Raw genomic sequence first — 115,343 nt, forward strand, 5'->3', positions numbered from 1 at the left:
TGTCAGCTTTTAGAACAGCTATATCCTATCGGTTTGTCCGTTGGCTTCAGGAGAATACTGACGTATTTGCCTTACACCTAGCCCATTTAGGGCTTGTTTGGGCTTGAACAAAGTTCAAGTCCCGTTACCACCTGCATATCCGGGTTGTCGCGACAATTCATTTCGCAGTTTTGAAAGCAGTTGAGTCAGCTGCCGCTCAACGTTGTACTGCCCATACAGTCGGGTGATTAAAGTGTTTAAAACGGGTTTAACAATTTGTTGAATCTGGATTTCTCTGATGTAATCTTTGCCCTGAGGCTTGAGCAATGCGTGGCTGTGCAGGATGGAAATAATGGGTGTCCGGTTTTCTGCTAACAATTCCCCATTTCCGACTTCCAACTGTTGAATTTCTTCACAGACTTGTGCAATCAATCGCTCAGTGATGTACTCCATCACCACAGGTTGCTGAGTATAACTGCCCGACTGCTTTTCGATCAGCGATCGCCAACTCAGCGACCCCAACGCTTCCAGTAGGTCTGCACGAGCAACGGTGGGAACGATATCATCTGCCAATTCCGAGAAGGTTGTCCATTCCCGATTAATGGCAAGCCAAAACAAGATTGTTTTTTCTAGGGGAGAGCAACGCTGACACTGCTGATCTAGCAGTCTGTGAATCCCATTAAAAATCGTGGTATTTTGAGCGAGAAAATCTTGAATCTTGCCATCAAAAACATCTTGAATTGAAGTGGCAACAATCTTCAATGCCAAAGGATTACAGCCGTAGAACTGACACAAATGCTGTTGCTGTGCCTCAGAACCAATCAATCCTTTTGCTTGAATTAATGCTTGAGCTGCCTCTGGTGAGCCGCTCAGTTGCAAGGTTCGCACAGGTAGTGAATTACCATCAACTACGCCTTCTAATATGCCCACCTCAGCAGGTTTCTCCCGACTGGTCAGCACCAGGCAGCTTTGATGGGCTGTTTCTGCGATCGCACGCAGCAGTTCCCCGTAGCCTTCATAGCCAGCACAATACTGCCCCGGACAATTCACCTGAAAAAGGGTTTCTGCATTGTCTAGAATTATCAGGCAACGAGAATTCCGCAGCCAATATATCAGTCGTTCAATTCCACCTTCCGTCTCCTGCCGATCCGATAGAAAAGAGATCGAATCGTGCAAAAGAGTTTCTAGCGTAGGAGCATTCCGTAGCGATCGCCAAATTACAAAGTCAAACTCTCCCTGGATTTCCGGCGCTAGTTTGGCGGACAAGGCAGTTTTCCCAATTCCCCCCATGCCTAATAAGACAACTAGCCGACAGCGATACTGTAAAATCCACTGCTTGAGCGTGTTTAGCTCTTCTGTCCGTCCGTAAAACAAGCTAACATCGATGATTTCACCCCAGTCGCAACGAGGTGCGGGGGAGTTTTGAGTGGGTGTATTTAATTCAGAATTTACATCCAGTAACTTAGAATTATTTTGCCGACTTCTTATCCCTTCAGAATCTTCATTGAGCAGGCGATCGTAGAGGTCGCGGGTAATCGAGCTGGGATCGATTCCTAACTCTTCCCGTAAAAGAGTCATGCAGCGGTGGTAGATTCGCAAAGCACTAGCGCGATCGCCATTGAGCGCGTGCAGCTGCATCAAGTCACCATAGGTTGCTTCGTTGAGCGAGTCAACTTCTAACAACTGCTGGGCATAGCGCATCGCCGCACGGATATCTCGCTGCTCCTTTAACAGGCGAACCAACCATTTCAAGACCTGGATAAAAATTTGTCGCAGTCGTTCCTGTTCCGGAAAAATCCATTCGTCGTAACAGTTGGGCAGCAAATCCCCCTGATAGAGGGCTACCGCCTGCTCTAACAAGGTTCGGACGGTTTTCCGGTCAGCCGCTCGTTCTGCCTCCTCCGAAGCGTGCAACCACCCGCTCAAACTGTGCAACATCCAACGTAAAAGGTGCATCTGAGCGCCACTGTAGCGTTTTTGGATCAACTTCAATGAATCGATCCGCGTCAGGCAAAACCCGCCGTAAGTGGTGCAGTTCCCTTCTCAGGTTCGTTCGAGCTTGCTCGTCTGTTGAGTCAGCCCAAAAGAGGGAAGCCAGCCGCTGACGAGGCTGAGGCGTGCCGCTGTGCAGCACCAGATATGCCAGCAACGATTGCGATCGCTCCGCGCTCACGTCTGTCAGCGGCTTTTCGCCATAAGTCAGGCGAAAGCCACCCAGCAATATGACCTGTAAAGTAGACAGCATCATATTTTTACTCTGCCCGTACATGGTAGCCAGTCTATAACTTTTAGCCGTTTACCGATAGCCGCTGGCGAACCGACAGGTCGGCGCAACGCGCGATCGCGGTTAATACTTATCAACTTATAACTGCTATTCGTAAGTATTATAAGAAATAAATTATTAAATTCTAATAACAAGCCGTTTGGCTCAGTGTGGTGTTAGACTCCAACTTTTCTGGAACGGAAGTCGGATCGTGGATTTATTAACCTCCGATTTCTTGCGTAGGGGCATCGCACAGAAAAAGCCCCTACAGAACGTGAATGAGTGTAAGTTGTTTAATCCATGTTCCTATAGCAATCCTATTGGGAGCATCTTGTTTTTGCAAATATACACCCACAGGCTAGAAGCCTGGGGCTAGAAGAACGAAGCCTGCCTTCACCGGCTAATATAAAGCCTGCTCTCGTCAGGCTTTGTTTGTTTAGCCGCGAATGCGAGTCGTCGGACATTTTTACTTTATTTCATTTATTTATTACCAATTCCAGTAATTTCAGTAACTAACTCTGAGGCTCTATATAATAAAGATTTTTCAACATCAACGCTATAGTTTGGATGATTGATAATTGCATTCACGACTTCTCCCAAATCAGCATTACCTTTCCTCGCTCCCAGTCCATTAATCGAGCATTCAATTTGCCTGACACCCCAACTGAGAGCTGCGATTGAATTCTCCACCGCTAATCCCAAATCATCATGACAGTGGACAGAAATCGTAGCGCGATCGATATTCGACACCCGATTAAAGAGCATATTAAGCAACCCTGAAAATTCTATTGGCGACGATAAACCAAGACTGTCAGGGATACTGATTGTTCTTGCACCGCTTTTGATGGCTGTTTCAATTGCTTTGCAAAGAAAATCTGGCTGGCTTCGAGGAGCATCAAAGGCACTCCACTCCACATCTGCACAGTAGTTTCTAGCAAGTCCAATACAATCGTGTATCGTTTCTAGGATTTGTTCTTCAGCCCACTTTGATTGATGCTTCAAATTAACCAACGTGTAGATGTGAATTCTGCCTCGTACCGCTGGTTTAATTGCTAAAGCAACGTCCATCACTTCATCCGGTTTAGAATTTGCCAATCCGCAAATAGTTAACTGTTTGATTTGCTTGGAGATCGTGAAAATTTCATCAAAATCTTTCTTAATAGCCCCTGGATATCCCACTTCAATTACATCAACCCGCATCTCCTCTAGAAGCTTTGCAAGACGGACTTTTTGATGAATATCCATTTTGACACCGGGCGCAAGTTCTCCATCTCGCATTGTGGTGTCGAAGATGACGATTTTTGGTAAAGATGGTTGTGCCATAGCAGGTTTCTTCTATACATTTTTAGGTAAGCAGTTAGTAATTTTGAACAATCATTTGCTGCCAATCACTTTTCAAGATGCCGTATTGTTCGATGTCTTCAAATGTTTCCCACTTCCGTAAATGTTGACGGCGATATCCCTCATGCAGCATCCCAATTTTTTGCATGACTCGTCCCGAACCTGGATTGTAAAGTCCCGTACCTGCACCTAAATCGAGAACGTTCAGGGATGCTGTGCGGTCGAATGGGATCGCCTGAATGGCTGTTTGGTAAAAGTCATCAAAACATGGAATCAGGGTACCCCGGAGCTTGTCGTACTCAGTTGCTGCTGTGTTAAATGCCTGTTGAAGACTCATATCCTTGACGTTTACTTGATTGTTCCTGATACCATTTCACTTGATGTCTGCAACGGATTCGTCTGTTGCGCCCCTCAAAAGCCAGTCATCGATCGGGATACAAGCCAATGAGCAGGCGCAAAATGGTAGCCAGCCGATTAAGCTAATTTTATGGGTGTTAAAACATTTGCAATTTTGATTGTGGCAACGCTGGGAATCTGGGAAACAAGAGGAGCGATCGCATCCTCCCAACCCCCTGCCCAGACGATTTCGGGCGATATGGCGGCATCGGCACCCATTGATGCCGCGACTCTACCCGTAACGCAGGTGACGCCAGGATTGGCTCAGAGAGCCTATCCAATTCCTGTTGTTGAATATGATGCCAAATACGGTGATTATCTGCCACCGACGATACCGCCAGCGTCCAGTCCGGAGGGCGTCCAGACTGCTGAGGTTGCCTCCAAAATTGTCAAAGATGTGCAGATCCGCTTTGTCAATCGCAAAGGTGAGTCAGTCGATGACCAAAATCGACCGATACCCAGTCGCACCCAAAGAGATTTTATTATTGGTGAACTGAAACTCAAGCCTGGTGAGGTATTTCGTGAGGATTTGCTTCAGGAAGACTTGCAGCGATTGCGGCGATTAGAGTCTTTTGATGATGTCAATGTTTCTGTGCAGGAAGCCACCGACGGGGTTAACATCATCTACGACATCAAGGAGAGTCGCTTCCCTTCTATTACATTAGGGGGTGGCAATAGCGGCGATATCGGGCTTTACGGTTCGGTAAGCTATCGAGACGCCAATATCAATGGTGTCAACGATCGCTTAGCTGCCAAACTTCAAGTGAGCGGCAAGGATGTCCAATTTAATACCCAGTTTACCAGCCCTTATCGTGCTGGCGAACCAGACCGCTTGGGGTATAGCGTTAGAGCGTTTCGCAGTCGGGATTATTCCCGCACCTTCACCGACGAAGTCGAGTTGCCCAACGGGGACAGTACGCGGGAGGGACGATTTGGCGGTGGTGTGGCGGTGTTGCGGTCTTTTAATGATTGGGATGGATCGTTGGGTTTGAACTACACCCGAATTAGTACCCGCGATGCTGATTTCAATATTGCACGGGTGGATGAATTGGGGAATCCGCTATCTGTCAGCAAAACTGGCATTGATGATTTGGTGACGGTGTCGTTAGGCGTGGCGAGAGATCGGCGCGATCGCCGTTCCAATCCGACTCAGGGTTCGCTGCTAACCCTGACCACGGAACAGTCGATTCCGATTGGATTGGGCAGTATTTTGAGTAACCGAGTGCGAGCAAATTACATCCAATATGTCCCAGTCGGCTGGATAGGCAAGGGTAGGGACACCAAAAATCCAGAAATGTTGGCAATAAATTTGCAAGCTGGTACGATACTTGGCGAATTTCCTCCGACTGAGGCGTTTAATCTTGGCGGATTCAATTCTGTGCGCGGCTATGGATCTGGTAAAGTCGCTAGCGGTCGCAGTTATGCTTTGGCTTCCATAGAATATCGCTTCCCGATTTTGCAGTGGCTGGGAGGGGTTGTCTTTGCTGACTACGGCTCAGATTTGGGGTCTGGTAATACGGTGCTTGGACAACCGGGTTTGCTGCGCGGTAAACCGGGGACTGGTTTTGGTTACGGGTTAGGATTGCGGGTCAAGTCCCCGTTTGGTTTAATTCGCGGCGATTTAGGCATTAGCGACCAGGGAGAAGTCCGATTTGAACTAACCACGGGTCAGCGCTTTTGATGGAAAGGGGATGTTTGGGCGATAGCGAAGCGCTTCAAAAAGTCAGTTCGCTCTGGGTTGGTTATAGCACCGTCAGAAACTATGCTCTCTCTTCAGGAATGGCAATGGTTGACTTCACTGCGATTCACAAGCTAGTTCGCACGTTCGATATTTTGATTGAGGACTTGGTTGAGATTTTGGAGGAGTAAGCGATCGCTTTTTTAGATGAAAAGACGAAGAGGCGATCGCTTTGTACACTTCTACCAAACGCTATTATCATAATTTAGATTATTTTGCAAAGGGTTTCCTAGCTACAAACAAGTAGTTTTGACAGATCAGAGAGAAGGGATATGCCAAAATGTCATCTAGGAAATCCCAAATCCATGCCAGCAGTTGAGAATTCCTGACTGCTTTTGGAAATATGCCCCACATATTTCTGGGTAGAAAACCATAACGCTGGACTTCTAGAACCTCAAATCCACTTTCTTGGCAAAGAGTTTTGATTGACTGGCGAGTATAACGATATTGATGATGGTATTTGTTAGGCAAGCGGGAAGCGATCGCTTCAATCAAACTAAACTTATTGGGAAAATGGTAACAAATAAAAAAGCCACCAGGTTGGAGCAAGCGGAATATTTCCCTTAAGCTGGTAATTTCATTTCCTCCAGTCTCTCTGACATGTTCTAAAACCCCTACAGAGACGATTGCATTGAATTTATTATCTGAATAGGAAATGACTGTTGGCTCTTCAGCACTCCCTTTCCTAAATTCATAAGTTGAGCTGTTTAGAGTTTTACGAAGGCAAAAGTCCTCAAAGGCAAATCCAGAGGTTTTATAGCCAGCCTTTACCAGGAAATAAGAAAAATGACCGTTTCCGCACCCCCAATCTAATACTTCACTTCCTTTGATAACATATTTTAAAAAAATTTTATATAGCTGAAGATATTGATTAGCGCTGATTAAGCTTCTAAATTGCCATAAACTGCAATTCCTATTTTGCTCTTGAATTTTTATTAATTGATGGGTGATACTATTGATGTTTAAATTACTCACACTTGCTACAGTTTTATTAAAAATTTTAGATAAAATATTTTACGATTTCCAAGAAAACTAAGCGTTAAACCAACGCCAGCTCATAAGCTACATTTAACAGCAGTATTTCATTTAGAATTTTAGATAGTTTTCTAAAAAAATCCCCTACCCGAAGGCAGGGGATTTTCTTTTAATTACCTACAATGCTAGTTTCAGCCAGATTAACCGAATTTACCAGCAGTGGAAGCAATCAGGAAGGCGGCGTAGGTCAAGACATAGCCAACTGTGAAGTGAGCTAGACCAACCAAGCGACCTTGGACGATGGACATAGCAACCGGCTTGTCCTTCCAGCGAACTAAGTTCGCCAGCGGAGTGCGCTCGTGTGCCCAGACAAGGGTTTCGATCAACTCTTGCCAGTAACCACGCCAGCTGATGAGGAACATGAAGCCAGTGGCCCAAACTAGGTGTCCGAACAGGAACATCCAGTCCCAAACCGCCAGGTTATTCATGCCGTAGGGGTTATACCCGTTGATCAACTGAGCGGAGTACAGCCAGAGGTAGTCGCGCAGCCAGCCCATGAGGTAAGTAGAAGACTCATTGAACTGTGCCACGTTGCCTTGCCAAATCCCCAGATGCTTCCAGTGCCAGTAGAAGGTTACCCAACCAATGGTGTTCAGCATCCAGAACGCGGCGAGGTAGAAGGAATCCCACGCGGAGATGTCGCAGGTACCGCCACGACCGGGACCGTCGCAAGGGAAGGCGTAGCCGAAGTCCTTTTTATCGGGCATCAGCTTGGAGCCACGAGCATCCAACGCACCCTTGACCAAAACCAGGGTGGTGGTGTGGATGGCGAGGGCGAATGCGTGGTGAACCAAGAAATCGCCAGGGCCAATTGTCAAAAACAGAGAGTTGGTGCCGTTGTTGATGGCATCGAGCCAGCCAGGTAGCCAAGCAGCACCAGCGGTGGAAGCCACACTGTCAGGGTTAGACAGTAGAGTGTCCAAGCCGTACAGCACCTTACCGTGAGAAGCCTGAATGAACTGGGCAAATACCGGCTCAATCAGAATTTGCTTTTCGGGAGTCCCGAAGGCAACCACAACATCATTGTGGACGTACAGACCCAGGGTGTGGAAGCCCAGGAATAGGGAGACCCAGCTCAGGTGCGAGATGATCGCTTCTTTGTGCTGGAGTACCCGATCGAGGACGTTACCTCTGTTCTGTTCTGGGTCGTAGTCCCGCACCCAGAAGATTCCTGCGTGGGCGAACGCTCCCAGCATCAGGAAACCAGCAATGTACTGGTGGTGTGTGTAGAGCGATGCTTGAGTTGTGAAGTCCTTCCCGATGAAAGCATAGGGAGGCATCGCATACATATGCTGCGCTACCAGGGAAGTAGCAGTTCCCAGAGCTGCCAGGTGTATAGACAACTGGAAGTGCAGAGAGTTGTTATAGGTGTCGTACAACCCTTGGTGAGGCAGGTTGAATTGACCTTCAGTCTTGGTGCCAAAGAAGTTTTTGGCGTTCAGCATATCTCTGATGCTGTGACCAATGCCGAAGTTAGTCCGGTACATGTGACCGGCGATGATGAAGATGACTGCGATCGCCAAGTGGTGATGAGCCATATCCGTCAGCCACAGCGATTGTGTCTGGGGATGGAAGCCACCCAAGAACGTTAGAATCGCTGTTCCGGCACCTTGAGCGGTACCGAACACATGACCAGGAGCCTCTGGGTTCTCAGCGTAGACACCCCAGTTGCCGGTGAAGAACGGCCCCAAGCCTGCTGGGTGAGGCAGCGTTGTCAGGAAGTTATCCCAACCTACGTGCTGACCGCGAGATTCGGGGATAGCAACGTGAATCAGGTGACCTGTCCAAGCCAAAGAGCTAACGCCAAACAGACCTGCCAGATGGTGGTTCAGCCGAGGCTCGGCACTCTTGAACCAAGACAGGCTGGGACTGAACTTGGGCTGTAGGTGCAGCCAGCCTGCAAACAAGAAGATTGCAGACAGCACGATCAGGAACACTGCACCTTGGTACAGGTCATTATTCGACCGCATACCGATGGTGTACCACCAGTGGTAGACACCTGAGTAGGCAATATTCACTGGAAAGGTCGCACCACCTTGGGTAAAGGCATCTACTGCCGGTTGACCAAAGTGGGGGTCCCAAATCGCGTGAGCGATGGGACGCACATTCAACGGATCTTTAATCCACTGTTCAAAATTACCTTGCCAGGCGACGTGGAACAGGAGGCTAGAGGCCCACAGGAAGATAATTGCCACATGACCGAAGTGAGTAGCGAAAATCTTTTGATAAAGATTTTCTTCCGTCATGCCATCATGGCTTTCAAAGTCGTGAGCCGTTGCAATCCCGTACCAGATCCGACGTGTAGTCGGGTCCTGAGCGAGGTCTTGGCTAAATTTGGGAAATTTTGTCGCCATAGTCTCCTCAATTATCAGTGCTGAGTGCTGAGGACCCAGAGCATCTTACTCCTTACTCAGCACTCGTTACTCAGGCTTAAATCATCCTATTGAAAGGATTCGCGCCTCGAAGAACGCCCAGATCGTGACGATCGCTCCCAGGAGGAAGTGAGCCACCCCAACGGCCCGACCCTGAATGATGCTCAGAGCGCGAGGCTGAATAGAAGGGGCAACCTTCAACTTATTGTGAGCCCAAACAATCGACTCAATCAACTCCTGCCAGTAGCCACGACCGCTGAATAGGAACATCAGGCTGAAGGCCCACACAAAGTGAGCGCCCAGGAACAGCAGACCGTAGGCTGAGAGGGCTGTACCGTAAGACTGAATCACTTGAGCAGCTTGTGCCCATTGAAAATCACGCAACCAGCCATTGATGGTGATGGCACTCATCGCAAAGTTGCCTGCGGTGATATGGTCCACCGTGCCATCAGTATTGACTGTGCCCCACACATCGGATTGCATTTTCCAGCTGAAGTGGTAAACCGCGATCGCAATAGTGTTGAACATCCAGAACAGACCCAAGAACACATGGTCCCAACCAGAAACTTGGCAGGTACCGCCACGACCGGGGCCGTCACAAGGGAAGCGGAAGCCCAGATTCATCTTGTCTGGAATCAGACGAGAGCTACGGGCAAACAAGAAGCCTTTCAGCAGAATCAGAACGGTGACGTGAATTTGGAAAGCGTGAATATGGTGGATCATGAAGTCCGCCGTACCCAGCGCGATTGGCATCATCGCCACTTTGCCGCCTACAGCAACGATACCGCCACCGAAGGCATAGCTTACTGGTTCTAGCGCGTTAGGTGCTGTGCCACCAGGAGCCAGAGTGTGCAGGTTTTGCACCCACTGAGCAAACACCGGCTGCAACTGAATCGCCGTATCCGAGAACATATCTTGGGGGCGACCCAAAGCACTCATCGTGTCGTTGTGGATGTACAAGCCAAAGCTGTGGAAGCCCAGGAAGATACAAACCCAGTTGAGGTGGGAAATAATTGCATCCCGGTGACGAATCACCCGATCCAGCACGTTGTTCTGGTTCACCACCGGATCGTAATCCCGCACCATGAAGATGGTAGCGTGAGCCGCTCCGCCAACGATACAGAATGCCCCAATCCACATGTGGTGGGTGAATATGGACAACTGAGTCGCGTAGTCAGTGGCAAGGTACGGATACGGAGGCATCGCGTACATATGGTGAGCCACGATGATGGTCACAGAACCCAGCATGGCAAGGTTGGTTCCCAACTGCGCGTGCCAGGATGTGGTCATGTTTTCATAGAGACCCTTATGACCGTCACCCGTGAAGGGACCTTTGTGGTTCTCTAGAATTTCCTTAATGCTGTGACCAATCCCCCAGTTCGTCCGATACATATGACCGGCGATCAGGAAGAGTACTGCCAAGGCTAGGTGATGGTGTGCCGTATCTGACAGCCACAATCCGCCCGTCTGGGGATTTAAACCGCCTTTGAACGTCAGGAAGTCAGCATACTGGCCCCAATTCAAAGTCCAGAATGGCGTCAACCCTTGGTTAAAGCTGGGATACAGTTGGGCCATCAAGTCACGGTTCAAGATGAACTCGTGAGGCAGCGGAATATCTTTGATGGCGACTCCCGCATCCAGCAGCTTGTTGGTGGGCAGTGCCACATGAATTTGGTGAGCGGCCCAAGACAAGCACCCCAGACCCAGCAACCCAGCTAGGTGGTGGTTTAGCATCGACTCCACATTCTGGAACCATTCCAGTTTGGGAGCCCGCTTGTGATAGTGGAACCAGCCAGCAAACAGCATCAGAGCTGCTGCTACCAAGCCACCGATGGCAGTGCAGTACAGCTGGAATGTGTTTGTGAAGCCAGCTGCCCGCCAAACCTGGAACAAGCCGGAGGTGATTTGAATCCCGTGGAAGCCACCGCCCACATCGGCATTCAAAATATCTTGACCGACGATAGGCCAAACGACTTGAGCGCTAGGCTTGACGCCTAAAGGATTAGCTAGCCAAGCTTCGTAGTTTGAAAACTTAGCGCCATGAAAATACATACCGCTTAGCCAGATGAAGACCACGGCTAAGTGACCAAAGTGCGCGGCAAAAATTTTCCGAGATACGTCTTCTAAGTCACTGGTATGACTATCGAAATCATGCGAGAGGGCGTGAAGGTTCCAAATCCACGAGGTGGTTTTTGGACCTCTAGCAAGGGTGCGGTCAAAATGACCCGGCTGCGACCACTTCTCAAATGAAGTGGGCACTGGATCGTTATCGACGACAACCCTTACTTTTTTCTCCTCTCGCTCCGGAGGACTGATTGTCATGAGGACTCTCCTCTCTCTAGACAAGGAACGAGTTCTGTCCCATTGAAAATTGATTTTAATGGGTAGGAAAGCTGGCTCTTGAAGAACTACTTTCCCCAATTTATGGAATACCCGTTTTAAAGGGTTCGCTGAGAGGGAAGGGTTGCAAAACCACACCCTCTATCTTTGTAGATAATAGGACTAGGTTTACTGGGTATTTCGAGCCACTTAACAATAATTCAAATTTGGTCAAGTATTGATGCAACTTAGCTTGCACCCCCATATTTGGTGTTAAAAAGTCAAGAGGGATTAAATTTAGTTAATAAAACGCAACTATTAGCTCATTTAAAACCCGTGTCTTCTGGGTTGTCAGAGCCTGAAATTCATGGCATTTCGAGCGGGGTAGTTGATGCTTTTGGGCTATAGTTCCCTATGGACAGGTCTTGATCTTTAATGTTGGTCGCGGAAGGAGTAGGAGTGCGTGTTGGGCATGAATCGCCGGTGGAACCCTGTGAGAACGCTAGTTTCGTTGCTGATGGCAACTGTTTTGGTGGGGAGTTTAGTCGGTTGTGGCGATCGCGCCCTGACGACGCCATCAGGTACCTCCAAACCCTCATCTTCCCTAGGTGGGCAAATCTCAGAGGTATCTCCCCCTGAGGTCATTCAACAGCTGCGCCCAGCTTTGGAGAGTTATCAGCCTCAAGTCGCCATCCTCAGTCCCCAAACTGATGAAGTTCTTCAAGCCACAACAGTGGCAGTGCGACTCCAAGTTCGGGATCTGCCAATCTTCAAAGACCCCCAACTCGGTCTTGGTCCGCATTTACACGTCATCCTCGACAACCAGCCTTACAAAGCCATTTATGACTTAGAACAGCCCCTAGTCTTTGAAGATTTAGCTCCCGGAACTCATACCCTGCGAGTCTTTGCCTCCCGTCCCTGGCATGAGAGCTTCAAAAACGAAGGCGCTTACGCCCAAACAACCTTTCACCTTTTCACCAAAACAACGGACAACAACCCCGATCCAGGGCAGCCCCTGTTGACCTATAGCCGCCCCACGGGCAGCTATGGAGCCGAGCCAATCATGCTTGACTTCTACCTGACTAACGCCCCCCTGCACTTGGTCGCCCAGTCCAATCCCGACGACGAAATTGCCGATTGGCGAGTTCGCGTCACCGTAAACGGTCAAAGCTTTGTCATGGACAGGTGGCAACCCCTTTATCTCAAAGGCTTTAACTCAGGGAAGAACTGGGTACAACTGGAATTTCTAGATGAACAGGGAAATCCAGTCACAAACGTCTTCAACAACACTGTGCGGCTGATTACCTACGAACCGAAAGGCAAAGATACCCTTGCCAAACTGGTACGAGGGGAACTCTCAGCGATCGCTGCTGGCCCGATTGTAAACCCCAACTACAGTGGGAAGACGCCAGTGCCGACTGCAACCCCTGAGCCATCTGTCACGCCGACACCCGAACCGTTAGAGCCTCCTGTCGTTGAAGAAACACCAGCACCGCAGCTGGGTAAAGAAGAACCGACGCCCTCTGAAGTTGAGCCAGCAAAGCCATCTGAGGCACCCCCAGCGGCAAAGCAGTTAGAAAAACCCCAAGGCGGATTCTTCAATCGTTTCCGGCGTCCAGAGACTCCTGTTAGCCCACCGCCTGCACTGCCAGTGCCTGAGGCAGTTGAGGAGCCTTCTCCCTTACCCACACCCCCAGAAAACATTCCTAAACCAGGGACTTTACCAGAGATAACACCAAGTCCAGAAGCAAGTCCAGAAGTAGAAACGGCTCCATCTACACCCCCAGCGCCTCCAGCGGCAAAACAGTTAGAAAAACCCAAAGGCGGATTCTTCAATCGCTTCCGGCGTCCAGATGCAGGTGTTGCTACTCCTACGCCCAATTTACCGCCCACCTTACCGGAGATAGTCCCATCTCCAACGCCAGAAGAGCCGCAGTCAGCACCTTCTCAACCAGAGAGTTCACTACAACCACTGCCTTCGCCTCAGCCGACAGCTTCTGTAAAGCAGAAGACTGAACAGACAACCCAATCGGCTCAATCATCCCCAACCTCCGCTCAAGCAAAACCAAAAGTCGATTTCAATGACCTATTGATTCCTAAACCTGCTGCGGCTCCACCGCTGCGGATTATCCAAGCTCCATCTGAGCCAGATATCCCTAGCAGTTTCTTCCAAAAATCAAAACCAGCAGCACCCGAGCCAGAAGCTCCAGCCGAGGAAAATACAGAGGATGAGCTAGGGGAAGCCGCTACGCCTTAACGCTCTCAGGACTTACGCAACATCACTACATCTGAGGGCAACCACAGGGGGATTGAACCCGAAAAAACGCTATATGTATAAGCTTTGCGTAAGTCCTGGCTCTGTTCCCATCGTGGTCAGTGAAAAAGGAGACATCATGACGCCCCGTGTTAGAGCGCCAGAATTTCCTCAGAACCAAACCTGGTTGAATACAGATCGTCCCCTTTCCCTAAGGGAATTAAAAGGGCGAGTGGTAATTCTTGACTTTTGGACGTATTGCTGTATCAACTGCCTGCACGTCTTGCCAAAGTTGAAGTACCTGGAGCAGAAATACAAAAACAGCCTCACCGTGATTGGCGTCCACTCCGCCAAATTTGACAACGAAAAAGACGTGGAAAACATCCGTCAGGCAGTTTTGCGCTACGACATTGAGCATCCAGTCGTCGTTGATAGCAATTTTGCGATTTGGAGCCAGTATGCCGTCCGTGCATGGCCCACCTTGATGATGATTGACCCAGAAGGTTACGTCATCGGCTATGTATCTGGCGAAGGAAATCGGGATGTCGTAGACGAGCTGATTTTGCAGCTGATTCAACAACACAAAGAGCGAGGAACGATTAATTTTCAAGAACTCAGCCTTACTTTAGAAAAACAGCGGCAACCACTGGCAACGCCGCTGGCTTTTCCCGGTAAAGTGTTAGCGGATGCAACAAGCGATCGCCTCTTCATCGCCGACTCCGGACATCACCGGATTATTGTCACTACCCTTGCCGGTAAAGTGCTACAGATCATTGGTACTGGCAAACAAGGCTTAACCGATGGTTTCTTCACAAACGCTCAGTTTTTTGCACCCCAAGGCATGACACTCGACGCAGAAAATGAAATTCTTTACGTTGCCGATACCGAAAATCATGCCCTGCGACAGATTGACCTAAAGAGTCAAAAGGTAGAAACAATTGCCGGTACTGGCGAACAAAGCGATCGCATTCGTCCCTACAGAGGTACAGCACGAGAAACTCCGCTCAATTCCCCTTGGGATTTAGAAAAAGTAGGAAATCGCCTGTTTATCGCGATGGCGGGACCCCACCAAATCTGGGAAATGCAGATGGAAACTGGCATCGTTGGCACCTACGCAGGGATTGGTGCAGAATCATGCGTCGATGGAAATCTTGACGAATCTGCTTTTTCCCAACCCAGCGGCATTACCACCGACGGACAAGAGTTATACGTTGCTGACAGCGAAATTAGCTCAATTCGTGGCGTCGGACTGGGTGAAAAGGCTCAGGTGCGGACGGTATGCGGCAGTGGTGAGCTATTTGGGTTTGGAGATATTGATGGTGAAGGCTTTGAGGTGCGACTCCAGCATTGTTTAGGCGTTGAATACGCCCAAAATTACCTCTGGGTTGCTGATAGCTACAACCACAAAATTAAGCGAGTTGACCCTAAGACTGGCATTTGTCAGACGGTTTTGGGGGATGGGACAGCAGGAAACCAAGATGGTCAAGGCACCAGCACCCGATTTTTTGAGCCATCAGGACTGAGTGCGATTGGTTCTCATTTGTACATTGCCGATACCAATAACCACGCTATCCGTCGTGTCGATGTCGCCACGCTGGAAGTAACAACCTTGAAGTTTGCGGGGTTGTGTGCGCCAGACGTATGTATTCCTACCGCTGATTAAAATAAGCGGCAAGAAACTGGGTGCATCTTATTTAGATTTTGGATTTCTGATTTTGGATTGTAGAAGACTTGCGGCTCGCGCGTCTTGTCAGTAGCCACTTCCAGCAATTTATTTATGGCGACCTTACAGGTGAAATAGTATTACACGACACTAGCGTGCCTCTACTCAGTAATCTACAGCCCCAAGTACCTGTAAGACTCTCTCAATATTATCCAAATCCCCCACAATTCGTCGGACAGGTTCGGGCCAAACTCTAACAAGGGTGGGTGTAGCAGAGATATGATTTGACTCCGCCTGCTCTGGATGTTTGAAGATGTCAATCACTTTCAAAGTGTAAGGATGACCGAGAGACTGCTCTAACAACTGATGCAAGCTTTGGAGAGTGTGTTCCGTGGCTCTATTATGACCGGAAACGAACAGGCGTAGGACGTACCCAGGAGTTGCAACTGGGCGGAATGAAGGCTGGAAACCCGTGCGTTCCAAGCGCACAATTAAATCGTGATTTTCCCAAAGTTGGGAAAATTGGTGACGATAAGTTTCTAATACAATGGGATCGCCTAATTCTGGGGGCCAAGGAGCAACTTGCCAGTTTTGCAAGTTGGGATTCTGGAAAATCCTATTCAGCAATGCCTGATGCCGTCGCACCGGCAGATAAACCTCAGCCGCAATCCGTAACTGCTGGGTGTAAGGATCGAGCCACCGATCGATCGTAGCGGTATACGCTGGCACTAAAAAATGGGGAGGTTCTGGTAATCCCAGCATTTCTTGAAGTCCAGCACACAGATGTAGGTGCCAGTGGCTCTGCTTATTGGGGTCAATGCAATAAATTAAGTCTCCCCCTGGCGTAAACAGGGCAATACCTTTAAAGAGCTGGGGGATGGAGAGAGGATCTTGAGTCAAGAAAAAGCGCCAAAATAATAAAAATGAAAGAAGAAACCCTTCTTCCATTTTTAATTTTTAATTTTACATTTTTAATTGTTACACCCGACCTCGGAGAAACTGAGCCATCTCGTTCGGAGTGGGTGACATTTCCAGAGCAGTCTCTTCGGTGATTCGACCCTCATGGTAGAGTTCGAGGAGGGCTTTGTTCATCGTCATCATGCCGTCAAAACTGGAGCCTAGCATGATTCCCGTAATGTCTTCGTACTTACCCTCCTTGATGTAGTCCTTGATTGCTTCCGTATTGATCAGGATGTCGTGGAAAGCCGCACGCTTGCCATCGGTAGTTTTGCACAATCCTTGGGAAATGATTGCGACCAGAGATTCAGCGATCGCTATTTTCATCGAATGCTGCTCCTCTGCTGAGTAGAGGTTGAGAATCCGCTCAATCGTTTTCACAGCGCTATTGGTGTGCAGCGTCCCCATCACCAAGTGACCCGTTTGAGCCGCTTTGAGCGCAGTGTTGACAGTTTCTTTATCCCGCATTTCCCCGACCAGAATCAAATCGGGATCTTCCCGCAACGCGGCTTTTAGGGCGTTGTCAAACTTCAAAGTGTTCAACCCCACTTCTCGGTGCTTAATCAGCGACTTGCGACTGGTATGAACAAACTCAATCGGGTCTTCAATCGTGATGATGTGCTTCGCCATCTCCTTATTGATGTAGTCAATCATGGCAGCCATCGTGGTAGATTTACCCGACCCCGTGGGACCTGTGACCAAAACTAATCCCTTATGGTAATGGGAAATATCCTTGAACACCTCTGGCAACCGCAGCTGCTCCAAAGTCAGGATATTGTTCGGGATCAATCGCATCACCATTGATGGGCCGCGCATCGAACCAAACACATTGATCCGGGCGCGGGAGAATTCATACTGCGTAACGCCGTCAAAGTCTAAGCGCTCTTCAAATTCCCGAATCTGGGCGTCAGTCATCACCTCTCGCAACCAGCTCATGAATGTCGCTTCATCCGTCTGCGGATAATCGGTCATCTCCATGTCGCCCCGTTTGCGGTAGCGCGGAATTTCACCGACACCCGCATGAATGTCGGAAATTCCGTTTTCATGGGCTTTTACGACGATTTCCTTTAACGTGGGCTGTCCGGGACTAGGGCCTGCTCCCCTTGCAGGCGTCCGAGCCACCACAGTTGTTGCCGTTGCTGAGGTTGCCGAGGCAGCTGCGGCAGGGGATCGAACTCCTGTCCCAGCTGCTGGGGGAGCCGCTTTCGGTGGAGGAGGCAAAGCTGCCCCTGCATGGGGGGGAGGTGGCGCAGTCATCTGCATCGTTTGCATGGGCTGCTGCTGAGTAGAAAAGGTGGCAGCATCCCTACCAGGAGGTCGCATTCCTGGCGGGGGTGGGGGGGGAACGCGGGGTGGAGGCGGTGGTGACATGGGCGGACGCTGCGGTTCTGTCATCTTTCAACTACCACTGATGGGAAATTTGTAGGAATCGTTACCAAAAAAGCTAAGGATAGCTCGCGAATACGTTCTTCTAAGGCACGAAGCGATTCGGTGGAACACTCCACAGCTTTTTTTTGGGGAGCGTTAAAAACTCCTATTGCTAGTTTTCCCAAAACTTTTGGTTCGCTAACATTCAGCGCCAAAAATTCTCTGACCGGCTCAAAACAGCAGCATCGGCAACTCAGCAGTCTGTTCGCGGTTTACCTGTTAAAGCTAGATGAGCTGAATTATGAGAACACCTGTTAAAAGTTATAAGATATGTTAAGCATACTGAGATCGACTTTGGTTGTTTCCCTCTGCCACTGGTTGGGCGGCAAAATTGCTCTATCGGTGGAAAAGACTGAAACCCAAAACCTCTTCAAATTTCTATCTTTTGGATGATGGTCGTTTTCTAGGGCAGTCTACTATAGAACATCAGGAAAAATTTCGCATCCATAAATGTTCGGGATTGACTGTAAATTTTGATTAAGAACGGCTCATCTAAAGAAAAGGATTAACTATACTGATTTTCACTTAGTCGATGCCTAGGGATCGATTAAAAGTCATTTTCTGCATATAAATTTGTTGTTTGACTATCTGGAGAAAGGATCGTGCAATTAAGTCAAAATCAAGGTTTGGCAAAGGTTTATTCATTGTCTATGGTCAAGAGCTTTTTGATCTGGACTTTTACTCTAGGGGTTTGCTTGCTGGTGGTGGGTTTCCCCTTAGTTGTTTTGATGGTTACGGTAGGAGCTTTGTTAGCGATCGCTTTACAATCTGTGCTGCCAGTTAGCGCAGTTTTGTTGGTCGCCGGAGCCTTAATTGGCGGGAATATTTTGGCAGTTGTCGCCGGTGCGGCATTGCTAACCCTGAAGGGTGTTAATCCCCAAGAAGTCCGTTGGTTGCACTGGCTGCATGGTGAAGCCAATCCTTTACATACCTCTGTCTATGCAGCTTGCCCATTAACCTGCGATCTAGATTCTTGAATAACCTGTGAACGCTTTTATTAAGTTAGTTTCTTGTCTGCAAGAGTTCTGCGACCCGGCACCTGCCGGGTCTTTTCGTAGGAAAATGGCAAGCGTAGGATGGGAATGGAAGCGCTTGCCCGACAGGTCGGCGCAACGCGCGATCGCGCCGTGCCTCTAGCATGGCGATCGCCAGCCACCCGATTATTCCCAATTAAGCTAAATTTCCATGCCGCCATCTCCTATCAAAGTTTGCATCACACTGGGAACCCGTCCGGAAGCCATTAAGTTAGCACCCGTTATCCAAGAGTTTCAGCGATCGCTGACTTTTCAAACTCACGTAATTTTGACGGGTCAGCATCGAGAGATGGTCGAGCAAGTCATGCAGCTATTTGGGCTGAATGCCGACCAAGATTTAGAAATTATGCAACATCAACAAACTCTGACAGATATTACTTGTCGGAGTTTGCGAGGACTGGAAACTGTATTTGAGCAGTTACAGCCTCATTTGGTGTTAGTTCAAGGAGATACAACCACAGCCTTTGCAGCAGCTTTGGCAGCGTTTTATCAAAAAATTCCTGTCGGTCATGTGGAAGCGGGATTACGCACCGACGAGCTTTTTAATCCTTACCCGGAAGAAGCCAATCGGCGATTAATTTCTCAGCTGACTCAGCTGCATTTTGCCCCCACAACCCTAGCGGTAGAAAATCTGCAACGTTCTGGAGTCACTGGCGAAGTTCACCACACTGGCAATACAGTCATTGATGCTTTACTAACCGTGGCGAAAAGTCAGCCGGATTGTCCGATTCCCGGTTTGGACTGGAGTGGATATCGCACGCTGCTGGCAACAGTCCACCGACGCGAGAACTGGGGAGAACCCCTGCGGGGAATTGCTGAGGGATTTCTGCAAATATTAGATAAATTTCCGGATACAGCCTTACTGTTGCCGCTACATCGCAATCCCACCGTGCGAGAACCGCTACAAGAACTTCTCGGTAATCATCCCAGAATTTTCTTAACAGAACCTTTAGATTATGCCGAACTGGTGGGGGCGATTCAACGCTGTTATTTGCTGTTGACCGATTCCGGAGGATTGCAGGAGGAAGCACCGAGTTTGGGGAAGCCGGTACTGGTGTTGCGCGAAACCACCGAACGACCAGAGGCGGTAGCAGCGGGAACTGCAAAATTGGTGGGAACTGACCCCAATCAAATTGTTGCCGCCGCAACAGAACTGCTAAGCGATCGCAGTGCTTATCAAGCGATGGCAACGGCAATTAATCCATTTGGCGATGGTCGCTCCGCCCAACGAATATTGCAAGTTGTTGAGAAATATTTCCAAAGCTGTTAACAATTCCCTAATTCTTAAGGAAACAGAGCATCGCCCGTGGTGGGATCAAAGACAAATAACTGGTTGAGGTCGAGTTGTACAGAGATGCGATCGCCCGAATGACCCCGCCAATCTGAAGCTGCCTGGATATTTAGCGGTACCTCAGATGCCGGTAAATTAGCCCGAATCAGCGTCTCCCGTCCCAGCGGTTCTACAACCTTCACCTCAACCATCAGAAGTGAGTGCTGTAGGGGCGGGGTTTCCCCATTCATGCTCAGTGCTTCTTTTTCCTCTTGATTCTTAATTTTTAATTTTTCATTTTTAATTGTTATATGTTCTGGGCGAATCCCTAACTCCACGCCTTGCCCCTGGCTAAGTTGCAACTTGTCCTGAAGCGCTGGGGGACAAGATAAAGACTGACCCGCCACCTGAAAAACTTCACCCGTATAAGTCGCGTGCAGAATATTCATCGGTGGATTGCCTAAGAATGTAGCAACCATCAAATTTGCTGGTCGCGCATAAATTGTTTGCGGGTCGCCAATTTGTTGAATCTGACCGCGATTTAGTACCACAATTCGATCCGCTAGCGTCATCGCCTCTACTTGATCGTGGGTGACGTAGATGGTGGTAATTCCCACTTGTTGGTGCAATTGCTTGAGTTCTGCCCTGGTATCGTCTCGTAGCTGGGCATCCAGGTTAGAGAGGGGTTCATCTAATAAGAATACTTGGGGTTGACGAGCGATCGCTCTCCCCAATGCCACCCGTTGCTGCTGTCCCCCCGATAGTTGCCTGGGTTTGCGGTCGAGGAGATGGGCGATATTGAGCGATCGCGCCACCGTCTCCACTCGTTCCTGCATCGTTTTCGCGTCAACCCCGCGCATCCGCAGACCAAAAGCCAAATTTTTAGCAACCGTCATGTGCGGGTAGAGGGCATAGTTTTGGAACACCATCGCCACATCTCTTGCCCTAGCGGGAATCCCATTCATCAGGGCATCCCCAATGTAAAGATTGCCGCTACTTTGCGTGTCCAAACCTGCAATTGTCCGCAAAATCGTGGATTTGCCACAACCGGAAGGTCCCACCATCACCCAGAACTGCCCATCAGGCACCTCAAAGGAAATATCCTCAATAGCAGTGGCACTATTAAATTTTCGGGTAATTCCTTCTAAGCGAACATTTGCCATTGTTGTTAGAGATGAGTCGATTAGTCATTAGTTTATAGTTCAAAGTCCTTAGTTACTACTGCCCACGTCCTATAGCAATCCTGATTAATTTATAAACTTCTCTCTTTTTTCTTCCTTTGCGTCTTCGCGGTTCATCTAAAATCACCAAAGACTAATAATTATCACAAAGTTGGCGATCGCTTTCTCGGACTTTGGGATTATTTTCTAGATAGTCCTGCACCCAACTACAACTGCGTGCCAGGAGATTATCTAGATCCAGATTCCACAACATCACGGTTTTGTCCTTACTGGCAGAAGCAAGAATCTTCCCGTCCGGACTAAAACTGACACTGGTAACGCGATCGCTATGACCTTGGAGCGTTTTAATTAACGTGTCATCCAGTCGCCACAATTGCACCGTGTTTTCCCAGGTCGTCGTCGCTAGAATTTGACCATCTGGGCTAAAACTAACGTGAGCAACGCTATCCGTATGCCCTTTCAAAGTTCGATATAAAGAACCATCGCGCCGCCAAAGTTTTACCGTGTTATCATAACTCGCTGATGCAATTAGCTGACTATCCGGGCTAAAGGCAACATCCAGAACCCAACTACTATGTCCCGGTAGAGTTTGCAGGTATTTTCCCTGACTCGTCCAGAGTTTGACCGTATGATCGTCGCTGGCAGTCGCTAGTAATTTGCCATCGGGACTAAAAGCCACTGCATTGACGCGATCGCGGTGCCCGGTTAAAGTTTTAATCAAATTGCCCGAAGTATCCCAGAGTTTCACCGTCTTATCGCGAGAAGCAGAAGCAATCATCTTGGCATCGGGACTAAACGCCACATCCAAAACCCAATCGCTATGCTTATTCGCCTCATTCAGAGGGTTGAGAAGCGTACCCGATCGATTCCAAAGTTTCAGCCTCTTGTCACGAGAAGCAGAAGCAATCAACTGAGAATTTGGGCTAAAACTCACACTATTTACCCGATCTTTATGCCCATTCAACGTAGCGATCAAAGAACCGCTTGTGTCCCACAGCTTCACTGTCTTATCCTGACTGGCAGAGACAATCATCTGACCATCGGGGCTGAAACTCACATCATAGATATCATCCGTATGTCCCTTTAAAACAGTGCGCGACATATCATTAAGTCGCCATAATTTGACGGTTTTATCGTAACTGCTAGAAGCAATCGTCTGACCATCGGGGCTAAAACTGACACTTGTCACCCCATCGCTATGTCCCCGAAAGATTTTCAGCAGCTTCCCGTTACGCTGCCAGAGTCTCACTGTATTGTCATTACTGGCAGAGGCAATCATCTGGCTATTGGGACTAAAACTGACTCCAAACACCCAGTCACTGTGTCCCTGAAGAACCCGGATCGTTTGCCCAGTGCGGTAGTTCCAAAGCCTCACTGTTTTGTCATCGCTTGCCGACGCTAACAACTGCCCATCTGGACTGAAATCGAGGTTGGTTACTTTGCCAGTGTGTCCCTTGAGAATTTTTAAGGGTTGCTTAAGCGTCATGGAAGCCATGTCCCAGATTGTCACTGTTTTGTCGTCACTCGCCAATGCCAAAAATCGACCATCCAGGCTAAAGTTGGCGCTGGTGACTTTCCCGTTGTGTTTCAACGTTTTCAGCAACTTGCCGGTGCGATAGTTCCAAAGCTTTACTGTTTTGTCATCGCTTGCCGAAGCTAATATTTGACCGTCTGGACTAAAGCTGACCTGATTAACCAAACTACTGTGTGCTTTGTCAAAGGTTCTCAGTAAAGTACCGTCTGTTTGCCAAAGTTTTATTGTCTTGTCAGAACCAGTCGAAGCTAAGAGGCGACCGTTGGGGCTAAAACTGACACTGGTGACGCTGTCACGATGACCCAGAGAACCTGACAGGGTTTTCAGGATCTTGCCGTCGCGCCGCCAAAGTTTTACCGTCTTATCGACGCTTGCAGAGGCAATTGTCTGACCGTCGGGGCTAAAACTCACGCTCCAAACGACATCACGATGTCCTTCCAGGCGATTGCGCTCTTGTACCCCGTAGATTGCCTGCTGCATCGCCGTGACGACGCGCATTTGGGTATCAGGTTCTACCCCAACTGAACTTTTGAGGCTTTTACCTGCCCTCAAGGCTTCGATTAAGGCATCAAATTCTTTGTAGGAGACAAAGAGAGTTTCGGAAGAAGCGCTCAGGGCGGTGAGTTGAGCATTTGTTTGCGCGATCGCTGCTAGTTTTCTTTGAGCTTCGGCTCGCAGCGCAAATCCCCCGGCAGAAACTGCCAGGATCGTCATCATAATGCCGACGCCAATCGTTTGCAATTGTTGTTTCCGAGCCTGATGCAGCTTTTGCTCACTTTGTGCTAGTTGGGCTTTCAAGTTCAGATCGGATTTTTGACGAATCCGCTCGACCAGATAATCATGAACCAATTGGTAACGGGCTTCTGAGCCTTCCCAAATCACAAAAACTAAACCAGATCCTACAAGAATTTCTAAAATTAAGTCTAGTAGGGGCAATTCCTCTCCCACTAATCTTTCCGCCTCAAGCTGCAATACGGTTGCCAACTCTTGCTTCGTCTTCAGGGGTCGCGTCCCTTTCTCGTTAGTCAATAAGAATAAAACATTCCAAGCCACAGCTTCGTTTTGGGTACCACAATCAGCAATGACTTTTTTCAGAAATCGCTCAACCAGTTCGGCTTTTGGATTAGAACCCAGTTGCTGATACTGTTGCATCGTGGTGATTTTGTCTTCTTCTTCCTGCAATTGGGCACCCACTAATTGCAGCTCAATGGGGCGCACCTCTCCCAGTTCTTCAGCCAAATCTTCCACCAACCGATTAATTAGCTGCGGCTCTAAATAAAAAAATGGAGAGCGTTCGGTTAAGCTTTTGACAATCTGCCGCGCATCTGACTTAGAAAAATTCCCCAAGTAGTAGCGAATCTCTTGGTTTAAAATGTCGTTGTTGATGACATCTAAATACTGGAGTCGTTCGCACTCTAGTAAATAATGCAGATAGTCTTCTCGCAGAGACAAAATAACTTTTACAAAAGGAATGTTGAGGCAGTCGCGCAAAAATTCATAAAACTGCCGCCGCATCGCTGGGTGAGTACAGACGAAAAAAAACTCTTCAAACTGGTCAAAAATGAGAACAGTTAACAGATTGCGATCGCTATTGTGTCGCAACTGTTCCAAAAGGTTGGCGGTGAGTAATGTCGGCGCTACCTCCGGCTCATGCGTTTCCTCGGCGCGATCGCTTTCTTCTAAGATTTCCTGTAAAGATAACGTTTCCCCACCCGTTCTTACTTCACTGCTATCTTCTGACTCCTGTACAGACCCGATGGTGGCGGGAAGATGTTGGGCGTCTCCCTCCTCCCCTAAAGTAACTTCCGACTCCTGGTTTCTGACTCGGAGTGCCTTCGCCAATTGTCTCGCCAGCGTCCCCATCCAATCTTTATAAACCTCTACCACGACGGGCAAAACATCGCGTGCGCCGATGCTCTTGAGCTGTAATGCCGGAACTAAGCCAGCGGTGATAATTGAGCTTTTACCAACCCCTGAAGGGCCGTGAATCACAATTAATTTGTAGTCATTGCGACCGATCCGTTCAATTAGGCGCGTGACATCCTGCTGCCGACCAGAAGCGGCAATTTCCTGGGGAATCGACCCTCCCAGCCGCGTGTCGCCTCCAGATGCGGCACCTGGGTTCAGAGCCTGCCGGTAAGGCTGTAGGCGTCCGGCACCCGTAAAAGAACGGAACCCGTATTGATGCTCTAGGGAACGCTGCTCTTGCTTCAGTTGAAAGGCTTGTAGATACTCACCCTGCTGAAAGTAGAGCGATCGCAGTGCCTTGAGAATCCGAAGACATAAATGTGGATCGTACTGATGGTTACACTTGTCGAGCGCCTGTTCCAAGTTGTGAATCGCGGCGGCAGCTTGCCGCTGTCCCAAATGTTGCTGAGACTGTGCCAGCAGCAACAAATATAAGCTTTCATACTGAGATTGAGGGATTGAGACAGAAGTTGTCTGGAACGTTTCTTGCGCCAGCGTAGAAAGTGCCAGATTCGCTTGCTGATACGCTTCTATCCAGTCCAACTGGATAAGCGCCACTTCCGCCAAAAAGCCAAAATCTTGGGCCTGCTGGAGGGTTGCATCATAAGTTTGATGCAGTATCAAAGCTTTTTCTGCCAACTCCTGCAAATCTGCCCACGCTTCTAAACGCCGCAGCACTTCACAAAGGAATGAAATAAACTTAGCAACCAGTTCTGGACGTTGAGCTTCCTCAAAAACCTCAATGCAGTGCTGAAAATAGCTTCTCGCTTGCTTCCAGTGCTGGCGGCTCATTTCTGGTCGCAAGTTAGCCAAACGGGTATAGCATTGCCCCAAGTGAAACAGCAGCAAACCCACTTTCAGGACTGAGTGCTGAGGACTGACGACACAGAGGGAAAAATCAGAAACCCTGACTCTTGCCTCTTGGCTCTCCTTTGTGATGTTTTCCTCAGTCCTTACTTCCTGCCGTGCTAACAGTTCTGAGTCTTCAGTCCTGAAATAAGCCAGACTTCGTTGATAATGGGCGATGCTTGACTGGATTTGATCGGTGGCGTAGTCATTACGTCCCCGCACAAATTCCAGACTTGCCTGTAGTTGAGGCTCCAATTGTTGCCCGCGACGGCGCAAATCTGTTAAAGCCGACTCTAGTTCCAAGCGATGCTGGGAACCAACAGCCAAATCGAGGCTGGAATGATGCCACAACTCAAAATTGCTAGAATCTAGCTCTTTGGCAAACAGGGAGTCCGCCTTCTGCCGCAATAATTCGATTAACTCCTCCCCTGACATCACAAACCGGATTGAAGAAGCTGCCCAGCTTTTGAAATCTGGCGCAAACCGGATCAGCTTTTGCAGCACCGCATCGGAGATCCACAAGACGAGGGGGAAAGGAAACTGAGCGCGAAACTCATCGCGCACTTGGTTGGTCGAGGTCAGCAGCTGATCTAGAGCGACCACTGACTCCAGCCCTAAGATCATCGCGGCGGATAATATTTCTGTTTGTCGGGACGAATTCCCTTGTTCTAGCGCTTCTAAAATGGGGTTGTAAAGCGTCTTGACCGAATCTGCTAATACCACCTCGCGCAGCGAAAATGGATTTTTTTTTCGTACCTGCTGCACCATCCGCTGTTGCAACAAGGCATAGTTGCAGCGCACCAGAATTAGCGAGAATTGCCCCTGAGAAAGGGCGATCGCTCTCAAGAGAGTCTTTAATGAGCGTTGATTGTATGCAGCTGCCTCTTCTGGTCGGCTCAGATCGGTCATTGCTTTTACGTTTGTGCGCGTTCGATGGAGATTATTCCTCTGCCAATGCGTTAGCAGTAGCGGTATTTTAAAAACGAATAGGCACAAATACTACTTTTAATCGGCTGAACCGGCTTTGGAGCTGCTTAGGTTTTGCAATTAACTAATAATCCGCCAGCATTATCGTCGTTATATGTGAGTTTTGTAATTACCAGAAATCGTTGATTAAAAGGAGTCTCTCCATTTATTCCTGCCAAAATGTCCCTTCTACAGGCGACTTAAGTCAAGAGTCTGGCAAATAATCCAGATTGGGGAACCATCTAGAACTGCATACCCAGCAGGAATTTTCGGCATTGCTCCCAGTATTGGCGTCAAAGCATGGTTTGCGCCGGTTGGTTCGCAAGTTTCCCCTCTAGGAGAGGTTCTTGACGTGATTCGGCAGCGCACCTCTTATTATGTCTTTACCAGAGAATAAACGATTTTTCTGATAAAGAAAATAGTATCTGTACTTAGTGAGGACTAGACTCTAACCGCTCCCGATCCAATCCAGTTTCTCTAATCCGGGGTAGGCATCCGCTCATCCGGAAACTTTAGCTGATGTTTAGGGCAAAGTTGCACTCATTGGGATTCCTTGCCCAAAAAATCTCCGAGACTGACGAGAGCAGACTGGAGACTTGGAGAAAATAAGAGCGAATAACAGATGCGAGAAAGCGCGATCGCCTATACACAAAAATTGATGCTTCACCCCACTTCCCGCACCAACAAACTGAAAAACTCCCTTGGCTCGATTAAAGTTTAGCTTCCAGAGACTTGAGAAACTCTGTATTAACACCCGACTCGCGGGTAAGGGCGATTTTGCCGGTGCGAGCAATTTCACGCAAACCAAATTTATTCAGCACTTGGACAATCGCCACCAATTTGCCTGGATCTCCCACCACTTCTAAAGTAAGCGCATCCTCAGCGATGTCTACTACCCTAGCGCGGAAAACCTGAGCCAGTTCAATCACTTCTGAGCGATTGGAACTGGTAGCATTCACCTTCAGCAGCATCAGCTCTCGTTCTACACACGGAGTATCCGTTATATCCTGAACTTTTAGTACATTCACCAGCTTGTAGAGCTGCTTGGTGAGTTGCTCGATCACCCGGTCATCTCCCGGCACGACCATCGTAATCCGGGAGATTCCGAACTGCTCAGCTGGGCCAACAGCAAGGCTTTCAATATTAAATCCCCGACGGGCAAACAAACCGGCAATCCGGGTCAGGACTCCAGCTTCATCTTCAACCAAAACTGAAAGGGTGTGTTTCATTTTATACAAAGCAAGCAGAGGCGCGATGTTGCGAATGCAACACGCTCGATATTTTGCTTCCCTACGAGAAGCGGCGTTGGGTTGTAAACAGTACGTTAGCAAAGACATACTGCCTACACGCTATGCGAAGGCAATGCTGACAGAAATTACGTCAACATAACTCTATCTTAATGTTACTGTATAGCACCCCCTGACTACAAAAAACGGCTATCTCTGTAGAAGCGAGATTTAGCGCCCGGAGAACCTTAAATCTTTTCCTTGATAGATGTCTTGATTTGGCAATTTCATAATAATGGTATAGTTCAGCTTAATTGGAGCAAAAATACCTATGGGTTGGTTAAAAAGACTTTTTGGCATGGAAAAGCCGCAAAATGCCCAAACAAATGCGGTACCAGCACCGACAGCTCAAGCTCCTGCCTCAACCGGCACCGAAAGTAGCAGCGAGACGATTCCCCCAGAGCGAGTGGGATTAACTGGGGAATATGACCAAAGCGGACTTGCCAAGCGGGTGGCTCTAGCTTTCGATGAAGATCCGAATTTGGATGATATTAATACGCTCTATGTCGCCCAAACCAGCGGCACAGTTGTGCTAAAAGGACAAGTTCCCAGTCAGGAAATTCTCAATCAAATGGTCTCGGTGGCTCGGAGTGTGGAGGGTGCCACGGGTGTCGAAAGCGATCAAGTCACCATTGGCTAGAAGCTAGACGCAAGCAGAGAAAATCGATAGGGTGGGCAGTACCCACCCTACTTGACTAAAAGCTAATCACTCACTGCTAACTGTTTTTGGGGTGTAGCAGAGCTATCTGCCTTGTCTTGAGGCATCGTGTCGAGCCAGTTGAGGATAATCTGGTTGACTTGATCGGGACATTCGTCATGGGGACAGTGACCGGCATCCAGCTCTACTAACTGAAGCTTAGGGTTGAGATCGCTGAACCGAGCCAGTATGCTCAAAGGAATCATTTTATCTTGCCGCCCCCAAATCAGCAGCATGGGGGTGTTCAAGGTTGGCAGTAAGGTTTTGACACTGGGGCTAAAGTTAGCACTGGTCATGGCTTTGAGGATGGCACAGAATGCTGCTGCCGAACCGCGATCTTGAGCAGGACCTACCAGAATATCTACCAGTTCGTCGGTGACAGCATTTGGGTTAGCGTAAGCGATCGCTGCCCACTTGCGGACGAAGGACGGACGCCTGACTAGATAAAAAACGTTCTGGAGAATCACGGGGGAAGCCACAACACCTTTAACCGCTGTCACAACGGGTTGCAGCCATGTAGGAATCGCCTCCTGCTCCACGGATGGATCGGGTAAACTCATCATCACAAAGCCCTTCACCATCTCTGGATGCGCTGCCGCCACCGCCAGACACACCAGCGATCCAATCGAATTTCCGACTAACACCACTGGCTGCTGAATGAAAGTGCGCCAAAAATCGTAAACTTGCTCTACCCAAAGATCGATTTTGTACTCTACCTGCGCCTTCCGGGATGCCCCAAATCCCAGCATATCCAGCGCATAAACCGTGTGAAACTGACCGAATACGGCTAGATTGTGTCGCCAGTGTCCAATGGAAGTTCCAAATCCATGCAGCAGCATCAAGGGAGTCGTCATTTGTGTCGGTTGAGACGCCCGGATGTATGTATAGCGAGTCTGCCAACCCCGCCAAACCCAGTCTCGTTGACTGCCAATTCGATGCTGCCAATGCTGGGTCACGATCGCTTTTGCCTCAAATTTAATAAGTTTTACAAACTTTGTCTTTGTCTGTTAACTTCCATTTTAGTGGTTTGCCGCTAGAGATTGTCTCATCGGTTTTTCTGGGAAGTTAAGTTAATAAACCTAGACAAAACCCGTACTGTATGGCTATAGCACAGAAAAAGTCTTTACCTACTGACACCAGACTGGCACTGCCTGAGTGAATTGCCAATACGCAGTCGGTTGAGGGAGAGATGCCAGCGATCACTTTTTGGAAGTTACATGAACAACTATAGACAGAAACTCTCCCATACTCAGTAGAATGGCAAGTACAAGTTTGAAAAACTTGGTTTCGTTGGGAGTGAAATTGAGAACGCCAGGGAGCAGCCTGTAGTCCTAGTGCGATCGCTCAACCATTCAGTAACCCACTGCTATCAAATTAACCTTATCAACTAACCGAGCAAACATAACCCTAATGCCTGTGATTGAGAAAAGACGCACTCGCGATCTACCCCAAATCAACGAACGTATTCGCTTTCCCCAAATTCGCGTCATCGACACCGATGGCACGCAGCTGGGAATTATGACGCCAAGCGAGGCTATCCGTATCGCCGAAGAAAAAGAGCTGGATCTTGTCCTGCTCAGCGATAAAGCAGAACCGCCCGTTTGCCGGATTATGAACTACGGCAAGTATAAATTTGAACAGGAGAAAAAAGCGCGGGAAGCCCGGAAAAATCAGCATACCGCTGATGTCAAGGAAGTGAAGATGCGCTACAAGATTGAAGAGCATGACTATCAAGTGCGTGTCAATCAAGCCGAGCGCTTTCTGAAGTCGGGAGATAAGGTCAAAGCCACAATTACGTTCCGAGGCCGAGAAATTCAACACAGCGATTTAGCCGAGGAATTACTCAAGCGGATGGCGACGGATTTACAGGAAGTGGCGGAAGTGCAGCAAGCTCCCAAAAAAGAAGGTCGCAACATGATGATGCTGCTGTCTCCGAAAAAATAGCTCAGTCGTCGGCGGTCAGTAGTCAGGTAGTCAGTGGTCAGTGGTGTGGGGAGGACCAGGCGTCGCCCGAACAGTGGTCAGTGGCAAAAAAGAAACAACTGACCACTGACTACTGACAACGGACAAAATACCAATGAAACTGAACAATCGCGCTTGGTCTTGGTCCGATTGGGGACGGGCATTACTCCAGTGGGTCAATCTTCGTCCAGAAGAAGGAGAGCGAACACTATTCATGTTCGCTTTCTACACCACAACTTCCATAGGCATCATCTGGGCAGAAGCCAGCACTGTCGCCCTCTTCCTGAAAGAGTATGGCGCAGAGCAATTGCCCCTGTTCTATATCCTCTCTGCGGGTATTGGTTCGAGTCTGGGCTTTGTCTACTCTTGGATGCAAAAGATTTTGCCTTTGCGCTGGGTAGTTGTCCTAGTTGCCTGCCTTGCAGTCGTGCCCCTCGTACTATTTCGCCTGGGATTAAACATTGTCTATCTAGCTGGCGTCACGGTCTTTCTGATGAGGCTGTGGGTGGAAGCGATTAACGTCCTCAATGACCTCAACACTTCCATCACTGCCAATCAACTGTTCAATATCCGGGAAATTAAACGCACCTACCCCCTCATTAGTAGTGGCATCCTCGTCGCAGATGTGATCAGCGGCTTTTCCCTCCCTCTGATCCTCGCCACCGTCGGACTTTATAACGTTTCCCTAGTTGCTGTCGTGATGATGGGGCTGGGAGCTTGTAGCCTTTTTTATCTCACCCAACAGTATAAGCAAGCCTTCCCGGATTCTCCCCTCAGAGCCAGCTTGAATCAAGAAACCGACTTCACATCCAGGCGTCTGAGAGGCCCCTTACAGCGCTACGTCATCCCCTTATTTGGCTTCTTCATCGTCGGGCAGATTCTGTTCTTGTTAATCGATTTTCAGTATCTCAGTCAATTAGAACTGAACTTTGATAGCAAGGAAATTGCCAGCTTCCTCGGTTTGTTTAGCGGCATTGTGGGTTTATGCGAACTGGCAACCCAGTGGTTTATCTCCAGTCGAGCCATCGAAAGGCTGGGGGTATTTGTTGCCGCTATGTTGTTGCCTGCGGCAATTATTATCCTTAGCTTGGTCTCTCTCACCGGGATTACAGGCTTTTTTCTGGGTCTGATCTTCCTCAAATTTATCGACGAACTGCTGCGCTATACCCTCATGGCTGCCCTTGGGCCGGTTCTATTCCAACCGCTCCCTGATAATATTCGCAGCTCAATCCTGGCTCAGGTGCGAGGCATTGCCGAATCCCTCTCTACAGGATTTACTGGAGCGGGGATTTTAGGCATCATCAGCCTGTTAGCCTTTGCCTTTAACACCCTGTCGGAGAACTCGCTGCGATATCTCCAGAGTTGGGTGTTTGTCGCCGTTATTATTATTTTTGCCCTCCTCTGGCTGTTAATCGTTTTCCAGCTCCGGTCAAGCTATGTCGGCTTACTGGTTCAGAGCGCCCAAGGAGAACGGCTAAGCGTCTCTGATGTCGATCTGCGAGTCCTCAAGCGTGCTGTCGTCGAAACCTTAGAAAAACCAGGTACCGAAGCAGATAAACGCTCTTGCATCGAACTCCTGTGCCAAATCGACCTGGAGGATGTGGGCGAAATCCTCGCGCCGCTGCTGACTCACCTCGCTCCAGCCTTGCAGCGCCAGAGCCTAGAAGCAATGCTGCTGACGCCGAATCCCACTTATTTAGACCAAGTTCAGGCGCTGATTGCCCAAAAACCCAACCCAGAAGTTCTTGCCGTCGCTCTGCGCTATGTCTGGCTAACTCAGGAAACCCCCGATATTAGCCAGTTACAGCCCTACCTCCGCCCCAACGTAGACCCGGTGGTGCGCGGAACCGCCGCCGCCCTAATCTTGCGCCGGGGCACCCCGACGGAGAAAGCCGAAGCCACCAATACCTTGCGCCGGATGCTGACTCATCAACGGGAACGGGAACGAGTCATGGGTTGTCGAGCGCTGGGAGAGGCAGATTATTTGCAGGCACTGCGACTTTATATTCCTACTTTGTTGCAAGATGAGTCTTTGCGCGTGCGCTGCGCCTTGCTGGAGGTGATTTCCTCAACCCGCTTACACGAATACTATCCGGCTCTGGTGCGAGGGCTTTACTATAAGTCCACCCGCGAAGCCGCCCTAGGTGCGATTGTGCGTTTAGGAGATGAAGCGATTCCGATGCTGGTCGAGTTGGCACAAGATATCCACAAGCCAGACTTGGTAAGGCTACAGGCTTGGAGCGCTATGGGTCAAATTGGCACGTCCGAAACCCTCAATCAGTTGGTGGCTCATCTAAAAACCGGCTGGGGGACTACGCGACGCAACATCCTGCGGATTCTGCTCAAAATGCCCCACGAAACCGGAATTGACGGGGTTCTCGACCGATTAGGTCGCAGTGGCGTTGAAATGTTAATCGAGCAGGAAATGCTGTTTGTCGGACAGTTGTATGCTGCCTTAGTAGATTTGTCAGCGGATGAGCCAATTGAGTCCTCGTTTGCCTCAACACTAGAGGCGAAGCAATCAGCACTCTCATTGCTACGACGGGCACTTCTGGAAGAGCAGTCGGATGTGATCGAGCGGTGTTTTTTGCTGATGAAGTTTCTTTATCCGGCTAGCTCGATTCAAGCGGCAGCGTTTAATTTGCAATCTGATTCGCCGTCGAATATCGCGCTGGGTTTGGAAATTTTGGATAATACTCTGGATATTGCCAAGAAGCGATCGCTAGTGGGAATTCTCGACCGGCGATCGGAGGAAGAAAAACTGCAAAACTTGGCGGAGATGTTTCCCTATAAACCGATGATTCAGAGCGATCGCCTGCGTCGGTTGCTTGATTTACGTCATTTCCTGTCAGACTGGCCTTTAGCTTGTTGTTTTCATGCAGCACGTCAGGCGAAATGGAGTCTGACACCGGAACAGACGCTGGTGTGTCTGCGCCATCCCACTGGCTTTGTGCGGGAAGCGGTTCTGGCTTATTTGAGAGCCGCTGCACCTCGCGCTTTGCAGGAAATGTTGCCCGTCCTGAAAAATGACCGCGATCGCCTTGTAGCCGCCCAAGTTCAGCAGATGATGGCAGAACTGGGACAATAGAAGGGCTACGGACTCTGGACTCTGGACGATTACCGTATGGACGATGGGCTGCTCTAAAGTCTAAAGTCTAAAGTCTAAGGTCTAAAGTCTAAAGTCTAAAAGTCTAAAGTCCAAAGTCTAGAGTCTAGATTCCGATGTTAACCAGTGTTGAGCGCCTATTATTTGTCAGGGGCGTCCCGATTTTTCAGGAACTGCGGGATGATTTTCTGGTGCGGCTGGCTTCTGTGATGGATGAGTTATCCTTTCCAGCGCATCATACGATTTTTACCGAAGGACAAGAGGGGCGATCGCTCTACATTGTCGTTTCCGGCAGGGTACGGGTTCATTTTGGCGGTCGGGATTTGGCGCACCTGGAACAGGGAGCCACTTTTGGAGAAATGTCGTTGTTTGATGCTGAGCCGCGTTCGGCTTCGATTACGACTTTGGAACCCTGCGAGTGTCTGATGCTGACGCAGTTGCAACTGTATGATGCGATTGATGAGACGCCAGGAATTGCGGTGAACATCATTCGTCTGCTGTCCCGTCGTATCCGCGAACTGAACAACAAGATCAACGTTTATAAGGTGGAAAATCAGGAAGCAGATTTAAGCAAGGCGGGGAATTTGGGGGGATAAACCGCGAAGAAAGAAGAACAACGAAGCAAGAGAGAAAAGCGATGCGATCGCGTTGCGCTGACTTGTCAGTTCGCACATTTACCAAGCGTCTCTAATCAACAGCGATCGCCTTTCTACCGCCCTATAGGTAGCATGGAAGCCAGAAATATTAGTATTGATACGTATGTCTGCTAAAGATGTCTTTCATGAAGTTGTCAAGAGAGCTTTACCAAGAAACTGGGTTTAAAGCCCCGCCCTTATAGGTGTTCCCTGAGCCTGCCGAAGGGCGGCTTTTCTTTGACCGAGATTAGTGGAAATAGAATTTTTCTTGATTTTATAGCTATCTAAAGCTATAAACATGATACAATTCCTCCATGATTGTACTTGAGTTCAAGTTGAAAGGAAAGCCACAGCAGTATCGGATCGTCGATGAAATGATCCGGACCGCGCAGTTTGTCCGCAATAAAGCACTCAGGTACTGGATGGATAATCGTAGCGTTCAACTACCCGATCTCTACAAACAATGCGCTGTAATGGCTAAAGAGTTTAAGTGGGCGGGTAAGCTTAACTCAATGGCGCGTCAAGCTTCGGCTGAACGCGCCCTAATGGCGATCCAGCGTTTCTTAATTGCAAGGCTAAAAAGCCGGGAAAGAAAGGGTATCCACAGTTCAAGAAATTCACTCGTTCTGTGGAGTACAAAACTTCAGGATGGAAACTTTCTCCTGATAAGAAATGTCTCGCTTTCACTGACGGTTTTGCGGCTGGCACATTCAAGTTAATCGGCTCTCGTGACTTGCACTTTTACGCGCCGGAAGAAATCAAACGGGTGCGGGTCATCGCCAGAGCCGATGGTTACTACGCCCAGTTCTGCATCAATGTAGAACGAGTAGAGGAAGTAATTCCTACGGGTAAGGCGATTGGTTTAGATGTAGGACTAAACCATTTCTACACCGACAGCACTGGAGCAACTGTACCCAATCCTCGCCATCTCCGCAAAAGTGAGAAAGCGCTGAAACGGGCACAGCGGCGAGTCTCTAAGAAGAAAAAAGGTTCATCTAATCGCTTCGTAGCGATTAATCGGTTAGGGAGAAAACACCTCAAGGTCAGTAGGCAGCGTAAAGACTTCGCCATTAAGACGGCGTTGTGCGTAGTGAAATCTAACGATTTTGTAGCCTACGAGAATCTTCAGGTGAAGAACATGGTTAAGAATCATAAGCTCGGTCTATCAATTAGTGACGCAGCTTGGTCGCAGTTTGCCGGGTGGTTGCAGTATCTAGGGAAGGTGTATGGAAAGACAGTAGTCGCTGTTGCCCCTCACTACACTTCTCAGGATTGTTCTACTTGTGGTGCTACGGTCAAAAAATCACTCTCAACTAGGACACATATTTGTAGTTGTGGAACTGTTCTAGACCGCGACCATAATGCAGCGCTGAACATTTTAGCGAAAGGCTTGAGGCAAGCTGGGATTGAGATAAATACGGCGGGGCACGCCGGAATTAACGCTTGGGGACAGACCGACCTCTACTCCTTGGTGGTGACATTAAAGAGCAAGCCGACTGGTTGAGCCAAGAATCCCCGTCGATTTATCGCGGGGAGTGTCAAAGAAGGACGGTTGGCAGATTATTCACGATCCGCTCTCGATTGGTGTGGGTGGTGTAAATATGTCTATTGATTTGGCAGCAGAAAAGCTGATTGCGGCAGAACGGGAAGGTGAGAAAATTGCAGTTGAGGTTAAAAGCTTTCTGGAGAGGTCATCTGCAGTCTCAGAATTCCATACTGCATTAGGGCAATTCATCAATTACAGAGGCGCACTGAGGCGGCGAGAGCCAGAACGTGCTTTATATTTAGCAGTGCCTCTGACGACTGACAAAACATTTTTTCAACTTGATTTTCCGAAAGCGATGGTGGAGGAAAATCAGGTCAAAATGATTATTTACGATGCAGAGCGTGAGGTGATTGTTGAATGGAGAAACTAGCACGGTATCGGTAGCTTGTGCAACAAATGCTTTTGGCGTTTGGCAAGCGGAAGCCAGCTTACGGGGATATTGAAGTTGAGACGATTTTTGATATCGAGCGCGATCATTACCAAATTGTATATGTGGGGTGGGATCGGCAGGATTGGGTGCATAGTTGTGTCATCCACATTGACATCAAAGGTGGAAAGATTTGGCTTCAGTGGAATGGTACAGAGGATGATATTGCGGCGGATTTAGTTGCAGCGGGGGTTTCAAAGGAGGATATTGTGCTGGGATTTCAATCGCCGTTTATGCGACAGTTTACAGAATATGCAGCGGGTTAGGGTATTTTCGGAAGCGATCGCTATTACTGTCTCTAAATAGTAGCGATCGCGTTTTAGGTTGGTGGTTGTGGTAGAGGCGATAGCGAAGCGCAGAAAAAGTCAGTTCGCTCATTATCCAAGCGTCTCTGATGAGCCATTTTGTGGAGCATCAGGCTCCAAATCCAAAGCGAAAAGAATAGCTTGTTTGATTTGAAGCATTACTTCATCTGGCAGTTTACCCAGTTTTCGCTCAAGTCTCAGTCTTGGGATAGAAGCCAAACCTTGCACATTTGCTATGGATTCCCGCTCAAGGAAGTGGAGCTTGGGCAGTACAACTTCGTATAAACTTTCCCTATTCTGAGTTGTCAGTGGCACATAAATCACCAAAGCCCGTGGCGGATTCGGATCGTAGCGAGATAAAATCACAACGGGTCGCGTCTTCGCCGCCAATCCCAGATCGGCAAGCCAAACTTCACCGGGTTTCCGGTTCATCTAGTAAATCCAATACCTCTTGCTCAACAGCTCGCGATCGCAGAATATCCAGAACATCCCGATCTGCCATTTCAATGATTTCTGCTACACATTGCCGTACTTGTTCAGCAACATCAGGTTTCCACTGGCGCAATTTTGCGTCTAGTTCCTCTATCAGGGCATCCATAGATACCTCCATTGTCGGTTGTGGAGTGTCTCAAATTCAATACTAGAATATCTTTCCAAGAGCGATCGCGCGTTGCGCCGACCTGTCGGTTCGCGTTTTGGTGGTTGTAGTAGATGCGATCGCGCGTTGCGCCGACCTGTCGGTTCGCGCAGTAAAAGAGGGAATAACGCGATCGCATCCATTAGTCAAATTCTCTGGCAGCCTACCTAATTGTCTGTACTGGCTTCCAACTATCCAACGATTTCCGAATTGAGGTCAATTCATTCATATATTCATTCAGTTGGGCTTTCCGTTCCTTCAAAATTGCCACAATTCGATCGGGATCTGCTTCCTGCTTCTGGGGTTCGTTTGCCAAATGGTCAAGCTGATTCTCTAATGTTACAATTGCCTCATTAATTGGCGGTTCTAAACTTTGGGAATCTCCCTTTTTTTGAATACTTTCAGTTTTTATTTCCCAGTTCATGAGGCTGGTATTCAGAGAATCTTCAATTACTTTAGCAGCTTTATTGAGTTCTGCCAAAACTCCATTCAGAAGGTTCCAACCTGAATTTTGAATAATTCTTTGAAGCACTATTTCTTGAATAACCGGAATTCCGCTATCTTTTAGAACTTTAGGCGCAATTTCTATAGGTTGGGGAACTCTAAATTCACCTTCCTCGGTTTCTTCAATATAGTTCCCTAAAAATACTTGTACAAACTCTTTTGTATGACTGCTAGTTGCTGTGCTGCTTTGAATCAGTTTTGCTAAAAGTCCTTTTTTAGAACTTGCCGAATAGATAATTGGATTGGAAAAACCTAAGCCAAATAACTTTTGTTTCCAAATTTCTATGACCTCAGGAACGTCTGCATCTGTGTCCGGTTTCGGCTCAATTTCATTAATAACAAAGAAAACTTTACTTTGATTTACTGCTAAAATTTTGCGGTAATTGTCTATTATTTTCTTTAAAAAACCGGAGATAGACTCATTTTGAAAATCGCTATCGTTTAAAATAAACAAAATCACATCACTAATTTTTAAAGCTTCCAAAATAATCTGTTTCTGGTCTGTTGTCGGGGTAGATTCCCGCTCATTTTGAACAGGCAGATCGGTCAGGGTGAAGCCAGCTAGAGATGAAAGCGTGCTAATTGCTTCAATCGGATGTTCTATTTTAAAGCGGATAGTATTGTCAGGATTATGATGATTCCGAATATAGTGGGTACGCTCTTGGAATTTTTGTTGAATTTCGACCGCATCACCAGAGGCGATCGCAACAGGTTGCCGATTTCCTTCTCGATACTCCAGAAATCTAGGCACTTGTCCAGAGTCAATATGTCGAATATCTGTACGGCAGACAGTACTCGCTTCGGCTTCACTTGGTAAAATATCTGCCCCCATTAAGGCATTGAGAAAGGTGTTTTTGTCTGCATTCTGGGGAGCAATAACCGCCACTTGATACTTCTGCTCTTTTAAGGCGTATAGCGCTTTAGTAATGTCATTTTCAATGCGTTGTAACGCCTTGGTATCGTCTCCCTCGCCTTCGCGTGTCGCTCGAATCTCTTGAAGGGACTGTAAGAGTAGCCTGCCTGTGATATAGATGCTGTCGTGTGCTGCTTGGAACTGTTCAGAAGACATAGCGATCGTCCGCCGAAAGGGGCTAGCGTAAGTTAGCTAAAGCTTACATCAGCTGAACGCAGAAGAAGCAAGCAAAAGTGACAGTTGCGATCGCAGGCTACTACACGCTCAAGCATTGCAGACAAAAGTAGCGAGCATCCGCCCACCAATCGGTTTTACATCGTGCTTGACTCCTTACCAGCTTGGGCAAAATGAAGACAATGCTTTAAGAATCGAGCGGGAATCTCCGGACATCCGCCAAAATGAAGATGGACGTAGGAAGCATGAACGTGATGCACCGCCCATCCCTCGCTAGTAATCGGGCTGTGGGGATCGTACCCCCGAATTTGAAATAGAGGCGCTTCCGGTTCCTCAGTTAAGTGGGAACGGTGAAACTCATGCCCCCAAACGGTTGCCCCAGTAGGCAGGAGGGGACTTTCTTGCAGCGCGATCGCTTGCCGATACCCCAAACTCAGGCGCGAATTCATCGCGGCTGTGGTGGGCAAAACTCCTACCATTGGGTAAGAATTTCCCTCAAAATCTACAATCTGTTCCGACAAATACATTAAACCGCCACACTCGGCATAAGTGGGCATTCCCGCCAGGATTGCCTTCCGCACTGCATCACGAGTCGCGGTATTTTCAGCCAAGTTTTGGGCAAAAACTTCAGGGAAACCACCCCCAAAATACAATCCTTGGATGTCTTCTGGTAAGCTTTTGTCCGTCAGCGGACTCCAAAACACCAATTCTGCTCCCAAAAATGCGAGTACATCTAGATTGTCCTGGTAATAGAAGCTGAAACCGCGATCGCGTGCAACAGCAATTCTTAAAGGATCGAGGATGTACCCCGACGGTTGGGATGAAGTATCAATCAATTCTACCTGTTGCCTTTGTTCTACCTTGAGAAGCGGCAAGAGGTGTTCCCACTCAAAGCAACTGTCTCCCAAATCGGCAAGCCGATCGATTAAAGCGTCCATCTGAGAAAGCTCTGCGGTGGGCACCAAGCCCAGATGTCGGTCGGGAATGCTGATATTATCCTGTCGCCGCAGAATACCTAGAACGGGCAACTGCAAGGGTTCCAGAGCGTCTTTGAGAAGTTGCAGGTGGCGATCGCTTCCCACCCGATTTAGCACCACTCCAGCCATCTTGATTCTAGAGTCAAAGGAACGATAGCCATGAGCGATCGCTGCCACCGAACCAGATAACCGGCTGCAATCTAACACCAACAGCACGGGTAAATCCAAAAGTCGCGCAATATGAGCCGTACTCCCAAAATCAGTGCTGAGTGCAGAATCTTCCGCTTCTTGGTTAATGTTTAATTTTTCATTTTTAATTCTCTTGACTCCATCAAATAGCCCCATTACCCCTTCCACTACGGCATAGTCGCTCCCGCAACGATGACGTAAAAAACACTGCTGCACGTAAGTTTCAGAGGTCAGCACCGGGTCTAAATTTCGACAGGCACGACCAGTCACGTACCTGTGAAACATGGGATCGATATAATCTGGGCCAACTTTAAAAGATTGAACCTTGTAACCCTGACGACATAAAGACGACAGCAGGGCGAGCGTAACTGTTGTCTTGCCCACCCCGCTGCGTTCTCCTGCGATCGCTAAAGCCATATTTGGTAATTGCTTGTTGTTCATTGTTCATTTATGTTGCTATGAACGATGAACAATTAGCGATTAGCCATTAGCGATCGCTAATTTCAGAATTGCCGTGGTGATCGCCATACTTTCTACGTAAAGCATATCCCGACTCCAGCGCCGCAACTGCTGACTTAACAAGAACTCAGCCTTTTGGTCAGACATCGGCGCTACCTGCTGAATCCGGCAAGCTTGGGCACCACCACCTGCCTCCATCCGCATACAACCCGTGGTTTCGGAACACAAAACCGTACAACAGTCTGCATCCAGGTTCGTCGAACTCAGACGCAGCGCAATCAAGTCACCCGGTATATCGCCCCAGTCAGCAGTGGGAATCCCCGCCAACTCCGCTTCTATCGTCCGCTGATCGGGAGCAACAAATTGAATACGCTTGATATCATAATCACCGCCTTCTTGTGTATAAGAAACGGGGTGCCACTGCAACCGACTTCCCAGCCAACCGATAAACATCAGTGCTTGGTCGGGATTGCCCTTTTCATAATTAATCGTCACCTTATCCACTTCCTTGAGAGCCTCGCGGCGCTCTGGTGGATCGAAAGCCTCGGCGGTTAACTCTTGCCACGGAGCCAGCCGACGCCAATTCAGGTCAGCAACCGGAACGCCTTGTTCCAGAACGGTTTGTACCCGCAGTAAATCGTCCTCTGGTTCGTTGAAAACACAGGAATCAACGATGACAGAATTGCAGACTGCTGCCAGCCGCTTAAACAGACCATCATTGGGATCGGGCGTTCCCTTCCACCAGAGGAACTTAGGCAGACCGCCGATTAGCAGCCCAGTCACAATCCCACCGATGCGTTCCAGCGCTTCCGCAGTGCCTTGCAGAGTAATGTATTCGCAGCAGATGAGCGTATTTTGACTTTGCTTTTGGATGGGGCAATAGGCTGAGACTTGGGCAGTCACGCCTTCATCTTGCCCGGAGACGGGACACAAGGCAATGATGCGGCAGGGATTAGCGGCAGCGATCGCATCCGCAATTCTAAAGCTATCTGAGGAAGACTGCTGACCGTTACTGGCATCTGCCTCGGTTGTATTCCCAGCGGAGCGTTTCTTAGCTTGCTCTACTCGCAGTCGGTCGAGGATTCCGGCATCCGTCTTGCCCGTTACCGGCAGTCCATAAGCTTTCTGAGCCGCCTTGAGAGCCGCCACCGTCAACGGTCCATCAATTCCATCGATCGGGCCTTTGTAAAATTTTAAGGCTGCCAACAGCTGCTGAGTTTCCTCCGGTTCGTAAACCACAAAAGTAAACGTGGTTGCCCGTGTAGCCAAAGGAGACTCGCCATTGCCATTGTCGCTATTGTAGCTTTGCCAAATTTGATGCAGTTCCGCCTCAATTTCTGTCATTGAAACATCTTTGGGCGGCTGTATTGAAACAATCGGAAGAGATTGTGTGGTCATATTCGTTGCTAATTGCTAATTGTTCATTGTTCATTGTTCATTGTTCATTGTTCATTGCTATTAACCATGAACGATGAACCATGAACTATTAGAGCCTGCGCCAGCGGCGTCCATCTTGATTAATCAGCAGTTCTGCCTCCTCTGGCTCCCAAGTTCCCGCTTCATACTGGGGAATTGAGGTCGGGTCAGTCATCGCTTCCCAAGCGTTTAATGCCGGTGTCACAACACGCCACGCTTCTTCCACTTCATCAGCTCTGGTGAACAAAGTTTGGTCGCCTAGCATACAGTCGATTAACAGCCGGTCATAAGCATCGGACGTTGCCATCCCAAACGAGGAACCATAGCTAAAGTCCATATCTACCGACCGCGTCCGCAGTTCTGTTCCCGGCATTTTGGCTTCAAACCGTAGAGAAATCCCTTCATTCGGCTGAATCCGCATCGTCAGCACATTCGGGCTAGCTTGTTGGGCGGCAGATTGAAAGATTAAGAAAGGAACTTCGCGGAAGTGGATGGAAATCTCACTGACCTTTTTGGGTAGCCGCTTGCCAGTTCGCATATAGAAAGGAACTCCTTGCCAGCGCCAGTTATCAATTAGCAGCTTCATGGCGACATAAGTTGGCGTCGTGGAGTTGGGATCGACCCCCGGTTCTTCTCGATACCCAGGCACCGGCTTACCCTTCATCCACCCAGCAGAGTATTGACCCCTGACCGCTGATAACTCCAGGTTATGCACGTCTGCCAAGTGAGTTGCTTGCAGAACCTTCATTTTTTCTGTGCGGATACTATCGGCATCCAGGGAATTGGGCGGTTCCATTGCTGTGAGGCAGAAAGTCTGCATCAGGTGGTTCTGCATCATATCCCGCAAGGCTCCGGAGCTTTCGTAGTATCCGGCACGGTCTTCGACGCCTACGGTTTCTGCCACCATAATTTGAACGTGATCGACAAACTGCCGGTTCCAAATCGGCTCAAAAATTGCGTTAGCGAAACGAAAAACTAGGAGATTCTGAACCGTTTCTTTACCCAGATAGTGGTCGATGCGGTAAACCTGTTTTTCTTGGCAAACCTGCTGCACTACGCGGTTCAGAGCTTGGGCGGAGTTGAGATCCCGTCCAAAGGGTTTTTCAATCACCAAACGGGTTTTAAGTGCGTCATCAAGCATTCCCGCCGTACCCAGTTGGCGAAGGGCTTCTGTGAAGAATTTGGGAGAAACGGAGAGGTAAAATACGCGGTTTCCTCGCGTTCCGCGCTGACCATCCAATTCTGCTAAGAAGGCTTTCAGTTTCTGATAGCTTTCTGGCTTGTCAATATCACCAGGGCAGTAATACAGACCTTGGGCGAAGTCTTGCCAGAGTTCTTCTGAGCCAATACCATCGCTAAATTCTTCGATCCCCTGGCGCATCTGCTCCCGGAAGTAGTCGTGGCTCCAGTCCCGACGCGCCACGCCGACAATGGTCATTTCTGCTGGCAGGCGTCGTTGCAGCTTCATCTGATAGAGAGCTGGCACGAGCTTCCGTTGCGTCAAGTCTCCGGATGCCCCGAAGATTACCAAAATCTGCGGCTCTGGTATCCGTTCCTGCCGCAACCCAACACGTAAAGGATTTTCTAGCAGTGTGACCATAGAAGGATAGTTTTGAATTTTGAATTTTGAGTTTTGAATTTTGAGTTTTGAGTTTTAAATTCATAGATGAATTGATAGTTTTGAATTATCAGGCTATTTTCTTAACTCAAAACTCAGCACTCAAAACTCAAAACTTGCTTACACAGGTTGCAGATGTTTGATTTTCTCTTCCAAGGATGCTGTTAGAGATTCAAAGGGCTTCACAAATTTCTCAATTCCTTCGACTAGCAATTCGTCCATCACTTCGTCTAGATTGATGTCGATGTCGGGGTCTTTGAGACTTTCGATCAGATGATAAGCTTCTTCCACCCCAGTTTCAATGCGAGAGGCAACGTCGCAGTGGTCGGCGCAGGCTTCAATGGTATTTGGTGGCAAGGTGTTTACTGTTTCTGGGCCAACCAGCTCATCAACATACATTACATCGCTGTAGCTGGGGTCTTTGGTGCTGGTGCTTGCCCACAACAACCGCTGGACATTCGCACCTTTTTGTGCTAGAGCTTTCCAGCGATCGCTCCCAACGATCTCTTTGTACTTCTGGTAGGCAATTTTGGCGTTAGCGATCGCTATTTTGCCCTTAATTGCTAAAAGTTCTGCCTTTTTCTCGATTCGATCGACGCCTGCTTTCAGCTTGGCATCAATGCGACCATCAATATTAATATCGATGCGGCTGAGGAAGAAACTCGCCACCGAGGAGATTTTGCTGATGTCTTTGCCTGCCGCTGCCCGCTTTTCTAAGCCGCGAATGTAAGCCCAAGCAGTCTCAATATAGCTCTCCACAGAGAATAGCAGCGTCACGTTGACGTTGATCCCGTCTGAGATGACTTGCTCGACGGCTGGCAAGCCTGCTGAGGTGCCGGGAATCTTGATCATGACGTTATCTTTACCGATTTCTTGGTAATAACGTCGGGCTTCCTCAATTGTGGCTTGGGTGTCGTGGGCGATGGTTGGCGGTACTTCAATGCTGACGTACCCATCCAGACCTTCAGAAGAGTCATAGACAGGGCGGAGGATATCGCAGGCATTGCGGATATCCTCAAACACCAGCGATTCGTAAATTTTGTAAACTGGCAATCCAGCTTTGATCCCGGCTTCAATATCGGCGTCGTAGATGGCATTTCCGGCGATCGCTTTTTCAAAGATAGCTGGATTAGAGGTGATCCCGCAGATCCCCTGATTCTCAACCATATCTTTGAGTTCGCCGCTTTGAATCAAATCGCGGGTCAAGTTATCCATCCAGATACTCTGACCGTATTCTTTGATCTCTAATAGATGATTGTTTGGCATATCTGTCATTTTTTGGCTCCTAACAATTGTCTTTGTAACGCCAGATCGATAATGTTCCCGTTGAGCAGCTGGGAAAGCCAATTCGGGAATTTTTTCGAGACCGCAAAACCTTATTGAGGCACGCGCGAACGAGCGATCGCGTTTTTATCCTCATCCCATGCCCGTTTCTGAATGAAAGATTCTACCAAGGTGACATCTTCTTTGCTACCGATAAGCAACGGCGATCGCGCATGAATGGCATTTGGCACTACGTCCAAAATATCCTCAGTGCCCGTACTAGCTCGACCCCCGGCTTGCTCTATTAAAAAGGCTAAGGGAGCCGATTCATACAGCAACCGCAATTTTCCTTCGGGTTTTTTCACAGTACCGGGGTAAAGAAAAACACCTCCTTGGAAGAGAATCCGGTGAATATCTCCCACCAATGCCCCGCCGTATCGAGCCGTATAGCCTTCCTGACGATGAACATAGCGGATATAGTCTCGCAAGGGTTCTTCCCACTGCCAGAAATTGCCCTCATTGACGCTGTAAATAGGGCCGTGGTTGGGAATTTGAATGTTTTCACTCGAAAGGATAAACTCACCTAAGCTGGGATCGAGGGTGAAAGCGTGAACCCCAGTGCCAATCGAATAAACCAGCATCGTGCTAGGGCCGTATAGCACATAACCTGCCGCGATTTGTTTGCGCCCATTTTGCAATAAATCGCCGCCTGTTTGATTTTCATCCGTTCCTTCTTGTTGGCGAATTGCGAAGATGGAACCCACGTTGATATTGATATCTACATTCGAGGAGCCATCAATCGGGTCATAAAGCAGGGTATAGCGCCCGATGGGGCAATTTTCGGGAATATAGTAAGGCTTCTCCATTTCCTCGGATGCCAAACGGCAGACTAAACCGCTTTGCTTAAACACCGAGATAAATACGTCATTAGCATAGACATCCATCTTTTTGACGGATTCTCCCTGCACGTTCACATCACCCGTAAATCCTAGGACGCCTTCGAGTAATCCCGCCCTGCTAAGTCGTCGCGCAATCAACTTTGCCGCCAGGGCAATGCGATTCATAATCGCGCTCAAATCCTGTGCGTCTGCCGAAAAGCTGTGGAGTTGCTGCAAGACGTGACGAGATAGCGTCGTGCAGTCACGATCCAGGGCTTGTTCCTGAACGACGAAAGGCTGTTCCACGTTGGACATAGTTTTCGTCCTCCTTTCAATAAATGCTTTGTTAACAGGGCAGCTCTGATTGAGACTACTGCCCCAACATATCAAGACCCGGTCGCCCTACCTTCTATCTTAGGGAGCCATTTCTCAGGATGGTGTTTAACTTTATATCAACTAAAGAAATAAAATCTTGCTTACCCGCTTTATTGTCTAAAAGACAACGCTTAAAGTGAGATCGGATAATTATCGGTCGCAATACAAAAAAACAAGATGGGAGAATACAAACGGATTGGAATCCTGACCAGTGGGGGTGACTGTGCTGGGCTAAATGCCGTGATTCGGGCAGTTGTCCGCTGTGCAACTGGTAGCTATGGCTGGGAAGTGCTGGGGATTTGCCGCTCTACTCTGGGCTTAATGAGCAGTCCGCCAGAAGCAATCAAGCTGGAGTTTGATAAGGTTGACCACTTGCTGACGATGGGCGGTACAGTGCTGGGGACGACGAATAAAGGAAATCCCTTTGCGTTTCCAATGCCGGATGGAAGTTTGCGCGATCGCTCAGAAGACATTATTGCGGGCTACCATCAACTAGGCTTGTCAGCCTTAATTGGGGTTGGCGGGGACGGCAGTTTAGCGATTCTCCGAAAACTAGCTCAACAAGGCGGGATCAACTTAGTCGGAATTCCCAAAACAATTGATAACGATGTCGGTAGCACTGAGCGTTCTATCGGATTTGATACCGCTGTCAATATTGCCACCGAAGCTCTCGACCGATTACACTTTACTGCGGCTAGCCACAATCGAGTCATGATCCTGGAAGTCATGGGGCGCGACGCCGGTCATATTGCCCTGAATGCGGGAATTGCCGGTGGAGCCAATGTCATCTTGATCCCGGAAATTCCTTACAAAATTGAGAATGTCTGTCGCCAAATTCGAGATCGTCAGGCGATGGGAAAGAATTTCTCGCTCGTGATTGTCTCAGAAGCAGTTTGCACGGCTGAAGGCAATCCGGTTAAGAGTGTAGATCGATTCGGGGAATGTCGATTAGGAGGAATCGGGCAGTACCTGGCGGAGGAAATTTCGATGGCGAGTGGTGCAGAAACCCGTGTGACTGTTTTAGGTCACGTTCAGCGAGGAGGACTGCCTTCGCCCTTGGATCGGTTACTGGCAACTGCCTTTGGGGTGGCGGCAGTCGATCTGATCGCTGAGGGAAAGTACGACCACGTTGTCACCTGGCAAAACCGCGAAATTGTCAGCGTGCCGATTGCTGAAGCGATTGGACAATACAGAGCCGTCGATACCGAGGATACTCTGGTCAAAACTGCCAGAGGTTTGGGGATTTGCCTGGGAGACTAAAAGACTAAAGTGCTGCAAGCTGGTGTAGAAACATCTAACAGAGGAGTTTGCGATCGCTTGCTTCGTATGCTTCGCTCTGACAGCGAAGATTGACTGTGACGATGCGTAGTGAAAGCTAGCACGGTTGTCCTTTTTTATGCGTGTTTTTCACGCCAACCGTGCTGATTTCGCCCTATCTCTCCTTAAAATCGGCTTCGCCTCGCGCCGCCGCGATCGTCCTCCTTGGGTCGTGCTTTATTAACTCTAAGCTGACGGCCCATCCATTCAGCCCCATCTAATTGTGTGATGGCTGCGTCTTCTTGGGCATCATCTGTCATTTCAACAAAGGCAAATCCGCGCATACGTCCCGTTTCGCGGTCTGTCGGCAAGACAACTCGCTTCACCGCGCCGTACTCTGCAAAGACTGCTGTCAAATCTTCTTCGGTCGCTTGGTAAGACAGGTTTCCAACGTAAATGGTCATGTGGATCGCTAAAGCTGAACGAGGAACTAAAGTTCAGAACCCTTAGATGGCTAGATGTGACCCATGATGCCAGGTCAAGACTTATTTACCAATGGTGAATTTTCACTCTTCCCCGCCCACAAATGTGGCTGCACGAGTCCCAAATCCGACCATTAATAGGACTGAACTTTGAGGTTTCGTCCTATCATAGCCTACTAATTTCATTGTGGGAGGTCATCTAGCGTACACACTGATGGGTTTTCTAATTATTAAAATTCCTTGACTTTTAACTGTGGCTCGGATGGCATTGCCCAAGAGGGAATTTTAAAGATTAAAGAGGCTAAATTTCACCGGAAAATGGCTTGCCTGCTGCCAGCTTTCCAGCCGTCTTTATCTTTAGCCTCATTCAGCTTTCGGTGCCAAGTTAGTCAATAGAAATTGACTGGGGGCCATTGCGTCTGCCGTTTCCACTGCTGTTGGAAGAAGCCGTAGGGGAGGGAGGAACACCTGCCTCCCCGTCGAGCCAGCTTTTCACGGGATCATCATTAAGGTTGATGCGGAGTAAGCCAGAAACCAATCCACCTAAGAAAGCGCCTGGGTGCTGGGTGAATTCTTTAAAGAGCGGTGTTAGTTCATCGAGAAACATGGAAAGTCTCCTGCTGAGGCGATAGTAACTGATGTCTATGCGTTGATCGTAGCGCGTCTGATTGCGGATATTGGCATGGGAAGAAGCGATCGCTTCTTCCCAAATACAACGGTTATGCCTCTATCCAGACTTTTGCTCGGAGAATAAGCACTTATCCGAGTCGCACCCAGCGGGACCTGCTTCCATTAAATCGCCTGAATCGTAGCGACTTAAAGCAGCATGAAAATTTTCTGTCTGGCGTCGCCTTTCGACTGCCTGTACTATCTGCTCATACTGCTCTTTGGTGATTGGCTCAAACGGCAAGCGCGGGAATGTCTGATGATCGTCGAAGCGAGCCAGAAGTGCGGCTGAGATGTAACCTTGATCGTCTCTAATCGCTTCGTAAATCCGAGTACCTAAAGCTTCGATCTCGTTCTCGCGCAACTCGATGGTAGCTGAGGTATTGTGACGCACAAAGAATTTTTGGACTTGCATATAAAAATCCATTTGCGCGATCGCGTTAAACTTGCCGATATCGATTTGATCGGCTCCAGGCAAATCAGCCCAAGCTACGGCGACGGGGATTTCTACCAGCCATTCCGAGCATCTGGGATCGAAGGGATCGTTCAAAAGATTGCCGTTTTCATCTTTATCAGACTGAGACGGAATCACGTTGTACCCGTAGTCAATACAGGCGAGGGCTACGGGGTCATTCTTTCTGAAAGTGATTCGACGCAGAAAACGTTGAGCTTTTGGGGGATGCCAGCCCGGTGAAGCACCAGTGAGCAAGGATTTTGTACCGGAAGGCTGAACGGTGGTGCAGCGATTGGGGCGTTTGATGCCGTGGCGATCGCAATATTCCCACACCACCCGATGCACAGTTTCTCTCCAGCGAGTCAGATATTCCTGCTCTTGCTTCTTATAGTTTAGTCCTGCCTCTGTTTCAGGTCGTCCTTCCGTCCACCACTTAAGCCAATCCACACCAAAGGCATTCACAAAGAAATCAAATAATCCCGTGAAAGAGACTCCCACAATCGGATCGAGTTCGCGTGACTTCCGATAGCGTTCTTCGACAAATTGGTGATTTAGCAGTGAGGCTACTGATAATGCTCCCGCCGTGAAAGCTTCCTCTTGTTCTTTGTAGTTGTATGGGTCAATTTGATTGAGATGAACCTCCGAAAGGTTGCAGTGGAAGTTAGAGCCGATGATTTCCTGCGCTTGTTATCCACTATTTCTAGTGGTCTCGGACTATATCTTCACCTGGTCTAGGTGGAGGGCGCTATCTGACCATTATTGGTTTCCCGCAGGTCTAGTCTCTGAACCTTCTCCAGCTCTGGGGCTTGGCTGCCTTACATCTGGAGCTTGGCTGCTGATTACCCTGTACATTTTTTGTGTTTAGGCTTCCAGCAATTCACCCTCTGACTATCTAACCTGTCCCCAGGTTAGGCGGCAAAATCTAGGCTACCGCAAGGATTCAAACCAACACGAGCTAATCGATGCTCTACCTCATTAGGAGGTAGGTCGGGGTAGTGTTCTCGCAACCATTGTTCAGCCTTCCCTTGACTATAAGCTTGCAGAAAATCATCTTTTAGCTCAGGGGTTTCCAATAAATCGCAGTTGGCTCTCGCTAATGCTTCTCCTGCCCATTGAATTGCGCCTTCACCGGAATAATGCTGTTGACGAACTGCTGCAAGGCATTCTTCTAGAGTTGGTTTGTGGTGAAAAACTCTAGTGTGATTTGCCATACGAAGCGCATCCCGTTCTGGATCGATGCGCCAGTTGCCGTTTTCATCCTGCTGCCAAAGATTACCTTTGGCGTTGGCAAATTTTTCATCATCGCTAGAACCTTGCCTCATTCCAGCTGAACGCCTGACGTTTCCAGCAACCACTACAACGGCGGCTTCATCTATTAATAAACAGCACTCAACCGAATTCAGTTGCCTTCCTAGAGCTTTATTTAAAATTGACGCGCAACGTTCATAAAGACCTGACAACTTCACAGGATTGGCGACGCCGCCAAAGCCTTTGAGGGGTTCTCCCGCTGCTCGGACATCGCACAGATCGAGAGATACCTGTACTTCTGTTGTGAAGCGCTGATCGCTGGATAATTCCAGCAAGGTTTGATAAGACTTAACCCAGCCTTGGCGACTGTCTCCCACGTAAATTGTGACTTTTTCGCCCTCTACTTTAACTTCTGTCAGTTCGCGGCGCTGCAAGGCAGGAGTAGAGCCAATCTCACCTTGTACTGTCACAACAAGGCGATTGCGAATTCGCGGCAGTTGATTAATGTATTTTGGTTCGAGAACGGCTCCAGTGCCACACCCCATCATTGCCAGATCCATCATCAGACCAAAAGCACGCCAGTCTACTACATTGGTACTGGTGCAGTTGTAAGCTCCTGAAAAGTTTTCTGGTCTTTCAATCCACTCGCTGCCACCCACCCACAGCCAACGTCCAGAGGCAAGAGCTTTCATCTGGCGCTGCATACGATCGATCGTGTCCGCTTCTTCAGGGGTGAGCTTGCCAAGCTTCGTCAACGCTCTAATCGTGCGATCGCACACTTCATCCCAAGTCTCGCGCCCGGACTGGGTGCGACGGCTGTACGTCCTAAAGAATACAGGATTTGCAGCCGGTGCCGTCTCAGGAAACCGGCTCGTCTGGATTACTCGCTCAAGCTCTCGAACCATAGGTCAAGTCTGATTGGTTTTGGGAAAAATTCACAGATCACTTACTATACGCGATCGCAGATATGGGGTCAAAGCTTGAAAAATATAGGTAATTGCGCTATCTGTATGGCTTTCTAGATTAAATTAGCAAAGTAAAACATCCCATTAAGCTGCTCAATTAGTCAAAGTTGTAACAGTTAAAAGATCGTCGGAAAGCAAAAATTAAGGGCGATTGTCAGCCGCCCTTTCCCGTCGTTTGAGATTACTATCTCGGTTCCAATTACCTTTTTGAGAGGCGGTGCAAAAGTCCAACAGCAAACTTATTTCAAGATCGCAGCAGGCAAAATATTCCCAGTGGCAAACACGCCCTCTTCCAGCCATTTCGCCGATCAATTTTACAAACTTGAGGCTGAAACTTGCTTAGGCCGATCATCAGATCCCAGATGATTGGCACAAAAACCTAAATCAATCGTTCGATTTGGCTAAATCGTTCATCCCCAGTCTGGCGGAGTCACGACATACTGCGACCCTTGAGGGACAAAAGTGCCATTCCAAGTATTATTAATGGCAGCTTGATTCATCTGAAACCTTAGCCGCCAGTTTTTAATACTTGTATTGCCTTGGTTAGTCACCCACCTATTGATACAGAAGCCAGTTTTGTTACCCAATCCGGGCAGCGAGTCGTAAAACTACCAGATGGCGAGCGAGTTAAGTTTTCCAGAGCCGTTAAAGGAGCGCCAGGACACAATTAAACAACTGAAGACACTAGACTAATATTTTGGGGAATGGGGAAAAAGGTAATGGGGATAAATTCTTGACGATGATGCTTGCTCCCTGGCGATCGCTTCTTGCCCGTGCCCTACATCGTAACCGTAGCGAACCCCATTCTCGCTACTTACAGCTAGCCACCGTCCAGGCTGACGGGCGTCCTGCTAACCGCACGGTCGTATTTCGGGGATTTTTAGACGATACCAACCAGTTAAAATTTGTCACCGATTCTCGCAGCCAGAAAGCTGACCAAATCGAGCATCAGCCTTGGGCAGAAGCTTGCTGGTACTTTACCACCACCCGCGAACAATTTCGCCTCGCTGGGACGCTGACTCTGGTAGGAGCCAATCATCCCGACTCAGCACTCCAGCAAGCGCGTCAGGCGTCGTGGCAAGACCTTTCTGACGCCGCTCGCCTGCAATTTACTTGGCCCCATCCAGGAGAAAGTAGAGCCGATGTCAGCACTTTTTCTTTGCCGTCACCCGATCCAGAAAAGCCGCTAGAGAGTTTTTGTCTCCTACTGCTAGAACCCGTACAGGTCGATCATTTGGAGTTGCGAGGCGATCCCCAAAACCGATGGCTCTACCGCCTCGACAGTTCTCAAGCTTGGTCTACTCAAGCCGTAAATCCCTAACAATTAAAAATGCAAAATTAAAAATTGAGAAATTTAATTTTTAATTTTTAATTTTTAATTGTTTAAATCCCAGAACCATCTAAGAATTGCCGGATTAATCCATCTTGGACGCGACAGCTGGGAGCAGCGGCGACTGGGATATCCGATACATGATAGTTTGCTGCTACTAAAGGAACAGGCATTGAGACATGAGCCGGTTGTTGTAACTCTTGTACCTGTTGTTCCAGTGCTTCCAGACGGTCAACCAAAGCCCGAATTACCGCAGCTTCAGAATCAGGAAGGCTTCCATGTTCCAGCGGATTCACTCGGACGCCGGAACGATAGATAATCCGACCAGGGACGCCTACTACCGTACAATCCGAAGGAACATCGCGCAACACGACAGAGCCAGCACCGATGCGGACGTTATTGCCGATTTGAATATTGCCGAGAACTTTGGCACCGGCACCCACCACGACATTTTCCCCCAAGGTAGGGTGACGCTTGCCGCTTTCCTTGCCAGTACCGCCGAGAGTAACGCCCTGGTAGATCAGAGCATAATCTCCCACAATTGCGGTTTCGCCAATCACTACACCCATGCCGTGGTCAATAAAAACACCCCGTCCAATTACGGCACCAGGGTGGATTTCGATGCCGGTAAAAAAGCGAGCCAAGTGGGAAATCAACCGGGGGATGAAGGGGATTCCCAGTAGTTGTAGCCAGTGTGCAAGGCGATGGAATAGCAGCGCTTGCAAACCGGGGTAGCAAAATAAAACCTCCAGCCAGTTACGGGCTGCTGGATCGCGCTCGAAGATGATGCGAAAGTCAGCTAGAAGCGTAGATAGCACGAGTGGGTACCCATTTTGGCACTACAGACCATTCATATCATATCGTTCCTAGTGTGTTTCTAAGGTGGGGGAACCGAACCTGAGTTTTGAATTTTGGATGGCGGTGCGAGAACGATTGGAGATCGCAAGGCATCTAATTATCTAAAAAATCGGCTCTTCCGTAGTTGGTATGCTAAATTTATAGTCAAGAAGCGCCACAAGCTATACTAGCCATGAATTTAAGCCAATTTAGCGTTTATTAAATAGAAAATACAGTCCAAAATCGTTATACCTTGCTAGGTAAGCCTTTCAAGTTTTGGAATCAACTTTTTAGCATACCAAGTAATGAAGAGCCAAAAAATCTAGGGTTCTAGTCTTGTTGTACTGAAAGAGTATAATCCCATCTTTGTCGCTCTTTAATGGAACCGACCCAGACACTATAGTTGCCTGATTTCCAGTTTGAGTCTGTGATACTCGCATCTTTGTTGGAACCCGTGTCATCGCCACAGCGAATTTTACCATCAGGTCCCTTGATGACTAGAGTGCTGTCCTTGCCTCCAGTATCTACTTTTACCGTTAGCTTGGGGAAGCCTTTCTTCAATACCATAATATGGTCGGGAGTTTCGTCACCCCCATAACCAATACAGGGGTTGTTTTGGCGATCGCGATTAGCGATCGCTGACAAGGAAAAGGCTCCGCTAGTATAACCAGTCACAACCGCCTTGCCACTTCCATCAACAATCAAACGGTCAAAATTTGCTTCTTTTGCTAAAACGGTTGTAGTGCTGAAGGTGGTAAGTAAAGCTAGAATTCCAAAACGCCTGAATTGCATGGCAAGTACCTCTTCTCAACTACGGTATTTATTTTCTCTCCGTAGATGAGTACGGAATATAGATAAGCCTACTTATAGTTTTAATCAAGACTCTTCTCTCTGATGGCAGTATAGGTGACAGCTGTGTGTCTGCCACATTCATAACCAAATTTTTTTGTCGCGCTAGTTTGTAGGAGGTTGTGTGCCCCTCGTTATCTTGATGATGCTGCTGTTTATCACCAGCTGGTTCTTTTCAGAGGTTTTGGTTTTATTTCCTTTGAGCATTTTGAATTTAGTATCAATACCCCACTGGTTGGTGATGGCAGGTATCTTGATCTTTTTTGTCTGGTGTTTTGGGGAATAATGCTCAATTGTGTGAGTGTCGGCTCAAAAAATAGGGAGCATCTTCAGACTTTTAAACAAACTAATCGGCTCGGATGCCTACCCCAGCCCTATCTGTTCGCAAGGAGAAATTTTATACCATTTCACTTTTGAGAGATTACACATCAAATCCCCCTAGCGCGACGATCAATTGAGGGCAATAGACAGCTAAAATGTGGCGATAAAAAAGTTAATTTGTATTATGTCAGGACTTACGCAACTTGCGCGACATAGTAAGGGCAACCACAGGGGGATTGCCCCTACAAAGCAACTTGCGCGACATAGTAAGGGCAACCACAGGGGGATTGCCCCTACAAAGCAACATCACTACAGCTGAGGGCAACCACAGGGGGATTGCCCCTACAAAGCAACTTGCGCGACATAGTAAGGGCAACCACAGGGAGATTGAACCCGAAAAAACGCTATATGTATAAGCTTTGCGTAAGTCCTGCATTACTTAAACATGGGATCGGCTAACTCGCGCTCAACCTCAGCTTCTGTCACCAGGGGCAGTATAACCTTCTGTTCCGAATAAGGTAGAGAGTGGGGACTCTTAAAGGTTTTCTGAGCATCGGGTTTTTGACACGCCATCATGGTTTTGACGTGTTCGCCTTCGTCATCCCGGATGTTGACGAAAACGTCATAGAGGTTGTCAACCGCAGGGCGGCGAGATTCTGGGACTACGCCGGTTTGAAATTCATCAAATAGGTAGAGATCGCCGTCTCGGTAGTAGTTGATCGCGACTTGGGGTGCTGGTTTAGCTTTCAGTTCGGCTTCATGTTCGCGCAAGAAGGTGTCGTAGGTATGATGGGCGTGTTCTTCCACCATTTCCATGAAGTTGTAGGCGGTGCGGGGCGAAACGATGTAAAGTGCTACAACTACCCAGTAGTAGAAGAGGGCTGTGGTTTGGGCAAGGAAGCGATCGCTCCAATGTTTGTTTCCCCCCAACGATTCCATAATCAGCAGGTGGTGCATTTCATTCCAAGATTCGGCGAAGTGAACCTTGAGCCAGTCAGCTTTTCGCCACCAACCGAGGGTTTCGTAAAGGTGTAAAACTGATAGGAAGGAAAAGTAGGGGACGCGAGCCACTGTTTCTAGCACGTAGAAGCGCTGATAAGGGCGATCGCGATAAAGCGTGTCGATAACGAACACAAGCACGCCAACGAGAAATCGAATCATTCAAACCTCCCTTAGGAGTGAGAAAAGTGGCTAGGAAATCAGCCTGGAGGAAGATGCTGTTGGGTTTTTCTGTCCTCCTACTTCGATCGTAGCGATCCCCGTAGCGATGGGTATCGCCTGAGTGGGTGAACTAGGGTGAGAAGTCCGAACATTAAGGTTCGGGTTGCCTTGACCTAACAAGAACAGCCGCTTCCCTACGTAGCTTCCCACCGCTCCCTTGGAAGCAAGCTACGTAGGGAAGGGGGTGAGGTTCCTACAGCACCAAGCTCAACTGAGAACCGTTGGGGGTTTTATACACTTCAATTCGAGTTTGGAAGGCTTCTTTGAATTGCGGCATATGAGTGACGGTGAGGATGCAGGCGAAGTCAGCAGAGATCGCATTAATCGCAGCAATCAAGCGATCGCATCCTTCCGCATCTTGGGTGCCAAATCCCTCATCGATAATCAGCATTTGCAATGCCGTTCCCGCACGCTGCGCCAACAATTTCGCTAAAGCTAGACGAATTGCAAAGTTAATCCGAAACGCTTCCCCTCCAGAATAGGTTTCATAAGGACGGGTGCCGCGAGCATCGGCAATTAAAATATCTAAAGTGTCAATCATTTTGCTGGCTTTTTTTGAGGAACGTCCACTCCGTCCTGCTTTCTGGGTAACAAACTGTACGTGCAACTGGTTTCCACTGAGCCGAGACAGGAGAGTATTCGTTTCTGCTTCCAATTGAGGCAGAATATTCTCAATCATCAGCGTCTGGATGCCATTTTTACCAAAAGCTTGCCCTAATTCCTGGTAGACGCGATATTGCTGTCGTACCTTTGAGTGCTGAATGGTGAGTGCGTCATGCTGAGTTTGGAGAGTTTCTAGATAATGTTGTTGTTGTTGCAAGCTTCCTAACTGGCGTTGCTTCTCGTCGAGTTGCAGACGCCGCTGCTGTATCTGCTGCTCAAGGGTTGTAATTTCGGCTTTTGTATCGGGTGTTTGTTGCAACTGTTGAAGGATGGTGTCTACCTGAGTCGCCATCTGTTGCAAATCTTGCGATCGCATTTGCAACGCCTGAGCCAAATCTTGCGATCGCTTTAATAAGGAAGGATATTGCTGCTGCGCTGAAGCGAGTTCCTGATAACGGACTTGCCACGACTGAGACTTGCGTAAAGCGTTTCTGAGGGCATCGTGCTGCGATCGCTCGTAACCAATTTCCGCCATTTCTCGATCGAGTGCTTCAATCTGCCGCGATAATTCGGAATTTACTTGCAGTTGCTGCATTTGCGATTGCAGATTCGCAATTTTCGCCACCAATTCTGGCATCTGAGCGTCTATTTGAGCTTGACGCCGTTGCGCTTGTTTAACTTCTGCTTGCTTAATTTCTGCCCAGCGCCAGCGCTCTACGTCGCCTCTGGCTAGGGCATGGTTTTGCTCATTGTAGTTGAGTTGTTGCAACTGTTGCTCAAGGTGGCGCAGTTCTTCTTGTCGATCGGGTGCGTAGTTGCCAGAGGAAAGCGATCGCTCAATTTGTTGCTTTTCCACCTCAATTTGTTGCAGGCGCGTCTGGATTTCAGCCATAGCAGAACTTTCCGCTGCCAACTGTCCCCGTTGTTCGCGCAAGGAATCGTAGTTTGCCAATGCTTGGGCAATTTCGGCAATTTCCTTGTGCAACCCCTGTAGCTGGTACTCACAAACCGCGAGTAGCCCCTCTACATCCCAGAATTGATCTTGAATTCCCTGTTGCTGGTTGTGAGTTTTTTGCACCACTAGCTGCCAGTGGTGTTCATCGAGAGGGCGATCGCATAAAGGACAACTGGCATTTGGCGTCTGGATCAGTTGCAGCTTTTGGTCTATTTCTGCCAGTTTAGTTTCGCATTCTTTTTGAGCCGCCTGGAGGCGATCGCGCGAACTTCGCTGTTGCAGTTCTTTCTCCTGCACCCGTTCCTGATAGACGCGCTTTTTGTCAAGTTGCTGAATTTGAGTTTGAACTTGTTGTAATTGCTGTTGCAATTGAGGTAAGCGTTTTTGCCTGTCTTGCAACTGGGCGGCGGATTTGCGAAGTTCTTCTAATCTGGCAGATAATCGTGCTTGAGAGCGATCGAGTTCCATCTGCACCTGTCCGCGACGTTGCACCAGGGGCGCGACTTGTAACTGCAACCGATCGAGATAACTGACATAACCCCGCGCCTCTTGGAGTTGTTTTAATCCTGCTTCTACTTCTTCGGTGCGGCTGAGGATTTGCTGAATATCTGCCCTAGATTGCCGCACCACTTCTAGTTGTCCTTGAGCTTGTCGGAGTTGCCCTTTAAGTTCGTTAATTTGCTGCTCAAGTTGTCGTTGGAGTTGTTGCCGTTGCTGTTGGGCATCTTGGTAAGCTTGTGACTTAGCGGTGAGCGTTTCTTCCTGGGCTTGCAAATTTTGGTAGTGAGCATATCCAGCCGTAATTTGTTCTTTTTGATTCAGTAAAGCTTCTAATTGTTGCTGTTGCAGCTGAGTTGTGGCAATTTCTTGCCGATAGCGATCGCAATCTTGTGTGAGATTTTGATATTGCTGCCGAACAAAGCTCAGTTGTTGTTCCCAAGTTTGCCGCTGATGCCGGATTGTTAGCAAATTTTGGACTTTTTCATTGTCAACAGCTTGGGCTTGCTGTAATTCTGTCAGTTGAGTTTCCAGAATTGCTTGTTGTTGAGCGATCGCATCTTTTTGTTGCAGTTGTTGCTTTATCGACTGCAAATTCTGCTCCAATTGCTCCGCTTGTCCTTTTAATTGGCGGGATAAATCCTTCGCCTGTTCTGCCAATTCTTCATATTGAGACAGTTTCAGCAAATCGGCGAGAATTTCTTTTCGTTCGCTGGGGCGCTTGAGCATAAACTCATCCGCCCGTCCTTGACGCAGATAAGCCGAATTCACGAAAGTATCGTAATCCAGCTTCAGGTGATGAACGATCGCCTCTTGCGTCGCCCGGATTCCGCGCCCGGTTAAAGAGCGAAAATCGCCGGATGATTGGACTTGAAATTCCAGCGATCCACCTTGTCCCCGGATGCGAGTGCGAATAATGCGATAGGTTTGGCGATCGCATTGGAAGGTGAAATCAACCCGAACTTCTTTAGCACCGGCGTGGATGACATCATCTTCTGTTGCAGCGCGGCTTTCACCCCAAATCGTCCAGGTGATCGCTTCCAACAGAGAAGATTTACCCGCACCATTAGAACCGCAAATACACGCAGTATGTAGACCGCTAAACTCTAAGGTAGCCTCGCGGTAGCTGAGGAAATTTTTGAGAACCAGTTGCAGTGGGATCATTCAGGCTATAGCGCCATACCTTTTATCAGAAGTAGCAGTACATCTGCACTATTGTTTAGTTTAGCGGTTGAAAAATCAGGTTTCTGGCGATTAAGACCTAATTTGATGTAAAAATTTCTGCTGAATGGGGATGCGGCTATAAAATGAAACCCATCTGGTTGATGCGAACATCCTTGGCGAATGGAATTCGCGGCTATACAAACGAAACCAGCGCAGGCGGGTTTTAGAAATACTGCTAACCACTGCTTTATCTCGGCTTTGCGCCTAGCCTTCTCTTCTCGTTCTTCTCGTATCATCCGCGAAGCAGCTTCGATGATTTCTAAGCGTTCTTCGGTTGTCATTTGCTTGAGTGCTGCCAAGATTTCTGCTTTTGTCATCAGTTTCCTTGGTATGTAGGGAATGCGATCGCATTTCCCTTAGTAATCTTGCCAACTGAAATCTGGTATTAAACCGATCAACCGCCAGCCAGGGGTTTAAACCCCTGGCTAATAGCTGAAGTCCTCTTCTAGAGGACTATTTAAAAGTTTTAGTCCATTTTAATGGAATGCAACTTGTTAGCCCGGAACTTGAGTTCCGGGCGGTTTGGCGGTTTTCTTCTATTCGCCCTCCCCATCAGGTGGCTCCTGAAATGAGGTTTTTTGCAGTAGCCAATCCAGATACAACACCAAAATCTGGAGTTTAAAAGCAGTGGTGAGATGCTTGAAGTTGCGATCGCTTAATATCTTCTCTAATAACTTATCCAGGGCTTTTTCCACGAATTTTTCGGCTACCCACAGTAGAAGCATCAGAACGATGTTCATAAAAGAACCTTGAATCACTACTCTTCCAAGATGGCTGTAATCCTGTCTAGGCAAGGAACGCCCTATGTCTGACTTCGCGTACAAGTTGTATGAGTTGGAAGACAGACACGCAATCGAGGCGAGTAAAATAGGCAAAAGTTTGTATTTTACTTATGACAGCGCGATCGCTCCAGGCGTCTCCAAAAGGTATCCAGTTGGCAAAACAAGCTCTAATCGCCAACAGATGGAAACAGACTGATTTAATCGGTGTCGTTTGTATCAGTCGTCAACCGATCTCAAAATTCTTTACAGGTAAAGCAGTTAAAAGCGAGATATTTGTTGGTCTTTGTGAAAAGTTACGTTTGGATTGGCAGGAGATTGCGGATTTACCTAAAGACGCTGTACCTGTTCCATCTGACCAGAATCAGAAAAACAGCATTGATATTGATGCCCTAGTGCAAGAGGTACGCGAAAAGATAAAACCCATCATTCAAGAACGCTGCGGGACAATGCGCGTACTGGATATGACTCAGCCGATTGGGTTGAATGATATTTACACCAACGTCAACATTCTGGAGAAAATCACTGGACGGCGGCGTAAAGATATCCCTGAATTACTGCAAGAGTGCAACTCTGAGAATATTGAGCGCTTCGGACTCAGCAAAATCACTGAAGAACGAGTGCCCGGACTGGAGGCAGTCGAGAAATATACCAAGCTGATGATCTTGGGGAAGCCTGGGGCTGGCAAAACCACGTTTTTGAAGTATTTAGCGATTCAGTGCAATCAGCGTGAGTTTCAGGCTGATCGCGTGCCGATTTTTGTCACCCTCAAAGAGTTTGCTGAAGCCACTAATAAACCAGGCTTATTAGAATACATCACTCAGCAATTCGCGGGTTGCGGGGTTGTAGAGACAAGGGTTATCGCGTCTCTACAAAATGTAATTAAACACAGCAGGACATTGATATTACTCGATGGGCTGGATGAAGTTAGAGAGGAAGACAATAAGCGCGTCTTAAGGGAGATTCGTGATTTCTCTGACCAATATCGTGACAATCACTTTGTCATGACCTGTCGAATTGCAGCGCGGGAATATACCTTTGAGAAATTTACAGAGGTAGAAGTTGCTGATTTTGATGCTGAACAAATTACTACCTTTGCAAACAACTGGTTTAAGAATAAAGCTGTAAAACCAGAAACTTTTATTAAACGCCTCGAAGACAATAACCGAATCAAACAACTAGCCGCCAGTCCGCTACTGCTGACGCTGCTATGTTTGGCATTTGAAGAGTCAGGAGATTTTCCGGCGAATCGTTCCGAACTATACAAAGAAGGGCTGGATGCGCTGTTGAAAAAATGGGATGCCAAGCGCGGGATTCAGCGCGACCAAGTTTACAAAAAGCTATCAATCCAGCGTAAGGAAGATTTACTCAGTAAAATCGCCCTGACTACGTTTAAACAGGGGGACTATTTCTTCAAGCAAAAAACAGCCGAGCAATACATCACAGATTACATCCGTAATTTACCTGATGCCAATGCTGACCCGGAAGCATTGCAACTAGACAGTGAGGTAGTTTTGCTGTCAATTGAATATCAACACGGGCTATTAGTCGAACGGGCGAAAGCAATTTACTCTTTTTCCCATCTAACATTTCACGAGTATTTCACTGCTAGAGAAGTTGTTTTTGGAATCCAGCCATTAGAGGAGAGGTTGCAAAATTTAGTCAGCCACATCACCGAAAAACGCTGGCGAGAAGTTTTCTTTCTAGGGGTTGGGATGTCGCCAAATGCAGATCGTTTACTACAGTTAATGAAACATCAAGTTGATGAAATTTTAGCTGCTGACGAGAAGTTACAGCAGTTCCTAATGTGGGTAAACGAGAAATCTTTTTCCGTCGAGGTTCCCTACAAGCTAAGTGGTGTTCGAGCTTTTTATTTTGCTTTTGCTCTTGACCGTAAGATTTACGAAATGCTCCTCGATACTAGGCTTTCTCATTGCTTAAGCCGCGACTTAACTAACGACTTTGGAGATGTTCTTAACAGTAATAGTGATCGCGATCGTGCCAGTGTCCTTGCCCTCGACCAATCCCTTCTCTTTGAGCTTAGATTGGCTCGTAACCACGCTCTCGGTGGTAGTGGTGCCAGCAAATATGCTCTTGAGCCTGAACTCAAGCGTGCCCTCAAACAACTTCAAGAAACCTTAAAAGACCAACAACCTAACTTGATTAAAGATACAAAAGGATATAAAAGTTGGTGGAAAAATGAAGGTCAGGCTTGGACAGAGCAATTAAAAGACTTAATGATTAAGTATCGCAATATTGGTCATGATTGGCAGTTTAATGAACAGCGGAAGGAAATCCTAGATCAGTATTACGATGCTAATTTGTTGCTAGTGGAGTGTTTGAATAGCGATTGTTATATCAGCCGTGAGGTACGGCAGGAAATAAAAGATACTTTATTGTTACCTATAACAGAAATTGAGAAACGAAAGGTATAATTATTCTATGGTCAATCAAATATTTAATTATGTTAAGTAAGGAGAAATTATAATGACATACAAAGTTAACATTTTCATAGAAAAGAATGAATCAGGATATTCTGCATCTTCTCCTGAAATAGCTGGATATCAAGTTCAGGGTGATTCTCTTGACATGGTGTTTGATAATCTTAAAGAGGCTGTCAAGCAAGACTTAGAAAAAATAACTGTCAAAACAAACGATAAGGTTGATCAACCAATCTGGGAAGTGGCTGAAGATATTATTCAAGATATGACAGAAGAGGAAATTAACCAACTGCCCATAAATGGTGCTGAACAGCATGACCATTACATCTACAGAACGCCCAAAATAGAAAGATGAAAATGGTCTTTGCTGACACTTTCTACTGGATATCCTTAATTAATCCTAGAGATGGGTGGCATAAGCAAGTTCTAGAAGTTACTAAATCGCTCACTCGGACTCCTATAGTTACTACAGATCAAGTGCTAGTCGAGGTTCTAGCTTTCTACTCAAAATCCGGTACTCGAATGCGTCAGCGGATAGTTCAGCTAGTTAGAAACATTATGAATAATTCAAATGTTCAGATAGTTGAACAGACCCATGAATCTTTTCTATCTGGTTTAGATTTATATGAAAGTCGCATCGATAAGGGATACAGCCTGACTGATGGCATTTCTATGATTACTATGCGGGAATTAGGAATCGCTGAAGTGCTGACGCATGATAAACACTTCACTCAAGAAGGCTTTACGATATTGTTTAGAAACCTGGACGATTGAATCGGGTTTAGCGCGATCGCATTCTTTCTCCACTTCACTCCAAAGCGCGATCGCATTTTTGGCAATTCTTCCCGAACAGCGCGATCGCACGTTGAAGATAGATTGTTTTACCTGTTGCAGAAATTGATACGGCTAATTAAGGTTTAGTATTTCGCAAAAAAAAGTTCTAGTTTGCAGAAACTTTTTAAGCCCACGAACTTCTAAGAAGGTATCAGTGAAAATACACAGAGTTCGTGGGTTCCCTATTTATGACTTCCTTAAACAACTTAAAGTCTGGCGTTTTGGTATTGATGGCTCTGGGCACATTTGCCGGTTCTGCTGTCGCTGTACCCATCAATGTTCCCGTCCCTACAACCACTCGTGCTAGCAACCCATCTCAGACCAGAACTGTAATAGCTTCTGGAGCTTCCATTCCCGTTAGATATGACGGAACGGCTGAAAAAATCCTGCTATCTCGAACCGAAAAAGTGCCTTTAATTTTAACAGTTTCATCAACTGTTAAAAGCAGTTATGGTACAACTTTGATTCCGGCGGGGACAAAGATTATGGGTCAATTGCAACCCGCTGGTCAAGGCTCTCAATTTGTGGCGACACAAATTGTTCTCCCCTTTGATGGTACTAGGACAATCAATGCTAGTTCTGCAATTGTGACGAGAACTGAACAAATCAAAAAAGGTTCTAGAACCAACACAATCTTGAAAGGTGCCGCCTTGGGTGGAGCCGCTGCATCCGCGATCGCCGCACTGACTGGCGACAAAGCGATCGCTACTGAAGAAGTCTTGGGTGGCTCAGGCTTGGGCGCTTTAGCTGGGCTATTTTGGGGACGCAAATCTGTTGATGTCATCTCCGTTAATCCCAGCCTTGATTTGAGGACTGTCACCCTGCGTTCTGAGCTGCCAGTCACAGTCGCCCTACGCTAAACAACGAACAGGTAATACCAATTTCCTTTGGTGATGCTACACGAGCCGTCTGTTACAGACATACTGTGAAATGGTATAAGAACGATCCGGCTCCCTCCCCGAATCGGGGAGGGTTGGGGAGAGGTTCTTTCCGCAGCGCTCTCCATTTTTCCTTTGCCATGCACTAAATCAGTTCAATTGTCAAGAAACAAATTCAGCAGCGAAGCGTCTTGACCCTTATCCGTATAATTGCTGAGAGTGTTCCCTATGTCTCGCTTCAATCGCTGGAAATCAGGAACCGCTGCACTCATGGCATTGACAATTACCGCCGGTGCAGCTGCTCCCTTCGTCGCGTCTGCGCCTGCTGCTGCCCAATATTACGAATTTCCGCCTCCACCCGTTTCCCAAGTCAGCATTCCCTCAGGCACAACCCTCCCCTTGCGCTATAACAAGGCGAATAAAATCATTGTGTCTCCCAAGGAAACGATGCCCTTAACGCTGACGGTGGCAACAAACGTCAGAAATACTCGCGGAACTATCTTAATTCCGGCAGGAACTCAGGTGATTGGTCAACTGCAACCCGCGACTAGAGGCGGTTCCCAGTTTGTTGCCAGAGAATTAGTTTTCAACAACGGGAAACGGCAGTATATCAATGCCTCTTCCAGAGTGATTACTCGCACCGAACAAGTTAGTCGCGGAACTAATACCAGTTCTATTTTGAAGGGTGCAGCCGTTGGTGGAGCCGCCGCAGCTGCAATTGGCGCTTTGACTGGAGACAGAGCGATCGCGACTGAAGAAATTTTGGGGGGTGCTGGTTTGGGTGCCTTAGGCGGACTGCTGTTGGGCAAAAAAAGAGTTGATGTTGTCGTCGTTAACCCCAACACCGATTTAAATGTCACACTGCGCTCGGCTCTGGCGCTGCGCTAGCCTTTATTCGAGCCAATGCGGTTTTTAGCTCGTTGTCTCAAAGAAGATGCTGTAGGGCGGGGTATACCCCTGCCCTACGGTAAAGACGTTGCACGCAATGTCTCTACAATCTTTATGGGTTTTCTAAAAATTTTCCAAAATAGACTTAGGAACTAGGCTTGCCTACACCGGGGTTTGCCTCTTTCTTGACTTCAGGCACAACATCCGGGCGCTCCTTATCTTCCCAACCCACAGGGCGTTTAGAGTTGTACCACGCAACGGAACCGATGGTTACAGCGGCAACAAAACCTACCACGTACACAGCAGCCGCAGAGACTGGAAAATGAGGCGTATTAGTAGCAACTTCCATCAATAAATGCATTCTTTGGAAACTCCTTATCGATTTTTGGTTATCCTACCAAAACTCAGGGGATCGTCTATCACCCCTGAGTTTGATCCCCATTGTTTTAGCGATCGCGCCTGAGAGTTAGAAAGTTGATTCTGACCGTGCCTAATTTTCCTTCCGCGCGGCTGGGGGAGCAGGAGGCGGGGCGGCACTTTCCGTTGTTCTCCTAGGTGCCCGTGGAGCGGGTGGCGCAGGAGTGTAGGTTCGTCTTCTCCTTGGCTGTGCACTGCTAGAAGTAGAATCTGATGATGCCCTTCTGCGAGAACGACGCCGAACGGGTGCCGACTCCTGAGAGCTTGTGCTTGCTTGGCGACGAGAACGGCGGTAGCTACGGCTGCTGTTGCTCGGAGTCTCTTGGCTTTGAGAATTTGTATTTGCTTGGCGACGAGAACGACGGTAGCGAGGTCTAGATTCTTCTTGAGACTGGACTTCTTGGCGGCGACGGCGTCTGCGAGTAGGTTCGCCCTGACTGGAGCTTTGGACGCTGCTAGTACGGTAGCGTCTACGCCGGGGAGTTTCTTCACTGGAGCTGCCATCGCTATCTCTAGTCCGACGAGACCTGCTACGCCGGGGGGTGTCATCGTCGTCGCTGTTTTTGGAGATGATGCTTCCAGAGAAGATGCTTTTAGGCTTGATGGGCTTGATCGTGAGCTGGGGTTTACGTCCTTCTAGATCGGTGGGTCGCTCTGGGAACTTCTCGACCGGGATATCTTTTACCACTTTCACCATGAATTTATTCCAGGTGTAGGCGGCTGTACTACTAGCGCCCCAAGTCGGTTTGTTGTCATCGTTGCCCAGCCAGACACCCGCAACCATTTGGGGGATGTAGCCAATAAACCACAGGTCGCGTGCCTCGTCCGAGGTGCCCGTCTTCCCAGCAACGGGTCGATCGTCTAGCGCGGCGGCGCGACCCGTCCCCTCATTGACGACGCCCCGCAGCAACCAGGTCATAATTGCAGAGGTATCTTCTTGTAGGACACGGTCGGGCTTAAACTTCGCTTCGTAGATAACGTTCCCACGCCGGTCGAGAACGCGACGAATGCCGTAAGTTTTTGTATGCATCCCTTGGGTCGCAAAGGTACCATAAGCACTGGTGAGTTCCAGCAGGTTAACTTCAGAGGCACCTAAGGCAGTGGAATAGGTCGGCTTCAGTTCTGATTCGATGCCCATTTTGTGGGCAACATCGATCACCGTATCCCATCCCACATCGACCAACACTTTGACAGCAACGACATTGATTGAGCTAATCAGAGCATCTCGCATGGAGATCCAGCCCAGGTGGTCTTCGCTGTAGTTTTTGGGGGTATAGCCGTCTACTTTGTACGGAGCGTCCAGGTAGCCGCGATAGGGAGTGAAACCGGCAGCCATTGCCGTAGTGTATACAAACGCTTTAAATGTCGAACCGGGCTGGCGCTGTGCCTGAGTAACGCGATTAAACTGTTGCTTGTAAAAATCTTTTCCCCCGACCATTGCCCGGATCTCGCCGGTACGCGGATCGATTGCTACGAGGGCGGCTTGCTCGAAGTTTTGACCCCGACCGCTCTCTTCAACGGTTTCGATGACGGCTTTTTGGGCAGCTTCCTGCCACTCTGGCTTCAGGGTAGTTTCCACCGTCAATCCCCCAGCCTTAATCGCTTCTGGCGAGACGTGCTTGGGCAGTTCTTGTTGGATGTATTCGGTGAAGTAGGGGGCGAATCTTTCGAGTCGCTTAGGAAGACTGGGTTTTGTCACCAGGGAGGCAGCGATCGCTTTCTCGGCTTCGGTTGCGGTAATGAACCCCGCCTCCTGCATCTGTTGTAATACCAGATTGCGGCGCTCTTTAATCGCTTGTGGATTCTTAATTGGCGAGTATTGATTGGGTGCTGGTGGGATGGCGGCAAGTGTCGCCATTTCCGACAGGGTTAGTTCATACACTGGCTTAGAAAAGTAAACCCAAGCTGCATCTGCCACTCCATAAGCACCTTCTCCCAAATAAACCAAATTTAAGTAGCGTTCTAAAATTTGATCTTTGGTGTTTTCCTGCTCGATTTTTTGAGCTGTCCGAACTTCCTTAAGTTTGCGCCAAACGCTACGTTCCTGATCGAGAAAGACCATCCTCGCCAGCTGTTGGGTGATGGTGCTACCGCCTTCTACGACATCTCTTGCCACCAGGTTAGAAAAGGCTGCCCTTAAAACGCCCTGGTAATCGACTCCCTGGTGTTTGTAAAAGCGTCTGTCTTCTATCGCTATGAAGGCTTGAATCAGCTGCTGGGGAATTTTGTCAATTTTTAGGGTTTCGCGAGTAGCGGGGCCGATTTGTTGAAGTATCTTGTTGTTTGAAGCTTTGATCGTCAAAGTCTCTGGTCGCATCAAGGTTAAGGCATCGCTGGTATCGGGTAAGCTACTCTCCAGCGACCACCCAGCGAACGAAAGCGCGATCGCTCCTCCTCCTACACCCAAGGCAAGCCAAAATCGACGCTGATGATAAAGCGGGTTCTCGCCGGTGAATGGCTTCTTAACAATTTCAGGAAGCTCCTGAGTGGAGAAGCGCTTCAGCCGCAAGAGATTTCGCTTCAATTGCCGACGATGTCTTGATGCGTCTCTCTCTCCTTTGTCTTGTTCCTTGTCATCAATCGGAGTATCGACTGGTTCTTCTTTGTTACCTACAGGAGTATCGACTGGTTCATTTGACACCCCCGCATTGAACTTGCCTGATAAATCCTTCAGTCTTGAGATGAACTTGGTCACGTCAACTCCTCAATCACCAAAAACTTCTGGCGCAAAATTCCCTGCTTATTGTTGCCTATTTTATGGCTTGAATCCGGGATCTGTGCCTAGACAATTGTGAACTTATTCGCTTTTTGTCAAGTTATTGTTTTTTATTCCATCAGAAAATACAGCTCAAGTCACCCAGCACCAAGCTTTGCTATAGACATTGTTTGTTTATAGCTGGAGCAACCTCAAACAATGGGGCAAATCTCTGGGCATTTTCTAGCAAACTCCTGATTATCACCTTCTTTCTTCCTGGCTGAGCCTATTTGAGCAGCAGACGTGGTATTTGAGAAAATCTAGCTTTCTGGGAACTCATCTGGAAAATGGCAACTCCGGTTTGTAAATAAAAATACCTTCCCTAAGACAGATGTACTCGCTGGGGTTAGTATAAGCGATCGCTATTTCCGCTCAAAGCGCGATCGCACTTATTTTTAGAGAAGATATGTTTTGAACGAACCGCCAAGGACGCGAAGGGCGCGAAGAAAGAGAAAGAAGAGGAAGAAGAGAAGCTTACGAATTACTTAGGATTGTTATAATTTCATTTGCTATAGTTTAATCTTATCTCTAAATATTTTTGCAAATAAATTGACAGCAGCATGGATTTTGTGACAATTTTGGGATTTTTGGCGGCAACGTTGACCACTGTTGCCTTTTTGCCTCAACTCTTTAAAGTATGGCAATCAAAATCAGCTAAAGATGTTTCTCTGGAAATGCTAATTATTTTCTGTACGGGTGTCTTCTTGTGGTTGGTGTACGGCTTTTACATTCAATCTTTTCCGGTTATTGCTGCCAACTTGTTGACCTTGATTTTTAATCTGATAATTTTATCGCTTAAAATTAAATATGAATAAGATAATCTTTTAAGGTTTTACTTGCCTGTGATGTCTGGAGTTTTTGCCGCAGAACGTCTTTTATTTACACCCGCGATGCCCGACACCGACGCCATCCGGACTATATTTGCCTTCCCGAATGAGTATAGCGTTGGCATCACTAGCCTGGGCTATCAGGTGGTGTGGGCGTCTTTGGCAATGCGCTCCGATCTTGAAGTCAGCCGCCTATTTACAGATACTCACGAGCCGCTGCTGCGATCGCCTGAATTAGTCGGATTTTCCCTTTCTTGGGAATTGGATTATGTCAATATCCTCAATTTGTTGGAATTGCTGGAGATTCCTAATCGAGCATCTGCGCGTGATGACAATCATCCCCTCGTATTTGGGGGAGGACCAGTATTAACCGCCAATCCAGAACCTTTTGCTGCCTTTTTTGATGTCATTTTGCTGGGAGATGGCGAAAATCTGCTCAGCAATTTTATTGATGCGTATAAAGAAGTTAGAACCGCTACACGACAAACTCAACTGAGGCGTTTGGCGCAAGTGCCTGGAATTTATATTCCTAGTTTGTATCAAGTTGAATATCACGCGCCCGATGGCTTGATCCAGTCAATTTTGCCCGTAGATGCGGAGATTCCCGCCGTAATTGAAAAGCAGACATATCGGGGAAATACGCTTTCCGCTTCAACTGTGGTGACACAGAAGGCGGCGTGGGAAAATATTTATATGGTGGAAGTGGTACGCAGTTGCCCGGAAATGTGCCGCTTCTGTTTGGCGAGTTATCTAACGTTGCCGTTTCGGACAGCGAGTTTGGAAAGTTCGCTAATTCCAGCCATCGATCGGGGATTGACGGTGACGAATCGACTGGGATTATTGGGGGCGTCTGTTACGCAACACCCAGAATTTGAAACCCTGCTAAATTATTTGAGTCAGCCAAAGTACGACGATGTACGCCTAAGTATTGCTTCGGTGCGGACGAATACGGTGACGGTACAGCTAGCTGAGACTTTAGCAAAACGAGACACGCGATCGCTCACTATTGCCGTAGAAAGTGGTTCGGAACGGTTGCGGCAAATTATCAATAAAAAGCTGACTAATGAGGAAATCATCCAAGCTGCAATCAATGCCAAAGTGGGTGGATTAAGCAACCTCAAACTCTATGGAATGGTGGGAGTTCCGGGGGAGGAACCAGAAGATTTAGAAGAAACTGTGGCGATGATGCGATCGCTAAAAAAAGCCGCGCCTGGGTTACGCTTGACATTCGGATGCAGCACTTTTGTCCCCAAGGCTCATACGCCGTTTCAGTGGTTTGGAGTCAATCGGGACGCTGAAAAGCGGCTGAAAAGCTTAGAGAAGCAATTGCGACGCGAAGGCATTGATTTTCGACCGGAAAGCTATAACTGGTCAGCGATCCAAGCTTTAATATCAAGAGGCGATCGCCGACTTTCCCATCTTTTAGAACTGACGCGACACTACGGCGACTCTCTAGGCAGCTACCGCCGTGCCTTTAAAGAACTGCGAGGACAACTGCCGGATCTAGATTACTATATCCACGCCAGTTGGTCGTTAGAGCAAGTTTTGCCTTGGAGCCACTTGCAAGGGCCATTACCAGCCGCAACCCTACAGAAGCATCTAGCCGCCGCTACGGCTCATTTTCGGGAAGCTTCACCCTGTTTAACCTAGCCTACGGGGTGATTACGACCGTAAGGACACGGATAAGCCGATTCTGCCATTTTATGAAAACCGCGATCGCACAGATGTAGTTGTTAGAAACTCCAGTGAGACTCTAAGAAGAGTTTTATTCTCCCAAGGTAGGCTAACAGATGGCATTCGTAAAACCTGAATTTAATCGTAAATTTGCTTCAAAACTGGCTCTAGTGGGTGCAGGGGCGCTTTTGTGCTTGATTCCCTCCGTAGAAGCGATCGCCAAAACCGTTGCTTCCACAAGTGCTGCGGCAGTTGAACCAACCGTTCTGGCGGCTCAACCCCAAGGTCACACCCAGCGGGTTCGATTTGCCAAAGGGAAAAGCTCAGCAGTTGTAGAATACTCAGTAGTGCGAGGGACTAGAGATATTTATCTGCTGGGTGCCAAGGCACGCCAGAAAATGACGATCAGCATTACCTCCCTTGAAGACAACGCTGTTTTTGATATCGTAGCTCCCAATGGGCGGATTATTGAGCAAGAGGCAACTAGCTGGAGCGGCACATTGCCTAGAACCGGGGACTATAAGATCGTTGTTGGCGGGACTAGAGGGAACGCCAGTTACAGAATGCAAGTGGGGATTAAATAATCGTTCAATTTGTCAGAATTTCTCCCCGCCGGACGCTGTACTGGCGGGGGAATTTTTTTGATAAATTGAATGGATTAACCAACAAATGACAAGCAGATGTTAAAACTAGCTTTGGCGGGTGTAGGAGCATTTTTATTTCTGACCTCTTCGGTGTACGCTGGAGAACGGAGTGCCGAAAGCGATCGCTTTGAGTTTTTCCTGCAAAAAGCAGAAATTATCCATGTTCAACACTTAGAAAAAGTAGTTTTATCAACTTCCAACTCTATCGAACTCGCTCAACTTCTGAACACCCGCTGCCCACCGAATACATCTTTATACCGTGCTGCTGAAACCAGAAACTATTTCGCCCAAATCTGCGCGGCTAAAGGGGGTACTTTCGTCTATATTGGGGGTGCCAAAAATGGAGCGGAAAACACAGTTAATGCGAGGATTCCCAGTAACAGTGGCGAACAGTTTGTTGCTGTTCAAGGCAATACCCGTCACATCCTTACCCAAAACCAGCTACGCATTCTTCAAGATAATAAAATCATCGTTAACGAAAGAGTGTTGCGATGGACTCAATAGCGATGATTATAGGAATAAATTAGATGCAAACGACATCCGAGTATTTTTGTGCCTATTGCGGCGAACCAAATGTTACGTTTGTTGACATAAGTGCCGGGGGTCAGCAGTCTTATATTGAAGATTGCCAAGTCTGCTGTCGCCCGAATATTCTCTACATTCGGCTTGATGAAGAAACCCTTGACATTGAAATCGATAGCGAATACGAAGGCTAAAGATAAAGTTTTATTACTTCCTACCTAGCTTACTCGCAAAAGATTTTCTGGGATTTCTGGAAATGCCTTTCGCCCTTCTGAAGATGAAACTATCGACAAACAGATAGTTCCTCAAAAAACAACCGTAATCTTACGGTTTTTATCTTCCAAGGAAGGTCAAATTATGGCATTCATGAAACCTGAATTCAATCGCAAACAGGCTTTGAAATTAGCTTTAGCGGGCGCGGGAGCATTATTATTCTTAGCACCAGCGGTACAAGCAGCAGAACTCACAAAAGGTGCTTCCGGTGCAAGCGATCGCCCAATCCAACTAGCTGCTTCTAACGATTGCATCAACGACATCGCAGAAGGTTTCTCTGTCGAAACAACCAATCATTATGTAGGAATTTGTTACACCCGCAAAGGCACCTTCTACGTGGGTCGTGCTAAGAATGGCAGAGGTAGCATTCTTCTCCCTGTTTCTTCTCAAAAGAAAAATGTCTATGTCGCCAAAAACGGTCGGTACACTTACACTCTGAATTTGAATACAAATCAGTTAATTATTACCTTACCTAATGGCAGACGCTCTATCGAAAGAGTCGTGAGAGTATTCGATTCCTAATTCTTCTCAAGCAGCTCAGAATTGTTAAGTTTTTAATTCTTCGCTCTCTTCTCACACCCAGATGCCCTCATCTGGGTGTTTCTTTATGCTTAAAAAAGCTGGGAATAAAATGCTAATAAGCGTTACTAAATTGGTAACGAATAAGAATTTTTAGCCAAAAAAGTGGCACGGTAGGAACTAAATTGCTTGCAACTTTCTTGAGGTACACCAGTTTTATGAAACTTGTTCATATCCTACCCGCAACGCTGATGATGGTGGGAACGCTGGCGATCGCTGCCCCGCCACTCATGCCATGCGGTGCCCCAAACACGCGCCCAGTCTCGGTGACATCAGGCGGGACGAGGACAAGCAGCGGCATTGAAGGGCAGGTATTGATTGGCCCTGTATGCCCTGTCCAACGGATAGGCGATGATTGTGCAGATCGTCCCTTTCAAGCAAGCATTACGGTTCTGAATCAGCGGGGTCAAATTGTGACTCGCATCAAAACTGACGGACAAGGGAAATTTCAGATAAAACTTAAGCCAGGAAAATATACGATTCGCCCAGAATCTCCTGGCGTTCTTCCACGCGCAGCAGAACAAACTATTACGGTGACAGGCAGAAAGTTCGCGCCGATTCAAATTACTTACGACAGCGGCATCCGGTAACTCAGAATTATCCAGTGAATGTGTTTAAAGATTTTTAAAGTTTTCCTAGAAGCGATCGCTTCTTTGGAGCTAGTGTGCAATACGGTTCAGTGAAGCTTTTTATGCAGCACTGAAGATCCCTCCTAGCCCCTCTTAACAAGAAATTAGCCCTAGGGGGTTGAAAGGATCTCCAAGGATGACGCTTCCTCACCCTGAGTTACGAATGAGTTTCCCGTGTCTGTCCGTCGATAACAGCACTCCAGTCATCATTATTCACCGCCGCTTCCAGCTTTTGCTGCCGCTTGGCATCACTTTCCTCTGCATCTGCCAAATCCTTGGTGAGCGTCGTATCAGCCATCGCTTTGCGGAGTTTGAGCTTTTTCTCCTCATAGGCGTTGCGCTCTTCCAGCGACATCGCTGCTTTTGCAACTTCGCCCACAGTGCTAGCCCACATCCCGCTGACATCAGCGTTACCAGGCGGAACGCTGCCGAGTTCTGAAATCCACGCCTCTCGCAAATTTTCCATGTCCGTGCGCTTCGGGAACTTGAACGCCTGCACCCGCACGAAAGCGCAAGTTTCTCTGCCATTTTGAGCGACATGACCGTTCAGGGAAAGCAGCACATTCCGCGAGTAGCCGATGTATTGCGTCTGGCGTTGGGTATTTAACACGGCGTACACCCCAGCAATTTTCGCATTCTGGACGCGATCGCACCAGTCCTGAAGCGGCAGCACTTCAGTTCCATCGTTTTCCACCTCGGCAGGAATAGCTATCTCAGGGGCAGCGTGTTCGTCGTCTGAGCTATACAAAAAGTCGTGCAGCCCCCGGTGCCCTTCGGGTACATTTTGGTGTTCAACGGGCACATTCTGGTTTGTCTCCACCTGAATTAGTCTCCATTCAATGAATTTGCCGCCGGGAGTCGGTCAATCCTGGGATTTATCCACTACCCATAACTTGTTTATAGTTTAGGGCGTGGGCAGTGGTGATTTCAGTCCCGCTTAGTATGACTAAGTATTAATACAGAAATCTATTAACGAACCGCCAAGATGCCAAGGACGCGAAGTAAGAGAAGAATTAGTTCACCGAGTGGTTTGCATATAGCTCAACAGCCAATTCGCCGCTGTCGCCCGACGAGTCTGTCTGGGGCCAAATTCACCCAATTTGTAGCCTTTAAAGCCGAGTTGTTCTTTTAGTAGTTGCTTGTTCTCTGGCGGAATCGAGCGGGTCAGCTTTACCGTTGGTGGACGGTTTGCAATAAAATCAGGCGGCTGCGGATATTCATCTTGCCATTCTGGGAGAAGTTCGCTGGCGTCCCATTGATTCGCGGCTGTGTCGTAGCGATAACCCAAGCATTGCCACAGCAGTTGGTTGACTGTGGCATCATCAATTTCATCGTTTAGGATAGCCCAAATCGTTTCGGTATTCAGCGGCGGTAAGTTAGACATGAGAATAAACAATTGACAACAAAAACTGTATCAATAAAATTCAGCTTCAGGACTTACGCAACATCACCACATCTGAGGGCAACCACAGGGGGATTGAACCCGAAAAAACGCTATATGTATAAGCTTTGCGTAAGTCCTGAGCTTTTTTCCCTTAGCAAATATCTCTGGAGAATTCTATTCGCCCTTTTTACAAAAATGGTACGCTCTCAGTGCTTTTAACTTGCCAAAAGTTGATTCCTTATGTTAGCAGTTGCTTCCTCCTGGGTGTGCCAAACTGGAATCTCAATACAAAATTCCGTTCCTTGTTCGGGTACCGATACGCAATTAAGCGAACCCTTATGCTTCTCCACCACAATCTGATAGCTGATGGATAACCCTAGTCCAGTGCCTTTACCGACAGGCTTGGTAGTAAAAAATGGTTCAAATAATCGGGCTTTAACATCTTCATTCATGCCCTGTCCGTTATCACCAATCCGCACAACAATCGTATTGGAAGGGGTAAGTTCTGTGCGAATCGAAATTTTACTGGGTTTGTTGAGTAATTCATCCGAACTGCGAACCCCTGAAAAGGAGCATCCATTTGGGGCTTCGCTACTGTAACGCTCTAGCTCATCAATCGCATTGCCGAGCAGATTCATAAATACCTGGCTCATTTGCCCTGGGTAACATTCCACCAAAGGTAAATCAGCATACTCTTTAATCACTTCAATCTCTGCATGGTTGCCATGTGCTTTCAGCCGGTTTTGCAAAATTAGCAAGGTGTTATCAATCCCTTCATGAATGTTCACCTGCTGCATAACCTGTTCATCATTGCGAGAAAAATTCCGCAACGATAGCACAATCTGATGAATGCGCTTTGCCCCTATTTCCATTGAAGACATCACTTTAGGCAGGTCTTCTCTGAGAAAATCTATATCGATTTCGGCGATTTTTTCTTGCATCAGGCAGCTAGGATTGGGGCACTCTTGCTCGTAAAGCGTCACTAAATCGAGCAAATTCTGCACATAGTCAATTGCATAATTCAGGTTCCCGTAGATAAAGCTGACGGGGTTGTTGATTTCATGAGCCACACCTGCTACTAAACATCCCAGATTGGACATTTTTTCTTTTTCAACGAGTTGGGATTGGACTTGTTGCAGGTCGTGCAAAGCTTGCTCTAAATGCTTTGCTTGAGCGTTCGCTTGGGCAGTGGTGGCACAACTTTGCTCGTAGAGTTCCGCTTGATGAACGTCAATGGCTAGTTGTTCAACATCACTTTCTTTTTGATACTGGCTCACCACTGCATCTAGAGCTTCAAGCAGGTTGGTGGAAGACTCTGTGAGAATGTAGTGCAGATGCGGATTGTCTGATGTCAGTTCTTCAGGGGTTGCTTGGGCGATCGCTCTCGCTTGCGCGATATATTGGCGTATGTGCCGATCTAAATTTAGAGGTGGCTCAAAGTACATTGACCGAACAACTGGTGATGGTTGACCCGGTAGTTTCATCTCCGGATTGCCCTCGATCAAACCACTGTGCGACCTTTCCATCAAATCCAGGTCAGCTTGCAAAGTAGAGCGCAATTTCTCCTGTTCGGCAATATCTTTTGTACAGACCAGTCTTAAGCCGAACAGTGCCGTGCGTTGGGATAACATCCGCTGACGACCACTGACATTGACCACCGCCGCGTTAATTTCCCGCACTGTGTTAATTTCGTTTAAATGTAAATAATTAGTCAAGACAAGTACCGGCAATACTTCAAAGAACCATAAAGATTGCGGAATTATACCATTAGCCGTTTTTTTTGTCATGGTACTTGTTAGAGCTTTTTTGAAGTGAGAAGCAAAAAAACCGCGAATTTAGTGTATAGTCACGTAAATCTATGACTAAGTTCCAGTTTACTTGTAATTAAAGATGCAGCTTTGACTTCCTCCGAATTGTGGCTTGGCTAGTACTGAAAAACTATGAACGAAAGCGGTGCCAAATTTAGTGCATTTTTATACGGATTAAAAAAATTAATGTTACCTAAAGGCGGCAGCTTCTGTGAATTAGTCGGACTGATTAAATATTTTGCACTCAGCAGGCAAGGCATCGCCAAGTAGCTGTCGGAAGCTGGCATAATATATGCCTACAGAAGTCTGGTAAACGGGGGATGCTTCGCCTCGTAGCTTTTCCTCGGTATTAGAGGAAGTCGGGAGGGTTTTTTCTCTCATCCACTCTTGTTCCTCAGTTTTCGTTCCTGCTTCTAGAGCATCAATCGCATTGCTGAGAATGTTCATAAATACCTGGTTTAGCTGGTCTGGGTAGCATTCTAACAGTGGCAAATTGTCGAATTCTTTAAAAACTTGAATGGGGCAATTCTGGCATTTTGTCGTTTTCAAGCGATGCTGCAAAATTAAAAGCGTGTTGTCAATGCCTTCGTGAATATCAACCAACTTCATCTCAGCTTCATCTAACCGCGAGAAGTTTCGCAAACCCAGGACAATTTGCCAAATTCTGTCTGCTCCCAAATGCATGGAATTGAGAAGATTGGGTAAGTCATCAATCAGAAATTATAGCTCAATCGCTTCAGCTTTTTCCTGAACGGTTATTGGGTTGGCGTGAACCAGGTTATCGCCGATGAAATTCACCAGGTTGTTAATTTCGTGGGCGATACCGGCAACTAGATAGCCGAGGCTGGAAATTTTTTCGGTTTGAATCAGTTGGGTTTGGGTTTGTTGTAACTGTTTTACTGACTACAAACAATTGCCCCGATATAACTCAAGGAAATTCCCCCTTTTTTCTAGCTCGGCGGCGCTCCCTTCGCGATCGCTAGGGGGGATCAAAACGCGACTGGCAGTTCAAGAAGACTTGTGTGTACACGGTAGCCCGAAAAGCAGGGAACCCCAAGAAAGCCATCTCTTGGGGTTCCGGGAAATTATGGGAATCAAGCGGACATGATATGACTCACCAGCGGGGGAGGCGGGAAGTTTTTAGTGATTACCTACCCATTCCCTTTCCCCAACTCCGATTTGTGAATCATTCCTCAGCCTTGGCACCTAGGCGGAGGAAGACTTTACTGCGGCGAACCCCGTCATCGCTGCCGTAGCTGCTAAAGGCAAGCGAATTTAGCTCGTTAAATAATGGTTTCGCCACCAGTTCCACCACTTTGACAATGGGCAGCTGACGCTCTAAGAACGCCTGACTAGATGCCCAGTCTAGATACAAATAGCCGTTATTCGGCTGGGGTAAAGAGGCGATGTTTGCCTGGAAGCGATCGCTCTTGACGAGAGAATTATTAGGAGCCTTAATCGCTTGATTCATTGCCTCGATCGAAGTGGTGAAAATCTCGTATTTGCCGATACTGGCGTGAACTCCTTTCACCTGTGCCTCTAGCCTGACTGGATCTTGGTCTTCACCCTGATTCTTATCGGCGGTGGTTGTTAATTTTGTCCAGGCAGAAATGGGTTGATTCTCCAGGGTAAATGAGCTAACGCTCAACCCTTGTTGTTTGGCAATGGCGTCTAGACGATCGATTGACTCTTCTGCTTTTGTCGTTGCTCTCTCGGCTACAAAAATCCAATCTGAATCTTTGCGGTCGGGACGAGGTAGCATTCCCAAAGCGTACTCGCCTTGCACCCAACTAAAGATATCTTGCCTCAGATCGATGCCCCAACGAGCTTGGAGATTCGCTATGGGTTGATTGATGAGTTGGGCAAAGCTATCATTGCTATCTAATCTAGAAGTGAGTTGAGTCCATTGCTCCAAGTTGCTACCAGAAGCCGCGATCGCTATTTTCTCTGGCAGATACTGCAACGCTCCGACTGGTTGAGATAGGGTGGGAGTTGTCGGGGGGATTTCCTGTCCGGTAGCCGCCAACAAAGCGGTTTCTGCCAGCAATCCTTGAGTTTTGGGAGAGAGGGCGATCGCTAAACTCTCATACGTCTGGCTAATTTCCATCTGTGAATTATTCCCCAGCAACTTCGCCAGCGCGGGCAGATTCACATAAGTGAGACCAATTTTCGGCTGAGAGATGCTTTCTATTGCCCGCTGATAAGAAGTTGAATCGCTGAGGCTGAGATTGGGCGCTTGCACATTATTAATGGCTTCTCTCAGCACTCTAGGATGATTGGCAAACAACACAAAGCGATCGCCGACAACTGCGCTAGCAATTGTATTTTGAGTAGAGGCGCGATTTATTATCGCGTCTTTTTGCAAAGATGCCGATTTATCGCGGTTGTAGAAGCCTTTATTTCCCGCGTCTTGAGTTTTGACTCCTGAATCCTGATTCCTATAAATCAGCTTGACACCTTTATAGGTTTCAAAGACTAAATCTGTCTCGACATTTGCTTGCTTCTGCCAGAATAAATCCACAAACTCGCGGCTGCGTTGCGGGTTTTTGGTGGTGACAGCCAGTAGCAGCCCGCGCTGCTCTCCATTGTCACGGGTACGATCGATATCTAAGCTGGTGAGAGCCAGCGTGATTTCATCCCCCAGCCAGGGTTGGATATCTCGGCGATAGTCCAGATCGGTGTTAGCGAGTAAGCTTTGTTTAAATTGGTTGAGTTCTGCACGCGATCGCTTGCGGTTCGCGGGACGCGCTACAGCCTGGCGCAACCCTTCCAACCGATCTGGATTCACAAGCAATGACACCATTACGGGTGCCTGTTTCGGCACAAATATGGTGGCAGTTGGGTTCGTCACCTGCCCGCCCCCTATAAGGGCGAGGGGACTGTTTGCCCTCAACCAGTAAAAGCCACCGGCACCAATTAACAGCAGCACTAAAACGCCAGCTGCCAGAACGTAGAAAAACGAGCGTCGCTTCATGGTGAAATGTAGACCTTGGGTGAGCGCGATTCAGCTAAGAACACTAATCCCGATGCCAGAACCTATTATTTCAGCTCATCGGACTGCCAACTATTAAAATCTTAGTTAATCTCAAGCGTTGCACAACCTCATGTCTGCTCAATCTTTTAGCCAAGATATTCCCCAGATTAGTGTAGAAGAACTTGCCAGCCGTCTTGCCGATTCCCCTCAGAGTCTGCAATTGGTGGATGTGCGAGAACCACGGGAAGTAGCGATCGCCAGCATCAAGGGTTTTGAAAACCTCCCCCTGTCGGAATTTGCCGACTGGGCTGACCAAATCCACACCCAGTTCGATCCGCACGCCGAGACGCTGGTCATCTGCCATCATGGCATCCGTTCGGCTCAGATGTGCCAGTGGCTAAAAATGCAAGGCTTCACCAATGTCAAAAATGTTGCCGGTGGCATTGATGCTTACTCAATCCAAGTCGATCCAACGATTTCCCAATACTAATCGGCTTCCCCGCACAAAACTATATGGAAAAGCATAGCCTGCAAGGAGAGGGCAGAAATTCTCCCCCTTCCTTACCAGGGAAGAAGGCTGGGGGTTAGGTTTTTTAACTAAATTACGTATCACGATATTGTTTGAATTTTTACTAGCCAAATAAGTATTTAGATGTTTTTTGCTGACAAATTTAGATACAGTCGAGTAGACTACAGACAATCCTGATAGAGACTGTGGAATCTAGAGTTTCGATAGCGATAATGTCTTAATTCTGTAATCACTCGTCATGGTATGTCTAAGGTTGAAGTTCGGCGGCTGTTATGCTTCTACTAGCTGGGTGTGGCGAACCGGCAGGTAGAAGGCAGCATCTGCTATTCTGTTTTAACCTATATTTAAACGGTTGCTTGCTTAACAAGAGCGCCGGACTTACTGATGAACTCATCATCAGAAGTCCAGGAATTTCCAATTGTTTTTAAAATCCTATCCAATTTGGCTTTCGTTTAAATGGCTAGGCAAGTAAGTCTGACTGACCGTCAACAACGTATTCTTAGGGCAACTGTCCGTCACTATATTGCGACGGCTGAGCCAGTCGGCTCGAAAGCTTTGGTAGACGAGTATAATCTCAGCGTCAGCCCAGCGACGATTCGCAATACAATGGGCGTCTTAGAGAAAGCGGGGTTGCTCTATCAACCCCATACCTCTGCTGGGCGGGTTCCCTCGGACTCTGGCTATCGAATTTATGTCGATCAATTAATTAAGCCTTCTGAAGCCCTGGGGCGTCAGGTAGAGCAGTTATTCACAAACCGTTTGAGCTTAGAACATCAGAGCTTCGAGACAGTGTTGCGGGGTGCAGCGCAAATTCTGGCAACGCTCAGCGGTTATATTACCCTGATCACGATGCCGCAGACTCGGACTAATCGTTTGCGGCATTTGCAACTGGTGCAGCTCGATCCGGGAAGGGTGATGCTGATTGTGGTGACGGATTCTTATGAGACGACTAGCGTGTTGATGGAGTTACCGCTCTCAGGATCGGAGGATGACCAACCGGATGCAGAAATTGTAGAGCGGGAGTTGCAGATTTTATCGAATTTTTTGAATAGTCAGTTGCGGGGGCGATCGCTCAGTGAATTGGTAACTTTAGACTGGAGCGAACTAGACCGAGAATTTCAACGATATGTCGATTCTTTGCGAAATCTGCTCTCCGACTTGATCCGTCGCACTTCTCAACCTGCTACAACTCCAATTATGGTTCGCGGCGTCGCTGAAGTATTGCGTCAGCCAGAATTTTCCGAGTTACAGCAAGTTCAGACACTTATACACCTATTGGAAGAGGAACAAGACCAGCTGTGGCCTTTAATCTTTGAATGGCCTAGACCAGATGTCACGGCTATCTCAGATGGCACTTCTGGTTCGCGGGTGACGGTGCGGATTGGTGCGGAAAATCCTTTAGAACCGATGCGTATTTGTACGTTGATTTGTGCAACTTACCAGCAGGGTTCAGTACCCGTGGGAAGTGTGGGGGTTTTGGGACCAACACGGATGGTGTACGAAAATGCGATCGCACTCGTTGAAGCCGCCGCCGATTATCTCTCTGATGCTCTTACGCAACCCGCTTAATTTAGAAAATGGCTAATGGCTAATAGTTAATGGGTAGCCTTTCACCATGAACATTGCTAATTGCAATTAGCTCTACTTTTGGCTTTTCATTCTTCATTGATATGGTTAGAAAAATTGGCTTTTGGTTGGTTTGGGCGGCATTTGTTAGCTATGCCTTCCTGTTAGCGCCTCCTCAACAACCAGGCACGTTTGAACTGATAAAAAATCTCTCCACAGGTCAGTGGACAGACATTAACCCCCTAGTGATAGCTCTATTTAATCTCCTGGGCATCGTACCGATGATTTACGCCTGCCTGATGTTCATTGACGGCAAACAGCAAAAGGTAACAGCTTGGCCTTTTGCGGCGGTATCTTTTGGAGTAGGAGCGTTTGCTTTGTTGCCTTATTTAGCGCTGCGAGAACCCAACCAGGAATTTCACGGACAAAAGGATTTGTTTTTGAAAATACTCGATTCCCGGTGGCTGGGTTTTTTGCTGACATTTGGCGCTGGGAGTTTGGTAGTTTATGGCTTGTTGGGCGGTAATTGGACAGATTATATTCAGCAGTTCCAGACAAATCGCTTCGTTCATGTCATGAGCCTAGATTTCTGCCTGCTGTGGCTAATATTTCCCGCACTTCTGGGAGATGATATGGCGCGTCGGGGAATCAACAATTCTGCACTTTTTTGGATAGTGGTGCTAATTCCTTTGTTTGGTCCTTTGGCTTATCTTTGCCTGCGTCCTCCTTTGCCGGAAACCAGTGCCAAAGTATTCCCCACCGAACGCCAACCAGCACAATCTAAAAATTAAAATTTGACAGAAACATGAGTAGAAAAACAGCACTTTGGTTATTATGGGCTGGATTTATTGCCTATGTTTTGCTGCTGGCACCTCCAATTACGCCAGACACGCTGAGGCTAATTAAAAATATATTGACGGGTCAGTGGACAGAGGTTAACCCAATTATCCTTTGCATATTCTCCCTGGTTGGCATCTGGATACTAATCTACAGCTGTCTTTTGTTCATTGATGGCAGGATGCAAAGAATTCGTTTCTGGCCTTTTGCTTTGGGTTCAGCGGGAACGGGAGTGATTAGCCTGATACCTTATTTAGCTTTAAGGGAACCGAATCAAGAATTTTCCGGACAAAAGGATGCCTTGCTGAAAGTTTTTGATTCTCGCTGGACGGGTATTATCCTCAATTTCAGCACGCTTTTCTTGCTAGCTTTTGGCTGGCTGGCGGGTGATTGGGGAGAGTTTATTCAGCAGTTCCAAAGCGATCGCTTTGTCAATGGCATGAGTTTGGCTTTTTGCCTGTTCTGCCTGTTGTTTCCGACCGTTCTCGGCGATGATATGGCGCGTCGAGGTTTCAATATTCCCCAAGTTTTTTGGGCAGTGGCGCTAGTGCCTTTATTGGGGCCACTTGCCTATCTATGTATTCGTCCACCTTTGCCAGAATCAAGTGCTGACGTAAGCTGTCAAGCATCTAATTTGACAGCTTAGCTTTGCTAGTTGTGGCAGGAGAAAATATAGAGACGCGCTGTACCTTGTCTGGGCGGTGGGAAGCACAATTGCCACTTTTGCCGTATTTTCTTTTATAGGCAAGTTAAAGGTGCGATCGCTCAAAAGAATGCCAACGAATCCTTACGCTTGGGTAGAGCAATCCCTCGCCACCATTCACCGCGCAGATTGGTATCGATCGGTGCAAGCGATCGCTAGTCGTCCTGGTGCTACGGTGCTGCTGGAGGGGCGTGAAGTCATCAATTTTGCCAGTAATGATTATTTGGGACTCGCAGGGGATGAACGCCTCATTCAAGCCGCAGTAGCAGCTACTCAGGAATTTGGCACGGGTAGCACGGGTTCTCGATTATTGAGCGGACATCGGGAACTGCATCGGGAATTGGAAGTTGCGATCGCATCTCTCAAACAAACTGAAGATGCCTTAGTTTTTAGTTCTGGATATCTGGCAAACTTAGGAGCGATCGCTGCTTTAGTCGGAAAACGCGATTTGATTGTGTCCGATGAGTACAATCACTCCAGTCTGAAAAATGGGGCGATTCTCAGCGGTGCAACCGTTATTGAATACTCTCACTGTAATCTTGAGGAGTTAAAAACCCAGCTGAATTTACACCGGCAAAAATATCGTCGATGCCTGATTCTCACTGATAGCGTCTTCAGTATGGATGGCGACTTGTGCCCTTTACCGGGACTGTTGAATCTGGCTGAGGAATTTAGCTGTATGCTGCTCGTGGATGAAGCTCATGCCACTGGGGTACTAGGAGCAACGGGTGCTGGCTGTGTAGAACATTTTCGCTGTAGCGATGTCCCGTTGATTCAAATCGGCACCCTCAGCAAAGCTTTAGGCAGTTTGGGCGGATATGTCGCAGGCGATTCTGCTTTGATTGACTTTTTGCGGAATCGGGCACCCAGTTGGATTTATACTACGGCTCTTTCACCCGCTGATACCGCTGCGGCATTGCAAGCAGTTCGCATCATCCAAAAAGAACCGGAACGCCGCGCCAGTCTGTGGCGTAATGTCAATTTTCTCAAACAGCTGATTGCCCAGCAATTACCAAACTTACAATTACTGCCTTCTGAATCGCCTATTCTCTGCTTTCCCTTGGAAAGTGCTTTATCAGCGCTAAAAATGGGGCATCAACTGAAAACATCTGGCATTTTTGCCCCAGCAATTCGTCCTCCCACCGTACCTACCAGTCGAATTCGGATCTCAGTCATGGCAACTCATCAAGCAGCTCAACTTCAACGATTAGTGGAGGCGTTAATGGGTAATTGCTAATTTGTGCTACAGCAATTCGTAAAATTTTCTTTCTTCGTGCTTTGCAGCGTCTTAGCGGTTCCTTAAAAAAACAATACGGTTCATTTAGAGCTAAAAATCTGCGTAGTAGCGCATCCAGCCTAAATTACTGGCTTGTGTATTGATGAAAGCAATAGCAACCAACATTTTAGAGTAGACACGCTAGTAGGTTGGGTTGAGGAACGAAACCCAACAAATGCTTATGCGTGTTGGGTTTCGTTGCCTCAACCCAACCTACAACTCATGAAGCAGCTCAACTTCAACGATTAGTGGAGGCGTTAATGGGTAATATTCAGTCTGGTTGATTCCCCGTAATCCAAGAACCCTCCCCGCCATCGCCTCCGGCTCCGGCTCCCCTCCCTGCTTGCGGGGAGGGGTTGGGGGTGGGGTTCCAAGTGCCAAAACTACTGCCGATTGTCAACGATCGTGACGCGATCGCTTACCTGAGTCACGTTATCCTGAGGCTCAATCTCATTCACAGCAGTCAGATTCTCCTGAGGTTCAACGATGCTGTTAGTGGAATCGGTTCTCGAAGTTGTAGAATTTGGCACATCGTAGATAGCCCATTCTTGAATACCGCGATTGCTCAGAACTGATTCGGCACGATCGATATCGTCTTCGGTGCCATCTACCATAACCAGATAATCACCGCGAGCCACAAGATTGTTATAAACTTGCGCTCGATCTTCTGGAATTCCTAAACCAAGCAATGCGCCAATCAAGCCACCTGCGGCTGCACCGATTCCACCACCAGCAAGGGTCGTTGCGATCGCCGTCGCGGTAGCGCCAGCCAACAGAATCGGGCCAACTCCGGGAATTGCCAATACACCCAAACCGAGTAATAAGCCAGTCAGACCGCCTAAAGCGCCCCCGGCTAAAGCACCCGTGGTTGCGCTTTCATCAACGTTATTGTCCTCAACGCGATCGCTCATTTCAACGCCAGCGATTTGATCCTGCGGGTCTGCATCTCTGGCGACGACAGAAACTTTACTCATCGGAAAGCCAGAATTACTTAGCTCGTGAAGCGCATCTTCAGTATCCCGACGGCTGATAAAGGCACCAACGGCACGCTTGTGTCGGCTGATATCCCGGTCATTGACATCTTCCGTGGGGACATAGGTGACGGGAGAGGTGGCACCCAGCGGATTCAGTCCCAATGAAGAGGAATAACCCGTCGCTAGGGGATCGAGTCCCAACGGGGAAGGATAAGTGCTGCTTACCGGATCGAAGGTGGTTGAGGAAGAAGTGCCATAATTCTCAGGAACCGCCGCAACCCCGCTCACATCATAGACACCCCAATGCTGAATACCTTGTCGGTTCAAAATCAATTCAGCCCGATTAATTTCGTCTTGCGTACCCTCGACGATTACCAAATAATCTCCTTGGGAGACTCGGTGGTTGTAAACTTTGGCTTGTTCTTCAGGAATTCCCAAACCCATAAGTGCGCCGACAATGCCACCCGTAGCAGCGCCAACCGCACCCCCGATTAAAGCATCCCCCAGCACAGAAGCGATCGCGCCTCCTGCTACAACCGGACCAACTCCCGGAATTGCTAACGCACTCAAGGCTCCCAGGATGCCAATCAAACCGCCGACTGCACCGCCTGCTAAGGCACCCGTTGCGGCAGCTTCACCGGCTTCATTACCGCCTCTGTAAGGGTTGACTTCAACACCAGCTACCTCATCTTGCCGAGTGGTATCCCGTGCCACGACAGAAACCGTGTTCATGGCAAAACCAGAATCCCTAAGCTCGTTGAGCGCATATTCCGCCTGTTCAGGTGTAGAAAATACGCCGACAGCTCGCTTGTTTTGGTCGAGGGTCATTTTTTTCCTCCTCGAAGTATTCAATAACTTCTGTTAGCACAAATACAGGATCGATTTTTTATTTATGCACTTTGTTGATTTTTCTCTTTTTTTCTACACTTTTCATCAGCCTAGAGATGTAAGATTTTTCTCTATCAACAGATGGGTAAAAGATATTCTTCTGTCATGAGCCGATGCATTTTTCGCATAGGATTTTTTGCTGAAAAACTCTATTCTGTTTTTGCTCATCTTCTTGTGTCCCTCTCTTAAGCGTCCCTTAGCATGAATGGAAAGACACTTATACTTTGCCTTATACAGTAAACCTAACCCCCGAAACGGCTTCTGTTTCAGGGAACGGGAAAGAACTTATCTCTTACAAAAAGAGGAGTTGCAAAGAAATTAACCGAAATTTATGAGGGAGAACCGGCTCCTAGAGCATGAATGGGGAGATCCTGCCGCGATGAGCCTGAGAACTTTTTTTAAACAGAGCGCGGGAATTGCCACTCATTCGTTCGGTTATACCACCCCCGATAGAGGACAAGTATCGGTACGCTCATTATTAGAAGTAGTTTAAAGACGCACCGCCAATCGATTGCCGTTAAAGGGGTGGATCTTTGTGCAAAGAAAGTGGTTACTGCCAACCATCAGTGAAGTATTAGCCCAGAGCGAACAGACTGGGGCAAATCGTGTTGTGCCTCCTGTAGAGCAGACAGCAGAAAAAGCGAATGGATTGCGCCCTGCGAGTCGGACGGCACGAGAGTACGCCCGTGCCTCGCGGGAGTGGTGTGGAGCGATCGCTGCCTTGGAACATTTGCTGCTGCAAGTTCTAGAACCTGCCACTGATTCGCCACAAACCTTGGGCTTAGTTTTAGCGGGTCCTGTGCCGGTTCTGTGCCACCCAGCGATAATGGCTCGCATACATACCGGAATTTTTACAGCAGAGCGATTTAATCCTCTGGCATTAATGCCATTTCTGCTGCCTCCAGCCACAACTCAGCAAAAGGAAAACGAACCTCAATCTACTTCCAACTTTCCGTTAATCCCTGCCGATCCCTTAACAACAGAACAGTTTTGTGTGGTTTTCACGCCACAGTTTAGTTTAGTGATGGTCGTGGGAGAAGATATCGCAGGTGCCCCAGCTTTCCAATATTCTTTTGATCCGGAAGTGGTAGAGCAAGCGTGGCAAAGTTTGCGATCGCGCTTGTTGCTGACCAGCCTTCATCAAGTGAGTCAGTTAGAAACTTTAGTCGAACGCTTTGCACCCCAAGCGCCCGATTATCGAACGGTTACGCAGTTTAGCCGCTTACTGTTGAAACATTTGCCGGAAGAAGTCAGAGGTGAGCATCGTAAAGACGCCGATTTATCCCGTCTTGGCTGTGGGCAAGAGGCAAAAGGTAAAGAGCCAGAAGATAATTCTGAATTCTCAATTTTAAATCCGGAATTAATTGAAAATTCAAGATTGAAAATTCAAAATTCCAATGATGTGGAATTACTTCAAGCTTTTGCCCACGAAGTCCGGACGCCGCTAAGTACCATTCGCACCTTAACGCGACTGCTGCTAAAACGCCGCAACGAATTGGCACCAGACATCATCAAGCGCCTAGAAATTATTGACCACGAGTGTACCGAACAAATCGACCGCATGGAGTTGTTTTTCCGGGCGGTGGAATTAGAAACAGAACCCATCAAGCGATCGCCCGTTCACCTCACGGCGATGTCTGTAGCGCAGGTTTTTCAAAACAGCATTCCTCGCTGGCAAAAACAAGCTAATCGTCGCAACTTAACCCTAGAGGTGGTGTTACCGCAAAAGCTACCCGCCGTTGTCAGTAATCCCGCCATGCTAGATCAGGTACTGAGCGGGTTGATTGAAAATTTCACCCGCAGCATCCCCGCAGGCGGTCATATTCAGGTAGAGGTGACACCCGCTGGAGACCAGCTAAAGTTGCAACTCCAGTCTCAAGCCCAACCTGACGAAAGCGGCAACTCGACCGCAGCAGACAACCCACCAACGCGCAAGTCAATTGGTCAGCTATTGATGTTCCAGCCAGAAACCGGATGTCTAAGCCTAAATCTTAACGTCACTAAAAATCTCTTCCAAGCTTTAGGAGGAAAACTGATTGTGCGCCAGCGACCCCAGCAAGGTGAGGTCATGACTATTTTCCTACCTTTAGATGTCGATGGTTCCAGCATTTGGAATACTTAATGGGTAATAGGTAGTAGGATTTTTCTATCACTTACTACGACTGAGGACTGAGGACTGAGGACTGAGGACTGAGGACTGAGGACTGAGGACTGAGGACTGAGGACTGAGGACTGAGGACTGAGGACTGAGGACTGAGGACTGAGGACTGTAGGCGCTTTGCCTTCCCGAAGGGTGGACTGAGGACTGAGGACTGAGGGGTAATAGGTAGTAAGATTTTTCTATCACTTACTACCTAATCAAATTCGGCAGCACATTTCTCTGAAGAAATTTACTTTTATTCATGAAATTTGGTGCTGGTAAAATTAGGATATCTACCAGCATTCGTTTAGCCGTATTCCTTTTTGTCAACTAGCCCCATTGGTTAATAACGAGCTGGCGGCAATGTCAATTATCTTTTATTTGGTTGAACAATAAGCATCTAACTAAGCAAAGATCAGTTATATAAATTAAGCTTAAAAGCAGCGAAAAGGTGCAAATAAACCTGAACCAATTGATTGTTCCACCAGGCGAGAGAGTCATTCTGAAAGATGTCACCTGGCAAATGTTGGAAACCATTTTAGACGAGTTAGGAGAAACCCGTGCTGCTCGACTGTCATATAGCAGAGGTACGCTAGAGATAATAACGCCTCTACTAGAACATGAGTTTGATAAAGGACTTGTTGGAGATATAGTGAAAGCATTACTCGAAGAACTAAATATTGAGTTTTTGCCTGCTGGTTCGACTACTTTAAAAAATGAAAATATGGCTCAGGGGGTAGAACCTGATGAATGTTTCTATATCCAAAACGAAGCAGCTATTAGAGGAAAGAAGCGGATAGACCTCAGTGTAGATCCGCCTCCAGATTTAGCGATTGAAATTGATATCACGTCTCGCACTCAATTTAATAATTACGAAGCTTTAGGGGTTCCCGAACTGTGGCGATACAATGGGCAAAGGTTGCAAATCAACGTGCTGCAAGAGGGAAAATATGTTGAAGCGAATCATAGTCCGAATTTTCCTGGAATGCCGTTAATTGAGCTGATTCCTCAGTATGTTGAGCAAAGTAAAGTTATCGGCAGAAATGCGACGATGAGAGCTTTCCGAACTTGGGTGAGAGAGCAAATCCAGTGAGTTTTCTGGGAGTGGCGATCGCTTCTGTTGACGGATCGCATCTCTCTAGAAGCTAATTCCGAAAAGGCGATCGCTACCCGGTACCGATGCAAATCCTACACCTAGCATCCGATATTTAGCAAGCCACCAAAATAGCGATCGCCCAACAATAGAAATTCTTTAATTTTGCATTTTTAGTTCCTTCCCAGTCGGCTAAGCTCCGTGTAGCTGTTGCTCTTCACTTCGCTCAATAGTAGGCTTCAGGCGGCGGGATGTATACACATCGGTATGAGTTGTCTGTCGAATTGGAATTTGAATCACAAACTCAGATCCCTCACCGGGTGCGGAAACACACTTAAGCTGACCGCCGTGTTTTTCCACAATCTGATAGCAAATTGACAATCCTAAGCCGGTACCTTTGCCCACGGGTTTCGTTGTGAAGAAAGGGTCAAACATTTGACGCCGTACTGCTTCCGTCATCCCAATTCCGTTGTCTGCAATCCGGATTGCTACCTGATTTTTGCCTACTAATTCGGTGCGAATCCAAATTGTAGGAGGTTGGTAATTGGTACTTTCTTCCCCATGAGCCATTACCCATGCTTCCTTAGCGATTACCTCTTCGAGGGCATCAATGGCATTACTGAGGATATTCATAAATACCTGGTTGATCTGCCCTCCCAAACACTCCACAGGAGGTAGATTGCCATATTCTTTGATAACTTTAATTCCAGAGCGGGACGCTTTGGCTTCTAGTTGATTTTGTAATATCAGAAGGGTGCTATTTATCCCCTCGTGGATATTCACAAATTTCTGTTGCGCTTCATCCAATCGGGAAAAGTTTCGCAGGGACAGTACCAAATCCCGGATACGGTTGGCTCCCAGCTTCATTGAGCCTAAAAGTTTCGGGAGGTCTGTCTTCAAAAAATCCAGGTCAATTGCCTCGATTTCTGTTTGAATTTCGGGTACTGGCTGAGGATGATGCTTGATATAAAGTTGCAGCAGATTCAGCAAATCTTGGACATATTGACCGGCATAGCTAAGATTGCCATAAATAAAATTAATCGGATTGTTGATTTCGTGAGCAATACCGGCAACCAGCTGCCCCAAACTCGACATTTTTTCGGTTTGAATCAGCTGGGCTTGGGTTTTTTGCAGTTGGTGTAAAGTTTGTTCCAGATGCTCGGCTTGTTTTTGTAGAGATGCAATTAATCGCGTCTTTTGCGCCTCTGATTTCCGCAACGCCACCTCTACTGCGACACGCTCAATAATGTCCTTTTTTAGAAGCGTATTCGCTTGCGCCAACTCGGCAGTTTGTTCCTCTACTTGTCTTTTTAAGTCATCGTGCGCTTGTCGCAATGCCTTTTCAGCTCGTTTGCGCTCGGCAATTTCACAACGCAATTGCTCGTTGCTGTTTTCTAATGCTTTGGTGCGCTCTTCTACCGCCTGCTGCAATACCTCAATGACATTGTACATATCCGCTGGATTCAGCACTTGTAGCAGGCTGGTTTGGGAGACAATGCCGAGTAATTCACCCTGATTGCTAGCAACCACCAGACGCCGCACGCGCCGCCGCTGCATTTCTTGATGGGCAACCCATAGGGAATCTGAGGGTTGCAGACAAAATAAGGGTGTACTCATTACGTCTTTTGCCTGCAATTTCGCCAAGTCCAATTCCATCGCCTGAAACTGCACCACATCTCTCTCAGTGACAATGCCTACCGGAATTGGGAATTGGGAATTAAGCGTCTTTAGTTCCTTATTCTCAATCTGGTTTTCCCTCTGTTCTGTGATGACGACACAGCTGACTAGCTGACTCGCCATGATTTGGGCTAAATCGAGGACAGAAGCAGTTACAGGTGCATGAACGACTTGGGATGTCATAACATCAGCGACGTATCGCAATCGCGTTAGAAGATTAACGGGTTGCAGCGCTTTGCGAATACTATCGTGCGTAACAATTCCTACCACCCTTGCCTTATCGTCAATGATTGGCAGATGGCGAATTCGGTGCTGACGAAATAGGGAAAGGGCAGTGAAAACATCGTGAGCTTCCGATTGTCTGAGGGTAATGGCTGGTTGCGTTACGACATCGACAATTTTGACGTTGATTAGGGAAGCTCTGGCGGCAGTCAGTCTAACGATATCGCGCTCTGTAAAGACTCCAACTAGCTGCGCTCCTTCCATTACCAAAACACAATGACCGGCGGCATCAGCGGTGTCAAAATCGGTCTCCTCTTGTGACAACCAACAGGATGCAGGGTGCGGCAATGCGGCATTCATTCCCTCGCCAGCCCTCCGGCTTCCGTCTTCTGAAGCTGCACTGGTGTCTGTTTGTGTCCATCTAGACAGCTCACAACTACTCCGTAACTGGCTCATTAGCGCCAGAACATCAAGGAGGGGTGTGTCAGGCGCTACAGTCAGAGGCTGACGGTCAATGGCAGGGTCTAGAGATAGGCAAGGTAGCGGCAGGGCGTTGGGCTGCATGGTGAACCCATCCAGTAATATCCACAGGAGTACTGCTGGCAATTGTAAGCTGCGATACAGTCAACCTTGTGCTTATTCTTAGTTTTGTGCAATAAATCATTACTTTATCGCAATAAATATTTATGTATTCTTGAAGAAAAATAAATCGCCAGATAGATGGCTAATTCATAAATTGTCTCTACAACATCAGTACAGTAACCTAAGAGAAAACATCTCCCCTGCCAGAAGGGAGTCCAATTGCTCTTAACTCTTCAGACCTGAGGGATTGAGAGTGTTATTATATTATAGAAGAAGAATAATAAAAAGGCTCCAGCAAAGATTCAAAATCGGGATACCGAGCAAAAACGGGCACATTAAACCCAAATTCGCACTGGTATATTGCAACTGAAAATAATTTACAAATAAGCTTAATTATTAGGTTAAAGGCTAATTGCTAATTTGGCAAAAACTTGTCTTTAATTAGCGATTAGCCATTCGTTATTCAGCCTTAAACAACGCCAGTATTTTGTCAACAATCGCATCACCGGCGCGGGTTTGCAGAATGGAATATGCTAATTCAATGAAAGCAGAATCAGGGCGATTGTCTGTTTTAATCAGTTTGCTAGCGGGATAAAAAGTAATGTCGTTGACACTTCCTTCATTCGTTTTTCCTGTTTGCCAGCCTGCTTGATTCCACGACAGCGATTTCCCACGTAAAGTCAACTGAAACCACTCGATATCATCTTCTCGCAGGTCAATAAACAGATCGAAATAAGGTTCTCCACCCTGATACCATACTCTTTTGACACCATTTCCCTTGGTCAATAACTTCTGCTCGATCCGTCGCAACGAAGCCCCCAGCCCTGCAATCTCATCTCGATCCATAGCCATATCCATTTTTCGCATAGCAGCAAGGTTAATTACGTCACAATCAATCTGGGCGTAGGTTGACAGTTCGTTAGATAAGTAAGGCACGGATTCTCTGTTTAATAGAACATATTGGTGGATACGAGACTTCTGAGCGTGACTCCGGATTGAGATCAGGCTAGAGGCGGCGCAGTGGTCAGCGGGAAAAAGAAACAACCGACTTGTAGGCGCAGGTTTATCCATTTAGTTGGCTAGTTACAAATATTTTGGTTCAACCCGCCCTTACATAACTAACAAACTTCATCGTTTTATCTGTCCTGCCTGAACGGAGAGAATTTGAGAAGAATTCAACCACTGGGCATCGAAGGAACCTAAGTGAGTGGTGGTAATCAGGGTCTGAAAGCGGTCTTGAATGGCATCTAGCAGTTGATTTTGGCGGTTTGGGTCTAACTCGGCTAGAACATCATCAAGCAGCAACAGCGGCGGTTCTCCAACGACTTCTTCAATGAGCTTTAGCTCTGCCAGTTTGAGTGCCAAGACTAGGGTTCGCTGCTGACCTTGGGAGCCATAAATCCTTGCCGGTGTTTGGTTGATGGTAAACTCAACTTCGTCCCGGTGGGGACCGACGAGCGTTGTGCCTTGGTGGTGTTCGGCGACCCGACGCTGTTGGATTTTCTCTAAAAATGCTTGCTGCACCGCTTCGGGGTCGTCCTTCTCTAGAGTGACATTGGGGGCATATTTCAATTCCAGCACTTCGGTACCGCTAATGCTAGCGTGCCAAGCCTGAGCGAGAGGAGCCAGCCGCTTCAGGACTCTGGCTCGACGACGGGTGACGCGAGAACCCGCGATCGCTAATTGGGTATCCCACAACGCCAATTCCGACTCCCGATTCAAGTCGCCAGACTCGGTGGAAATTTCCTCTTGCCTGTTGGCAGAAGGTTGAGCTTTTCTCGCTTCTTGTCTTAATAGGGCGTTGCGCTGTCGTAATACTTGGTTATATTGCTGCAAAATGTGGGCGTAGACGGGTTCCAACTGGGTGAGGATGGAATCTAGCCAGTTGCGACGTTGTTCGGGGGCACCTCGCACCAGATCCAAGTCTAGACTGGAGAATTCTACAGCGTTGAGGACGCCGAGAAAATCCATCTGGCGTCGCAAAGCTTCTTGGTTGATGGCTGCGGTGCGACGCCCTTGAGTGCGGAGGGTTAAAGCCAGATCCACTAAGCCGTTAGCGCGTTCCAGGGTTGCTGTAATTTTACCGTCCGCCGAGCCTTCGCGGATCAGGTCGCGATCGCGCACGGCTCGATGACTTTTGAGGGTTGATAGTAACTCGACTGCTTCCAAAAGATTGGATTTCCCTTGGGCATTATTCCCCACCAAAATTGTCTTAGGAGCCTCGAAATCAACCCCGCAATCCAAGTAGTTGCGAAACTGGCGGAGGTGGAGGGTTTTGAGATACATAGCTAATTGGTCATTGGTGATGGAATGGGTAATGGTTGATTGGTGATTATTTTCAGCCTAGATTCTTCCGATAACCAGTCCCTAATTACCCATTACCCATTACCGATTACCGTCTGCCTTTGTAAAAACGGATAAACAGTTTTTCCATCTCAACCCAAACAAACATTAAGGAACTGAAGGCGATGCAAATACCGAGTTCTGTGAGGCTTAGATAGTGAGTTCCAAAGAAAGAGCGCAGGGGGGGAACGTAGATGAGCATGAGCTGCAACGCCGTGGTAACAACCACCGCTCCCCACAAATACAGGTTGGTGAAGGGATTTAACTCGATCGTCAACCGGGTGTTGGAGCGAACTGCCAAAGCGTGTCCCATTTGAGCGATACACAAGGTGGTAAATACCATCGTTTTCCAGGCATCTTTATTGCCCTGATAGCCTGGTGCATGAGTATAGTTGTAAGCCCATGCCATCAAAGCAATACTGATAATGGCAAAGATAATCCCAATCCGAACCATGTAAGAACCCAGCCCTTGGGCAAAAATACTCTCGCGGGGATTCATGGGAGGACGGAGCATCACGTCTGGTTCTGCGGGTTCTACGGCAAGGGCGAGAGCAGGTAAACCATCAGTAACGAGGTTCATCCAGAGAATCTGTAATGGCGAGAGAGGAACGCCCCCCAAGCCTAAAAGGGGTGCGGCGGCAATAGTCAGCACTTCCCCGATGTTGCTGCCCAGAATGTATTTGATAAAGCGGCGAATATTACTGTAAACTGTCCGCCCTTCTTCGGTGGCGGCGACGATGGTGGCGAAGTTGTCATCCAGTAGCACCATATCGCTGGCTTCTTTACTGACATCGGTGCCGGTAATGCCCATTGCGATGCCGATATCGGCTTGTTTGAGGGCTGGGGCATCGTTGACGCCGTCGCCGGTCATGGCGACGAATCTGCCACGACGCTGGAGGGCTTGCACGATGCGGAGTTTGTGTTCGGGGGCAACGCGGGCGTAGATACTGACTTCGTCAACCAGTTGTTCTAGTTCCTCTGGGCTAAGCTTTTGCAGTTGTTGACCTGTGAGGACGCGATCGCCAACTTTGGCAATTCCCAAATCTTGGGCGATCGCTTGCGCTGTTAGCTGGTGATCGCCAGTAATCATCATGGCTCGAATTCCAGCGGCTTTGCATTTGGCTACTGCATCCCGCACTTCCGGGCGCGGAGCATCATGCATTCCCACTAAACCCAGCCAAACCAATTCTTGCTCGTTGGTTTCCTCCGATCCTTCGGGAGGGACGGCGTTTAAAGGCTTGTAAGCAAATCCCAGCACCCGCAAGCCCTTACTTGCCATCTGGTTATTTTGCTCCAGAATTTGAGTTCGTTGCTCATCGCGCAGAACCTCGCTCTTGTCGCTTATCTGAATTTGCGTACAACGCTCCAAAATTAACTCTGGAGAACCCTTCGTAAACATCAGGTAGCTGCTAGAAAAAGGCGTGTTCTCAATCCAACCTCCCGCCTCGCAGATGGCGCTCATCCGCTTGCGTTCGGAGGAAAAAGGAAACTCGGCAACGCGCGTCATTTGGCGGCTTAGCGGTTCCTTATCAATCCCTCCCTTCCCGGCAAGGACAATTAATGCCCCCTCTGTAGGATCGCCTAAAATCGTCCACTCGTTCTTGTCGTGCTGCAACATCGCGTCGTTACAAAGCACGCAGCCAAGCATTAGGGTTTGCAGATCCCGATACTGTTCTGCTGTTACCTGCCGCTCGTCTAGATAAAATTCTCCGGTGGGAATGTAACCTTCGCCGGTAACGCGGAACGTGTGGCTTGCCGTGTCTACCCGTTGCACCACCATTTTATTTTGGGTGAGGGTGCCGGTTTTATCCGAGCAGATAGTTGTGACGGAACCGAGGGTTTCTACAGCTGGGAGTTTGCGAATCAGTGCGTGGCGGCGTACCATCCGCTGGGTTCCCAGCGCCAACGTCACCGTGATCACTGCTGGCAAGCCTTCTGGCACTACCGCTACTGCCATTGAGAGAGAAACTTCCACCAGTTCTTGCAGGACGCCCCAATCCCAACGTCCTAGGCTGAAGCGGCTTTGGAGCAATCCACCCACTACAACCACAGCCACTAACATCAAAGAACCCGTTACCAGGACGTTGCCCAGCTGAGACATCCGCTGTTGCAGTGGAGTCGGTTCGCTTTCGACGGATTGCAGCATATCGGCAATTTTGCCGAGTTCCGTCTTCATGCCGGTGCCAGTAACGACGACTTTGCCGCGTCCTTGGACGACTTCAGTGCCTTGAAAGACTAAGTTAACGCGATCGCCCAACGCAGTTTCTTCACTCAGATGCACCGTTGCCTGCTTATTCGATGGCTGGGCTTCGCCGGTTAGTGCCGATTCCCGCACTTGCAGATTTGACTCTTCAATCAGACGCCCGTCGGCGGAAATCTGCACCCCTGCTTCTAGGAGCATAATGTCTCCTGGCACGAGATCCTTGCCGTCCACCTCTAGCTGTCTGTCATCGCGGATCACTCGCACTTTCGGAGAGGAAAGCTTTTTGAGGGCGGCAAGTGCTTTTTCGGCGCGGCTTTCCTGGAGGTAGCCCAAGACACCGTTAAGGATAACAATCAACAAAATCGCAATTGTATCCTTGAAGGGAATTTCACCAGGGGCTAATTTTCCGGCTCGTAAATCTACCAGGTCTAGAATCCCGGAAATCAGCGCTACTGCAATCAGCATCAACAACATGATGTTCTTGAACTGATCGAGCAAGATTTCCCAGGTACTTCGACCCGCAGTTTCTTGCAGTTCGTTGGGGCCGTATTGCTGCAACCGCTGTTTGACTTCCTGGGTCGTCAGACCTGCTTCTGCGTCGCTTGCTAGCTGCTCCAGTGTCTTCTCAACTGCTAGAGTATGCCATACACTTGCCAGATCGGGTTTTGAATTTGAAGGAGATGGGGTCACGGGAAATGCTTTAACACCTACTAGCACTTAATCATAGGACTTAAACCCGGTGACTGGGAGGTATTTTAAGGAGTGCTGTAAGATGATTGTGGAACCAAAACCGATATAGCTTTAGGAATCAGGCGAAATTTGGCAGGCGTGTAAGTTGTGATTTCACCATCAGTATTAATCGGGCGAGGTTTCAGTGTCACCACCTCAATTTCCTGTCCTTGAAGACTCCGCACCTCAGACCATTCTGCTTGTTTTCCTTTTAGCATGGCAGGTAGCAAGCGGATCAGCTGCCACCCGTGTTGAATTTCTAAGCTGTACAGATCCAACCGCTGGTCGTCAATGGCAGCATCTTCAGCGATGGTCATGCCACCGCCGTAATATCGCCCGTTTCCTACCGCTATTTGCACGGTTCTCACCTGGATAGATTCGCCATTGAGACGAATTTCTGCAAAAAAAGGTCGCGATCGCCCAATCACCTGGATGGCGGTGACTCCGTAAGCGAGGACTCCCCAACGTTGCTTAATTTCTTTGGTTAGCTGCTGGGTAATTTGCACGCTCAATCCGAGACTGGCAACATTGAAAAAGTGCTTTCCATTGACCCAGCCTAAGTCAATTCGCAGTTCTTTCCCTGTGGCGATTACCTCGCAAGCTTCGGGGAGGGATTGAGGAATCGAAAGGGTTCGCGCTAGGTCGTTGGCTGTTCCTAAGGGCAGGATGCCTAGAGGGAGTTGCGTGTCAATCAGACCCTCGGCGGCGGCATTTAGGGTGCCATCTCCGCCACCGATGATGACGAGATCGACGCGATCGCGGTGGCGACGGATTATTTCTGGTAGATGCTGGGGCTTTTGTGTAGACTCTTCTTGCAGGTCAAAGCCTAGATCCTGCAATTTGGCAATTGCCTCTGATAGACCCTCTTTTCCTCGGCGGGCGTGGCGATTTAGCAGCAACAATGCTCGCCGGTTCATGCTGAGCCTCTTCACATTGATTGTTAATTATATTGACAAACCTTTGATAAAAAGAAATCTACCTGTGGAGGCAAGAGGAATTGAAGCTGGAAGGAGAATCTTGATCCGACCGCCAATCCTAACTTGACAATTTGCCACCTGTAACTTTTATAATTTTCGCTGTGTTCACAGATATCGCTGAAGGACTTGGGCAGTAGCTTGTCCAGTTTTTGTCCAGCTAAATTGACTAGCTCTAGCGAGACTAGCTTGACGAAGACGCGATCGCAATCCTGAATCCGTCACTACTGCTTGCATGGCTTCGGCAATTTCCCCCACATTGTAGGGATTGACCAAAATAGCGACGTCACCAGCGACTTCTGGCAGCGAGGAGAGGTTGGAGGTAATCACGGGAGTGCCACACGCCATTGCTTCTAAAACGGGCAGTCCAAAGCCCTCCCAGAGGCTAGGGAAGACGAGAGCGATCGCTTGATTGATCAGCGTCGGCAATTCCTCGTAAGGAACGTAATCTAAAAATTTTACCTGGTTGGTTATACCAAGCTGTTCCACCTGCGCCATCAAGACAGGTGTATAACGCTTATCCTCAGACCCAGCTATCCATAATTCATAGTCACGACAACTAGATAAAGTAGCAAAAGCGTCAATTAATCGAGCAATATTTTTGTAGGGATCGTGGCGACCGATGTAGAGGAAATAATTGCGCGTAGGAATATCTAGAAAGCGAAAATGTTTGGCGTCATAAGCCAAAAGAATTGGCGTAATTTTTTCTGCTGGAATGCCGAAGAAGTCAATAATATCCTGAGCGGTAGCGCTAGAGTTACAAATAATCTGCTCAGCTTGCGCTAAAACTTGGGGAATGTAGTAGCGGAAGTAGGGTGTTAGGGGAGAAAAGCGTTTGGGAAACCGCAACGGGATGAGATCGTGAACCATTACCACCGATCGACAGCCAGCATACAACGGCGCTTCAGGAACTGGGGAAAATATTAAACTAGATTTTAAGCTTTTATAAATTTGTGGTAGTTTCCACTGCGTCCACAGCAGACGGCGAAAATGCCCTTTTGACCCTTGTGCAGGGGTTAGATTGGGCGGAACTGGATAGCAGCGATAGTTGGGAAAAGTTTGGGCTGTCAGTAAGGTTGGATCGAGAGGCTGTAGATGCGGAAAAAGATTTATGGCATAGGTGCTGATGCCAGTAGGTTGGGAAAAAATGAAAGATAGATTGATGAGCAAGTGATTGAATAGGGAATTTTCTAAATTGCTCATGTCAACAATGACTTATATGCCTTAAGCGTTTCCTGTGCCGTTCTTTCCCAAGAAAATAGTTTAGCTCTTTCTTTACCCTTCTGAATTAATTCACTACGAAGCTGAGAATCACCAATTACTTTCAAAATTGCATCTGCCAAGCTAGTCGGATCGTCAGGATCAATGAAAAGGGCTGCATCTCCTGCCACCTCTGGCAGTGAGGAAGTATTAGATGTGATAACAGGTGCGCCTAGCGTCATTGCTTCCAATACAGGCAGACCAAACCCTTCATAGTAGGAAGGATATACAAAAGCGTCAGCCTTGGAGTAAAACACAGCAACCAGATCATCTGATAAATAGTCAAGGTGATGAATTTGGCTTTTCCAAGGTGAGTCTTCAATGGCAGAAAATATTTTTTTGTAATGCCATCCCTTTTGACCAATTAAAACCAATTGATGCTCTATTTTGTATTTTTGCTTCAATAAATTAAATGCAGTAATCAAATTATTAATGTTTTTTCTTGGCTCAAGTGTACTTACAAATAGCAAGTATGGTTTTGAGAAATCATATCCAATAGATGCCTCTATTTGATGCGCTAGTTCTTCAGATAAATATCCGGAATGGTAGCGACTAGCCAGCGGAGTCACATAAATCCGTTGAGGATCTACACCCAAATACTCAACGATATCTTTTTTAGAGCTTTCTGAAATTGTCAGCACTAAATCTGTCCATTGCAAGCATTTTTTTACTCGTTTATTGTATGTTTTGACAACAGAGTTAGTATAATCTGGAAATTTAATAAAGGTTAAATCATAAATATTCATAATTTTTAGAGTATTTCTACAGGGATAAACACAATAATTTGTACCTTGTAATATATCTGGTTCATCCAGGTAATTTTCAAAGTATTTAGATACCATCCAATTCGAGGGTATAGACAATACAATATCTGAAATCCTGACTGGTATAGGGACTATATGAAACTGAGAATCTATATTCAGAGATTTAGGAGGACATATATTTCTGCGTAGCCAATTTTTTAAGCCAGGTTGGTAAGCAATACTCAACTGAAAGTTTTCTTTAACCTGTAATGGATGGAGGGAGCGAATTAAGTTACTGACATAAAGACCGACCCCGCTAGCATTTGGCTGTATGGGTGTTGCATCAATTGTGATTTTTAGCATTCAGGTTAAATTATATAGATTCTTTCATAAATGCTTACTAAAATTTAGTTGTAAACCATTCATAAACTATATCGGTAACGGGTTCTTGCTCCAAATTTATCCACATGGGTAAACGAACCAGCCGTTCACTTGCGGTATCTGTTACCTTCAAGTTTCCATGAGCTTTTCCATATTTTTTACCTGCTGGGGATGAGTGCAAGGGAATATAATGAAATACTGCTCCAATTTTTTTATGTTTGAGATATTCCAGCAGTTCTGTTCTATGTTCTCCATTCTGGAGTAACAGGTAATACAAATGTCCATTTTGTTGGCAATTCTTAGGTATTATGGGGCGTCTGAGGATGCCTTCTTCCTCTAAGTTTAAAAACCTTTTGTGGTAGTTTTCCCAGATTCTTAATCGATTCTGGGTAATATCTTCTGCTGATTCTAGTTGAGCCAACAGGAATGCAGCAACAAGTTCACTAGGTAAGTATGAAGAACCAATATCCACCCATGTATATTTGTCTATCTGCCCTCTAAAAAACTTGCTGCGGTTTGTACCTTTTTCACGGATAATCTCAGCCCGTTCAATTAATTTAGAATCATTAATTAATAAAGCTCCCCCTTCGCCAGAAATTAAATTTTTAGTTTCGTGAAAGCTTAGAGCAGCCAGATGTCCAATACTACCCAGAGGTCGCTCCTTGTATTTAGACATTATCCCTTGAGCAGCATCTTCAATTACTAGAAGATTGTATTTGTCTGCCAGTGCCATAATGACATCCATCTCGCAACCCACACCTGCATAATGAACTGGAACAATGGCTTTAGTATTGGGTGTAATAGCAGCTTCTATCTGAGACTCATCAATATTGAGAGTATCTAGGCGAATGTCTACGAAAACTGGCACAGCACCACGCAATACAAAAGCATTAGCAGTGGATACAAATGTGTAAGATGGCATAATTACTTCATCCCCTGGCTGGATGTCTGCAAGAATTGCTGCCATCTCTAATGCTGCCGTACAAGAATGAGTTAACAATGCTTTGTAACAGCCAATTTCTGACTCTAACCAAGCATGGCATTTTTTAGTAAATTCACCGTCTCCAGAAAGATGCTGGTTCTTAATGGCTTGAGCTATGTACTCAAGTTCGCGACCCGTAGCAAAAGGAACATTAAAAGGAACTTTATTAATATTCACGGCTTTTATAAAATCGCTGACTAAATTTACTACTTAAAATTTAATAACCCCCTGTTTGCGTTACATACATTAAATATACTAACCCATTAATAGAATGAAATCCAAAAATTAATAAACAAAGAAAAAACTTGGTTCTTAATTTATGGAGAATACTGGCAAAGTAAAAATCATCTAAATTTTGTTGTTTAAATAAAAATGAAATTGAATAAACAAAAAGTATAAATAAAGTAATCTGTCCCCCCCACAAAAAGTTACCAGCATACATCCTACTTGATTCTCCTAAAAAGTAAATATAAAAAATGGAGACTAAGAATATTAACCAAGCTAAGTTAAGGCTAAACTCATTTTTAGCTTTTTCCCAAAATAAAATATAAACAGATAATGGGAAAAGAATCGACATTATAAAATCATATAAAAGACTGGTAGAGTAAAAACTCATCACCGTAAAAGGGGCGAAAATAATACTACTTCTTCCTCCTTTTATAAAAGTTGGATCGTTGAGGTATGTCAAGCTGAACTGCCATCCAAGAACTATGAGTGCTGGAAAACACAAACTCCAAATTATTGACATCCAATTTATAAGCTTATTCATGTATAATTTATATATTATTACAAAGAATACGGCTGGTATCAGACAAATAATATAATTTGGCTTTGTTATTAAGGACAGTATTGTAAGAAAAAACAAACTTAAATTTAATTTCTTAGAATAGTATGTTGGGTGCTTAAAAATTTTAGTTATTGTATTCAAAATCAATAGGCATATCGGTTTAGCAAGCAGAGTCGTGGCACTATGATACATAGTTATACCTATATACCCAAGATAAAGCCTAGGGTATGTAAATAAACTAATAGGTGTAATAATCATCAAAGCCAAAGTTATCGGTATTGAGTAAAATTCCTTTTTATAAAAATGAGAAAAAGGAATCGTTTGGCGAATATTATATTCAGTAATTATGGCTAAAATCCAACAAGCACATATAGGAATAACATAGTATCCGGCAATATTAAAACTAATGAAAGGAGCAAGTTTATGTATGGTAATAACGAGTAATTGATATAAAAAATGGGGAGTCCCAATAAATTTTCCTTGTGCCATTTTTTGAGCTAATTCAATATGGAAAGTATAAGTTTCTGTTGGATCAGCTGGGTAGAGGCGAGAAAGAGGTAAGCCCCAGAGTACAGTAACTCCGATAAGTAGAATGATTGTTGTAATTAAGTTGCTTTTTTTCACTTTTTTTCACTTCTTGGCAATTAACAGTAGAGAGCCGCCAAATGGAAATGACAAACCTAGACGGATTGCTGCACGTTCAAAATCAAGCACTTTTCCTAAAATAGAATTGGCTAAACCGCTTATTCTCAGTTCGGCCAAAGGATCGTAGTCTGGCTTAGGTCGTTGCTGCTGCGATCGCGAGAGAAACATGAGGGGTAGGAGGAGTGAGACAAAAGATGTCATTCTCACAATTTTAAACCCAGCCCGTTGTACTTTTGTTTTTAAATCTTGAGCGCGATATCGGCGTACATGGTGAGCATAATCGTCGGCTTGGCTCCATAGCCAAGGATGCTGTGGAACTGTTAGGATAATTCCCCCTTCTGCTTTTGTTGCTCTATACATTTCAGCTAGAACTCTCCGATCTTCTTTAATATGTTCCAGCACGTCAAAAGCACCGATAATATCAAATTCGCGCTCGAAGGGAATTTTACAAGCATCCATCTGGAATAACTCAGCTTTAGAAAGCCGCTGGGCGGCCAAAGCTAAGCCTGTGCTGAATATTTCACTTCCATACAAGGTTAGCCTAGGGAATGCTTCCTCAATACCAGATAAAACAAAACCAGTTCCACAACCAATTTCTAAAAGGGTTTGAGCTTGGGGAAAGTAGCACTGTAGTGCCCAAAGGAGCAAGCGGTTGCGGGAACAAAACCAAAAATTCTTGGCTTCTAGAGTGGCTAACTGGGAAAAAAAACTAGGCTCGTAATTATCATTTATTTTGGCAAATTCAGGTGCAAATGATAGATAGCCCTCAATTCGTTTAGGTTTACAAGAACATGAAGGACATGCCCAGTTCAAGCTATCAAATCGCGTGCTACACTTGCTACAAATTTTCATTTTAATTTAGTAAATTAGTATTATTTCACTAAGATATGGTAAACATCGACTGTATTCCTAAACTTAAATCCCAGTGAAGAGTAGAGATTAAGAACTGAAATATTAGAAGCTGAAATTGAGCTTGTCAGTTCCTGATATCCGTGGCTAAATAGTTCTTGACAAGCAACGCTCCAAAAGTACTTAGCCATTCCTCTGCCCCTATATTCTTCACTTAACGCATGAAGGACGATTTTATTTTTAACACATCCCCAAAATCCAGCTATCCGACCATCGGACATCAGTCCAAAAACATTTTGAGAGTTACAAAGTTCTTTAAGCCATAAATCATATCTAAGATCGGCTTGATTCCGATCTAAATTAAAATCTTTATGAAATCGACCATGAGTAAAAGCTCCATGAGAGATTTTAGTTAAATCGTCTATAGAGACTAACTTAGAAATTTGAATTCCTGGTTTTACATATTCCACAAAGCTATTGGGGTTGCAGTAGGGTTCAATTAAGGTATCACAGTAATAAAAACCATACTCATGTAAAACTTTTTTAGAGGAAAGTGGATCGATTTTTACAGTGTAATGTCCGGGTTGGATCGCCTTAAAAACCGACTTAAATACTTCTTCTGATTTATAAACAATTTCAAAGGTATCGAAGCCAAATACTCTGCTATCCCAAGGAGTCTGCAAAATATACTCAGAAATGTCCATTATTTACACCTTGTGTTTGCTTTGGCTCAGCTAGGCTTTTTAAAGTTGAAGGGGTAAATGTAGAATTTCTGATTAGATATAAAGGTCTTTTCTTAGCTTCATCAAAACTTTTCCCTAAGTAGATGCCAATAATGCCAAGATTAGAAATAATAATTCCGCCTAGGAAATACAAAGAAACAATAAGGCTACTCCAACCCGTAACAACTGAACCATAAATTGCTGCATTTATAAAAATATAAGCTCCATATAAAAAAGCAAAAACCGATATCATAAAGCCCAACCTAATAGATAACCGGAGTGGTTTATCAGAATAAGCAATTGTAGTTTCAGATGCTAATTTCCAAAGCTTGCGAAACGTGTATGTACTTTTCCCAGTTAGGCGAGAATCATGCGTTACATCAATGCTGGCAGTCGGGAAACCCATCCAGTCTACCAAACCACCAAAGAATCTCAGTTGTTCGCGCATAAGACGAAAACTTTCTAAAACTTTCCGCGAAATCATGCGGAAGTTACCAACTTGAGCATCATATTTGATATCTGCAAGGTAGCTGAATATTTTATAAAATAGCCTCGAAGTCAGGCGCTTCAGAATTGGATCTTTTCGCTTACCTCTTCGAGCAAGCACTACATCATAACCTTCTTGTGCTTTGGCGTAAAATCGGGGGATTTCTTCAGGACGATCCTGCAAATCACAGTCCATCACCACCACCCAGTCACCATCACAATGATCTAAACCAGCTGTAATTCCGTAATGTTGTCCAAAATTGCGACTGAACTGAATTCCCTTAACTCGCCGATCCTGATGGGCTAACTCCAGAATGATCTCCCAGGAGCGATCGCCCCCACAGTCCTCTACCAAAATTATCTCAAAATCTTCTGAAATTGTTTCTAAAGAATCTTTTAGACGTTTATAGAGTTCATGCAAACACTTCTCAGCTTTATAAACAGGAATAACCACAGATATGTGAGGCATAATTTTTGACCTAATCTCAGATGTCGTGCAAAATTTTATTATCATTTAACAACATGAGATTGTTGGCTTCATTGAATGAATTGAAAGTTCCTGCATCCATCCAGCGTCCATTCACAAAACTAAACTGCAACTGACCCTGTTTTAAATAAAGTTCGTTAATAGCAGTAATTTCCAGTTCTCCTCGCTCGGACGGCTGAACCTTACGTATCAAATTAAACACTTGGCTATCGTACATATAACAACCGACAACAGCATAGTTGGTCTTGGGTTCTGTAGGTTTTTCCTCAATCTTAATAATTTGCTTTTCATCAAGAGCTGCGATCGCAAATCGTTCTGGATCTCCCACTTCCTTGAGGAGAACTCTAGCTCCCTCAGGTTGTTCCGCAAAAGCTTCAACGTGCTGACGGATAGAATACTCGAAAATATTATCACCTAATAGCACAACTATTTTTTTTCCTTGTGCAAATTGCTCCCCAAGGGATAAAGCGTCAGCAATGCCTGCTGCTTCTTCTTGCACTCGGTATGTAAATTCACAGGCAAATCGTTTTCCCGATCCTAAAGAATTCACAACATCCCCCATATGGTTGGTGGAAGTCACTATCAAAATATCTGTGATACCTGAACTTGCTAGTTGTTTAACTGAATGCCAGATCATGGGTTCTTTCCCAACTGGCAACAAGTGCTTATTAGTGACTTCCGTCAAGGGGGCAAGACGTGTTCCTTTACCACCAGCAAGAATGATTCCTTTCACGCTAATCTCTGTAGTTTTTGAATAAGAAACTAATTCAAGCATTGAGGATTTTCTGTTATAAGCGGAGATAAAACTGAAACTGACGAAGTTTTGCTTTTGTTAAGGTTGCACCTGAAAACTACCTTGTAAGATTGCGATAACCCGCTAGAGTACCATAATGCGAACTTTCCAGGACAAAAATTTGTTTCCAGTTCGGATCGTTACGTATGTGGTCTGCTATATATTTAGCCACTAAACGGCTTTTTCGACTAGGAATCGCTTGCCACTGAGTATTTTTATTTTTATCCGCCTGCCTTGGGTCATCAAACACTACAGCAATGTCAGCCCTTTTAGTAGTATCAGCGTAAACACGCTCGCTTAGTTTGTTTTCAGGCAGGTTAGGATAGAAGCCCAACCAGTATGATTCATGAACCGTGAAAAGGTCATTAGCTGGTGAGGGTAACTTACCGTAGCGGTAGAACGTTTCCATAGTTGGTATATAGATATATTCATCAAAGTAAGTACACCAAACTACTAAGTTGCCCTGTTTGGACAATTCTTGAGCTAGAGCCACGTCCAGCGCTTTTAGATCCCGATGCTCAGGAGAAGGATGGGTTGCTAGCTGGTAGTTATCTAAAGCTGCACGTCCTCCCACCAAAAGCGCTATGGCAATTAATATAACTGAAAGTTGTGACAGGACTCGACCGCTCGCTCCCTGCTGGCTTATTGCCACAGGTGAGACAGCTGCAAAGAAGAGCAGGGGTAATGCATACATTGTTGACTGCCCTCCCTCACCTACACGCAGTACAACTACCAAGAACAAAATAACCGCACTGGCACACCAAACTGAAATTACTAAGCTTTTCCAGTTCTGGGTAATATCTTTGCGAAACCACACTAGGTTAATTCCACAAATTGTAAACAGCATCAAAGCTCCAGGAAGCCCAAACAGGTAGTCTACTAAAAAGTGGATTACAAAATTAGCTGATGAGAGCAAGTCCTGATTTAATGCATAGCCATAGACCGTGTAATACTCTATGTTGCTGTTAAAATGGGCAATCAAGAAGTACCCAGCTAATAGGGCAGCCGTGACACAGATAACACCAAGTGGCAACAAGATTGTCTTCACTAGGTCGCCCTCTCGCCGCCATCGTTGGATAAGGTAGACAGCCAAGACAGGTACACAGATGAAAACGACGTAGGCGGCTGCTATGTAGCGGCTGAGAGTAGCAAAGGAGCCTAGAGTTGCAAACGCTACCAGCCATTTCAAACTCTGCGCGCCGGACGAATTTAACAGGCACAAAACTGCCCCTCCAACCAGGAAAGCAGCTGGCAGGTCTAACCAGTAAGCACCTAAGCCAAGTCTCGGATGAAACATCACCGGAGTAGCACAGAACAAAAACATACAGGCGATCGCGTAGGGAGTGCAACCAGTTCGACGGTGAACTGTCCAACCAAGCAGCCCTAAAAAAATGAAGAGCATTGGCAGGGCAGTAGCCACATGACCTACATTACTAGCTAGCAAATCAGGAGCAAAAAGGATCAGCGGCACTGTCCGTAACGGATGTCTCCCGTTGCCCAGCCATTCTTGTATAGCTAACGCAAGACGCCCCTCATTTGCTACGCGGACGTGCAGACGAGCATTCTGTAGAGAGTAGGAGATAGGGTCGTAGAAGTAAGAATAGTTTTCAAAGTAAGCATGCTCAATCCTGATAGTGAGAAACCCCATGACGCTGGTTAGGAAAAAAGCGCACAAAAAGATTACAAAGACTGGAGTCTTTAGCCAATTTCTTATCCTGCTCATTTGATTAGCTCCTTACTAGGATTATTGCTTGTTTAGTTCTCCTAAGACTCTATAGGGTTGCATCTATCTAGATAAAACCTAGAGTTATTTACTTCCTTTTACCGAAACATCCACTCATCCAGTGCCAGGTTGTCGAGGATTTGAATTTGATGTTCGATTACCATCCACCAAAAACGCTTGTAAGATGCAAACGCTTCTGGATGAATCTTTGGGTTAACCTTAAAAAAATGTTCATTATTATAATTAAGCATTTCTGTTTCTTCAATATATTTACCTAAGTACATTTTGTGCAGTTTACCTATTTCAGGTAATCCGTGTGAATGCCAGCGATCACCAGTTTTCTGAGCAGAATAATATCTAAAAAGACCAAAAACATCTTCTACAGACAAGAATTTAGCACCAAACTTCAGAAATCGCAACAACAGCTCATAATCCATTGCGAAGTCAAATTCTTCATTGATATATGCGCCTGCTTTCTCAAATATTCTTCTTGTCCAAAAAGTGCATTCTTGAGGAATATAATCACTCAAATAAAAATCACGCTCAGAAAATGGTCTATAAGGGTGAAAGCTTAAGAACTTACCAAACTCATCAATAACATTTCTTTGACCATAAATCACATCAAATTCTTTATATTCATTCAAATATTCCACAGCTTTAGAAACAACATTTTTAGCCGCATAACAATCATCAGAATTAAGATAGGCAAGTATCTCCCCAGCACATAATCTAAATCCTTTATTCAGAGCATCAGTCTGACCTTTGTCAGCTTCAATAATTATCCTATTTATACGGTGTTCGTACTTGCGAATGATGTCCGGGGTTTCATCGGTAGACAAACCGTCAACTATAATATATTCCAAGTTTGGATAATCTTGGCATAAAACACTCAGAACAGTCTTCTCTATGAACTTACCCTGATTGTATGAGGGAGTAACAATACTAACTTTAGGATATGAATTATTCTTGATTATCTCGCTCAATTTTTAGACCTTCTATACTCTGATGGATTTTGTTTAATTCGTCGGTAATCTCATCGTTTAATTTTTCACGACTCCATTCATGCTTAGTTTCAGCAATTAGCTTATACATATTTATCATTTGATCTGCTACTTGTTGAGACAGCTTAACTTGTAACTCCAAATAAACCTGATTGATACGATGTAATTCTTGAGTTAAGTTTTGGTTTTTTTGAGTTTGGCTGATGCGCTCAATTTCAATTCTCTGTTCGATTTCTTGAAGTATCTCGTTCTTAAGACGATTGTAAAGAGGACTCGTCAAAAACTTATAAATAGATTTGATAGTACCTTTAGTCACCTTCACTGTTCTATTCCCACCCAATACAGGATTAGCCCCAACCCACCAACTAACAAGCGTCACTAATGCACGGGGTGGAATCCGCGTTTTCCAGTGCCAAAATGCCCATAGGGTAGTAAAAACTAATTCTTTGACAAATTGCTTATTTTGAACAGGATCGGTTCTATCCAATCCTTTGGTTTCTTCAATTTTGGCATGTGCATATCCAAAAATCCAATTAGTCGGAACAAAGCCAAACTCCCGACGGATCATATCGTTAATTTCTGTACAAACTGCGAGCCTTTGACCAAGAGTTTTGTTAGTTTTATAGAGCCGTGATCCAGCTAATTTTGTTTGCAAATAATAAAAGTCTACCTGCTTACCATAACGCAGCCACAGTTCGTAATCCATGCAGTAATTTAAGGAAGCATCCAAATTCCCATACTTTTCTACTAAACTACGTCGAAAGAATACCGCTGGCTGACAAAGGTAACAAGTCTCAAGCAAACGTTCATAATTCCAAGGTTCAGTGGGATAAGAATTTATTATCTCGTCTTTTTCATCAATATGGTCAGCATCGCCATATATAATCTGAACGGTGGGATTAGCTTCAAATATTATTTTGACTGCCTCGAAAGCTCCAGGGTAGTAGACATCATCAGAATTAATCCAGGCAATAATATCACCTGTTGTCATAGCGATCGCTTTGTTCACTGCATCAGCCTGACCCTTATCTGGTTCTGATACCCAACGAATTTTGTCATCATAGAATTTTAAGATTTCTATTGTCTCATCCTTGCTACCTCCATCACAGATAACGTATTCTATATCTGTGATTCCTTGCGCCAAAACACTCTGGATGGTACGCTCAATGAACCGACCTTGACAAAATGAGGGGGTAACAACGCTGAATCGTAAACTCACAGGCTACTTCCTGATACAAAACTAAAGACTAGGACTGAGGGAAATGAAATTTTCATTTTTCGTTGTGCGTGAAGCGCATTAGAGTCTGTGTTATATTTGTTATGCTTGAACACGCAATTACATTAGTTAGAGATTATTGAGCCAAAAGCCAAAATGAAGCAAATATTTTAGAGAACAGCACTTTCTAATTATCAGCGTATAGGTTAGCATATAAAATCTATTGAGTGTGGTAGTAATATGTCTTTTCAGTCCGAAAATCTATTTGCACAACCCAGAAAAAATCTCAACCGAGATGATTGTTTTTTTTATCACGTTTGTGACATTCCAGATGTCGGTACAGTCGGTGGTCATTGGGATTTAAGGGACACGATAGAAGATTACCTTGGTCATTTTGATTTTTCTGGTCAGTCAGTCTTAGACATTGGCACAGCCAGCGGCTATTTAACATTTGAGATGGAGAAGCGGGGAGCTTCTGTTGTATCTTTCGATGTACTGGATGAAACGGTAACTGAAATTGTACCATTTTGGAACGATCCCCTTAAATCCGAAGCAATATTGGCTGCACAACATAAAGGCTTCGAGCGATTAAAAAACTCCTACTGGTACTGCCACGAGCATTTTGCTTCAAAAGCCAAGGCATACTATGGCAATATATATCACCTTCCAGAGAGCTTAGGAAAATTTGATGCGATTATGATTGGGATGTGCCTTCCTCATATTCGCGATCAACTCGGAGCGCTGGAATCAATAACTAAGCTTGCTAAAAAAACCGTGATAATAACACAGCAGACTTTGAATGACGAAAGACCTATTATGCAGATGATAGCGCAAGATAATAGCGAAAACATGGAAAACTTGCGATTTGCTTGGTGGTTAATGTCAGATGGGTGCATAAAAAACTTTATGGGAATTCTTGGTTTTAAACTCAAAAAAATGTATAAAGCCAAACATAAATGTGTAGCCTATAACCCAGAACGGTATGAGGAATGTACCAGTTTCATTTTTCAGAAATAAATTGATTGTTTAAAGCTGATTTATAAAGTAAATTTTAAAGGCGTAGGGTGGCTTAAAATTGCGTAGCGCCCATCGTCATATAGGGCATTTTCTTAAGTTAATCTTTACTTTATAAATCAATCTCAGGCTTCAAGTTACATTCTTGGAAACCACAGTAGCGAAGATGTCAAGATACTGACGTGCCATTTTATCGCAATCAAAGAACTTCAAGCGCTGATATCCTTTGGATACCAATTCATTCACTAACTCTGTATCAGTGGTAATTTTTGCTAAACACTGTGCTATTTCTTCGGGTTTCTCTGGGTCAAAGTAGAGGACGGCATCACCGCAAACCTCTGGTAAACTACCTGCGGTACTGGAAAGCACTGGCTTGCCGAATCCCATTGCTTCCAAAACGGGAATCCCAAAACCTTCGTAAAGAGAGGGGAAAACCAAGTATTTACAGCCACGCCAGACAGCTTCCAAAGCTTCTTCATTCAAATAGCCAAGAAAATGTACGCGATCGCTAAGGTTCATCTTGGCAACAATCTCACGTAGTTCCTTTTCTTCCCGTTCAAGCGCTCCAGTAAAAACCAAATCTAAATGCTGACCTGGAAATTGTTGCTGATACATCTGGTAGGCTTTTAAGAGCCTACGATGATTTTTATGAGGCCAGTAGTTAGCTGGATAAAAAGCGTAATTACAATTTTTTAGACCCAGTTCCTGCAAATGCTGCTTTCCGGTTTCTTCACGCAACCCAGACCAGCGGTCATAAATAGATATATGCACAACATCTAGTTTTTCGGCTGACACATTCAGCTTTTGAATGAATGATTGGCGACTAAATTCAGATATACAGACAATCTTTTCTGCTACTTTCAAGAGATTGCTGAAAAACTGGTCGCGACGTTCCCTCTCCTCCTTCGTAAAGAATTCTGGATAATCTAGGTGTTGTAGATCATAAACAATTGCAACTGTAGGAACACCATTTTCTGCAAAGTTTGGTGCAGAAAACGGGCAAAATAGCAAATCTATTTTTTGACTTTTTAGAAGTGTTTTTGCGGAAAAAATATTTCCCCACTTTTTTTGAATTTTTTTGACAACTTTAGCCCCAAATCTAGTAAACTTATTTGAGAATACTTGTTCTTCTGTATTAATTGCCTTTCCTAACTGTTTAAGTAGTATACATTTAGTATTTTTATTTTCATATTTAGTTAGCTCCTCATGATTCCAAGGTGCTGTAAGTAGAAAGAACTTATAGTTGGGAGCCAAGGTTTGTAGTCGTTTGAATAAGGTTAACACTAAAACTTTAGAACCTCCATTTTCACCGTTAGAGAGGATAGGAGTCATATCTACAGCAATCCGCAAAACTGACTTGATTTTGCTCATATTTAAGCCCCTAGGTTAGTCACTAGAAGAAATTAATCTAGATGAAATTGTGTTTGCTCCAGCTCAGGCGTCTGTTGGCAACCCAATTACCTTCTTTAGTCGAACTACTATTGTCCGAAGTTTCCATAAATTCCTGTCCTCCATTGCTTGGATGATAGTCTGCGACTGGGTCAGTTCCGTCTGAGTCTGCTGGAGTTGAGACTGTGATAGCACTAATTCCGTCTGAGTCTGCTGGAGTTGAGATTGAGATTGCGCTAATTCCGTTTGAATCTGCTGGAGTTGAGACTGCGATAGCGCCAGTTCCACCTGAGCCTGCTGCAATTGTTCAGACAATTGTTCAATTGCTGTTAAACGGGCGGCGCGGTCAGCTTCGCTTTGCTGCAATTGTTCAGACAATTGTTCGATTAGCGTTAAACGGGCGGCACGGTCGGCGTCGCTTTGTTGCAGATGAGACTGCGATCGCTCTAACTCAGCTTGAGTCTGCTGGAGCCGAGACTGGATTCGCTCCAATTCTACCTGAGTCTGATGTCTTAGATCGTTAGCTTTTGTAAGCGCTTGGTCGCGAACCTCAACTATTCTCCAAAAAGCATCGACTTGTTTTTCAATTTCCATATTTTCATAGCCCAACAACCTATCTGCTTGCTGACAATTTTCATCTAGAGTCGCGGCAATGTAGGACTCAGCTCCTTGGTTACTTTCCATTACAGTTATTTTGCCTATTTGACCGCCTCTAGATGGTTTAGGTAAAGTATTATCTCCCGTACAATAAGTAAATTTACTAAATTCAGTTACAAAAGTATCACTATAGTTGACACCAAGAACATCACACATTCGTTTCAACTCTTTTTCTGGCTCCAGGCAAAAACTTTCATAGTGAAATAATGGATATGTTGAAACTTTCTGCACATAAGCCAGGTAACAATTTCCAAATTCTTTGATTGATAAATTTCGTAAATGTTTGAAAGTGCGTGTCAAGGATTCATAAACATCAGCAGACCGACGTGCTAACATTACAGGATAGATATTAAATCCATATTGCTCTAGATATAGTTCTTGCTCCAGAAGCATACTCGGCGCATAAATATCATCACTTGCTCTATCTAAAAAGTTTATAGTTGTCCAATCACGGATGATTAAGTGGCTGCCCTGCTGTCGCGCCGCCTCTGCTAGTAAGCGGATTTTATCTGCGTATGTTTTCTTGCTGAAATCAGAAAAATTACCAGACGAAACTAATTTAAACCAGTCACGTGCTTGAACTTCAATCGGAACAAGTGAAGCATGAGGATTCACTTCTGAAAGAATAATGTTACCAGATATACATCCTAAGCAGCGATTGATTAATGTGCCACCAGACCGTGCAAAACTGTAAATGACGGGGATTTTTATTTGCCTTAATTTTTTTTCCCGCATGAAATTGAGAATAAATAATGGATTTAAACAAACAATTATTTTAGGTAATTTTTTTATTCTTCCATAACACAATTAAATGATAAAATTTGTGATTCCACACAAAAATCTACATAACCCGATCTTGATGTATCTGATTCTTCTGGCTGCACTCTAAACATTGCTGCATCAACTAGACGATGAATAAAGACTTCGGAGTGATTTAACCTACCCAAAATTCCGGCATTTAAAAAATATACTCCTGGTTGCAGAGAACAGTAAAATCTAAACTTTACTTGGAGTTCTTTGCCTTGATCTATGTATTCTATTGGATTATCTATTGAGTGAGATGCTGCTCCTCCTAATTCAAATCCTTCAATCGTTTTAATTACCATTCCAAACCTAACTCCATGTATTTTTTTTAAAAATTTTACTGAGTAAGTATAAATGTATTCTTTTCTTCTTTTTATAACATTTACTCGCCTACCTTCTATAGTAGTAACATAAGGTTTTTCAATGAGCGCTCCACAAGATACATATGATAAGGTGCTTTTTGGAATAAAGTTCGGATCGTAGGTTTCATGAAAATCATCGACAGCTTTAGTTTGACTTGAATTTAGATATTCTAATTCTTCTTGGCTAGCTTCTAATACAATGTCATTTTTTATAAAATGCCTCCCATTCCGAATTTTCTCTCGAATTTTTTCTGCTTCATCTACAGGCGCATATATCAATTTTTGATAGTTAGAAATTACTTTCTTAGGTGTGGATACTAGTAGATTCTCTCCTTTGTCTATTAAAACTGCTGAGCTACATAAGCCTATAACTGAAGGTGCTGAGTGTGAAACAAAAAGGATTGTTACACCTCTTTCCTGAAGAGCTTGAATACGTCCAAAACACTTTCGCTGAAAAGCTTCATCACCAACTGCTAAAGCCTCATCTACAATGAAAATGTCAGGTTCGACGCTAATAGCAACTGCAAATGCTAGCCTCACAAACATTCCACTGGAATAAGTCTTAACGGGTTGCTCCATAAAATCACTAATATCAGCAAACCCAGCAATTTCATCAAATTTTGCTTCTATATCTTTTCGCTCTAAACCTAGTAGCCGTCCGTTAAAAAATACATTTTGTCTTCCTGTAAATTCAGGGTTAAATCCGCTGCCAAGTTCTAATAAAGCTGAAATCCGTCCATTGACCCTTATCTCTCCCGTAGTCGGTGTTATCGTTTTGACAATAATCTGCAACAACGTACTCTTTCCAGAACCATTGCGCCCCACAATCCCTAGAGCTTGCCCCTTTGGTACTTCCAAGTTAATATCACGCAGTGCCCAAAATTCATCTGCCCTGCTCTTTCCCGGCAACAACAACTCCTTCAGGCGGTCTACAGGTCGCGCATAGCGCTTAAAGCACTTAGAAACATTCTTCAGCGAAATTGCAATCTCACTCATTACGCCACTGCTTCAAACACCACAACTTGCAGACTCAATCACAACCTAGAGTACATCAGCAAACGCCGGACGTAATCTTTTATATAGCGATAACCCTGCAAAAAACACTACCAGAGAAACCATCGCTACAACACTCCACTCTCCCCAGTGTTTTATTTCTCCCACTAGCACCAAATCTCT

Annotated in this window: 96 protein-coding genes and 4 pseudogenes (1 of these 100 running past the window's edge); 35 read left to right on the forward strand and 65 right to left on the reverse strand. The window is 46.6% G+C overall.

Annotation, left to right across the window (positions count from 1 at the left end; all coding sequences use genetic code 11):
* Positions 1-114 precede the first annotated feature (114 nt).
* The 4 genes from AC2VDX_RS16595 to AC2VDX_RS16610 form a co-directional block, all read right to left on the reverse strand.
* Complete coding sequence (locus AC2VDX_RS16595) at positions 115-1,935, reverse strand: bacterial transcriptional activator domain-containing protein (RefSeq protein ID WP_378183335.1); 1,821 nt, start codon at positions 1,933-1,935, stop codon at positions 115-117.
* Positions 1,859-2,227 (reverse strand): AfsR/SARP family transcriptional regulator, encoded by a 369-nt coding sequence (locus AC2VDX_RS16600; protein WP_378183338.1) that lies wholly within the window; start codon positions 2,225-2,227, stop codon positions 1,859-1,861. Before AC2VDX_RS16600 ends, AC2VDX_RS16595 begins: the two co-directional genes overlap by 77 nt.
* A gap of 495 nt (positions 2,228-2,722) precedes the next feature.
* Positions 2,723-3,565, reverse strand: a complete 843-nt coding sequence (locus tag AC2VDX_RS16605) for a beta/alpha barrel domain-containing protein (protein ID WP_378183341.1) — start codon at positions 3,563-3,565, stop codon at positions 2,723-2,725.
* Positions 3,566-3,599: 34 nt separating this feature from the next.
* The gene (locus AC2VDX_RS16610) at positions 3,600-3,920 is read right to left on the reverse strand and encodes a hypothetical protein (RefSeq protein ID WP_378183344.1); all 321 of its coding nucleotides are present in this window, start codon (positions 3,918-3,920) and stop codon (positions 3,600-3,602) included.
* A gap of 150 nt (positions 3,921-4,070) precedes the next feature.
* Between AC2VDX_RS16610 and AC2VDX_RS16615 the strand changes: the two genes are divergently transcribed.
* Both AC2VDX_RS16615 and AC2VDX_RS16620 read left to right on the forward strand, forming a co-directional pair.
* A complete protein-coding gene (locus tag AC2VDX_RS16615) occupies positions 4,071-5,660 on the forward strand; it encodes a BamA/TamA family outer membrane protein (RefSeq protein ID WP_378183347.1) in 1,590 nt (529 codons plus the stop codon).
* Positions 5,661-5,674: 14 nt separating this feature from the next.
* Entirely contained in the window at positions 5,675-5,848 is a 174-nt protein-coding gene (locus tag AC2VDX_RS16620; RefSeq protein WP_378183350.1) for a hypothetical protein, read from the forward strand.
* 79 nt (positions 5,849-5,927) lie between these two features.
* On the opposite strand, the gene AC2VDX_RS16625 is transcribed toward AC2VDX_RS16620, so the two are convergent.
* The 3 genes from AC2VDX_RS16625 to psaA all read right to left on the reverse strand — a co-directional run bounded on the left by AC2VDX_RS16625 (position 5,928) and on the right by psaA (position 11,446).
* Entirely contained in the window at positions 5,928-6,692 is a 765-nt protein-coding gene (locus tag AC2VDX_RS16625) for a class I SAM-dependent methyltransferase (RefSeq protein ID WP_378183353.1), read from the reverse strand.
* A 200-nt stretch (positions 6,693-6,892) separates the two neighbouring features.
* On the reverse strand, positions 6,893-9,106 hold the full coding sequence (psaB, locus tag AC2VDX_RS16630) for a photosystem I core protein PsaB (protein ID WP_378183356.1): 2,214 nt from the start codon (positions 9,104-9,106) through the stop codon (positions 6,893-6,895).
* 81 nt (positions 9,107-9,187) lie between these two features.
* Positions 9,188-11,446 carry a photosystem I core protein PsaA gene (gene psaA / locus AC2VDX_RS16635; protein ID WP_378183359.1) on the reverse strand — a complete coding sequence of 753 codons (2,259 nt, stop codon included), beginning with the start codon at positions 11,444-11,446 and terminating at the stop codon, positions 9,188-9,190.
* A gap of 469 nt (positions 11,447-11,915) precedes the next feature.
* Here psaA and AC2VDX_RS16640 point away from each other — a divergent pair, with 469 nt between their 5' ends.
* Both AC2VDX_RS16640 and AC2VDX_RS16645 read left to right on the forward strand, forming a co-directional pair.
* A complete protein-coding gene (locus tag AC2VDX_RS16640) occupies positions 11,916-13,700 on the forward strand; it encodes a hypothetical protein (RefSeq protein ID WP_378184017.1) in 1,785 nt (594 codons plus the stop codon).
* A 136-nt stretch (positions 13,701-13,836) separates the two neighbouring features.
* The gene (locus tag AC2VDX_RS16645) at positions 13,837-15,360 is read left to right on the forward strand and encodes a thioredoxin-like domain-containing protein (RefSeq protein WP_378184019.1); all 1,524 of its coding nucleotides are present in this window, start codon (positions 13,837-13,839) and stop codon (positions 15,358-15,360) included.
* A 165-nt stretch (positions 15,361-15,525) separates the two neighbouring features.
* On the opposite strand, the gene AC2VDX_RS16650 is transcribed toward AC2VDX_RS16645, so the two are convergent.
* Both AC2VDX_RS16650 and AC2VDX_RS16655 read right to left on the reverse strand, forming a co-directional pair.
* Positions 15,526-16,260, reverse strand: a complete 735-nt coding sequence (locus AC2VDX_RS16650) for a circadian clock KaiB family protein (protein WP_486928207.1) — start codon at positions 16,258-16,260, stop codon at positions 15,526-15,528.
* Positions 16,261-16,338: 78 nt separating this feature from the next.
* On the reverse strand, positions 16,339-17,712 hold the full coding sequence (locus tag AC2VDX_RS16655; protein ID WP_378183365.1) for a type IV pilus twitching motility protein PilT: 1,374 nt from the start codon (positions 17,710-17,712) through the stop codon (positions 16,339-16,341).
* A 683-nt stretch (positions 17,713-18,395) separates the two neighbouring features.
* Between AC2VDX_RS16655 and AC2VDX_RS16660 the strand changes: the two genes are divergently transcribed.
* Positions 18,396-18,722 (forward strand): hypothetical protein, encoded by a 327-nt coding sequence (locus tag AC2VDX_RS16660; RefSeq protein ID WP_199292176.1) that lies wholly within the window; start codon positions 18,396-18,398, stop codon positions 18,720-18,722.
* Between the two features lie 20 nt (positions 18,723-18,742).
* Here AC2VDX_RS16660 and AC2VDX_RS16665 read toward each other — a convergent pair whose 3' ends face one another.
* Positions 18,743-18,940, reverse strand: coding sequence for a hypothetical protein (locus AC2VDX_RS16665; protein WP_378183368.1), 198 nt, complete (start codon positions 18,938-18,940; stop codon positions 18,743-18,745).
* On the opposite strand from AC2VDX_RS16665, the gene wecB reads away from it, so the two are divergent.
* Positions 18,931-20,049 carry a non-hydrolyzing UDP-N-acetylglucosamine 2-epimerase gene (gene wecB, locus AC2VDX_RS16670; protein WP_378183371.1) on the forward strand — a complete coding sequence of 373 codons (1,119 nt, stop codon included), beginning with the start codon at positions 18,931-18,933 and terminating at the stop codon, positions 20,047-20,049. The genes AC2VDX_RS16665 and wecB overlap by 10 nt on opposite strands.
* Before the next feature lie 14 nt (positions 20,050-20,063).
* On the opposite strand, the gene AC2VDX_RS16675 is transcribed toward wecB, so the two are convergent.
* The 3 genes from AC2VDX_RS16675 to ilvN all read right to left on the reverse strand — a co-directional run bounded on the left by AC2VDX_RS16675 (position 20,064) and on the right by ilvN (position 27,776).
* Positions 20,064-21,212 (reverse strand): ABC transporter ATP-binding protein, encoded by a 1,149-nt coding sequence (locus tag AC2VDX_RS16675; RefSeq protein WP_378183374.1) that lies wholly within the window; start codon positions 21,210-21,212, stop codon positions 20,064-20,066.
* A gap of 151 nt (positions 21,213-21,363) precedes the next feature.
* A complete protein-coding gene (locus AC2VDX_RS16680) occupies positions 21,364-26,490 on the reverse strand; it encodes a WD40 domain-containing protein (protein WP_378183377.1) in 5,127 nt (1,708 codons plus the stop codon).
* Positions 26,491-27,257: 767 nt separating this feature from the next.
* Positions 27,258-27,776 carry an acetolactate synthase small subunit gene (gene ilvN / locus AC2VDX_RS16685; RefSeq protein WP_378184022.1) on the reverse strand — a complete coding sequence of 173 codons (519 nt, stop codon included), beginning with the start codon at positions 27,774-27,776 and terminating at the stop codon, positions 27,258-27,260.
* Positions 27,777-28,104: 328 nt separating this feature from the next.
* Between ilvN and AC2VDX_RS16690 the strand changes: the two genes are divergently transcribed.
* Positions 28,105-28,473, forward strand: a complete 369-nt coding sequence (locus AC2VDX_RS16690) for a BON domain-containing protein (RefSeq protein ID WP_378183380.1) — start codon at positions 28,105-28,107, stop codon at positions 28,471-28,473.
* A 62-nt stretch (positions 28,474-28,535) separates the two neighbouring features.
* Here the strand turns inward: AC2VDX_RS16690 and AC2VDX_RS16695 are convergent, their stop codons facing one another.
* Entirely contained in the window at positions 28,536-29,486 is a 951-nt protein-coding gene (locus AC2VDX_RS16695) for an alpha/beta fold hydrolase (RefSeq protein ID WP_378183383.1), read from the reverse strand.
* A gap of 454 nt (positions 29,487-29,940) precedes the next feature.
* On the opposite strand from AC2VDX_RS16695, the gene infC reads away from it, so the two are divergent.
* The 6 genes and pseudogenes from infC (at position 29,941) to AC2VDX_RS16725 (ending at position 36,472) form a co-directional block, all read left to right on the forward strand.
* Positions 29,941-30,474 carry a translation initiation factor IF-3 gene (gene infC, locus AC2VDX_RS16700; protein WP_378183386.1) on the forward strand — a complete coding sequence of 178 codons (534 nt, stop codon included), beginning with the start codon at positions 29,941-29,943 and terminating at the stop codon, positions 30,472-30,474.
* Positions 30,475-30,607: 133 nt separating this feature from the next.
* Positions 30,608-33,580, forward strand: a complete 2,973-nt coding sequence (locus AC2VDX_RS16705) for a HEAT repeat domain-containing protein (RefSeq protein WP_378183390.1) — start codon at positions 30,608-30,610, stop codon at positions 33,578-33,580.
* A 134-nt stretch (positions 33,581-33,714) separates the two neighbouring features.
* Entirely contained in the window at positions 33,715-34,194 is a 480-nt protein-coding gene (locus tag AC2VDX_RS16710) for a Crp/Fnr family transcriptional regulator (protein WP_378183393.1), read from the forward strand.
* Positions 34,195-34,547: 353 nt separating this feature from the next.
* Positions 34,548-35,737, forward strand: a pseudogene (locus AC2VDX_RS16715) (RNA-guided endonuclease InsQ/TnpB family protein).
* Between the two features lie 31 nt (positions 35,738-35,768).
* Positions 35,769-36,149, forward strand: a complete 381-nt coding sequence (locus AC2VDX_RS16720; protein ID WP_378183396.1) for an element excision factor XisH family protein — start codon at positions 35,769-35,771, stop codon at positions 36,147-36,149.
* A gap of 26 nt (positions 36,150-36,175) precedes the next feature.
* Positions 36,176-36,472 carry a XisI protein gene (locus tag AC2VDX_RS16725; protein WP_378184024.1) on the forward strand — a complete coding sequence of 99 codons (297 nt, stop codon included), beginning with the start codon at positions 36,176-36,178 and terminating at the stop codon, positions 36,470-36,472.
* Here AC2VDX_RS16725 and AC2VDX_RS16730 read toward each other — a convergent pair.
* The 10 genes from AC2VDX_RS16730 to fbp form a co-directional block, all read right to left on the reverse strand.
* Positions 36,450-36,584, reverse strand: coding sequence for a hypothetical protein (locus AC2VDX_RS16730; protein WP_378183399.1), 135 nt, complete (start codon positions 36,582-36,584; stop codon positions 36,450-36,452). The two genes, AC2VDX_RS16725 and AC2VDX_RS16730, sit on opposite strands and share 23 nt — an antisense overlap.
* Entirely contained in the window at positions 36,584-36,943 is a 360-nt protein-coding gene (locus AC2VDX_RS16735) for a type II toxin-antitoxin system PemK/MazF family toxin (protein WP_378183403.1), read from the reverse strand. Before AC2VDX_RS16735 ends, AC2VDX_RS16730 begins: the two co-directional genes overlap by 1 nt.
* A complete protein-coding gene (locus AC2VDX_RS16740) occupies positions 36,924-37,109 on the reverse strand; it encodes a hypothetical protein (protein ID WP_378183406.1) in 186 nt (61 codons plus the stop codon). Before AC2VDX_RS16740 ends, AC2VDX_RS16735 begins: the two co-directional genes overlap by 20 nt.
* Positions 37,097-37,291: a hypothetical protein gene (locus AC2VDX_RS16745; protein WP_378183409.1), complete on the reverse strand. Its 195-nt coding sequence runs from the start codon at positions 37,289-37,291 to the stop codon at positions 37,097-37,099. The genes AC2VDX_RS16740 and AC2VDX_RS16745 overlap by 13 nt, the downstream gene beginning before the upstream one ends.
* 20 nt (positions 37,292-37,311) lie before the next feature.
* A complete protein-coding gene (locus tag AC2VDX_RS16750) occupies positions 37,312-38,721 on the reverse strand; it encodes a dynamin family protein (RefSeq protein WP_378183412.1) in 1,410 nt (469 codons plus the stop codon).
* Positions 38,722-38,876: 155 nt separating this feature from the next.
* Complete coding sequence (locus tag AC2VDX_RS16755; protein WP_378184026.1) at positions 38,877-40,322, reverse strand: cobyrinic acid a,c-diamide synthase CobB; 1,446 nt, start codon at positions 40,320-40,322, stop codon at positions 38,877-38,879.
* A 63-nt stretch (positions 40,323-40,385) separates the two neighbouring features.
* The gene (gene opcA, locus AC2VDX_RS16760) at positions 40,386-41,762 is read right to left on the reverse strand and encodes a glucose-6-phosphate dehydrogenase assembly protein OpcA (protein WP_378183415.1); all 1,377 of its coding nucleotides are present in this window, start codon (positions 41,760-41,762) and stop codon (positions 40,386-40,388) included.
* A gap of 88 nt (positions 41,763-41,850) precedes the next feature.
* Entirely contained in the window at positions 41,851-43,380 is a 1,530-nt protein-coding gene (gene zwf, locus AC2VDX_RS16765) for a glucose-6-phosphate dehydrogenase (RefSeq protein ID WP_378183418.1), read from the reverse strand.
* A 138-nt stretch (positions 43,381-43,518) separates the two neighbouring features.
* Complete coding sequence (tal, locus tag AC2VDX_RS16770; protein WP_378184028.1) at positions 43,519-44,664, reverse strand: transaldolase; 1,146 nt, start codon at positions 44,662-44,664, stop codon at positions 43,519-43,521.
* Positions 44,665-44,774: 110 nt separating this feature from the next.
* Positions 44,775-45,854 carry a class 1 fructose-bisphosphatase gene (gene fbp / locus AC2VDX_RS16775; protein WP_378183421.1) on the reverse strand — a complete coding sequence of 360 codons (1,080 nt, stop codon included), beginning with the start codon at positions 45,852-45,854 and terminating at the stop codon, positions 44,775-44,777.
* Positions 45,855-46,091: 237 nt separating this feature from the next.
* Here fbp and AC2VDX_RS16780 point away from each other — a divergent pair, with 237 nt between their 5' ends.
* On the forward strand, positions 46,092-47,174 hold the full coding sequence (locus AC2VDX_RS16780) for an ATP-dependent 6-phosphofructokinase (protein ID WP_378183424.1): 1,083 nt from the start codon (positions 46,092-46,094) through the stop codon (positions 47,172-47,174).
* 182 nt (positions 47,175-47,356) lie between these two features.
* Here the strand turns inward: AC2VDX_RS16780 and AC2VDX_RS16785 are convergent, their stop codons facing one another.
* The 5 genes and pseudogenes from AC2VDX_RS16785 to AC2VDX_RS16805 form a co-directional block, all read right to left on the reverse strand.
* Positions 47,357-47,635 (reverse strand): RNA-binding regulator, encoded by a 279-nt coding sequence (locus AC2VDX_RS16785; protein ID WP_378183427.1) that lies wholly within the window; start codon positions 47,633-47,635, stop codon positions 47,357-47,359.
* A 403-nt stretch (positions 47,636-48,038) separates the two neighbouring features.
* On the reverse strand, positions 48,039-48,260 hold the full coding sequence (locus tag AC2VDX_RS16790) for a ssl0294 family protein (RefSeq protein WP_378183430.1): 222 nt from the start codon (positions 48,258-48,260) through the stop codon (positions 48,039-48,041).
* Positions 48,261-48,380: 120 nt separating this feature from the next.
* Positions 48,381-49,451, reverse strand: a pseudogene (nrdJ, locus tag AC2VDX_RS16795) (ribonucleoside-triphosphate reductase, adenosylcobalamin-dependent); the annotation flags it as partial.
* A 245-nt stretch (positions 49,452-49,696) separates the two neighbouring features.
* Positions 49,697-50,926, reverse strand: a pseudogene (gene nrdJ, locus AC2VDX_RS16800) (ribonucleoside-triphosphate reductase, adenosylcobalamin-dependent); the annotation flags it as partial.
* A gap of 470 nt (positions 50,927-51,396) precedes the next feature.
* Positions 51,397-51,573: a cellulose binding domain-containing protein gene (locus tag AC2VDX_RS16805; RefSeq protein WP_378183433.1), complete on the reverse strand. Its 177-nt coding sequence runs from the start codon at positions 51,571-51,573 to the stop codon at positions 51,397-51,399.
* A 152-nt stretch (positions 51,574-51,725) separates the two neighbouring features.
* Here AC2VDX_RS16805 and AC2VDX_RS16810 point away from each other — a divergent pair, with 152 nt between their 5' ends.
* Positions 51,726-52,307, forward strand: a complete 582-nt coding sequence (locus AC2VDX_RS16810) for an Npun_F5749 family FMN-dependent PPOX-type flavoprotein (RefSeq protein WP_378183436.1) — start codon at positions 51,726-51,728, stop codon at positions 52,305-52,307.
* A gap of 62 nt (positions 52,308-52,369) precedes the next feature.
* Here AC2VDX_RS16810 and cysE read toward each other — a convergent pair whose 3' ends face one another.
* The 7 genes from cysE to AC2VDX_RS16845 all read right to left on the reverse strand — a co-directional run bounded on the left by cysE (position 52,370) and on the right by AC2VDX_RS16845 (position 59,564).
* Positions 52,370-53,134, reverse strand: a complete 765-nt coding sequence (gene cysE / locus AC2VDX_RS16815; protein WP_378183439.1) for a serine O-acetyltransferase — start codon at positions 53,132-53,134, stop codon at positions 52,370-52,372.
* 349 nt (positions 53,135-53,483) lie between these two features.
* Positions 53,484-53,945, reverse strand: a complete 462-nt coding sequence (locus tag AC2VDX_RS16820) for a hypothetical protein (RefSeq protein ID WP_378183442.1) — start codon at positions 53,943-53,945, stop codon at positions 53,484-53,486.
* Between the two features lie 813 nt (positions 53,946-54,758).
* Positions 54,759-55,484 carry an alternative oxidase gene (locus AC2VDX_RS16825; RefSeq protein WP_378183445.1) on the reverse strand — a complete coding sequence of 242 codons (726 nt, stop codon included), beginning with the start codon at positions 55,482-55,484 and terminating at the stop codon, positions 54,759-54,761.
* A gap of 30 nt (positions 55,485-55,514) precedes the next feature.
* The gene (locus AC2VDX_RS16830; RefSeq protein ID WP_378183448.1) at positions 55,515-55,694 is read right to left on the reverse strand and encodes a hypothetical protein; all 180 of its coding nucleotides are present in this window, start codon (positions 55,692-55,694) and stop codon (positions 55,515-55,517) included.
* A 43-nt stretch (positions 55,695-55,737) separates the two neighbouring features.
* A complete protein-coding gene (sbcC, locus tag AC2VDX_RS16835; RefSeq protein WP_378183451.1) occupies positions 55,738-58,764 on the reverse strand; it encodes an exonuclease subunit SbcC in 3,027 nt (1,008 codons plus the stop codon).
* 5 nt (positions 58,765-58,769) lie between these two features.
* Positions 58,770-59,141, reverse strand: coding sequence for a hypothetical protein (locus AC2VDX_RS16840; protein WP_378183455.1), 372 nt, complete (start codon positions 59,139-59,141; stop codon positions 58,770-58,772).
* 219 nt (positions 59,142-59,360) lie between these two features.
* Entirely contained in the window at positions 59,361-59,564 is a 204-nt protein-coding gene (locus AC2VDX_RS16845) for a hypothetical protein (protein ID WP_378183458.1), read from the reverse strand.
* A 152-nt stretch (positions 59,565-59,716) separates the two neighbouring features.
* On the opposite strand from AC2VDX_RS16845, the gene AC2VDX_RS16850 reads away from it, so the two are divergent.
* The 5 genes from AC2VDX_RS16850 to AC2VDX_RS16870 all read left to right on the forward strand — a co-directional run bounded on the left by AC2VDX_RS16850 (position 59,717) and on the right by AC2VDX_RS16870 (position 64,644).
* The gene (locus tag AC2VDX_RS16850) at positions 59,717-62,038 is read left to right on the forward strand and encodes an NACHT domain-containing protein (protein ID WP_378183461.1); all 2,322 of its coding nucleotides are present in this window, start codon (positions 59,717-59,719) and stop codon (positions 62,036-62,038) included.
* A gap of 52 nt (positions 62,039-62,090) precedes the next feature.
* Positions 62,091-62,399, forward strand: a complete 309-nt coding sequence (locus tag AC2VDX_RS16855) for a type II toxin-antitoxin system HicB family antitoxin (RefSeq protein WP_378183463.1) — start codon at positions 62,091-62,093, stop codon at positions 62,397-62,399.
* Positions 62,396-62,818: a type II toxin-antitoxin system VapC family toxin gene (locus AC2VDX_RS16860; protein ID WP_378183466.1), complete on the forward strand. Its 423-nt coding sequence runs from the start codon at positions 62,396-62,398 to the stop codon at positions 62,816-62,818. Before AC2VDX_RS16855 ends, AC2VDX_RS16860 begins: the two co-directional genes overlap by 4 nt.
* 248 nt (positions 62,819-63,066) lie before the next feature.
* Positions 63,067-63,738, forward strand: coding sequence for a hypothetical protein (locus AC2VDX_RS16865; protein WP_378183469.1), 672 nt, complete (start codon positions 63,067-63,069; stop codon positions 63,736-63,738).
* Positions 63,739-63,984: 246 nt separating this feature from the next.
* Positions 63,985-64,644: a hypothetical protein gene (locus AC2VDX_RS16870; RefSeq protein WP_378183472.1), complete on the forward strand. Its 660-nt coding sequence runs from the start codon at positions 63,985-63,987 to the stop codon at positions 64,642-64,644.
* Positions 64,645-64,789: 145 nt separating this feature from the next.
* Here AC2VDX_RS16870 and psb35 read toward each other — a convergent pair whose 3' ends face one another.
* Positions 64,790-65,005 (reverse strand): photosystem II assembly protein Psb35, encoded by a 216-nt coding sequence (psb35, locus tag AC2VDX_RS16875; protein ID WP_378183475.1) that lies wholly within the window; start codon positions 65,003-65,005, stop codon positions 64,790-64,792.
* 129 nt (positions 65,006-65,134) lie between these two features.
* Positions 65,135-67,756, reverse strand: a complete 2,622-nt coding sequence (locus AC2VDX_RS16880; protein ID WP_378183478.1) for a transglycosylase domain-containing protein — start codon at positions 67,754-67,756, stop codon at positions 65,135-65,137.
* A gap of 620 nt (positions 67,757-68,376) precedes the next feature.
* On the opposite strand from AC2VDX_RS16880, the gene AC2VDX_RS16885 reads away from it, so the two are divergent.
* The 7 genes from AC2VDX_RS16885 (at position 68,377) to AC2VDX_RS16915 (ending at position 72,925) form a co-directional block, all read left to right on the forward strand.
* Positions 68,377-68,631 (forward strand): SemiSWEET transporter, encoded by a 255-nt coding sequence (locus AC2VDX_RS16885; RefSeq protein ID WP_378183481.1) that lies wholly within the window; start codon positions 68,377-68,379, stop codon positions 68,629-68,631.
* Between the two features lie 27 nt (positions 68,632-68,658).
* Positions 68,659-70,293, forward strand: a complete 1,635-nt coding sequence (locus AC2VDX_RS16890) for a B12-binding domain-containing radical SAM protein (RefSeq protein WP_378183484.1) — start codon at positions 68,659-68,661, stop codon at positions 70,291-70,293.
* 140 nt (positions 70,294-70,433) lie between these two features.
* Positions 70,434-70,901, forward strand: coding sequence for a hypothetical protein (locus AC2VDX_RS16895; protein ID WP_378183487.1), 468 nt, complete (start codon positions 70,434-70,436; stop codon positions 70,899-70,901).
* 96 nt (positions 70,902-70,997) lie between these two features.
* Entirely contained in the window at positions 70,998-71,465 is a 468-nt protein-coding gene (locus AC2VDX_RS16900; protein WP_378183489.1) for a hypothetical protein, read from the forward strand.
* Positions 71,466-71,488: 23 nt separating this feature from the next.
* Positions 71,489-71,677 carry a CPXCG motif-containing cysteine-rich protein gene (locus AC2VDX_RS16905; protein ID WP_378183492.1) on the forward strand — a complete coding sequence of 63 codons (189 nt, stop codon included), beginning with the start codon at positions 71,489-71,491 and terminating at the stop codon, positions 71,675-71,677.
* 163 nt (positions 71,678-71,840) lie between these two features.
* Positions 71,841-72,278, forward strand: a complete 438-nt coding sequence (locus tag AC2VDX_RS16910; protein WP_378183495.1) for a hypothetical protein — start codon at positions 71,841-71,843, stop codon at positions 72,276-72,278.
* A gap of 215 nt (positions 72,279-72,493) precedes the next feature.
* Entirely contained in the window at positions 72,494-72,925 is a 432-nt protein-coding gene (locus AC2VDX_RS16915; protein WP_378183498.1) for a carboxypeptidase-like regulatory domain-containing protein, read from the forward strand.
* A gap of 196 nt (positions 72,926-73,121) precedes the next feature.
* On the opposite strand, the gene AC2VDX_RS16920 is transcribed toward AC2VDX_RS16915, so the two are convergent.
* The 5 genes and pseudogenes from AC2VDX_RS16920 to AC2VDX_RS16940 all read right to left on the reverse strand — a co-directional run bounded on the left by AC2VDX_RS16920 (position 73,122) and on the right by AC2VDX_RS16940 (position 79,130).
* Positions 73,122-73,784: a GIY-YIG nuclease family protein gene (locus AC2VDX_RS16920; RefSeq protein WP_378183501.1), complete on the reverse strand. Its 663-nt coding sequence runs from the start codon at positions 73,782-73,784 to the stop codon at positions 73,122-73,124.
* A gap of 198 nt (positions 73,785-73,982) precedes the next feature.
* Positions 73,983-74,348, reverse strand: a complete 366-nt coding sequence (locus tag AC2VDX_RS16925; RefSeq protein ID WP_378183503.1) for a DUF1823 family protein — start codon at positions 74,346-74,348, stop codon at positions 73,983-73,985.
* Between the two features lie 215 nt (positions 74,349-74,563).
* On the reverse strand, positions 74,564-76,135 hold the full coding sequence (locus AC2VDX_RS16930) for an ATP-binding protein (RefSeq protein WP_378183506.1): 1,572 nt from the start codon (positions 76,133-76,135) through the stop codon (positions 74,564-74,566).
* Positions 76,136-76,564: 429 nt separating this feature from the next.
* Positions 76,565-77,059: pseudogene (locus AC2VDX_RS16935) on the reverse strand (sensor histidine kinase); the annotation flags it as partial.
* Positions 77,060-77,342: 283 nt separating this feature from the next.
* Entirely contained in the window at positions 77,343-79,130 is a 1,788-nt protein-coding gene (locus AC2VDX_RS16940; protein ID WP_378183509.1) for a DUF3352 domain-containing protein, read from the reverse strand.
* Between the two features lie 130 nt (positions 79,131-79,260).
* Here AC2VDX_RS16940 and AC2VDX_RS16945 point away from each other — a divergent pair, with 130 nt between their 5' ends.
* The 5 genes from AC2VDX_RS16945 (at position 79,261) to bioF (ending at position 84,002) form a co-directional block, all read left to right on the forward strand.
* Entirely contained in the window at positions 79,261-79,620 is a 360-nt protein-coding gene (locus AC2VDX_RS16945; RefSeq protein ID WP_378183512.1) for a rhodanese-like domain-containing protein, read from the forward strand.
* Positions 79,621-80,115: 495 nt separating this feature from the next.
* On the forward strand, positions 80,116-81,228 hold the full coding sequence (hrcA, locus tag AC2VDX_RS16950; protein WP_378183515.1) for a heat-inducible transcriptional repressor HrcA: 1,113 nt from the start codon (positions 80,116-80,118) through the stop codon (positions 81,226-81,228).
* A 101-nt stretch (positions 81,229-81,329) separates the two neighbouring features.
* On the forward strand, positions 81,330-82,016 hold the full coding sequence (locus tag AC2VDX_RS16955) for a DUF2834 domain-containing protein (protein ID WP_378183517.1): 687 nt from the start codon (positions 81,330-81,332) through the stop codon (positions 82,014-82,016).
* Between the two features lie 14 nt (positions 82,017-82,030).
* Positions 82,031-82,708 (forward strand): hypothetical protein, encoded by a 678-nt coding sequence (locus AC2VDX_RS16960; RefSeq protein WP_378183520.1) that lies wholly within the window; start codon positions 82,031-82,033, stop codon positions 82,706-82,708.
* Between the two features lie 127 nt (positions 82,709-82,835).
* Positions 82,836-84,002 (forward strand): 8-amino-7-oxononanoate synthase, encoded by a 1,167-nt coding sequence (bioF, locus tag AC2VDX_RS16965; RefSeq protein WP_378184030.1) that lies wholly within the window; start codon positions 82,836-82,838, stop codon positions 84,000-84,002.
* Between the two features lie 422 nt (positions 84,003-84,424).
* On the opposite strand, the gene AC2VDX_RS16970 is transcribed toward bioF, so the two are convergent.
* Complete coding sequence (locus AC2VDX_RS16970) at positions 84,425-85,843, reverse strand: general stress protein (protein ID WP_378183523.1); 1,419 nt, start codon at positions 85,841-85,843, stop codon at positions 84,425-84,427.
* 595 nt (positions 85,844-86,438) lie between these two features.
* Between AC2VDX_RS16970 and AC2VDX_RS16975 the strand changes: the two genes are divergently transcribed.
* Positions 86,439-88,025, forward strand: a complete 1,587-nt coding sequence (locus tag AC2VDX_RS16975) for a sensor histidine kinase (RefSeq protein ID WP_378183526.1) — start codon at positions 86,439-86,441, stop codon at positions 88,023-88,025.
* Positions 88,026-88,052: 27 nt separating this feature from the next.
* On the opposite strand, the gene AC2VDX_RS16980 is transcribed toward AC2VDX_RS16975, so the two are convergent.
* Positions 88,053-88,250, reverse strand: a complete 198-nt coding sequence (locus tag AC2VDX_RS16980; RefSeq protein WP_378183529.1) for a hypothetical protein — start codon at positions 88,248-88,250, stop codon at positions 88,053-88,055.
* A gap of 244 nt (positions 88,251-88,494) precedes the next feature.
* Between AC2VDX_RS16980 and AC2VDX_RS16985 the strand changes: the two genes are divergently transcribed.
* On the forward strand, positions 88,495-89,136 hold the full coding sequence (locus tag AC2VDX_RS16985) for a Uma2 family endonuclease (RefSeq protein ID WP_378183532.1): 642 nt from the start codon (positions 88,495-88,497) through the stop codon (positions 89,134-89,136).
* Between the two features lie 192 nt (positions 89,137-89,328).
* On the opposite strand, the gene AC2VDX_RS16990 is transcribed toward AC2VDX_RS16985, so the two are convergent.
* The 16 genes from AC2VDX_RS16990 to AC2VDX_RS17065 all read right to left on the reverse strand — a co-directional run bounded on the left by AC2VDX_RS16990 (position 89,329) and on the right by AC2VDX_RS17065 (position 109,944).
* Positions 89,329-91,641: a CBS domain-containing protein gene (locus AC2VDX_RS16990; protein WP_378183535.1), complete on the reverse strand. Its 2,313-nt coding sequence runs from the start codon at positions 91,639-91,641 to the stop codon at positions 89,329-89,331.
* A 435-nt stretch (positions 91,642-92,076) separates the two neighbouring features.
* Entirely contained in the window at positions 92,077-92,553 is a 477-nt protein-coding gene (locus AC2VDX_RS16995) for a hypothetical protein (RefSeq protein ID WP_378183538.1), read from the reverse strand.
* 192 nt (positions 92,554-92,745) lie between these two features.
* Positions 92,746-93,903 carry a DNA replication/repair protein RecF gene (gene recF / locus AC2VDX_RS17000; protein WP_378183541.1) on the reverse strand — a complete coding sequence of 386 codons (1,158 nt, stop codon included), beginning with the start codon at positions 93,901-93,903 and terminating at the stop codon, positions 92,746-92,748.
* A gap of 106 nt (positions 93,904-94,009) precedes the next feature.
* Positions 94,010-96,853: a cation-translocating P-type ATPase gene (locus AC2VDX_RS17005; RefSeq protein WP_378183545.1), complete on the reverse strand. Its 2,844-nt coding sequence runs from the start codon at positions 96,851-96,853 to the stop codon at positions 94,010-94,012.
* Between the two features lie 65 nt (positions 96,854-96,918).
* Positions 96,919-97,809 carry a lipid kinase gene (locus AC2VDX_RS17010; protein ID WP_378183548.1) on the reverse strand — a complete coding sequence of 297 codons (891 nt, stop codon included), beginning with the start codon at positions 97,807-97,809 and terminating at the stop codon, positions 96,919-96,921.
* Positions 97,810-97,974: 165 nt separating this feature from the next.
* A complete protein-coding gene (locus AC2VDX_RS17015; RefSeq protein ID WP_378183552.1) occupies positions 97,975-99,069 on the reverse strand; it encodes a glycosyltransferase family 4 protein in 1,095 nt (364 codons plus the stop codon).
* A complete protein-coding gene (locus AC2VDX_RS17020; protein WP_378183555.1) occupies positions 99,066-100,232 on the reverse strand; it encodes a glycosyltransferase family 4 protein in 1,167 nt (388 codons plus the stop codon). The genes AC2VDX_RS17015 and AC2VDX_RS17020 overlap by 4 nt, the downstream gene beginning before the upstream one ends.
* Before the next feature lie 37 nt (positions 100,233-100,269).
* Positions 100,270-101,403, reverse strand: a complete 1,134-nt coding sequence (gene rffA, locus AC2VDX_RS17025; RefSeq protein ID WP_378184032.1) for a dTDP-4-amino-4,6-dideoxygalactose transaminase — start codon at positions 101,401-101,403, stop codon at positions 100,270-100,272.
* Between the two features lie 46 nt (positions 101,404-101,449).
* Complete coding sequence (locus AC2VDX_RS17030; protein WP_378183558.1) at positions 101,450-102,643, reverse strand: hypothetical protein; 1,194 nt, start codon at positions 102,641-102,643, stop codon at positions 101,450-101,452.
* A 6-nt stretch (positions 102,644-102,649) separates the two neighbouring features.
* On the reverse strand, positions 102,650-103,312 hold the full coding sequence (locus AC2VDX_RS17035; RefSeq protein ID WP_486928208.1) for a class I SAM-dependent methyltransferase: 663 nt from the start codon (positions 103,310-103,312) through the stop codon (positions 102,650-102,652).
* Positions 103,313-103,536: 224 nt separating this feature from the next.
* Entirely contained in the window at positions 103,537-104,217 is a 681-nt protein-coding gene (locus AC2VDX_RS17040; RefSeq protein WP_378183564.1) for a GNAT family N-acetyltransferase, read from the reverse strand.
* Positions 104,204-105,190 carry a glycosyltransferase family 2 protein gene (locus tag AC2VDX_RS17045; protein WP_378183567.1) on the reverse strand — a complete coding sequence of 329 codons (987 nt, stop codon included), beginning with the start codon at positions 105,188-105,190 and terminating at the stop codon, positions 104,204-104,206. The genes AC2VDX_RS17040 and AC2VDX_RS17045 overlap by 14 nt, the downstream gene beginning before the upstream one ends.
* A 16-nt stretch (positions 105,191-105,206) precedes the next feature.
* Positions 105,207-105,941, reverse strand: coding sequence for a sugar phosphate nucleotidyltransferase (locus AC2VDX_RS17050; protein WP_378184034.1), 735 nt, complete (start codon positions 105,939-105,941; stop codon positions 105,207-105,209).
* A gap of 118 nt (positions 105,942-106,059) precedes the next feature.
* Complete coding sequence (locus AC2VDX_RS17055) at positions 106,060-107,724, reverse strand: hypothetical protein (RefSeq protein ID WP_378183570.1); 1,665 nt, start codon at positions 107,722-107,724, stop codon at positions 106,060-106,062.
* A gap of 98 nt (positions 107,725-107,822) precedes the next feature.
* Positions 107,823-108,707 (reverse strand): glycosyltransferase family 2 protein, encoded by an 885-nt coding sequence (locus AC2VDX_RS17060; protein WP_378183573.1) that lies wholly within the window; start codon positions 108,705-108,707, stop codon positions 107,823-107,825.
* Positions 108,685-109,944, reverse strand: a complete 1,260-nt coding sequence (locus tag AC2VDX_RS17065) for a glycosyltransferase family 2 protein (RefSeq protein WP_378183576.1) — start codon at positions 109,942-109,944, stop codon at positions 108,685-108,687. Before AC2VDX_RS17065 ends, AC2VDX_RS17060 begins: the two co-directional genes overlap by 23 nt.
* A gap of 237 nt (positions 109,945-110,181) precedes the next feature.
* On the opposite strand from AC2VDX_RS17065, the gene AC2VDX_RS17070 reads away from it, so the two are divergent.
* Entirely contained in the window at positions 110,182-110,958 is a 777-nt protein-coding gene (locus AC2VDX_RS17070; protein WP_378183580.1) for a class I SAM-dependent methyltransferase, read from the forward strand.
* Between the two features lie 129 nt (positions 110,959-111,087).
* On the opposite strand, the gene AC2VDX_RS17075 is transcribed toward AC2VDX_RS17070, so the two are convergent.
* The 4 genes from AC2VDX_RS17075 to AC2VDX_RS17090 form a co-directional block, all read right to left on the reverse strand.
* The gene (locus AC2VDX_RS17075; RefSeq protein WP_378183583.1) at positions 111,088-112,326 is read right to left on the reverse strand and encodes a glycosyltransferase family 4 protein; all 1,239 of its coding nucleotides are present in this window, start codon (positions 112,324-112,326) and stop codon (positions 111,088-111,090) included.
* A 63-nt stretch (positions 112,327-112,389) separates the two neighbouring features.
* Complete coding sequence (locus tag AC2VDX_RS17080) at positions 112,390-113,736, reverse strand: hypothetical protein (protein ID WP_378183586.1); 1,347 nt, start codon at positions 113,734-113,736, stop codon at positions 112,390-112,392.
* Between the two features lie 53 nt (positions 113,737-113,789).
* The gene (locus AC2VDX_RS17085) at positions 113,790-115,163 is read right to left on the reverse strand and encodes an ABC transporter ATP-binding protein (protein ID WP_378183589.1); all 1,374 of its coding nucleotides are present in this window, start codon (positions 115,161-115,163) and stop codon (positions 113,790-113,792) included.
* Between the two features lie 45 nt (positions 115,164-115,208).
* Positions 115,209-115,343: the end of an ABC transporter permease gene (locus tag AC2VDX_RS17090; RefSeq protein ID WP_378183592.1), read on the reverse strand. The gene runs 711 nt beyond the window's last position; the window shows 135 of its 846 coding nt (coding positions 712-846); the start codon falls outside the window, past its right edge; the stop codon is at positions 115,209-115,211.

Source organism: Coleofasciculus sp. H7-1, assembly GCF_057473865.1.

Coding starts and splice junctions, on each gene's coding strand:
- AC2VDX_RS16595 (WP_378183335.1), bottom strand. CDS start 1,935: ATGCACCTTTTACGTTGGATGTTGCACAGTTTGAGCGGGTGGTTGCAC.
- AC2VDX_RS16600 (WP_378183338.1), bottom strand. CDS start 2,227: ATGATGCTGTCTACTTTACAGGTCATATTGCTGGGTGGCTTTCGCCTG.
- AC2VDX_RS16605 (WP_378183341.1), bottom strand. CDS start 3,565: ATGGCACAACCATCTTTACCAAAAATCGTCATCTTCGACACCACAATG.
- AC2VDX_RS16610 (WP_378183344.1), bottom strand. CDS start 3,920: ATGAGTCTTCAACAGGCATTTAACACAGCAGCAACTGAGTACGACAAG.
- AC2VDX_RS16615 (WP_378183347.1), top strand. CDS start 4,071: ATGGGTGTTAAAACATTTGCAATTTTGATTGTGGCAACGCTGGGAATC.
- psaB (WP_378183356.1), bottom strand. CDS start 9,106: ATGGCGACAAAATTTCCCAAATTTAGCCAAGACCTCGCTCAGGACCCG.
- psaA (WP_378183359.1), bottom strand. CDS start 11,446: ATGACAATCAGTCCTCCGGAGCGAGAGGAGAAAAAAGTAAGGGTTGTC.
- AC2VDX_RS16640 (WP_378184017.1), top strand. CDS start 11,916: ATGAATCGCCGGTGGAACCCTGTGAGAACGCTAGTTTCGTTGCTGATG.
- AC2VDX_RS16645 (WP_378184019.1), top strand. CDS start 13,837: ATGACGCCCCGTGTTAGAGCGCCAGAATTTCCTCAGAACCAAACCTGG.
- AC2VDX_RS16655 (WP_378183365.1), bottom strand. CDS start 17,712: ATGACAGAACCGCAGCGTCCGCCCATGTCACCACCGCCTCCACCCCGC.
- AC2VDX_RS16660 (WP_199292176.1), top strand. CDS start 18,396: ATGGTCAAGAGCTTTTTGATCTGGACTTTTACTCTAGGGGTTTGCTTG.
- wecB (WP_378183371.1), top strand. CDS start 18,931: ATGCCGCCATCTCCTATCAAAGTTTGCATCACACTGGGAACCCGTCCG.
- AC2VDX_RS16665 (WP_378183368.1), bottom strand. CDS start 18,940: ATGGCGGCATGGAAATTTAGCTTAATTGGGAATAATCGGGTGGCTGGC.
- AC2VDX_RS16675 (WP_378183374.1), bottom strand. CDS start 21,212: ATGGCAAATGTTCGCTTAGAAGGAATTACCCGAAAATTTAATAGTGCC.
- AC2VDX_RS16680 (WP_378183377.1), bottom strand. CDS start 26,490: ATGACCGATCTGAGCCGACCAGAAGAGGCAGCTGCATACAATCAACGC.
- ilvN (WP_378184022.1), bottom strand. CDS start 27,776: ATGAAACACACCCTTTCAGTTTTGGTTGAAGATGAAGCTGGAGTCCTG.
- AC2VDX_RS16690 (WP_378183380.1), top strand. CDS start 28,105: ATGGGTTGGTTAAAAAGACTTTTTGGCATGGAAAAGCCGCAAAATGCC.
- infC (WP_378183386.1), top strand. CDS start 29,941: ATGCCTGTGATTGAGAAAAGACGCACTCGCGATCTACCCCAAATCAAC.
- AC2VDX_RS16705 (WP_378183390.1), top strand. CDS start 30,608: ATGAAACTGAACAATCGCGCTTGGTCTTGGTCCGATTGGGGACGGGCA.
- AC2VDX_RS16710 (WP_378183393.1), top strand. CDS start 33,715: ATGTTAACCAGTGTTGAGCGCCTATTATTTGTCAGGGGCGTCCCGATT.
- AC2VDX_RS16725 (WP_378184024.1), top strand. CDS start 36,176: ATGCTTTTGGCGTTTGGCAAGCGGAAGCCAGCTTACGGGGATATTGAA.
- AC2VDX_RS16730 (WP_378183399.1), bottom strand. CDS start 36,584: ATGAGCGAACTGACTTTTTCTGCGCTTCGCTATCGCCTCTACCACAAC.
- AC2VDX_RS16735 (WP_378183403.1), bottom strand. CDS start 36,943: ATGAACCGGAAACCCGGTGAAGTTTGGCTTGCCGATCTGGGATTGGCG.
- AC2VDX_RS16740 (WP_378183406.1), bottom strand. CDS start 37,109: ATGGATGCCCTGATAGAGGAACTAGACGCAAAATTGCGCCAGTGGAAA.
- AC2VDX_RS16745 (WP_378183409.1), bottom strand. CDS start 37,291: ATGGATGCGATCGCGTTATTCCCTCTTTTACTGCGCGAACCGACAGGT.
- AC2VDX_RS16750 (WP_378183412.1), bottom strand. CDS start 38,721: ATGTCTTCTGAACAGTTCCAAGCAGCACACGACAGCATCTATATCACA.
- AC2VDX_RS16755 (WP_378184026.1), bottom strand. CDS start 40,322: ATGGCTTTAGCGATCGCAGGAGAACGCAGCGGGGTGGGCAAGACAACA.
- opcA (WP_378183415.1), bottom strand. CDS start 41,762: ATGACCACACAATCTCTTCCGATTGTTTCAATACAGCCGCCCAAAGAT.
- zwf (WP_378183418.1), bottom strand. CDS start 43,380: ATGGTCACACTGCTAGAAAATCCTTTACGTGTTGGGTTGCGGCAGGAA.
- tal (WP_378184028.1), bottom strand. CDS start 44,664: ATGCCAAACAATCATCTATTAGAGATCAAAGAATACGGTCAGAGTATC.
- fbp (WP_378183421.1), bottom strand. CDS start 45,854: ATGTCCAACGTGGAACAGCCTTTCGTCGTTCAGGAACAAGCCCTGGAT.
- AC2VDX_RS16780 (WP_378183424.1), top strand. CDS start 46,092: ATGGGAGAATACAAACGGATTGGAATCCTGACCAGTGGGGGTGACTGT.
- AC2VDX_RS16785 (WP_378183427.1), bottom strand. CDS start 47,635: ATGACCATTTACGTTGGAAACCTGTCTTACCAAGCGACCGAAGAAGAT.
- AC2VDX_RS16790 (WP_378183430.1), bottom strand. CDS start 48,260: ATGTTTCTCGATGAACTAACACCGCTCTTTAAAGAATTCACCCAGCAC.
- AC2VDX_RS16810 (WP_378183436.1), top strand. CDS start 51,726: ATGATGCTTGCTCCCTGGCGATCGCTTCTTGCCCGTGCCCTACATCGT.
- AC2VDX_RS16820 (WP_378183442.1), bottom strand. CDS start 53,945: ATGCAATTCAGGCGTTTTGGAATTCTAGCTTTACTTACCACCTTCAGC.
- AC2VDX_RS16825 (WP_378183445.1), bottom strand. CDS start 55,484: ATGATTCGATTTCTCGTTGGCGTGCTTGTGTTCGTTATCGACACGCTT.
- sbcC (WP_378183451.1), bottom strand. CDS start 58,764: ATGATCCCACTGCAACTGGTTCTCAAAAATTTCCTCAGCTACCGCGAG.
- AC2VDX_RS16840 (WP_378183455.1), bottom strand. CDS start 59,141: ATGACAAAAGCAGAAATCTTGGCAGCACTCAAGCAAATGACAACCGAA.
- AC2VDX_RS16845 (WP_378183458.1), bottom strand. CDS start 59,564: ATGAACATCGTTCTGATGCTTCTACTGTGGGTAGCCGAAAAATTCGTG.
- AC2VDX_RS16850 (WP_378183461.1), top strand. CDS start 59,717: ATGACAGCGCGATCGCTCCAGGCGTCTCCAAAAGGTATCCAGTTGGCA.
- AC2VDX_RS16855 (WP_378183463.1), top strand. CDS start 62,091: ATGACATACAAAGTTAACATTTTCATAGAAAAGAATGAATCAGGATAT.
- AC2VDX_RS16860 (WP_378183466.1), top strand. CDS start 62,396: ATGAAAATGGTCTTTGCTGACACTTTCTACTGGATATCCTTAATTAAT.
- AC2VDX_RS16865 (WP_378183469.1), top strand. CDS start 63,067: ATGACTTCCTTAAACAACTTAAAGTCTGGCGTTTTGGTATTGATGGCT.
- AC2VDX_RS16870 (WP_378183472.1), top strand. CDS start 63,985: ATGTCTCGCTTCAATCGCTGGAAATCAGGAACCGCTGCACTCATGGCA.
- psb35 (WP_378183475.1), bottom strand. CDS start 65,005: ATGCATTTATTGATGGAAGTTGCTACTAATACGCCTCATTTTCCAGTC.
- AC2VDX_RS16885 (WP_378183481.1), top strand. CDS start 68,377: ATGGATTTTGTGACAATTTTGGGATTTTTGGCGGCAACGTTGACCACT.
- AC2VDX_RS16895 (WP_378183487.1), top strand. CDS start 70,434: ATGGCATTCGTAAAACCTGAATTTAATCGTAAATTTGCTTCAAAACTG.
- AC2VDX_RS16900 (WP_378183489.1), top strand. CDS start 70,998: ATGTTAAAACTAGCTTTGGCGGGTGTAGGAGCATTTTTATTTCTGACC.
- AC2VDX_RS16905 (WP_378183492.1), top strand. CDS start 71,489: ATGCAAACGACATCCGAGTATTTTTGTGCCTATTGCGGCGAACCAAAT.
- AC2VDX_RS16910 (WP_378183495.1), top strand. CDS start 71,841: ATGGCATTCATGAAACCTGAATTCAATCGCAAACAGGCTTTGAAATTA.
- AC2VDX_RS16915 (WP_378183498.1), top strand. CDS start 72,494: ATGAAACTTGTTCATATCCTACCCGCAACGCTGATGATGGTGGGAACG.
- AC2VDX_RS16925 (WP_378183503.1), bottom strand. CDS start 74,348: ATGTCTAACTTACCGCCGCTGAATACCGAAACGATTTGGGCTATCCTA.
- AC2VDX_RS16930 (WP_378183506.1), bottom strand. CDS start 76,135: ATGACAAAAAAAACGGCTAATGGTATAATTCCGCAATCTTTATGGTTC.
- AC2VDX_RS16940 (WP_378183509.1), bottom strand. CDS start 79,130: ATGAAGCGACGCTCGTTTTTCTACGTTCTGGCAGCTGGCGTTTTAGTG.
- AC2VDX_RS16945 (WP_378183512.1), top strand. CDS start 79,261: ATGTCTGCTCAATCTTTTAGCCAAGATATTCCCCAGATTAGTGTAGAA.
- hrcA (WP_378183515.1), top strand. CDS start 80,116: ATGGCTAGGCAAGTAAGTCTGACTGACCGTCAACAACGTATTCTTAGG.
- AC2VDX_RS16955 (WP_378183517.1), top strand. CDS start 81,330: ATGGTTAGAAAAATTGGCTTTTGGTTGGTTTGGGCGGCATTTGTTAGC.
- AC2VDX_RS16960 (WP_378183520.1), top strand. CDS start 82,031: ATGAGTAGAAAAACAGCACTTTGGTTATTATGGGCTGGATTTATTGCC.
- bioF (WP_378184030.1), top strand. CDS start 82,836: ATGCCAACGAATCCTTACGCTTGGGTAGAGCAATCCCTCGCCACCATT.
- AC2VDX_RS16970 (WP_378183523.1), bottom strand. CDS start 85,843: ATGACCCTCGACCAAAACAAGCGAGCTGTCGGCGTATTTTCTACACCT.
- recF (WP_378183541.1), bottom strand. CDS start 93,903: ATGTATCTCAAAACCCTCCACCTCCGCCAGTTTCGCAACTACTTGGAT.
- AC2VDX_RS17010 (WP_378183548.1), bottom strand. CDS start 97,809: ATGAACCGGCGAGCATTGTTGCTGCTAAATCGCCACGCCCGCCGAGGA.
- AC2VDX_RS17015 (WP_378183552.1), bottom strand. CDS start 99,069: ATGAGCAATTTAGAAAATTCCCTATTCAATCACTTGCTCATCAATCTA.
- AC2VDX_RS17020 (WP_378183555.1), bottom strand. CDS start 100,232: ATGCTAAAAATCACAATTGATGCAACACCCATACAGCCAAATGCTAGC.
- AC2VDX_RS17040 (WP_378183564.1), bottom strand. CDS start 104,217: ATGGACATTTCTGAGTATATTTTGCAGACTCCTTGGGATAGCAGAGTA.
- AC2VDX_RS17045 (WP_378183567.1), bottom strand. CDS start 105,190: ATGCCTCACATATCTGTGGTTATTCCTGTTTATAAAGCTGAGAAGTGT.
- AC2VDX_RS17055 (WP_378183570.1), bottom strand. CDS start 107,724: ATGAGCAGGATAAGAAATTGGCTAAAGACTCCAGTCTTTGTAATCTTT.
- AC2VDX_RS17070 (WP_378183580.1), top strand. CDS start 110,182: ATGTCTTTTCAGTCCGAAAATCTATTTGCACAACCCAGAAAAAATCTC.
- AC2VDX_RS17075 (WP_378183583.1), bottom strand. CDS start 112,326: ATGAGCAAAATCAAGTCAGTTTTGCGGATTGCTGTAGATATGACTCCT.
- AC2VDX_RS17080 (WP_378183586.1), bottom strand. CDS start 113,736: ATGCGGGAAAAAAAATTAAGGCAAATAAAAATCCCCGTCATTTACAGT.
- AC2VDX_RS17085 (WP_378183589.1), bottom strand. CDS start 115,163: ATGAGTGAGATTGCAATTTCGCTGAAGAATGTTTCTAAGTGCTTTAAG.